This window comes from Rugamonas aquatica (genome assembly GCF_009380215.1).
Taxonomy (GTDB): Bacteria; Pseudomonadota; Gammaproteobacteria; order Burkholderiales; family Burkholderiaceae_D; genus Rugamonas; species Rugamonas aquatica_B.
Map to the genome: position 1 here is coordinate 1 of NZ_WHUG01000021.1, position 82,051 is coordinate 82,051.

Genomic DNA, 82,051 nt, shown 5'->3' on the forward strand with positions numbered 1-82,051 from the left:
TCCGACGCCCACACCGCGCCGTCCGTGCCGCCCGCGCTGACGGCGGTGGCCGGGCTGGCCGCGGCGGAGCTGGCGCTGCGTTCGCTGCGCATCGCCCCCGCGCAGACGGCGCTGGAGCGGGCGCACGCGGCGGCCGAACGGGCCGGCATTCCGGCGCTGCTGGCCGAAGTGGCGGAGGCCCGCTCGGCGCTCGACCGTCCCGCCGCGCTGCGCCTGGCGGCCGGCGGCGAGCAATTGCTGCGTCTCGGCGATGTGGCGGCGCTGCTGGCCTCCGACACGCTGGTGGTCGACGCCTGCCGCCGTGGAATCGGCAGCGGCGGGCTGTGGCAACCCCTGGCCCGCCGCCCGCTGCTGTTCGCGCTGGCGCGCGCGCTGGCCGAGGCCTGGCCAGCAGACGTCAGCCGCGAAGCGCTGATCGCAACCGCCTTCCGCACCCGCGACCCCGACGCCACCCACCGCGCCCGCCTGCGGGTCGAGATCGGCCGCCTGCGCGCGCTGGTCGCCGCTCAGGCGCAGATCGCCGCCACCGCGCGCGGCTTCGTGCTGCAGCCGCTGGCGGGACGCGATGTCGCCGTGCTGGCCCCGCCCATCGCCGGCGAGCAGGCCGCGCTGGTGGCGCTGCTGTCCGACGGCGCGGCCTGGTCGACATCGGCCCTGGCGCTGGCCCTGAACGCCAGCCAGCGCACCGTGCAGCGCGCACTGGCCGAGCTGGAGGAGGAAGGCCGCGTGCGTCCCATCGGCCGCGCGCGCACGCGCCGCTGGCTGGCGCCGCCGCTGGCCGGATACACGACAATCTTGTTACTCCCTGCGGCGCTGCCGTTGGAATAAAGTTCACTTGCGGCGCCGCTAAGCGGCCCACCCAACCGACACAGGAGGCAGCAATGAACACCAGCAAATCCAAAACCAAGACCCGGCCGGCCGAAATCGTGCGCGAATACGGCCCCTTCGACGGCGCTGAACGCATCCACGGCGTCACCCACGACGGCCAGCGCGTCTGGGCCGCCACCGGCGCCAGACTGATCGCCTTCGACCCCGCCAGCGGCGACACCACCCGCGCGCTGGACATCGCCAGCGACGCCGGCACCGCCTTCGACGGCACCTATCTGTACCAGATCGCCGAACGGCGCATCGACAAGATCGACCCCGCCAGCGGCCAGGTGCTGGCCTCGATCCCGGCGCCGGGCGACGGCTACGATTCCGGCCTGGCCTGGGCCGAGGGCAGCCTGTGGGTGGGCCAGTACCGCGACCGCAAGATCCACCAGGTCGATCCGGCCACCGGCGCGGTCATCCGCAGCATCGCTTCGAACCGCTTCGTCACCGGCGTCAGCTGGGTGGACGGCGAGTTGTGGCACGCTACCTGGGAAGGCGACGAGAGCGATATCCGCCGCATCGACCCGCACAGCGGCGCCGTGCTGGAACGGCTGGAGATGCCGGACGGCGTGGGCGTCAGCGGCCTGGAGTCGGATGGCGCGGGGCTGTTCTACGCCGGTGGCGGCGGCAGCGGCAAGGTGCGCGCGGTGCGCCGCCCGCAGTAGGGAAGGTTCAGTATTCGTTGTACTTGCGGGCGTCGCCGCGCACCTGCGCGGCCGGATACTTGACGGCGTTGAGCGCCATCTTTTCCACCGCCGCCGCGTACAGGTCGACGCCGCGCTTGTCGGCCAGCTGCACCAGGTAGAGCAGCACGTCGGCCAGCTCGTGGCGGATGGCGGTGCGCCTGGCGTCATCGAGTTCGTCGTCGGCGCCGGTTTTCAGCCACTGGAAATGCTCGGCCAGTTCCGCCACTTCCACCGACAGCGCCATCGCCAGGTTCTTCGGCGTATGGAACTGCTGCCAATCGCGCTCGCCGGCGAACTGGCGGGTCAGGTCGCGCAGCGCGGTCAGGCTGTCGTTGGCGGTGTGGGCGGAAGGGGCGGCGGGAGCGGTCATGGTGGTCTGCGGCGGAGGAAAGTCGGTGCCGTCATCATACCATCGCCGCCTCGCCCGCCGGCCGCAGCGAAAGGCAGCCATGGCGCCCTTTGGACGTTTTAGCCCCCGTTTTCTGCCGTTCGTCGCACGGCGCGGGCGGTGCGCGGGTGCCGGCGCTACAGTGTCGATACTATAACTTCAGGGACATCCCCATCATGCGTACCGCCATCTCCATCGCCGTCATCACCGCCTTCGCCACTCTCGCCGGCTGCGCCGTCATCGTCGTGCCGGACGACGGCAATGGCAACGTCCATTTCAGCTCGGCTTTCGGCAGCTCGGCGGTGCAGGGCAACGGCCAGCAAGCGGTCGAACGCCGCGACGCCGTCGGCACCGACGGCATCGATATCAACGGCCCGGTCGTGGTCGAAGTGCGCGTCGGCGATGCGCCGTCGCTGCAGGTCGAAGGCGACAGCAACCTGCTGCCTATGCTGCGCACCGACGCCAGCGGCGGCGCGCTGCGGATGTGGGTCGATGGCCGCATCCAGAGTTCCAGCCCGCTGCGCGTGATCTACACCACGCCGCAGCTGCGCCAGATCCAGTCGAACGGCTCCGGGCGCCTGACGGTCAGCGGCTTGAACGGCGGCGCGCTGAGCCTGAGCCAGAACGGTTCGCGCCAGGTGCAGTTGTCGGGCAGCGTCAGCCGCCTCGATGCGCGCGTCAACGGTTCCGGCGGCGTCAACGCCAGCGGCCTGCAAAGCGGTTCCACCGTCGCCAGCATCAACGGCTCCGGGCGACTGGACCTGGGCCGCCTGAACGGCGACACGCTCAGCCTGGACATCCACGGCTCCGGCGGCGCCAACGCCAGCGGCACCGTGCGCAATATGACGGTGCGCCTGTTCGGTTCGGGCAGCGCCGACCTGGCCGGCCTGACCAGCCAGAGCGCGGAACTGTCGTCGAACGGCTCCGGCAGCATCTCGGCCGGCGTCAGCCAGTCGGTGGTGGCCGACGCTTCCGGCTCAGGCCGCGTCACCGTGTACGGCAACCCTGCCCAGCGCACCCTGACCGGCAAACGCGTCAGCGTGGTTCAGTAAGCAGCGCGTCGGCGGCCGGCTGCGCGCCGGCCGCTGGAGCAATGTCCGCCGCCTGCGCCAGCCGGCGGCGGAATGCGAAGTAGTCATGGGCGCTGCGGCGCGGCGCCTCCAGCATCGGCAGGTGGCCGATGCCCGGCATCAGGATCACGCGGTGGTCGCCGAACAGCGCGGCCAGCGCGGCGGCCCCGGACGGATGCAGTATCAGGTCTTCTTCTCCCCACACGATCAGCGCCGGCGTGCGCAGCGCGTTGAACTGCCGCTCCAGCAGCGGCGACGCCGTCACCTGGCGCATGATGGCCGTGTGCAGCGCGAAGTCGGCCACGGCCCGCCGCGCCAGCGCGGTGCGCACCGAATACGGCAGGAAGAAGGCGCGGTGCGAGGAGCTGGCGATCAGCTGTGCGAAGTCGCGCTCCTGCGGCACCAGCAGCGGCATGGCGCCGGTGGCGCGGTAGCCGGCCAGCGCGGCCGAGCTTTGCGCGGCCTCGGTGCCCGCCGCGTCCAGCAGCCACAGGCTGGCCACCCGCTCGGGATGGCCGGCGGCGAATTGCGCGGCGATGTAGCCGCCCATCGAATTCCCTCCCAGATGGACCCGTCCCGGCGCATGGCGGTCGAGGAAGGCGCGCAGCCGTTCGACCTGGTCGGCGATGGCATAGCCGGCCTGCGGATCGCGGCTGGCGTCGCCGAAGCCGGGCAGGTCGGGGATCAACACGCGGTAGCGCGGCGTCAGGAAGCGGGCGATGCGGGTGAAGTTGTCCTTGTCGCCGCCGAAGCCGTGCACCAGCACCAGGACGTCGCCGCTGCCGCCCTCCAGGTAGGGCATGGAGCAGCCGGGCAGGGCGGCCTGGCGCAGCCGCAGGCCGGCGCGGCGCCGCTCCAGCGCCATGCCCAGCCGCGCCGCCGCCACCGGCGCCACGCGTTCGAACAGCAGGACGGCGGCCAACAGCGCCGCCGCCACGGATATAACGGTATAAATCATTATCATCGTTTGTCAGCGCACCTTAAAGAAAGACATCGAACTTTGGAGCTGCTCCGCCTGGCCGCTCATTTCCTCGGCGGTGGCGGCCAGCTGCTCGGAACTGGACGCGTTCATCTGCGTGGTCTGGCTCAACTGGCTCATGGCGGAGTTGATCTGGCTCGCGCCCGTGGTCTGCTCCTCCGACGCCGCCGTGATCTCCTGCACCAGGTCCGAGGTGCGCTTGATGTTGGGCAGCATGGTGTCGAGCAGGGCGCCGGCCTTCTCGGCCAGGTTGACGCTGCCGCTGGCGACCTGCTCGATCTCCTGCGCCGCCACCTGGCTGCGCTCGGCCAGCTTGCGCACCTCGGCCGCCACCACCGCGAAGCCCTTGCCATGCTCGCCCGCGCGCGCCGCCTCGATGGCCGCGTTCAGCGCCAGCAGGTTGGTCTGGTAGGCGATGTCGTCGATGATACCAATCTTTTTGGCGATTTCGCGCATCGCCACCACCGTCGAGCGCACCGCCTCGCCGCCTTCGCCCGCTTCCTGCGCGGCCTTGCCGGCCATGCCGTCGGTGACTTTGGCGTTCTCGGTGTTCTGCGCGATCGAGGCCGACATCTGCTCGATGGCGGCGCTCGATTCCTCGGCGGCCGCCGCCTGTTCGCTGGCGCCCTGCGACAGCGACTGCGCGGTGGCGCTGACTTCCTCGGAGGCGCTGGCCAGCGCCTCGGCGCCGTCATTGACTTCGCTGACCACCCGCGACAGGTTGGTGACCATGGTGTTCATCGCCGCCAGCAGGCTGGTGGTGTCGCCCGGCTTGATGCGCACCTGTTCGGTCAGGTCGCCGGAGGCCACGCGGTTGACGATGTGGGCGGCGTAATCCGGTTCGCCGCCCAGCTGGCGGAGCAGCACGCGCGTGATGAAGGCCGAGATCAGCGCCACCACCACCAGCGTGGCGGCGGCGATGATGATGGAGTTGCGCATCGCCGCCTTCTTCATCGCCTCGGCTTCGTCGGAGCCCTTCTTGCCAAGTTCGATGTTGTAGTCGAAGTGGTTGTCGATGGCGGCCTGCATCACCTGGATCTCGGGTCTGGCCTGTTCCAGCGCGATGCGCGCCTTGTCGTTGCGGTTGGCGCGCGATTCCACCAGCACCGCTTCGATCTGCGGCTGCACCTTGGCCCATGAGGTCTTTTCGCGGTCGAGGATGGCCTTGTCCTTGTCGTCCGACAGCAGGGCCTCGTATTTCTTGATATTGTCGTCGACCGCCTTGCGCATCTCGGCCACCTGGTTGTCGATCTCCGCCAGTTTCTTGTCGTCGGTGTTGAGCACGTGCTGGTTGACGCGGATGCGCATGCGCAGGAAGGCGTCGCGCAGCCGGTCCAGCACCACCAGGCTGGGCACCGTGTTCACGGTCGAATAGCTGGCCGATTCGTAGACCCTGTCCATCTGGTACTGGCTTACGCCGGCCAGCAGCAGGATGCCGGCCAGTGCGGCGCCGGCCAAAACGATCATCTTGTGTGCGACTGTCAGTTTCATTGCGTCGTCCTCCCCAGTTGTCGATGGCTTATGCGGCCGCCACTGCCGTATTGCTTTGTAATCGTTCGATCAATGCCGCCAGCGGCATCGGCCGCGCATACAGATAGCCCTGCATGCAGGCGCAGGCGTTGGCGATCAGGAAATCGGCCTGGGCCTGGGTCTCTACGCCCTCGGCCACCACCCGCAGGCCCAGGTGGCCGGCCATCGCCAGGATGGACTGCACCAGCGCGCGGCTGTTGGCGTCGTCCGGCGTGTCCATGATGAAGCTGCGGTCTATCTTCAACTCGTACAGCGGCATCTTCTTCAGGTAGGCCAGGCTGGAATAGCCGGTGCCGAAATCGTCGATCGAGAAGCGCAGCCCCAGCGCCGCCAGCTGGTGCATGCGGGCGATGGTCTCGTCCATCTTGTCGATCAACAGGCCCTCGGTCACTTCCAGCACCAGCATGGCGGCCGGGGCGCCGGTGTCGGCCAGCGTGCGCTGCACCACCTCGACGAAATCGGCCTGGCGGAACTGGGTCGGGCTGACGTTGACCGACAGCGGCATCGCCAGCCCGGCCTGCGCCAGCCGCAGCACCGCCTCGCAAGCCTGGCGCAGCGCCCACGCGCCCAGTTCGACGATCAGCCCCGATTCCTCGGCCACCGGGATGAACACGTGCGGCGGCACCATGTCGCCGCCGGCCAGCGGCCAGCGCATCAGCAGCTCGCCGCCGACCGCGCGGCCGCTGCGGTCGACCTGGGCCTGCACATGCATCTGCAGTTCGCCGGCGGCCAGCGCGGCGGCCAGGTCGCGCTCCATGGTCAGGCGCCGTTCGACCTCGGCCTGCATCGCCGTCTCGAAGAAGGCGATGCCGTTGCGGCCTTCGGCCTTGGCGCGGTACATCGCGGTGTCGGCTTCGCGCAGCAGGTCTTGCGCGCTCTGGCCCTCGGCGTCGCCGCCGGCCTTGGGCAGCATGGTCACGCCGATGCTGGCGGTGGAGTTGTAGCTCTGGCCCTCGATCTCGAAGTCGCGGCCGATGGCGGCGCGGATTTTTTCGGCCACGGTCAGCGCCGCGTGGGTGGCGGCGTGCAGGTCGTGCGCCAGGTGGCCGAGCAGCACCACGAATTCGTCGCCGCCGATGCGCGCCACGGTGTCGGCCTTGCGCATCAGCTGCGACAGGCGGGCGGCGGCGTTGCACAGCAGGGCGTCGCCGGTGGCGTGGCCGCGCGCGTCGTTGATGGTCTTGAAGCGGTCCAGGTCGATGAACATCACCGCGCTGTAGGTGGCGCCGCGCTCGGAGCTGGCCAGCAGCTTGTCGATGCGGTCCATCAGCAGGCGGCGGTTGGGCAGGCCGGTCAGCACGTCGAAGAAGGCCAGGCGGTGGATATCGTCCTGCGATTTCTTGCGCTCGGTGATGTCGCGCTCGACCGCCACCCAGTGCGTGTTGACGCCGCCCTCGTCGGCGAACGGCACCAGCTCGGTCTCCACCCAGTACGGCTCGCCGGCCTTGGTGTAGTTGAGCAGCTCGGCGCGCACCGCCTCGCTGCGCGCCATGGCCCGCTCGATGTGGTCCAGCACCGCGGTCTCGGTGTCCGGGCCCTGCAGCAGGCGCAGGCTGCGGCCCAGCACTTCGCCGCGCCGGTAGCCGGTGCGGCGCTCGAACGCTTCATTGACGAAGATGATGTGCTGGACCGCCGCGCCATCTTCCTGGTTGACTTCGGCGATCAGCACCATGTCGTTCAGGCGCGACACGGCGGCCGAGGTCAGGCGCAGCTCGGCGTTCAGCGCCGACAGTTCGGCCTGGTGGTTCTGCAGTTCGCTGAAGGAGCGCGCCAGGTGCTGCAGCAGCACGGCGCAGGACAGCGTCAGCACCGCCGTCATGAACATGAAGTTGAGGGTGATGATGGCGGCCTTGAGGAAGCCGTAGTCCGGCATGCCTTCGATGTACAGCCTGGAGTTCTGCTCGAAGCCGACCACCATCACCGCCAGTCCGGCCAGGCCCAGCGTCCACAGCGCCGGCCGCAGTCCCAGCAGCAGCGCCGCCAGCACCGGAATGGCCATCAGATAGATCTGGCTGACCGGCCCGACCTTGAGCAGCAGGCCGATGCCGACCACGAAGGCGATTGCCAGGAAGTTGAGCACGCGCAGCGTGTAGGGCAGGCGCCGCAGGCGCCAGATCGCGGCCAGCCACAGCAGCGCGACGATGTCGATGACGACGATCGACCACATGCCTTCGCTGGCGGCCAGCAGCACGCTGGGCACGGCGGTGGCCGATCCGAGCAGGAACACGACCAGCAGCAGCTTCGCAAAGATTTGCGCGCGCCAGTGCGCGATGTCGTTCGGCACAGCCACCGTTCCTGCCTCCGGAATGCGTTGCGGGTTGTGGTCTTGATTCGGTCCTTTGATAGTACCCGCAATCGCCCGGCGTGTCAGCAGGGCAAGTTAGTCCCTGGCGTTGACGCTGCCGATGCCCGCCACAGACTTGTTGACGGTCTTGGGATGGCCGTAGTAGTCCAGCTCGCCCATGCCCTTGGCGACCGCGTTGAGCAGGTCGGTGGCGTGCACGCTGACATGGCCGACGCCTTCGAAATTGACGTCCACGCGCTCGGCCACTAGCGACTTGGTATCGACCTCGCCGACACCCTTGGCGTTGACGCGCAGGTACTTGACCTTGCCGTTGGCGACCAGGTGGCCGGCGCCCAGATAGCCGATGTCGAGGCGGTCGGTGTTGACCTTGTTGATGATGGTTTCGCCGGCGCCTTCGACCTTGACGCGGCTCAGCGCCGGCACTGTGATGGTGATGCGCGGGTCGCTCTTGGAGGACTTGAAGCTCTTGTCGGCCATGGTGATGCGCAGTTCGTTGTCCACCACCTCGGTCTTGAGCGAGGCGACGAACTGGTCTTCGCCACTGACCACCACCGATTGCGTCTTGCCCACTTCCACCGTCATGGCGAACGCGCCCTTGGCGTTGATGGCGACGAAGGATGGCAGGGAGCGGCTCGATTCGGCGGCCTGGGCGGCGGCGCTCAGGGCGAACAGGGCGGGGATCAGGACGGCGGCAGCGGTACGGCGCATGGTAAGACCTCAATAAGTGATGAAATTGAACGGTGTTAGTTTTAACAATGTTAATCTTACTGAAGCTGGCCGCCGCTGCCGACAAGTTTGCGACAAACTGCAAAAAAATGGTGTTGTGTTGCGCTAAGGCTACGATCAACGGCAGGTGGGTATCCGGCACTGAAGGGAAAATGAAAGCAAAGCGGCGTATCATCGCCAGACGCCCCTCGCTGCGGGGGCGCTCCGAACGACAACAAAGTATCAACCGCGAGACACGCCATGACTTCCTCTACCGCCTCCCAACCCCAGCAGTCGCGCTTCAGCACGGTGTTCCGCGTCGTCAGCGGCAACTTCATGGAGATGTTCGACTTCTTCCTGTTCGGCTTTTACGCCAACGCCATCGCCAAGGCCTTCTTCCCCAGCGGCGATGAAGTCGCCTCGCTGATGATGACCTTCATGACCTTCGGCGCCGGCTTCCTGATGCGCCCGCTGGGCGCCATCATCCTCGGCGCCTATGTCGACCGCGTCGGCCGCCGCCAGGGCTTGATCGTCACGCTGGCGCTGATGGCGTTGGGCACCTTGCTGATCGCCTGCGTGCCGGGCTACGCCAGCATCGGCTACCTGGCGCCGGCGCTGGTGCTGACCGGCCGCCTGTTGCAAGGCTTCTCGGCCGGCGTCGAGCTGGGCGGGGTGTCGGTCTACCTGTCGGAAATGGCGACGCCGGGCCGCAAGGGCTTTTATGTCAGCTGGCAGTCGGCCAGCCAGCAGGTGGCGGTGGTGGCCGCCGCCGCGCTGGGCTTCGCGCTGAACCAGTGGCTGACGCCGGCCGAGGTCGGCGCCTGGGGCTGGCGCATCCCGTTCTTCGTCGGCTGCCTGATCGTGCCGGTGCTGTTCGTGATCCGCCGCTCGCTGCAGGAGACCGAGGAATTCAAGGCCCGCAAGCACCGTCCGGAAGTGAAGGAAATCTTCCGCTCCATGCTCAACAACTGGGCGCTGGTGATCTCCGGCATGATGCTGGTGGCGATGACCACCGTGTCGTTCTACCTGATTACCGTCTACACGCCGACCTTCGGCAAGAACGTGCTGCACCTGTCGACCGCCGACGCGCTGATGGTGACGCTGTGCGTGGGCGTGTCGAACTTCCTGTGGCTGCCGGTGATGGGCTCGTTGTCGGACCGCGTCGGCCGCCGTCCGCTGCTGATCTGCTTTACCGTGCTGGCCATCTTCACCGCCTATCCGGCGCTGCACTGGCTGGTGCAGTCGCCCAGCTTCGGCCGCATGCTGGGCGTGGAGCTGTGGCTGTCCTTCCTGTACGCCAGCTACAACGGCGCGATGGTGGTGGCACTGACCGAGGTGATGCCGGTCGAGGTGAGGACGGTGGGCTTCTCGCTGGCCTACAGCCTGGCGACGGCGGTGTTCGGCGGCTTCACGCCGGCCATCGCCACCGGCCTGATCGAATACACCGGCGACAAGAGCGCGCCGGGCTGGTGGATGACGTTTGCCGCCGTGTGCGGGCTGTGCGCGACGCTGGTGCTGTATCGCCGCCAGGAGCGCCAGCAGCGGCATTCGGCCGGGGCCGGCGCGACGGTTTAGCGGCCGCTGAGCAGTCATTCCCGCGCAGGCGGGAATCCATGCACTGCATGCATTCCCTCCATGCCGGGCTGGCGCCGGCGGCGGTCTATGGATTCCCGCCTGCGCGGGAATGACGAAGCGGCCTTGGCGGCCGCTTCTCAGCTTACTTGGCGCTCAGGCATTCCTTCATGAAGGACTTGCGCTCGTCGCCTTTTTTGCCGGTGGCGTCGGCATTACATTTCTTCATCTTGTCCTGCTGCGTCAGTTTCGGCGCGGGCGCTGCGGCGTCGGCGCTCAGGCACTGTTTCATGAAGGCCTTGCGTTCATCGCCTTTTTTGCCGGTGGCGTCGGCGTTACAGGTTTTCATTTTGCTTTGCTGGGCCGTCGGCTCGGCGGCGTTGGCGGTCAGGGCCATCGCACCGCTCAGGGACAGGATCAGACTGGCAACGAACAGTTTTTTCATTTTCAATTCCTCGAAGGTCGAATGACGGTAGGGCGCGGCGGATGCTCTTGCCGCAAGGGCACTATAACCGAGTTGGCATGCGCCGGCCGTTTTTTACGCGCTGTACGGGATGTAGCTGAAGCCGTTGCCGATGACCTGGATCAGCGCCGCCTGGTTCTCCGGGCTCTCGCTGAAGTTGACCAGCAGGTTGGCGCGCGGCACGCCGATCTGCAGATCGTGCAGCCAGTAGGCATAGCCTTCGGCGTCGGGCGCGCGGTGCAGCACGTTGCTGTACAGCTGGGTCACGAAATCTTCATTGCTCAGGTTGGCGCCGTAGCGCCGGCCGAATTCTTCGCTGGCGAGGAAGTAGCCGGCGGTGTCGTGCAGGCTCAGGCCCTTGTCCATGTTGGCAATCCAGTAGCCCAGGCCGGACTCGTCCGGCGCGCGGTTGAAGGCGGCCTGGTACAAGCGGTAAGCCTTGCCGCCGACGCCGTCGACATCGAGCGCGATGCTCTTGTCGTCGAACAGCAGGCGTTCGACGCCGTCGAGGATGTTGGTGCCGCCAGTGCTTAGCTGGCTGACCTCGGCGTGGCCGCCGCGCTGGACGATGTTGTACCCGATCCACGAGCCGTCAAGGACCACCGTGTCGGTGCCGGCGCCGCCATGGATGGCCGCGCCGTTGTTCTTGCCGAGCAGGATGTCGTTGCCGGCGGTGCCGGCGTCGTTCGGTATCGGGTTCGATGCCTTGATGGTGTAGGGATCATGGCCGGCGTGGCGGTGTTCGAAGACCGAGACGACGATCGAGTAAGTGCCGCTGGTCGTGGCGGTAAAGGTCGTGGGGAGCAGGTCGGCGCGCTCAGGGCGGGGCGTGGCGTCCGCGATCTCCTTGCCCTGCTCATCGAGGATCCGCAAATGGAGAATGTCCTTGTCGCGCTGGTCGCCGCTGAGAGTGATCGTATAAATCTGGCCGGCTTGCACCTGCATGTGGAAGCGGTCCTGATCTACGCCATATTCCAGGCGGCCGGTGGCCTGGCCGCCCGCCACGATCACGCCGGCACTGCTGTCGTTGGCTGAATAGTCGTCAACGCGGTTGTTTGCGTGCATGCTGTAGTCGCCCACGGCGTTGCCGCCGACGGCGATGAAGTAATCGCCTGCGGTAGCCAGCTCCAGGGGGATATAGGAATCGGTCAGCTCCTTGCCCTGGGCATCGTAGATGGAGAAAAAGGTGGGCAGCAGCGATTCGTTGGGGAAGGAGAAGGTATAGTGCTGGCCTGCTTCCGCATGAAATTTATACCAGTCGACATCGCCGGCGACATCGAAGCGGCCGGTCACGATGCCCCCCGCAGTCAGCACGCCGGTGGTGTGGATATCGGCCGACAGTGCATCGGGCTGCTGGATTGCGGCCGAGATCTGGTAGTCGAGTTTTCCGTTCGGAAGACCGCCGGCATCATAGAGCTCGGCTGCAATGAAATAGTCGCCGCTAATGGCGGGCTGATAGGCGATGGCAGGGCCGGCGTCGTTGTCGCCCATGGCGGCAACGACACTGACGTTGTTGTAGTACAGATTTAAATTGGCGTTGCCCAGGATGTAGTCATAGCCAACGCCAAACAGCGATGTCATGGAAAACACGTAGGACGTTCCTGCCTCCAGATGGACTTTGAACCGGTCGCTGTCCCATTTGCTCTCGAAGCTGCCCCGCGCGGTGCCGCCGATGGCGATCGTGTCGATGGTTGGGGAAATGTTGTTGGAGTCGTTGGTGTCGGGCATCAGCAAAGCGCGGCGCGCAGGTGAAATAAGTTTTGCATTTTAGCATCTTTTGCCATTATGAAAACTCACCAATACCCACGCGCCGCCAGCCTCAATCCCCTGCGTGCGCCGCCTCCTCGACGAACACCACCGTGCTGCGCGCGGCGATGGTGAACTTGCCGCCGGCGCTGCTGTAGCTGCCGCTGCGCGCGCCCTTGCCGCCGTCCGCGCCCTGCTGGATGCGGTGCATGACCAGCTTGCGGCCCGCTAGTTCCGGCACGGCGATGGTCTTGCCCACCTTGTCCACATTGAACAGCACCACCACCGCGTTGTAGCGCGCGCCGTCGTAGCGGCGCGGATGCTGGCCGTCGATGCTCATCACGATAATCCCCGGCACCTGCTGCGGCCCGGTGTTGTGGAAGCGCAGCCGCTCCGACACGTCCTGCGCCGTGCGCAGGCGGAACAGGCTGCTGTCCTGGCGGATCGCCAGCAGGTCGTTGACGGCGTTGCGCGCGCTGACGATGGCCATGCTGTCCGGCTTGAGCAGCGGATTGGCCAGCAGCGGCGACATCAGCGGCCAGTTGTCCTGGTTGACGCCGGCCATCGGCAGGCCGACGCCGAAGTTGTTCGACTGGTAGCTGTAGTCGAGCTTGTTGAACCAGTCGCCGGCGTCGTAGCTGTCGCGGTCCATCGATTTCGAGCGCAGGATTTCCTGGCCGGCGTGCAGGAAGGGCACGCCCTGCGACAGGATATTGATCGCCGCGCCCAGGTTCTGCACCTTCACGCGGTCGGCCATGCTGGTGCCGACCGGCAGCTTGTAGACGTTGAGGTCGTACAGCGTCTGGTTGTCATGCGCTTCGACGTAGTTGATGGTCTCGGCCGGGCTGGCGGCAAAGCCCGCCTGCTGGCCGAAGTAATCGATCTGCGCGTTCGTGCGCAGGGCGCCGCTGCGGTCGACAAAGCTGTAGTCGCGCAGCGTGCCGGACAAGGCCACCTTGACCAGGTCGCCCAGGCGCAGCAAGTCGTCCCTGGTCTGCGTCGATTGCGCGTTCGGATCGGTGTAGACGCCGTTGATGAAACCTTGCTGGCTGATGAGGCTGGACCCGCTGTCGCAACAGCCGCCGCCGCGCACGGTATCGCGGATGCGGTCGTTGAACGAGCCGATGCCGCTGCCGTACATATTGGCCTGGCGCGCCTGCACGAAGCGGGCATCGTTGCCGACGGTGCCGAAGTTCCAGGCTTCGCCGTACAGGTAGATGTCGCGTCCGGCCGCGCCGTTGACGGCGCTCTGCAATTGCTTCATCACCGCCAGCGGCGTGAAGCCCATGATGTCGAAGCGGAAGCTGTCGACCTTGTAGTCGCGCGCCCAGGTGCTGACGGAATCGATCATCAGCTTGGCCATCATGGCGTTCTCGGAGGCGGTGTCGGCGCAGCAGCTGTCGTTGGTGATGCCGCCGCCGGCGTTGAGGCGGTAGTAGTAGGTCGGCACGATCTTGTCGAGCACCGACAGCGGGCCCTGCTGCGAAGCGCTGGTGTGGTTGTAGACCACGTCCATCGTCACGCGCAGGCCCTGCTTGTGCAAGCCCTGCACCATGGCGCGGAACTCGCGCACGCGCACCGCGCCGTCGTTGGCGTCGGTGGCATAGCTGCCTTCCGGCGCCGTGTAGTGCACCGGATCGTAGCCCCAGTTGAAGCAGTCGCCGCCGCGCGTCGCTTCCACCGCCGCCTGCTGGGCGCTGGCGTTGGCGGCGGCGTTCGGTATCGCCGGCGTGGTGCAGCCGGCTTCGTTGACGCTGGCGTAGTCGAACGAGGGCAGCAGGTGGATGTGGGTCAGGCCGGATTGCTGCAGCAGGCGCAGGTGGCGCATGCCGTCCGAGTCCTGGTCGGTGAAGGCCAGGTATTTGCCGCGGTGCGCGGCCGGCACGGTGGCGTCGCTGGCGCTGAAGTCGCGGATGTGCAGCTCGTACAGCGCGATGTCGGTCGGACTGTCGAGGCGCGGCAGCGGATGCTGGTCCCAGCCGTCCGGCTTGAGCGCGGCGCTGTCGAGGTTGGCGACGAAGCTGCGCTGGCTGTTGGCGTTCAGGCTGAACGAGTAGGGGTCGGTCACCGTGTTGTCGACCAGCGCGTTGCCGGCCCAGCGCGACAGCACCTGCACCTTGTAGGTGTAGTAGTAGCGGTTGACCCAGCCGGCGTCGGGCGCGGTGTAGCTCCACACGCCGCTGGCGGCGTCGCGCTGCATGGCGCGCGTCAGCGTGAGGGCGCTGCTGGCGTCCGGGTAGAGCTGGAGGCTGACCGACTTGGCGGTCGGCGCCCACACTCGGAAGGTCGGCACGCCGTTGCGGTCGTAGCTCAGGCCCAGCGTGGCATTGGCGGCGGCCGGGGCGAACACGCTGTCGAGCATGCCGCTCATTTGCAGCGAGGTCACTTGCAGCAGCTTGCCGCTGGCGTCGAAGCGGGCCACGGCGAACTGGCCGCTGGCCTTGGCGGCGATGCCGGCCGCGTCGGCGTCGGCCATGGTCAGCGCGGTGGCTCCGGCCAGGTGCGGATATTTTTGCTGCAGCGGCGCCGGCAGCGCGCCGGTGCTCAGCGCGATGCTGCCGTCGGCGCCGGTGACGCCGGCCGCGCTGGAACCGAGGCCGCCATTGGCCGCGTAGTACAGGCGGTAGCTGCCGTCGGCGGACGCGCCCGGCCAGGCCAGCGTGGCGGCCGACAGCCAGTGCGCGCTGGCGTTGTTGAGGTTGCCGTAGCTGATGGCGGGCGGCGCGCTGTAGACGGTGCAGTCGCCCTCCAGCATCCACACTTCCTGGCCGTTGGCGGCGATGTCGGGCGCGAAGTTGGCCGACTGGTCGTTGCCGCAGTTCTTGTTGCCGCTGCCGTCAGTGACCAGGAACCAGATCGCCGATTTGGCGGTGTCGACCGGGATGTCGACGTAGCCGCCGAAGTCGTCGCTCTGGTTCATCATGAAGCGGCCGCTGATCCAGCCCGGGCTCGGGTTGACCGGGCCGTCCCACGAGTACACGCCCCACTGGCTGGCGTCGCCGGCGGCGCGGTGGAAGTGCATGCGGATGTTGGCCGGGGCGGGCGGCGCCGCCACCAGTCCCGATACCATCCTGCCGCCCAATAGCCGGGTGGCCGGGGCGCTGGCGCCGCCGTCGCTGCCGCCGCAGGCGGCCAGCAGGGCGAGCGCGCCCATGGCCGTGATGACTTTCAGATGTGAAACTAAACTACAGCTAATTTCCATGCTGGTCTCCGTATTTTATGACTCCAATCATCGGTGGATTGGATGGCCTGTAATATTACTACTTAAAAAATATGGAAATGATAAATATTTCAATGGAGTGTTGTTGCTGATGAACAGGCAAAAAAACGCCACCCGCAGGTGGCGTTGCGCGTGGCGGGCCGGGCTGGCGCTACACGCTGTACGGAATGTAGCTGAAGCCGTTGCCGATGACCTGGATCAGCGCGGCCTGGTTTTCCGGGCTTTCGCTGAAGTTGGCCAGCACGTTGCCGCGCGCCACGCCGATCTGCAGGTCGTGCAGCCAGTAGGCGTGGCCTGCGGCGTCAGGCGCGCGGTGCAGCACGTTGCTGTACAGCTGGGTGACGAAGTCCGCGTCGCTCAGGTCGGCGCCGTAGCGCCGTCCGAACTCTTCGCTGCCGATGAAGAAGCCGGCGGTCGCTTGCAGGCTCAGGCCCTTGTCCATATTGGAAATCCAGTAGCCCAGGCCGGACTCGTCCGGCGCGCGGTTGAAGGCGGCCTGGTACAAGCGGTAGGCCTTGCCGCCGACGCCGTCGATATCGAGCGCGATGGTCTTGTCGTCGAACAGCAGGCGTTCGACGCCGTCGAGGATGTCGGTGCCGCCGCCGTTGACGGACTTGATCTCGGCATGGCCGTTGCGCTCGACGATGCTGTAGCTGCCGGCGTTGCCGGCGTAGACCACGGTGTCGGTACCGGCGCCGCCATGGATGGCGGCGCCGTTTGCCTTGCCGATCAGGATATCGTTGCCGGCGGTGCCAGCACCTGTCGCGGCCACGGTGGTGAAGCTGCGATGCAGGCCGCTGGCCAGCACATTGCCGGCCAGGTCGCTGATGGCGCCTGGCGCGATATCGATCGTGTAACTGGTGCCCGGCGCCAGGTGCGACAGCGGACGGAGCGCCAGATGGTAGTCGGCGGTGGCGGTCAGACTATGCTCATCCAGCGCGATCACATGGCCGGCGGCATCGCTCAGCTTGATCCCTTGGATATCGGCCACCTTGACCTTCTCGTCAAAGTCGAACGCGACGACTTCGCTCAGGCCGTACGGCGCGGTGTGCGGCAGCGCGTCGATCGGCTTCGGCGCGGCGGCCAGCGTTGCCGCTTTCAGCGTATAGCCGCCGACGGCGTTGGCGTCGGCCGTATCGGCGCGCACCGCCACGTAATAGTTGCCGGCGGTGGCGGCGCGATAACCGACGCTGCTGCCGGCGCTCTGCAGCAGGGCGCCGCTGTCGTCGTAGAGCGCGACCGAGTAAGCATAATGCGGGTCCAGGCCGCCAAGGCCGTTGCTGCGCAGGTCGAACTGATAGGAGCTGCCGGCTTGCAGCGTTACCTTGAGCACGTCGATGTCGCCGGCATAGTTCAGCTTGCCCTGGAGTTCGCTGTCGACGCTCAGGCGTAGCGCGCCGGCCTGGGTGTTGCCGTAGTCGTCCTTGCCCAGGAAGCTGGTGCTCAGCGTGTAGTTGACGGGCGGGTAGGCGAGTTGTTCGCTGATGTTCAGATAGATGTCGCCGCTGGTTTGCGCGGTGTACACCTGGTAGCTGCCGCCGTTCACGCTGGCGACCACGCCGAGCGGCGCCAGCTGCGCGTCGGTGATGGTCAAGTCGGGCGCCTGTGCGGCGGTGGCGCTGCCGGCGAACTTGTGTTCCAGCCGGAACGCATAGGTCATCCCCGCCACCGTGGCGAACTTGTACATGTCCCGCTCGCTGGGCACTTCCAGCATGCCGTAGGTGGTGCTGCCTGTCATCAGCCGTTTGGCCGTGTCGGGCTGGTCGGTGGTGTCGTAGCTGCGGGCGCTCGCTTGCAGCACGTAGTCGCCGGCGCCATTGAACAGCGAACCCACATCCACGTAATAGGTGCCGGTGTGCGACGCAACGTAGTACAGGTCGGCGTGCGCGGCATCGAAGAAAACTTTTGTGTTGGTCAGTTGCTTGCCTTGGGCGTCGAACACGTTCATGACGAGGCTGCTGTTGCCCTCGAACAGGCTGGAGCCGGACGGCGCTTGCAATGACAGGTGGTAGGTCATGCCGGCCGTCATGTCGAGCGCGAACCAGTCGTGGTCGCCTGCGCGTTCGAGCGTGCCCGCCGCGCTGCCGCCCGTCGCCAGCTTGCCGGTGGTGCCGGCGTCGGCGTGGTAATCGTCCGCCAGCACGCTGGCCTTGAGCTGGTAATCCGTGCCGCTTCTGCCGCTGACCTCGAAATAGTAGTTGCCGGTGGTGGCGGGCGTGAAACTGTGGCTGTTGCCATACCCGAGGTAGGGTATATACCCCAGCTCACCGGCATAGTCGCCATTCTGGTCGATGACGCGCAGCTGGCTGACCGCTGCGTCGACGGACGGGCCGCTGATCTCCAGGCCGTAGGTGACGCCCGCCTCCATCGCCAGCTTGAAAACGTCCAGGTCGCTGCTGCTGTTGATGACGCCGTGCACCGGCGTGCCGAGCGGGAGCGTGGTCGCGCTGGCCGGGCTGTCGCCGTGATCTTCCTTCAGCGGGACGGAGGCCTTGAGGGTATAGCTGCCGTTTCCGATCTTGGCGTCGGGATAGAGCGAGGCCACCGTGATGGCATACGTGCCGCTGCTGGCCGCCGTGAAGGTGCTGACATGGGTGCTGACGGTCTCTGGCGCGCCGTCTGAATACGCGACGAAGGAGCCGTGTTCGTCAGCGATCTCGAAGCGGAGTTCGTTCTGGTTGAGCGGATCGCCGTTCAGCACCAGCGCATAGGTCTGGCCGGCTTGCACCGTCAGATGGAAGCAGTCGCGATCGTTCACGTAGTTCAGGCGGCCCTGGACCTGGCCGCCTGCCGCCAGCTGGCCCGCGCTGCTGCCGTTGGCCGAGTAGTCGTCGTTGACCAGCACCGATTGCAGCGTGTAGTCGCCGACCACGTTGCCGCCGACGGCGACAAAATAATCGCCGCTGGTCATGGGTTCGAACGGCTCATACAGTCCGTCCAGCAATTGGCCGTCGGCACTGTAGACCTGCATGGATGTGGACGTCAGCGACGAGGCCGGGAAGGTGAACGCATAGTGCTGGCCCGGTGTCGCGTGAAATTTGAACCAGTCGATATCGCCCGCCACGTCGAATCGGCTGCTGACGCTGCCGCCGGCGGCCAGCACGCCCGGGGTATGGATGTTGGCCGGAAGCGCATCGGGCTGCTTGACGGCGGCCGAGATCTGATAGGAGTAGGTGAGGTTGTTCGGGAACAGCTGAGCGTCATCGTAGTTGACCAGCGCGTAGTAAGTGCCGCTGACGGCCGGCGTGTATTCCAGCGCCGGCCCCGCCGAGTTGGCTCCCACCGCGCTCGCCAGATCATTGCGATCGAGGCCAAGATGAAGCGAGGTCTTGGCCATCGGCACGAAGTCGCCCGGCGCCGACGAGACGGCAATCACGTAGGTCACGCCGGCTTGCAGGTCGACCTTGAACATGTCGCGGTCCCAGTGGGCGTCGAACGTGGCCTTGGTCGTTCCGCCAACGGCGAGGCTGGCGGAGGTCGCGGGAGTATCCCCTATGTTGTCGGGAGCGGGCATCAGCAGGGGACTTTCGGTAGCGGTGGTTGGGGGACGCTAGTTTACACGCTATACGGAATGTAGCTGAAACCGTTACCGATGACCTGTATCAGCGCCGCCTGGTTTTCCGGGCTTTCGCTGAAGTTGGCCAGCACGTTGCCGCGCGCGACGCCGATCTGCAAGTCGTGCAGCCAGTAGGCGTGGCCTGCGGCGTCGGGCGCGCGGTGCAGCACGTTGTTGTACAGCTGGGTCACGAAGTCCGCGTCGCTCAGATTGGCGCCGTAGCGCCGTCCGAATTCTTCGCTGGCGACGAAGTAGCCGGCGGTCGCTTGCAGGCTCAGGCCCTTGTCCATATTGGAAATCCAGTAGCCCAGGCCGGATTCGTCCGGCGCGCGGTTGAAGGCGGCCTGGTACAGCCGGTAGGCCTTGCCGCCGACGCCGTCGACATCGAGCGCGATGGTCTTGTCGTCGAACTGCAGGCGCTCGACGCCGTCGAGGATGTCGGTGCCGCCAGTGCCGTTGACGGGCTTGATCTCGGCGTGGCCGTTGCGCTGGACGATGCTGTAGTTGACGGCGTTGCCCTTGTAGACCGCCATGTCGGTGCCGGCGCCGCCATGGATGGCCACGCCGCCGGCCGGGCCGGGCAGGACGTCGTTGCCGGCGGTGCCGGCCTGGACGGCGGCCACGGTGGTGAAGCTGCGCTGCACGCCGCCGGCCAGGGGATTGCCGGCCAGGTCGGTGATGGCGCCCGCTGCGATGTCGAGCGTGTAGCTGGTGCCGGGCGCCAGATGCGTCAGCGGATCCAGTGCCAGATGTGAGCTGGTAAGGCTCATCAATTTGTTTTCATCGAATGCGACCACATGGCCGGCGGCATCGCTCAGCTTGATGCCGTGGATATCGGCGACCTTGATTTTTTCGTCAAAGTCGAGTGCGACGACGTCGTTCAGGCTGAGCGGCGCGGCGCCCTGCGGTGCATCGAGCAAGCGCGGCGCGTCGGCCAGCGCCGCCGTCTTCAGCGTATAGCCGCCGGTCGCGCCGGCGTCGCTGGTATCGGCGCGCAGCACCAGGTAGTAGTAGTTGTCGACGGCGACGCGATAGCCCAGGCTGCTGTCGGAGGACTGCAGCCGCGTGCCGGCATTGTCGTACAGCGTCAGCGAATAATGGTAGTTCGGGTTCAGGCCGGAGCTGTCGCGGCTCTGCAGGTCGAACTGGTAGGAGTGGCCGGGGTACAGCCTCACCTTGAACTGGTCGATGTCGTTGGCATAGCTCAGCCAGCCGCGAAATTCGGTGCCGATGTCCAGATTGCGAGCTTCCGCCTGGGTGTTGCCGCAGTCGTCTATGTATCCCAAGCCGGCGCTCAGCGTGTAGCTGGCAGCCGGGTACGCGAGTTGCTGGCTGACGTTCAGGTAGATATCGCCGCTGGTTTGCGCGGTGTACACCAGGTGTTTGCCGCCGTACGGGGTAGTATCCAAGGCCAGCGGCTTCATGTTCGCATCGGTGAGCGTCAGATCGGGCGCTTGCGGGTCCGCGGCATTGCTGTTCCGCTTGTGCTCCAGGTAGAAGGCATAGGTCCGGCCCGCAAGCGCGGCGAACTTGTACATGTCCCGTTCGCCGGCGCTTTCCAGCGTGCCGTTGACGGCGCCCTCGGACGCCAACCGGGTGGCGGTGTCGGGCTGGTCGCCGGTGTCATTGCTGGCGCTCGCCTGCACCACATAGCCGCCCGTCTTGGAGTAACCGGAGCCCACGTCCACGTAGTAGGTGCCGGAGCGCGCCGCCGCGTAGAACAATTCGGCCTCGGCCGGGCTTCTGATATTGCCTGTACTGACCAGGCTGTTGCCCTGGGCGTCGACCACGTTCATGGTGAGGGGGCCATAGCCGGCGAACAGCTTGTTGTCGGGGGCGCTTTGCAGCGACACGCGGTAGGTCATGCCAGCTGTCATGTCGAGCGCGAACCAGTCGTGGTCGCCTTCGCGTTCCAGCGTGCCGGTGGCGCTGCCACCCGCCGCCAGCCTGCCGCTGGTGCCGGCGTTGGCGTGGTAGTCGTCCGGCAGCGGGCTGGCCTTCAGCTGGTAGTCCATGCCGCTTCTGCCGCTGACTTCGAAGTAATAGTTGCCGGTGGCGGCAGGCGTGAAATAGTGGCCGTAGTCAGCCGAACCGGTGGGCAAGTAATCGAGCACACCGGCACTGCCGCCATATTGGTTGGTGACACGCAGAGTGCTGCTGCCGGCGTCGGTGGACGGGCTGTGGATCACCAGGCCGTAGGTGACTCCCGCCTCCATCGCCAGCTTGAAAACGTCCAGGTCGCTGCTGCCGTTGATGACGCCATGCACGGGCGTGTCCAGCGTAAACGTCGTGGCGCTGGCCGGGTTGTCGCCGTGATCGTCCTTCAGCGCGTCCGATGCATGGAGGGTATAGTTGCCCTGCTCGATATCGGCATCGTGATAGCGCGCAGCAACCAGGATGGAATAGGTGCCGCTGCTGGCCGCCGTGAAGGTGAGGGTTTCGGTGCTGGTGCCGGTGCTGCCGGGCACGGAGTCCGAAGAATTGACGAGGTAGTCACGTTCGTCGGTAATCTCGAACCGTAGTTCGTTGTGACGCAGCGTATCGCTGGTCAGCGTCAGCGTATAGGTCTGGCCGGCTTGCACGTTCAACTGGAAGCAGTCGCGATCATACTTGTAGTCGATCTGTCCCTGGAGCTGGCCTCCTGGCGTCAGTTTGCCGGCGCTGCTGCCGTTGGCCGAGTAGTCGTCTTCGACCAGTACCGATTGCAGGGTGTAGTCGCGGACCACGTTACCGCCGACGGCGATGAAATAGTCGCCGCTGGTCATGGGTTCGAACGGCGCGTACAGCTTGTCTGCCAGCAGCAGGCCGTCGGCGCCGTAGACCTGCAGGGACGTCGGCGTTGGCGATGACGCCGGGACGGTGAATGTGTAGTGCTTGCCCGCTGTCGCGTGAAATTTGAACCAGTCGGTATCGCCCACCGCGTCGAACCGGCTGCTGACGCTGCCGCCAGCGCTCAACACCCCCGGAGTATGGATATTGGCGGGAAGCGCATCCGGCTGCTTGATCGCGGCCGAGATCTGATAATTGTAAGTGCTGGTGTCCGGGAAAATCAGTTGAAAATTGTTGTAGTCGACCAGCGCGTAGTAAGTGCCGCTGACGGTCGGCGTGTACTCCAGCGCCGGCCCCGCATAATTGGCTCCCGTGGCGTCCGCCAGATCATGCTGCATCTCGTCGCGCAGCTGAAGCGTGGCCTTGTTCACCGGCGCGTAGTCGTTCGGCGCTGGCGCGACGGCAAACACGTAGGTGACACCGGCTTTCAGGTCGACCTTGAACATGTCGCGGTCCCATTGGGCGTCGAACGTGGCCCAGGTCGTGCCGCCAACGGCGAGGGGGGCGGAGGTATCGGGAGTATCCCCTATGTTGTCGGGAGCGGGCATCGGCGAAGAACTTTCAGTGGCGGTGATGGGGGCGGTAGTTTACACGCTGTACGGGATGTAGCCGAAGCCGTTGCCGATGACCTGGATCAGCGCCGCCTGGTTTTCCGGGCTTTCGCTGAAGTTGGCCAGCACGTTGCCGCGCGCCACGCCGATCTGCAAGTCGTGCAGCCAGTAGGCGTGGCCTGCGGCGTCGGGCGCGCGGTGCAGCACGTTGTTGTACAGCTGGGTGACGAAGTCCGCGTCGCTCAGGTTGGCGCCGTAGCGCCGTCCGAATTCTTCGCTGGCGACGAAGTAGCCGGCGGTCGCTTGCAGGCTCAGGCCCTTGTCCATATTGGAAATCCAGTAGCCCAGGCCGGACTCGTCCGGTGCGCGGTTGAAGGCGGCCTGGTACAGGCGGTAAGCCTTGCCGCCGACGCCGTCGATATCGAGCGCGACAGTCTTGTCGTCGAACAGCAGGCGCTCGACGCCGTCGAGGATGTCGGTGCCGCCGCTGCCGTTGACGGGCTTGATCTCGGCGTGGCCGTTGCGCTGGACGATGTCGTAGTTGCCGGCGTTGCCGGCGTAGACCACGGTGTCGGTGCCGGCGCGGCCGTGGATGGCGGCGCCGTTTTCCTTGCCGATCAGGATGTCGTTGCCGGCCGTGCCGGTGGCCACCGCGGCCACGGTGGTGAAGCTGTAGTGCAGGCCGGCGTAGCCGGTGCCGTTCAGGTTGCTGATGGCGTCGGCGGCGATGTCCAGCGTGTAGCGCGTGCCCGGCGCCAGGTGGACCAGCGGATCGATGGTCAGGTGCGAGCCGCTTACGCTGAGGATTTCCGTCAGCGGGATTTCATTGCCGGCGGCGTCCGTCAGCGTGATGCCGCTGCCGTCCGGCGCCAGGATCTTCTGGTCGAAGTCCAGCGACAGCGCGTCGCTGAGGCCGAGCCGCACGACGCCGCCGGCAACCGGTCCCGCCAGTTGCGGCGGCGCGTCCTGCGCGCTGGTGCTGACGATGTAGCTGCCGGTGGCGGCGGCGTCGACCTGGTCGGCCTTGATCGACAGGAAGTAGTCGCCGGTGCCGATGGCCTTGTAGCTGAAGCTGTTGTCGTAGCTCGCGACGTACTTGCCCTTGGCGTCGTACAGCTCGAACGCATAGGTGTACTGCGGATTGAGTCCGCCGATGTCGCCCGCTTGCAGGTCGAACTGATAGGTCGTGCCTTGCTTGAGCGTGACCTTGAGCATGTCGACATCGCCGGCGTAGCTGAGCGCGCCCTTAGCCTGGCTGCCGATGGCCACGCTGCCGGCGGATTTCTGTTCGTTGCCGTAATCGTCCGCGCCCAGCGAGACGGCCGACAGCGTGTAGCCGACCGGCTGATAGTTGCGGTCTTCGCTGACGTTCAGGTAGATGTCGCCGGTGGCGGTGGCCGTGTACAGCTTGTAGCCATCGACCGATCCCGGCGCGAGCAGGCCCAGCGGCCTGGACTGCGCATCGGTGACGGCCAGAGTCGGCCATTGCGACGGCAGGCCATCGTGCTGCAGCTGGAACGCATAGACCTGGCCCGCAATCACGGACACCTTGTACACATCGTTGTCGCTTGCGACTTCCAGCTTGCCGTTGGCGCTGGCGCCGATGGCGAGCTGCGTGGCGTTGTCGGGCTGGTTGCCGACGTCGTCGTCGATGGAGGTGTCGTGAAGGATGGTCATCGGTGTTGGTCGTGTATGTTATTGAAAGGCAATATTATCATTAGAGTAACCCATGTGGGGCAACTAAATCACATAAAAAAAGCCGCCACGAGGGCGGCATGGAGGGGGCGCGGGAAAATCACGCGGCCCTGGCCGATTCCGCGCGCCCGCAGTAGCGTTCCACATAGGCCTGGTGGCTCGGCAGCTGCACGACGATGCGGTCGACCCGCGACTTGATGCCGCCGAGGAAGTGCTTGAGTTCTTCGTCGCCCATCAGGTCGGCGCTCTGGTGGTGCGAGCGCGGCATGATGCCCTGGCCCAGCATCACCTGTATCCACGAGTTCTCCGCGAACAGTTCGTTCGGCACGCGGAACACGCGGCCGGTTTCGCGGAACAGATTGATGCGGTGCTGCAGCGAGGCGGGGATGCTCATCTCGCGCGCGGCTATCCAGAACTGCGAGTCGGTGCGGTTGTTGACATGGTAGTGCAAGATGATGAAGTCACGGATGTGCTCAATCTCGCTGTTGCACTGCTTGTTGTACTCGTCGATGTCGGCCTGGCTGATGCTGTCGGTGGGGAAGGTCTGCATCAGCCGCACCACCGAGCGCTGGATCAGGTGGATGCTGGTCGATTCGATAGGCTCCAGGAAGCCGCTCGATAAACCGATGGCCACCACATTGCCCTTCCACGTGTGCTTGCGCTGGCAAGGCTTGAATTTGATGACGCGCGGCGTAATCAGCGCCTTGCCTTCCACGTTGGACATCAGCTGCTTCATCGCCACGTCCTCGTCCAGGTGGCGGCTCGAATACACGATGCCGTTGCCGACCCGGTGTTGCAGCGGTATGCGCCACTGCCAGCCGGCCTGGTGGGCCATCGAGCGCGTCAGCGGCAGCGCGTCGGCCACGGCCTCGGTCTGCACGGCGATGGCGCGGTCGCAGAACAGCCATTGGCTCCAGTCTTCCATCGGCTCCTGCATGGCGTCGCCGATCAGCAGGCCGCGGAAGCCGGTGCAGTCGATGAACAGGTCGCCTTCGACTTCCTGGCCCGATTCCAGCACCACCGAACGGACGTCGCCATTGTCTTCATGCTTGGTGTAGCGCACGATCTTGCCTTCGATGCGCTGCACGCCGCGCGGCTCGCTCAGGCGGCGCAGGTATTTGGCGTAGCGGCTGGCGTCCAGATGGTAGGCGTAGTTCATGCCGTTGTCAGGCAGATGCGCGAAGCGGTGTTCCAGCGAGGCTTTCAGTTCCAGGCAGTAGTCGCCGTAGTCGCCGGCCAGGCCGCGCTCGACGCCCTTGTGCCAGAAGTGCTGGAAGCCGGCGGTCCAGTGGTCGGTGCCGGTGACGCCGAAGGAGTGGATGTAGTCTTCTTTGACGTTGCGCCAGCCTTCGAAGCTGATGCCCAGCTTGAAGGTGGCCTGGGTCTCGGCCATGAATTCCTGCTCGTTGATTTCCAGCAGATTATGGAAATTCATCAGCGTCGGTATTGTGGCCTCGCCGACGCCGACCGTGCCGATTTCGTCGGATTCGATCAGCTTGATGTCGAGCCGTTTGCCCAGCACCTTGGCGATGCCGGCCGCCGCCATCCAGCCGGCGGTGCCGCCGCCGACGATGACGACGCGGCGTACCGGCCGGCGCTGCTTGGAATCTCGGGTGTCTGGGTTCATCGTGGTCTCCTTAGCGGTTTATTTTTTTCAGCAGGTGGGCGCGCAGCGCGCGTGCGGCGTCGTCGTTGAGCGGTCCCAGCACATGGCGGGCGTGCTCGGGGATGTGCGCCGACGTGGTGTCGTCGGCTTCGAAGATGTAGTGGCGGAAGATTTCCTGCCACGCCTTGCGCTGCGCGGCCGGCAGTTCGCGCATGGTCAGGAAGGCCAGCATCAGCGTGCTGGTCGGCGTATCCATGTAGTCGGGCGATTGCCGCCACCAGTAGTTGACCAGCACGTTGAACGGGTCCAGCGCTTCGATGTGATGCCACCACATGCTGGGAATGAAGATGGCGTCGCCCGGCCCCAGCTCGGCGCTTTGCGCGTGCGCCAGCGCCTCGGCGAATTTCGGATATTTGTCGAAGTCCGGGTTCAGCAAGTCCACCAGGCTGATGGCCTGGCCGGCCGGCGTGAAGTCCAGCGGGCCGATGTACAGGTTCTTCAATTGTTCAGGCGGGAACAGCGTGAAGCGGCGGCGGCCGGCCGCCACCACGGCCAGGTTGTCCGGCACGTCGTAGTGGGCGGCGATGCGGGTGCGGTTGCCGATCCAGATGCTGGCCAGCGCGTCGCGGCCGCCCAGGTTGATGTCGTTGTGTTCGCGAAAGCCGGGCAGGCAGGTTTCCACCGTGGTCGAACCGACGTAGACGGTGGCTGGCTTGCTTTGATGGCGCTTGGCTTCGATTTCGTCCAGCACCGCGCCCAGCTTGGCGTGCACCGGATAGAAATTGAAGCCGTCCATATCGGCGTTGTAGAAGAAGCGGCCACCCGCTTCCGGCGGACCCAGCATGGCGCCGACCGTGGCGTCGCGGTAGTGGCGGCGCAGGTAGGCGTCGCCGCCGCGCTCGTCGGCCAGCGCGGCGCACACCATCGGCCAGCTGCCGGCCAGGCCGCGCAACACCAGCGGCTGCGTGGCGGTCAGTATTTCGTCGCCCAGGTCGTTCACGCCCAGGCCGCTGATCTCGCGTATGGCTTCAGGCATGGGCGGCGTTCTTGCGGTCGATCAGCAGGCGGAAGTTGGACAGCGAGGCCAGCACCATGTAGATGCTTTGCAGGTGGCCGGCCTGGTGCAGCGCGGCCACGGCGTCCGCGCCCAGCGCCGCCAGCCTGTCCTCGTTGATGGTGTGGAAGCCGACCAGGCGGTTTTGCGAGCCGTCGTTCAGTTCGACGTCGAGCACAAAGCTTTCCAGCAGCTCGTGTTGCAGCAGCGCGGCCAGCAGGGCCGGGGTGTCTTGCAGACCGCGATGGATGGCCAGCAGCATGGAACTGCTGCGTTCGAGGAAGTCGCTGTTGCCGCCGTGCGGCAGGAACACGGCCTCGCCGTCGCTGCGGCTGATGCGCGGGCTGTCGAGGTCGATGTGCACCATCAGCTCGCTGCCGCTGCCGCCGATCAGGAAGGGCAGGCGTTCGACCATCATCGGCAGATACGCGGCATTCCAGCGCTCGCCGTCCAGGAACAGGTTTTCCTCTTCATGGAAGCCGAACAGCGCGACCGGTTCGAAGCCCAGTCCGTCGGTGGTCTTGCGGAAGACGATGGGGTAGCACGCTTGCACGTCGCGGAATTCGGCGGGGAAGGTGACGGCCGCCATCTGGCGGTCGCCGTACCGGGCGCCGCGCCGGGTGATGACGCGCAGATCCTTGTGTTCTACATTGTTCAGCAGGGCGATGTTAGGCATGGTGTCTTTTTGTGATGTGGTTGATCAGTTCGCGGTTGCTCGGCAGCGCGCCCAGCATCTTGCGGGTCAGCGCGGCCGCTTCGCGGAAGTAGTGGTCGGCCTGCGCGGCTTGCTGCGCCTGGGGATGCGTGTATTCGCTGCGGAAGCCCATGCCGTACAGCACGTACTGGTAGCTGGCCGACGGGAATACTTCCTTGATGCGGTTGAAGTCGTTGCGCGATGGCGCGCGGTGGCGCCACAGCGTCAGCAAGTCGTTCAGGCGTTCGGGCACGGCGGCCGTGTTGTCGCGCCAGTAGTCGCTGTCGCGGCGGCGGCTCAGCACGTAGTGCAGCTTGAGGAAATCGATCACCCGTTCCCAGCGGTAGGTGAAGGCGTCGTTGAAGCGGCGGGCGACGATGTCCATCGCTTCGCGCGTGGCCGGCAGCTCGTCGCTGACCATCGCGGCCGACATTTCCACCAGCGCCAGGGCCGAAGCTTCCAGCGGTTCGATGAAGCCGGCCGACAGGCCGATGGCCACGCAGTTGCGGTGCCAGAAGCGCGCGCGGTAGCCGGGGTTGAAGCTGAGCTTGCGCGGCGACGGGATATCCTGCGGGCCGCCGGTGGCGACGATGTAGCGGCGCAGTTCGGCCTCGGCCTGGTCGTCGCTGATGTGCGCGCCCGAGTACACATGGCCGACGCCGCGCCGGGTCGGCAGGCCGATGTCCCAGATCCAGCCGGCGCTTTGCGCGGTGGACGAGGTTTGCGAGGCGATCGGGTAATCGTCGGCAGGGTAGGGGACTTGCACCGCCAGCGCCGAATCGTTGTACAGCACGTGCTTTTGCGAGATGAAGGGCACTTCGTAGTGCTTGCCCAGCAGCAGGGACTGCATGCCGGTGCAGTCGATGAACAGCTCGGCTTCGAGCGCGCCGTGGCTCTGCGTTTGCAGCGCGGCGATGTCGCCGTTGTCGTGGCTGACGATGCCGACGACGTTGTCCGGCACATAGTGCACGCCCAGCTTTTCCAGACAGTGCTTGCGCAGGAAGACGCCGAACTTGCCGGCGTCGAGGTGGTAGCCGTAGTTGGCCACCGAGGCGAATTCCGGCGTGCTCACTTGCTTGGGCGCGCGGCCGTTGACGCACAGGTGAGGTTGAAAACTGACCAGGTCGGCGAACGGGGTATCGGGATGCTGCGCCTGCCACTGCTGCGGCAGGTTGACTTCGCCATAGCCTTGCGGCAGCACGAAGGGATGGAAGTAGTAGTCGTGGTCGCCTCCATCGACCCAGCGGTTGAAGCGCGAGCCCTGCTTGAAGGCGGCGTCGCACTCGCGGAAGAAGTCGGCTTCGGAAACGCCGATGCGGCGCAGCGTGTCGCGCATGCTGGGCCAGGTGCCTTCGCCCACGCCGATGGGGGCGATGTCGGGCGACTCGATCAGGGTGATGTGCAGCGGCGTGCCCTGGTGGTCGGCCGCGATCAGGCCGGCCGTGAGCCAGCCGGCGGAACCGCCACCCACAATCACGATGCGTCGGATCATGTTACTCGCCTTGAGGTGATGAGATTGCTGGAAGTCTAACTGAAAAAGGGCCGCTGCCAGGCAGCGGCCCCGGTTGCTTCAACTACCGGTTAGAACTTGTAGCGCGCGCCGACCATGTAGCGCGGACCCTGCTGCGTCACCGACTCCAGCTGCTGCACGGTGCGGCTGTGCGTGCGGGTGATCGAGTTGCCCACGTTGATGCCCTCGAACTGGAAGCTCAGCTTGTCGTTGTAGTTGTAGCCCACGCTGACATCGAACTGGCCATACGCTTCCACGTACTGCGGGTTCGGGCCGGAGCCGTCGAAGGTCGACGACAGGAACTTGCCGCGCCAGTTGTAGGCCACGCGGGCGGTGAACTTCTTGTCCTCGTAGATGCCGACCACGTTCGACGAGTTCGACATGCCGACCAGCGCGAACTGCTCGCCCATCTTGGCGTTGTCGTAGCCCAGGCCCGAGTGCACGTAGGTGTAGTTGGTCGACACGCCGAAGCCGCTGTTGCCGAACATGTGCTGCAAGTTCACCTCCAGACCGTTCAGGCTGGCAGCCTTCTGGTTGGAATAGGAGTTGATCTTGAAGTTGGCGATCGGATCGTCCGGCTGGCCGACGATGGTGCCGGTGGTGTGGCCGTTGGCGTCCGGTCCGCGCGTCACGCCCGGCGCACCGTTGTGGTTGGTGAAGATGTAGTCGCGGATGCAGGTGGTGTCGCTGGTGGCGCAGCCATGGGCCAGCGCTTCGTTCCAGAACTTGCCGCCGGCCGGCGTGTGCAGGTTGAACGGCGTGGCGTCGATCTGCGACTGGCCGGCGTAGTTTTCCAGGTTCTTGCGGAAGTAGCCCAGCGAGAAGAAGTTCTGCTTGCCGTAGTACCACTCGTAGGACAGGTCCAGATTCTTGGACTTGACCGGTTTCAGCGCAGGATTGCCCTGGTTGCCGGTGCCGCCGAAGGTGCGGGTCAGACGGTCGAGCGTGGTGCCGCCCTGGATCTGGTCGTAGCGCGGACGGCCGATGGTTTCGCCCAGGCTGAAGCGGATCTTCTGGTCCGGCGTGATCTCGATGTCGGAGTCAAAGCTCGGCAGCAGGTTGTGGTACTTGCCGGTCAGCGTGGTGAAGGTCGGATCGCCGAAGGTGATCGGCAATTCGTTCTGCGAGACCCAGCTGATGTTGACGGCGGCCGGCACCAGCGCGGTCGAGACGACGTCGGTGGTTTCATAGCGCAGGCCGATGGCGGTGCGGATCGGCAGCTTGGTATCCCAGTCGGTGTTGAACTGGATGAAGCCGGATTTCGATTTCTCTTCGGTGCGGGCGTCGTTGTCGAAGGTGTTCTTCGGCATGTACAGCGCCGGCAGGCCGGACGCGGTGGCCGCCAGCTGGCGCACCTGGTTGAAGTTGAAGGTGTAGAACTGGTTGAACAGGTTGGAGCTGCCGCTGCCGCCGACATGGTCGAAGTACTGGCGCAGCGATTCCTGATGGAACACGCTGGCTGGATAATCCGACGGCTTGGTGGCGCCGCCCCAGGTGTCGCGCTGCTGGTTGGAGAAGGCCGAGCGGTTCTTGACTTCCGACGCGGCGACGCCGAATTTCAGTTCGGACGCTTCCAGTACTTTCCATGCGCCCTTGACCTGGGTCTGGTCGACTTCGCCCTTCATGTAGTTGTTGGTGAACACCGAACCGGTGACCTGCTGCGGGGACTTGGTGAAGTCGGCGCCCGAAATGCTCAGCACCGGGAAGTCATGGCTGAAGTCGACCGTGGTGTTGCCGCGGCTGAAGCTGGCCGTGCCCAGCGTGTTGCTCGAACCGAAGGGGCTGTCCGCTTTCGATTCGGCCGTCGAGTGGTGCGTGTCGAGTTCGAAGCGCAGGTCCTTGGTCGGTTTCCACACCGCGTTGAAGCCCAGCGATTTGTTCTGCGTCTTCGTGGCGAAGTCGGCCGCGCCCATGGCGATGTCGGAAGTGCCGCTCGGGATGAATTCCTGGTAGACCAGCGGGCTGGAGACCGGGCCGCCGGTCCAGGTGCTGGTCGATGGGCCGAGGTTGAACCAGGCCGACAGGTCGTTGCGCTTGGTCTGGATCTTGTTCTCGGAGTAGGTGTAGTCCAGCGTCGTCACCAGCGTGTCGACCGGCTTGTATTGCAAGGTCAGCTGGGCGTTGGTGCGCTGGCGTTTGACGCCGTTGAAGTTGTAGTTCAGGTTTTGCGGAACCGAGAACAAGTCTTTCGGGCCAGGGGCGTTGGCGGTGGCGCCTTTCAGCGCCTCGGCGCCGCCGCCCGGATCGCTGCCCAGGAAGGGACCGCGCCAGCCGTTGGAGACGGCGGCGGTGTTGTAGCCCAGATTGCGTTCCTGATAGCTGCCGGTCAGCGCCACGCCGAACTTGTTGTTGTCGAAGGTGTTCGAGTACAGGCCCGATACTTCCGGCGTGGTCGATTTGCTGGCCTTGACGTCGCCCGGCAGGTTGCCGTTGGTGCTGTCGTACACGCCCTTGGCGCCTATGCTCGCATGCATGCCCGGACGGTCGAACGGACGCGCGGTCATCACATTGACGGTGGCGCCGATGCCGCCGGTGGCCGTTTCGGCGCGGCTGGTTTTATACACCTGCAGCTGGGAGATCGCTTCCGACGCCAGGTTGGCGAAGTCGAAGGCGCGGCCGTTGAGGTCGCCCAGGTTGGAGGTCGGCATCTGGCGGCCGTTCAACAGCACCAGATTGAAGTCGGGACCGACGCCGCGCACGGTGATCTTCGAGCCTTCGCCGATCGAACGGTCGATCGAGACGCCGGAAATGCGCTGCAGCGATTCGGCCAGATTGGTGTCGGGGAACTTGCCGATGTCTTCGGCAACGATGCCGTCGACGATGCCGTCGGAATTGCGTTTCAGGTTCATCGAGGAAAGCAGACTCTGGCGAAGACCGGTAACGACCACGCTCTGGACTGCGGGCGCTTCGGCTGCCTTGACGGGGGCTTCCTGCGCCAGTGCCTGCCCGGCCGCCGCCGCGCAAGCGCTGGCCACCGCCAGGCTGATGAGTTTCTGTCGTGCCTTTGGATAATGCATGTTATCTCCTGTGTTTTTATGAACAGCTCGCTGCCACTTCCACGGATGGACATGGAAACGTTTCCATAGCAATCCGTCGAATAGTATGATTGACGAAATAGTTTGTCAATCGAAGTCAGCCGGCAGGGCCGCCTGCGCCCGTGCCAGCCATTAAAACTGCGCCATCGGTGTTGCAAAAAAATCGCCGGGGCCGGTAGGCGTCCCGTCTGCCGTTTCCGCCTTCCCGGTTTGGAAAGGTTTCCATTTCGTGTGGCAAATATAGCACCGAACGAAATTCAAAGTCAATTTGCAATGCCACATAAGCCACACCCGGTTTTCGTTGACAGAGGAAAGCAAGCCGCGCATCATGGCTGGTAACGTTTCCAAAAAGAGACACTTTGCATGCATGCTCGACCTTTTATTCGATCTTTGACGACGCTGGGCGCGGTCTGGCTGGGCTTGTTCCAGCCGGCGCCGGCGGCCGCCGCCGGCGCCGGGTCTGAACCCGCTGCCGGCTGGCCGCGCGGGGCGAGGGCGGCCGTCAGCCTGGCTTACGACGACGCCCTCGATTCCCAGCTCGACCACGCCATGCCGGTGCTCGACAAGTACGGCTTGAAGGGCAGCTTTTATTTGCAGTTGTCGAGCCCGGTGGTCGAGCGGCGGCTGGCGGCGTGGCGCCGCGCGGCCAGGCACGGCCACGAGCTGGGCAACCACAGCCTGTTCCATCAATGCTCGCGGGCGGCGCCCGGTCACGACTGGGTGCAGCCGCAGCGCAACCTCGACACCACCAGCGCCGAGCAGATGCAGGACCAGGTGCTGGCCGCCAACGCCATGCTGTACGCCATCGACGGCAAGCGCGAGCGCACCTACACCGTGCCCTGCGGCGACCGGCTGGCCGGCGGCGCGGGCGGCGTCGATTATCTGCCGCTGATCGCGCCGGCCTTCGCGGCGATCAAGGCCGGCGGCGGCGACGGCGTGACGGCGCCGATGGCCGCGCTCGATCCGTACGCGGTGGCGGTGCTGGCGCCGCAAGGCCTCAGCGGCCGGGAGTTGATCGCCATCGTCGAACGGGCGGCGCAGCAGGGCGGCATGGTCAACATCACCTTCCACGGCGTCGGCGGCGATTACCTGAGCACGTCGTCGGCCGCGCACGAGGAGCTGGTCCGCTACCTGGCCGCGCACCGCCGGATCTACTGGACCGACACTTTTATCAACATCATGACCTACGTGAAAAAGCACAAGCCGTGGCCACCATCAAAGACGTAGCCCGCCTCGCGGGCGTAGGACTGGGTACCGCTTCGCGCGTCGTCAGCGGCAAGGGTTCGGTATCGCCGGCCACGCTGGCGCGGGTCAAGGCGGCCATCGACGAGCTGGGCTTCCGCCCGTCGCACGCGGCGCGCACGCTGCTGTCGGGATCGAGCCAGATGATAGGCGTGTACATCCCGGTGCTGAGCGGCACCTTCTACACGCCCATCCTGCAAATCATCGACAACGAATTGCGCACCGCCGGCCTGCACATGGTGGTGGCCTTCGGCGCCGGCCTGGGCGGCGCGCGCCAGCAGGCGATCGAGGGCATCGAGTTCCTGATCGAGCGCGGCTGCGACGGCCTGATCCTGATGACCAATGTGCTGCAGGAAGAGGACATCGCCGCGCTGCGGCCGCAGTCCAACCACATGGTGGTGCTGAACCACAGCTTCGACAGCATCGCCGGCCAGTGCTTCACGGTCGACCACACGCTGGGCGGGCGGATGGCGGCGCGCACCTTGCTCGACCACGGCCACCGGCAGATCGCCGTGGTGGCCGGCCCGGCCAGCCTGCCGGACAACGTGGTGCGGGTCAACGCCTTCCTCGGCGAGCTGCACGCCAACGGCGTCGACATCGCCAAGCTATGGGTGACGGAGCGCGACTTTTCGCCAGCCGGTGGCTGGTCTGCGGCCAAGGAGCTGATGGATTCGAAGCAGCCGTGCAGCGCGCTGTTCTGCGCCAACGACGAGATGGCGGTGGGCGCGCTGTCTTACTTCCAGGAGGCCGGCATCCGCGTGCCGCACGAGCTGTCGGTGATCGGCTACGACGATACGCCCAGCGCGGAATTTTCGGCGCCGCGCCTGACCACGGTGCACATGCCGTGGCGCGAGATGACGCAGAACGGCATCAACGCGCTGCTCAACAGCTGCTACGGCCTGCAGCGTCCCGTCACGCGCGGCTATCCGGTGACGATGACCTTGCGCGCCTCGCTGGCCTCCCATCCCGCCGCCAAACCGGCGCGCCGCAGCGGCAAAAGCTGACCCTTGCCCCGCCGTGGTGCGGGGCACTTTCCTGGTGCAATATCCCCTGTTTTGGTGCGGATTGGCGGCTGCACGCCTGCGCGATCGCCGGAAATCGTTTTTCATAGTTGTTAATTTGCCGCATGAACCTGGTTTAACGCGGAAGTTTGCCGGAAACAATGGACGCTCAACAATGATGTCTATACATTCATCTGTAGCAACAATCATTACCGAGCACCCGTAGCACCAGCAACAGACACCTATAACATCACGAAAATAAAAGAGATCGCACATGAAGAAGAACTTTCCATTCGCAGCGTTGTTATTGTCCGCCAGCCCTTACGTCCTGGCTCAAGCCCAGGCCCAGGCAGAAGCTGCCGCCGTCGCGCAAACCGCCGCCGTGCAGTCCGCTGCCGCGGCCGATGCGACACCGGACGATATCCAGAAAGTGGTGATTGTTTCCACCGGTAGCCGCGGCGCCCAGCGCACCATGGTCGATACGCCGGTGCCGGTCGATATCATCGGCTCGCGTGAGCTCAGCAAGACCGGTCAGGCATCGCTCGATAAAGCGCTGCAATTCCGCGTGCCTTCTTTTAACACCGTGCAAACGCCGGTCAACGACGCCACGTCGCTGCTCGACCCGTACGAGATCCGCAACATGGGACCGAGCCGCGTGCTGATCCTGATTAACGGCAAACGCAAGAACGCCAGCTCGCTGGTCTACACCCAGACTTCGCCGGGCCGCGGCGAAAGCGGCTCCGACATTTCCGCCATTCCGCAAGACGCGATCAAGCGCATTGAAGTGCTGCGCGACGGCGCCTCGGCGCAGTACGGTTCCGACGCCATCGCCGGCGTGGTCAACATCATCCTCAAGGACAATGCCGAGGGCGGTTCGGTCACCGCGCGCGCCGGCATCACCCATGAGAGCGACGGCAAGATGGGCGGCCTGAGCCTGAACCATGGCGTGGCGCTGGGCGATCGCGGCTTTATCAATTACACGCTCGACGTTTCCCACGTTGGCTTGTCCAACCGTCCCGGCATCGTGGATGCCCGCGCCGAGCCCGATACGCTGGGCGGCACCTTGGCCGATGCGCAAGCCTTCCTGGCGATCAAGCCTGACGCCGGCAACATCAACGGCTCGCCTGCCACGTCCGCGCAAAAAGCGCTGGTCAACAGCCGCTACGAATTGAGCGACGACGTCTCGGTCTACGGTAACGCAGCCTACGTGCACAAGCAGGTCGACAGCTACGCCAACTACCGCACGCCGTACTGGCGTCCGACCGACTACGGCCTGCTGCACCCGGCCGGCAGCCCTTACCTGGGCTATGTGCCTACGTTTGTCGGCAAGCTCGACGACTACAACGCCACCGGCGGCGTCAAGTTCCAGCTGGGCGGCTGGGGCACGGACCTGAGCCTGACCTACGGCGGCAATGAGCAAAGCTATGAAGTCGGCAATTCGGTCAACCGCAGCCTGGGCGCTGCCTCGCCGACGCACTTCAACGCCGGCGGCGTGAAGTTCGAACACTTCGTGTTCAACGGCGACATCTCCAAGCAAGTGGCGTCGACCGTCAGCGCGTATGCGGGTACCGAAATCCGTCATGAAAAATTCAAGACCATCGCCGGCGAAGAAGCGTCGTATATCGGCACCGGTGCGGATTCCTTCGCCGGTAACGATCCGCGCAATTCCTTCCCGACTTCGCGCTCGAACTACGGCGTGTACGGCGGCGCGACTTGGGATATCAGCGACAGCCTGCTGATCGACGGCACCGGCCGCTACGAAAAGTACAGCGACTTCGGCAGCGCGTTCGTGTGGAAGCTGTCGTCGCGCCTGAAAGTCAGCGAGCAGCTGACCCTGCGCGCATCGGCATCGACCGGCTTCCGCGCGCCATCGCTGGCGCAGATCTACACGCAGAAGGCGCAGTATTCCTTCGTGCCGGGCAAGGGCATTCAGGTCTCCGGCCTGGTCAACAATGTGTCCAAGGAAGCGGCGGCGCTCGGCGTGCCGAAACTGCAGGCCGAGAAGTCGAACAACATCACGCTGGGCCTGGGTCTGAAGCCTGACAACAACACCAGCATCACGGTCGACTACTACAACATCAAGGTCAAGAACCGTATCGTGCTCGGCAAGGAAATCGTCCCGGCCTGTAACAAGCCCGACCCGGTCGAGCAAGACGCTTGCGTGAAGGCCAGCCCGCTCGATCAGGTGCTGAACGCCAACGGCATCGTGTCGGTGAGCTTCTTCGCCAATGCGCTGACCAGCCGTACTTCGGGTCTCGACTATGTGCTGTCGCGCAAAAACCTGCCGCTGGGCGAAGGCAAGGTCACGCTGAACCTGTCGGGCAATCTGTCGCTGAAAAACGAGCGTGAGGGCAACGTCAACAATCCTTCGACGGTGGCGGCGGCGAACCAGTCCGTGCTCGACCCGACCCAGGAAGCGCTGATGTTCACGTCGCGTCCGAAGTTCAAGACCATCTTCGGCGCGGACCTCGACTACCGCGACTACAACTTCTCGCTGAATAACACCGTGTTCGGTCCTACCCACTTCCGCAACGCCGGTTTGGACAACAACCTGGAAGTGGCGTTCAAGACCAAGGTGGTCACCGACTTCGCGTTCAACTACAACGTGGCCAAGAACGTGACCTTGTCGTTCAACGTCAACAACATCCTGAACGTGACGCCGAAGTGGAATATGCGGGCGCTCAACTCGGCCGGCCAGGCCCTGCTGGACAGCAAGGTCAAAGACCCGGCTACCGGCATGACCCCGTCCGAAGTGCAGTCGAACTCGATCACCTTCGACGGCCGCTATTCGATGGTGACCTACGATGGTTCGCAGTTCAGCCAACTGGGCCGCACCTTCGCCGCTTCGCTGAACTATCGCTTCTAAGCGCGGCGCCGCAGCTATAATGGGGTCCGCCGTTCCCGCAAGGGGCGGCGGACCTTTTTTATGGAGTGGTACACATGGTTTCGTTACAAGATCAATTGCTGAAGGCCGGCCTGGTTGCCAAGAACAAGGTCAAGGTGGCCAATCAGGAGAAGAGCAAGCAGAAGAAGGAAGAGCGCCGCTCCGGCACGCAGTCCGTGGACGAGGCCAAGCTGGCCGCGCAGGAGGCGCAGCGCAAGCTGGCCGAGCGCAACCGCGAACTGAACGCGCAGCGCGACGCCGCGGCGCAGCAGAAAGCCATCGTGGCGCAGATCGCGCAGATGGTGCAGCAGAACCGCCAGGACAAGGGCCGCAACGGCGACATCGCCTACAACTACACCCACGGCAGCAAGATCGAGCGCATGTTCGTGACGGCGGCGGTGCGCGAGCATCTGGTGGCCGGCCGCCTGGTGATCGTGGTGCTGAACGGCGTGGCCGAACTGGTGCCGCGCGTGATCGCCGACAAGATCGCCGAGCGCGATGCGGCGATGGTGGTGCGCGTCAACAAGAGCACCACCACCGTGGAAGAGGACGATCCTTACGCCGCCTTCCAGATCCCCGACGATCTGATGTGGTAATCAGCCGGCCAGCCTGCCCTTGAGCAGGTTCAGGCCTTGCGCCAGCAGGCCGTCGGCCGGCACTTCGCCATGCGGCGTCAGCTGGTCGATAATCTGCGGCAGCAGGTGCGCCAGGCCGGACGACACCTGCGACGGATCGATGCCGGCCTAGCCGGCGATCTGTTGCAGCTGATCCGAACCCAGCGCCGCTTCCAGCTGGGTGCCGGAAATGGCCTGGTTGGCGCCCGTGCCTATCCACGACATGACCTGGTCCGCCAGGCCGCTGTTCTTCAGTTGCTCCAGCACGGCGGGCACGCCGCCGGCGTTGTCTATCATCGCCATCACGCCCGACAGCAAGTTCCCTTGCTGCCCCTCGGCCTGCTGTCCGCCTCCCAGCGATCCCAGTACCTGTCCTGCCAGTTGATCCAGTAAGCTCATCATCTTCTCCGGTGGGTACGGCGGTCGAGATGTCATCTTTGCACTAAATCAAGGGCAAGGCAAGCGGCTTACAGCGCCGCTTCCAGGATGCGGCGGCTGCGCGCCAAATCGATGTCGCGGTGCTCGCCCAGGCTGGTCATGCCGTGCGTGGACAGCTGCTCCAGCACCGCCTCCACCGCCGGCTGGCCCAGGTCGTAGGCCGACAAGCGGGTCGGGATGCCCAGGCCCTCGAAGAAGGCGCGGGTGCGGGCGATGGTGGCGTCGATGCGCTGCGCTTCGCTGCCGTCGCGGATGCCCCACACGCGGGCGCCGTACTGCAGCAGCTTGGCGCGCTTGGTTTCGCGCTGCACTTCCAGCAGCGACGGCAGCACCAGCGCCAGCGTGCGCGCATGGTCGATGTCGTACAGCGCGGTCAGCTCGTGGCCGATCATGTGGGTGGCCCAGTCCTGCGGCACGCCGGCGCCGATCAGGCCGTTCAGCGCCAGGGTGGCGCTCCACATCAGCGTGGCGCGGGTGTCGTAGTCGTCCGGCTCGGCCAGCGCCTGCGGGGCGATTTCCACCAGCGTCTGCAGCAAGCCTTCGGCAAAGCGGTCCTGCACCGGCGCCTGCGCCGGGTAGGTCAGGTATTGCTCGACGGTGTGGACGAAGGCGTCGACCAGGCCGTTGGCCACTTGCTTGGCCGGCAGCGTGAAGGTCTTGGCCGGGTCGAGCACGGAGAACTGCGGGAACAGCAGCGGGCTGCGGAACGGCAGCTTGGACTGGGTGGCCTTGTGCGTGACCACCGCGCCGTTGTTCATTTCCGAGCCGGTGGCCGGCAGCGTCAGCACCGCGCCGAAGGGCAGGGCGCGGCGCACCTTGGCGCCGCCGCTCTGGGCGATCTCCCACGGTTCGCCGTCGTACAGCGCGGCGGCGGCGACGAACTTGGTGCCGTCGATGACCGAGCCGCCGCCCACCGCCAGCAGATAGTCGATCTCGTCGCGGCGCACTTGTTCGACTGCGCGCATCAGGGTTTCGTAGCTGGGGTTGGGTTCGATGCCGCCGAACTCCCTGACCACGCGTCCACCCAGGGCGGTGCGGACTTCGTTCAGCGTGCCGGTCTTTTCCGCGCTGGCGCCGCCGTACAGGATCAGTACGCGGGCGCTGTCCGGCACCAGGCGGGACAGTTGGGCGATGGTGTCGGCGCCGAAGACGATCTTGGTCGGGTTGTGAAATTCAAAGTTCTTCATGCTAGCTCCTGTTATTAGACTGGTCGTCTAGTTAATGCCGTAAAAAAAGCGCGGGCGACAGGCCCGCGCCTGGGATGGGTGTCAGTGGCGCGGCTGCGTATCCGGCGGCAGGCCCAGCATGGCGACCGTGGCCCGCCACGCGGCGCGCAGCGCGCTGGGCTCGCGCCGCAGCTTGGTCAGCATGGCGGCGCCCAGCCACATCTGGTACAGCGCCAGCGCCGTGTGGGCGGCGTCGGCGGTGGGCGGCAGCGAGCCTTCGGCCACGGCCTGGACGATGCCGTCGGCCAGGCGGGCGACGATGCGGTTGGTGCCGTCCAGCAGCGCGCTGCGCATGGCTTCCGACATGTCCGCCACTTCGCTGCCGAGCTTGACCACCAGGCAGCTGCAATCGCTGTAGCCGGCGCTGCTGTCTTCCCAGCTGGCCCAGTAGTCCAGCAGCGATTGCGCGGCGTTCTGGCCGTGCTGGTTCAGCAGGCGGTCGATCTGCGCCAGGTATTGCTCGACATGGTCTTCCAGCAGCGCCACGCCGAACAGCTCCTTGGATTTGAAGTAGTGGTAGAAGGAGCCCTTGGGCACGCCGGCCGCCGTCAGGATCTCGTTCAAGCCCACGCCGGCAAAGCCTTTGCTGAGGATGATGGTCTTGCCCGTGTCCAGGATGTGCTGGCGGACGTTGTGGTGTTCTGTGGTCATGGTGGCGCCATGATAGCACAATTAGACCAGTCGTCTAGAGTCCGGCGAAAACTAGAAAAAATATTCTAGATCATTTGTTCTACTTGCTTTACACTGGCCTTCGCTAACCCCACATGAAAGGCTGGTCTCCATGCATCGTTTCATCAAGAGCGTCGTACTGTTTGCCGTGGCTGTACTGGGAGGGGCCGCCGCTGCGGCCGATCTGGCCGGGCTGGACCGTTATCTGCAGGGCGAGATGCAGCAGCGCCGGATACCGGGCTTGCAGCTGGCGGTGGTCCAGGCCGGCAAGGTCGTGCTGCTGAAATCCTATGGCATGGCGGAGCTGCCGAACTCGGTCCCGGTCGGCAATGGCAGCGTGTTCTCCATCAACTCCGCGACCAAGACCTTCACCGGCGTCGCCGCCATGCAGCTGGTGGACGCGGGCAAGCTGGAGGTTGCCGCGCCGGTGTCGCGCTACCTGGCCGACCTGCCGGCGCCGTGGCGCGGCGTGACGATCACGCAGTTGCTCGACCACACCTCGGGCATCCCCAACATCATCAGCGACGAGACCTCGGCGCTGGTCGTTCCCGGCGATGTCGAGGCGGCTTGGCGGCTGGTGCAAACCCTGCCGATGGAATTCAAGCCCGGCGAGCGCTTCAGCTACAACCAGACCAACTATATGCTGCTGGGTAAAGTCATCGACCAGCTGAGCGGGCAGCCGTTCGCGCAGTTCATGCAGCGCCGCCAGTTCGACGCGGTCCGCATGCCCCACACCGGCTTTGGCGATGCGCGCGACGTGATACCGCACAAGGCGCCGTCCTACCGCATGGACAAGGACGGCAAGACGTTGCGGCCCATCATCGATGATTTCCCGGAGCAGATGCGTACCGGCGCCGGCCTCAACTCCAGCGCGGAAGACCTGGCGCACTGGATCATCGCGCTGCAAAGCGGCAAGCTGGTGTCGAAGGCGGGGCTGGCGCGGCTGTGGACGCGCGGGCAATACAACGATGGCGCTCCGGGGCGGTGGGCGCTGGGCTGGCCGGCCATCGGCCAGGGGGAGTATCGGGCGGTCGCGGGCATAGGCGGGGCACGCTCGGCGTTTTATGTCTACCCGGACCAGGACCTGGCCGTCGTCATCCTGACCAATCTGTCCGGGGCTTCTCCGGAGCAGATGATGGACAGCGTGGCCGGCTATTTCCTGCCCGGCTTGAAGCGCGCCCGCGCGGGCGGCTAGCGCTGGCAAAAAGGCCACCCGCAGGTGGCCTTGAGGTTTAGCCGCGTGCCGGTTTGCGGCGCCGCGCGACGACGCCCAGCAAGCCCAGGCCGGCCAGCAGCATGGCGTAGGTGTCGGCTTCAGGCACGCTGCGCACCACCAGCTGGTCGGCAAAACCGTGGGCGCCCGGCTGGCCGAACCATGGGCCGAAAGGCTGGCCGCCGCCATCCTGCCAGTCGCAGTGGCTGAAGGAGTTGCTGAAGTAGGCGGTGGCGCAGGCGGCCGCGCCGGTCAGGTTGGCGTTGGCGGCGGCGAAGTAGGCGCCGGTCGCCGGGTCGGTGCCGCCCAGCGGCACGTTGGCGCCGGCGAACATGAAGTCGGTGGCTTTGGGCGCGTTCTGCAGTTCCGCAGCCGTCGGCAGGCGCCAGCCGAATTGCGATTGGTAGGACAGGTCCAGGCCATCGGAGGCGGGTAGCGGGAAGGCCCACGCCCAGTCCAGATTGTTGTAGCTGATGTAGGCGTTGCTGGCCACCGGCGCTTCGACCAGGGCGGCGTGGGCGCTGCCGGCGGCGGCGCAAAAAGCGAGTGCAAGGCTGAGACGTTTAGCGAAGATCATAGTTTCCCTTGTAGTTGGTTTTTATTCGAAATACCGAGACTGGAACGGCAGGCTACCCCGGCGACTTGCACAAAACAATTGAAATAATTGAATGGAAGTTGTGTTTACGCCAGTTGTGCAGATTTAGCGGGATGGGCGGTGGATTTCGGCTAGCGGATCGGAGCCGGTCCGCACGATTTGCTGGACTAAATAGCAACATTTGCTTATTCTGCGGGGATGCCAAGTATGCTTGCCACCCCCGTCATGCAGCTCCGCCAGATCCGCCCGCCCGGATGGCTGCCGCCGTGGGCGGTGGCGGCGCTGGTGTGGAATCTGCTGGCGCTGCTGGGCGCGCTGGCCAGCTATGGCGATGCGCGCCAGGCCGCCGTCCCGGCAACGTTTGCGGCGACGCTGTTGCGCTTCGTGATCGTGCATCTGCCGCTGAACGCGGTCAGCCTGGTGTTGGCCATCGGCTTTCATCGCGCCGGTTTCCGGCGTCAGCAACTGCTGCTGGCTTACGGGGCGGTGCTGCTGGCCTTCCTTCCTTTGCTGAGCATCTGGCACAGCGCGATCAACAATCTTTTCAGCGGCCGGCCGCTGGCCGCGCTGCCGGCTTTGCTTAGCCAGCAGAGCGCGCTCAGCTGGTGGTTCGATACGCTGGTGCTGACGCTGGCGTTCGGCGCGCATCTGGCATACGGCGCCTGGCGTCACGCGCAGGCGCAGGCGTTGGCCGGGCAACTGGCCCGGCAGGGCAATCTGGCGTTGCGCTTGCGCCTGTTGCAGGGACAGCTGGAGCCGTATTTTCTGTCGAGCGCGCTGGCCGGCATCGGCCAGCTGAACCGCGAGGGCTTGCGCGAACAGGCTACCCGGGCGCTGGCCCGCCTCAGCGGCCTGCTGCGTTATGCGCTGCGCGCCAGCCGCTCGGACTGGCAAAGCGTCGCCGATGAAATCGAGTTCTTGCGCGACTATGTCGACTTGCAGCGCTTGTGCCACGGCGCCGGCCTGGCAGTCCAGTGGCAGCTGGGCGATGACGACTGGGCCGATTACCGCTGCCCGCCGCTGCTGCTGTTTCCGATGCTGGAGCGGGCGCTGTCCACGCGACCGCAACAGCTGACCGTGCGCATCGGCACGCAGCAGGCGGACGGCGGGCAGCAGGTGCTGGCCGAGGTCAGCTATGTGACCGGCGGCCACCGCGCACGCAGCGCCGGCGGCGATGCGCTGGCCGCGCTGGCCGAGCGCCTGGCCATGCTGTACGGCGACGCCGCCAGGCTGGCCTCGCACGCCGACGGCGACACCGTCCATATCCGCTTGTTCTATCCGGTATCGCGGCATGACGATTGACGCCGCCATCGCCATGCCGCCGGCCCTGGCGACACCCGCACAGGCTGGCGCGCCGGCGCGCATGCTGCGCGGCTGGCGGCCATGCCTGGCTATCCTGCTGGGCTGGCAAGTGCTGGCGCTGCTGGAAGCGCTGGCCAGGGCCGTTGACGCCGGCCACGGCGGGCACACGCTGGAACTGGGCCGCCTGATGGCGGGCCTGGCGCTGCAATACCTTCCGCTGGTGCTCAACAGCTGGGTGCTGGCGCTGGTGTTCCACCGCCAGCAGGAAGCCATGCTGCGGCCATCCCGGTTGCTGCTGGCATTTTTTGTATCAATGACGGTTTTCCTGCCACTGCTCACCGGCGCCGACCTGCTGATCGCCATGCGGCGCGACGGCCGCCCGTGGCAGGATTTCCCCATCATGCTGTCGCAGCTCGGACACATGACCTGGTGGTACAACATCTTCGTCGTAAGCCTGGCCTTCCTGGCGCAGGCCGCCTACAGCGCATGGCGGCGCGGCCGCCAGCAGGCATGGTCGGCGCAGCACGCGCACACGGAAAACCTGCAACTGCGCCTGGGCCTGCTGCAGGGGCAGCTCAAGCCGCACTTCCTGTTCAACGCGCTCAACAGCATCAGCGCGCTGGTGCGCACCGCCGATGCCGCGCTGGCCGACCGCGCCCTGCAACGGCTGGGCGAGCTGCTGAACTATGCGCAGGCCGCGGGCCAGGGCAGGCCGGCCAGCGTGGCCGACGAACTCGACTTCCTGCGCACCTATCTCGCGCTGCAAAGCCTGCGCTACGGCGACCGCATGCACGTGGCTTGGAGCGTCGAAGCGCGCGACTGGGGCCGCCATGCCTGTCCGCCGCTGCTGTTCCAGCCGCTGGCGGAAAACGCCGTGCATCACGGCGTCGAACCGCATCAACTGGAATGCCGCATCGATATCGCGCTGGCCTGTGCCGACGGCATGGTGTGCCTGCGCATCACCAACCCGGTACTGGCGGGCGCGCGCGCCGGCCACGGACTGGGCCTGACCATGACGCGCGAACGCCTCGCCATCCTGTACGGGCAGCGCGCCGACCTTCACATAGACGCCGATGAACACCACTACACTATCGAACTGCGTTTCCCCGTCGACGGCCGGCAAGCGGCCTAGGACGGTCCTGATCGTCGACGACGAGCTGCCGGCGGTCGCCAACCTGGAATGGCTGCTGGCCCGGCGCCCGCACTGGCGCCTGCTGCCGTCGTGCCGTTCGAGCGAACAGGCGCGCATCCAGCTGCAGGCCACGCCGGCCGACCTGGTGCTGCTCGACATCCAGATGCCGGGCCAGTCCGGCCTGGAGTTCGCGCGCGAACTGTGCCAGCAGCCGGGGGCGCCGCTGATCGTCTTCACCACCGCCTACGACGAGCATGCGCTGAGCGCCTTCGACATCTTCGCGCTCGACTATGTGCTCAAGCCCTTCGACGACGAGCGCTTCGACCGCATGCTCAGGCGCGCCGCGCAGATGCTGGAGCTGAACCAGCAGGCCGAATTGAACGGCGCCGTGCACGACTACCTGCGCGACCGTGCGGCCGACGAAGCGGCGCAGGCCGCGCCGCTGCTGGAGCAACTGGTGGTGCGCACCGCCAGCGGACTGGAGCGCGTTTCGGTGGACGAGATCGAGTGGATAGGCGCGGCCGGCAACTATGTCGAACTGCACCTGGCCGGGCGCGTGGTCCTGCACCGCACCACCATCACGGCGATCGCCGGCCGGTTGCCGGCGCAGGACTTCGTCCGCGTGCACCGGACCGCCGTGGTGCGCAAGTGCGCCATCGTCGGCCTGCGCAGCGACAGCGACGGCGCCCCCGCCGTGCGCCTGGCGCAGGGCGACACGGTGCGGGTCAGCGCCAGTTACCTCAAGCAGGTGCAGACCCTGTTCGCCTGAACGCGGGCGGCGGCCAGTTCATCCCAAATCCTGCCCAATTGATCACATAGACATAGCCGGCAGTTTTACCTTCATGGCAAGCTTCGCAGACCTTACGGCTTACCACAGGAGGATCACCAGGATGAACAAGATCGGTATCAGCATGCTGGCGCGCATGGCCTGCATGGTTTTCGCTTGCGTCGTGATGAGCGCGTCCGCGCAGACGCTGTCGCAGGAGGGCGAGAAGTCGCTGGAAAACAGCGTCAAGATCGTCCGCGTCCACAATCTCGATTTCCCCGTACTCGACGTCGGCAAAGGGCCTGTCGTCTTGCTGTTGCACGGCTTTCCTGACTCGCACCGCGTATGGCGCAAGCAGGTGGCCCCATTAGTTCGCGCCGGCTACCGCGTGGTCGCGCCGGATCTGCGCGGTTACGGCGATGCGCCGATCTTGCCGAATGTCGCCGACTACAGCATCAACAAGGTGCTGGGCGATGTGGTCGGCCTGCTCGATGCGCTGAACATCCCGCAGGCGCGCGTGGTCGGCCACGACTGGGGCGCGGCCGTGGCCTGGTATCTGGCGGCGTTCTTCCCCGACCGCGTGGAGCGCCTGATGGTGATGTCGGTGGGCGCGCCGTGGACGCCTGAGTTCAGCAGCATCGAGCAGCGCGAGAAATCCTGGTACGGCTTGTTCTTCCAGTTCGAAGGCGTGGCGGAAGCGACGCTGCGCAAGAACGACTGGGCACTGTTGCGCGGCCTGGCCCGCAACGAGGGCGATATCGACGCGGCCATCGCGCACTTCTCGCGGCCGGGCGCGCTGACCGCCGCGCTCAACTGGTACCGCGCCAATTCCAAGCCGCAGATGCCGGCGCCGGACGGCACGCCGCCGCAAGCGCTGCCGAAGGTGCGCGCCAATGTCACCGGTGTCTGGAGCGAGCAGGACCACTATCTGACCGAGGAGCAGATGCAGGCCTCGGGCGGCGAAGTGCTGGGCCGGTGGCGCTACCAGCGGCTGGACCGCGCTGGCCACTGGATGATGCTGGAGCAGCCGCGCCAGGTCAGCGAGTTGATCCTGGACTTCCTGGCCCGCTGAGCGGATCTCGGCCCGCCGGCATCGGCGGGCTCACGGCGCCGCGCCGTAGACCACGCAGCCGCTCTTGCCGTTGCGCTTGACGTGGTACATGGCGTTGTCGGCGCACTGGACCAGCTCGGCGAGGCTGCGCCCGTGCTGCGGATACAGGGCGATGCCGATGCTGGCGCCCAGCGCATAGACCTGGCCGGCGACCTGTATGCCTTCGGTCAGCCGCGCCAGCAGCTTGCCGGCGACGTCGCTGGCCTGGCCGTCGTGCTCCAGCTGGGTGGCGATGACGACGAACTCGTCGCCGCCGACGCGGGCGCAGATGTCGGTGCTGCGGGTGCAGCTCTTGAGGCGGGCGGCGACCGTCTTCAGGACTTCGTCGCCGACCCCATGGCCGGCGGTGTCGTTGATGGGCTTGAAATTGTCGAGGTCGATATAGAACACGGCGACCACGTGGTGCGGGCGGGTGGCCAGCAGCAGCGCCTGGTCGAACAGCGTGTTCATGTAGCGCTTGTTATTGAGGCCGGTAAGCGGATCCTGGAACGCCATTTCCAGCGCCTTGGCCTCGGCGTCGATCAGCCGCATCTGGAACAGCGCCAGCACCGCCGCCAGCAGCGAGAAGTATTGTGTCAGCACCAGCGCGGTGCCGACCACGAAGGCGTAGCGCGACCAGATCGGGAACAGTTCGATCAGCGCCGGCGCCGCCAGCCAGTGGACGGCCAGCGCGAGACTGGCGGCGGCGGCCATTGCCATCGGCCAGCGCGGGAAGCCGGCGCGGTGTTGCAGGATCAGCCAGCCCGTGCAAGCGAGCAGTACGGCGTTGACGCTGCAATACCCGCTGGCGCGCAGGAAGGGCGCGAAGCCGGCGGCCAGTGCCAGCAGCAGCCACAACTCGCCGGCCAGCGCGGCGGCCCAGCACCAGCGGAGCCGGAGGTTCAGGTTCAGGAAGCGGGCCAGGCCGGTCAGCAGCAGGGGCTTCTCCAGCACGATGAACGCGACGTAGACCGGCAGCAGGCGCTGGTCATCCGCGGGCGATGCGAAGAACAGGCTGAGGCGGGCGAGCAGGGCGCAGCCGATGGAGAGCGCCCACCAGCCGGCGCCGGGGTTGGTTCTGGGGATCTGGACCGCCCAGATGAACAGGAGCATGAAAATGAAGTAGGTGGTGCTTCCGAATGTATGAACGGCTTCATACGACATCATTGCGTTTCTCCCCGCGCGACCGGCCCCATGTATGGAGCCATCTTACACCCGGACATGGTGACTATTCGATAGTTTCTTCACGCGGGAAAACGCCCATACTTGAAGCCTTGCCTGCTTGATGGTGCATCGAGGTGAACCCCATGATGTCCAGCGATCTATCGGAGCGCGTCGCCGGCGCGCCAGCCCCGGAACCGCCGCGCGCGCCGTTGAGGTCGCTGGCGATCGTGTTTGTGGTGCTGGTGTGCGCTTCCCTGATCGGCATGCAGGCCTGGCTCACCGCGCATGCGCGCGCCGTCCAACTCGCCGAATCGGAAGCGGCCTCCGCCAACCTGGCGGAGGCCGTGGCCCAGCATGCCTATGACACGATCAAGGAAGCCGACACGGTGCTGGTCGGGCTGGTCGAGCGGCTCGAACACGATGGCAAGTCGGCGCCCGAGCTCGACCGCATCCACGAGCTGCTGGTGCGCCGCGTCGCCGAACTGCCGCAGCTGCACGGCATCTTTGTCTACAACGCCGACGGCAGCTGGCTGGTCAACGCGCAACCGGTGTTGCTGCGCAATCAGAACAACTCGGACCGCGAGTACTTCGCCTACCACCGCGAGCACGCCTACCGCGGCATGCATATCGGCCCGCCGGTGCGCAGCCGATCCACCGGGGACTGGGTCGTGACGGTGTCGCGCCGCTTCGACCGGCCGGACGGCGCCTTTGCCGGCGTGGTGCTGGCCACCATCGACATGGATTACTTCCAGAGGCATTTCCAGCGCTTCAAGATCGGCGACGAGGGCGCCATCTTCCTGGCGCTGGAAAGCGGCATCGTGCTGGTGCGCCGGCCGTTCAGCGAGAAATCGCTGGGCCGTGACATCTCCAGGCTGCCGCTGTTCCGCGACTACCTGCCGAAGGCGCCGGTCGGCACCGTCACGTTCACCTCGGCCCAGGACGGCGTGACGCGGATTAACAGCTACCGCCGGCTGGAGCAGTATCCGCTGGTGGTCTCGGCCGCGCTGTCCAAGGCCGAGGTGCTGGCGCCGTGGCGCGCCGACGCTTATTTATACGGCGGCGGCGCGGTGGTGCTGGTGGTGGCGATAGCGCTGCTGGGGCTGCGGCTGGTGCGCCAGATTCAACTGAGGACGCAGGCCGAAGCCGAACTGGTGCGCGCCCGCAATGCGCTGGAGACGCTGAATCAGGCGCTGGAGCGCCTGGCCATGCAGGATGGCTTGACCGGGCTGGCCAACCGGCGGCAGTTCGATGTCTCGCTGAAGAACGAGTTCAGCCGGGCCATGCGCAATGGCAGTTCGCTGGCGCTGGTCATGCTCGACGTTGACTGCTTCAAGCAGTACAACGATATCTACGGCCATGCCGCCGGCGACGAGTGCCTGAAGGCGATCGGCCAGATCGTCGCCGACAGCAAGCGCAGGCCGGGCGACGTGGCGGCGCGCTATGGCGGCGAGGAGCTGGTCGTGCTGCTGCCGGGGACGGATGTGGCGGGGGCCATCGTGGTGGCCGAGAATATCCGGGCCGCCGTGGAACTACTGGAGCTGACGCATGGCGGCAGTACGACCTGCCGTGTGACGGTCAGCGCCGGCGTCGAAGCGCTCGCGCCGGTGCGCTTCGAGACCGAGCCGGTCGATCTGGTCAAGGCTGCCGACCAGGCGCTGTACCGGGCCAAGTCGCAGGGGCGCAACCGGGTGTGTTCAGCCGGCGACGAGGGGGAGCGCCGGGCGGCGCCGGTGTTTGCTTGTTCGCAAAGTTGACGTGCCGGGCGGTTGACGCGGTTCGATCTCTTTGCTACGTTCAGGGCCTCCTGCGCTTTGCCGCTTTCCTTCCCTGACGCCCTCTATGAACTCCAACGACCCATTTCCACAGGACTGGCCCGAGCACCTCGCGCACGACGCGAAGGTGTCACCGGTCGATGCCGCGCCGCCATTTGGCCGCGCGCTGCTCGACTTCAGCGGCATGGATGCGACCACGTTCGAACAGTTTTGCTGGTGGCTGCTGAAGAAAGACCACGCGCTGGTCGGGTGCAAGCGTCTGGGCGGGCCAGGCACGGAGCAGGAGGGCATCGATCTGCTGGCATTCGACCCCAGCGACGCTGGTCGACTGCGAGTATTTGAGTGCAAGGCGTGGAAGAAATTCACGCCGACCGCGTTGACGCATGCCATCGACGCCTTCCTCGCAGGTGAATGGGCCGGGGCGGCTGACCGTTTCACGCTCATCCTCGCGCAGAGAGATGTCGGATCGGCCCTGTCGAAACGCTGGGTGGAGGAAGTGCAGCGGCTCAAGCGGGCGGGAATTGAAGGTGAGCTGTGGACCGCCCACAATCTGACCCTCCAGGCACAGCGCTATCCGGACATCCTGACGAAGTTTTTCCCGTTCCATAGCGTGGAGACGTTTGCCAACCTGTGGATGGAACGGGTGGCCTTTTATGAACTGGTCGCCAAGTCATTCTTCGATCCTCGCGAACAGGTGGCGCAGTGGGCGCGCCGGCTCATGGGCGATGAGCATGCGCGCGGTGAAAACGATACGTCTGAGGACAGTCAGGTAGTGCCGGCAGCGAAGCCAGAGCGCGCCGTCGGCGCTGGCGATGAAGCCGCCGAGTTGTCCGGGCCATCGCCGTTTATCGACGGAATTTATCGAAGCGTCACGCAGTTTGGCAGCAGCTGGCATTTCAAAGGGCCGTGGTTCCACTTCAGCGCAATCTTGCCCGATGAGCGTTTCACGCATGCATCCGCAGCAATTACGTTCAACCGGCCCGACATGCAGGGCGTGGTGCTGACCGTCGACCACACGTGGCTGTTGACCCGTTTTCTGTTCAAGGTGGGGGCGCCGCTGCGCAGCCGGTGCCGCGACGTCATTCTTGGCGAAGTGCCCAATGAACACGGGCTGTTCGTACTGGATTTGCCGCATTGTAGGCTTTCCCTGCAGGAGGCGGGAGTGCGCCACCTGCTCGAAGTAGCAGACCTCCTGACTGTGGCGATGCGCGATGCCTTGCAGGGGCTCGAACGTCGATGGTCCGCACAACACTTTCCGTTCGTGATGCGCGGAGGGAAGAAAGTTGCGCTTGCCGCCATGCCGCGGTCGCTTTGGCGTGCGATCGGCCAATTCGCCGTCGAGCATGATGAGTCAAAGGGCGATAGCGCCTGGCATATGTTTGATGGCGATACCCAGATGTTAAAACCGTTTCACCGGATCGCGACGGAGCGATTCGACAGCGGATATCACGGCATTTTTTATGTGGCCGAAATCGATGGCCTATCCTATTCCGACGAAGTGGTCTTGCTATGGCAACCGGACGGGCCGCAACCTGAGCAGGCTTGCTCGCCGCGCGGATGGTGGTCTTGCGAGTTCGCTGTCGCCTGGCTCCATGATGCGCTGCTGCCGGAAGTGAAGCGTTGGGCGGTCCAGCGCAGTTTCGGGACGGTCTGGTCACGGCTTTTCAAGTCGCGCCAGGCGCAGGCCTACTCGCGATACCTGGACGAGGTGTTTGTGATGCGCGACCTGAGTGAGCAGCCGTTATTGGTGGAGGGACGACTCACCAGATCGCTCGTCGAGAGCGTGCAGGAGTTGCAATCGTTTTTCTACGGAGCCTCGGCCGAGCAGTGCTTCATTCGTCCCGGCGAAGTGGACGCGCTGTATGAAACCGTCGCCCTGGCGGCAAAAGCGGGGCGCGGTTATGTGGGCTATGCGCAATCGAAACTGGGGATCCGGGAAGATCTGGCCGATCACGCCGATTTGATCGCCCACATTCGCCTATACGTCCGCGATGGGCGTGTCCGTGCGAACTCCGGGGCTGCGGATGGAGCGTTGCGCGCCCTGCTGGAGATGCTGAGCGATTCCGACGCCCATCTGGACGACGCCGACCGGAAGGCTATCGTGGATAGTCTCATGCCTTTCGCCAGGATGCTGGATGAGGCAATGTTCGTCCGCCGCCACACCAAATGGAGCTAGCGGTCCCCGTGGGAGGCGACTCAGTTACGTTTCAAATTTTTGCCGAAAAAATCGACCACCGCAGTGTTGAATGTTTGATGAAACGCCGCTCTGTCAAAGCCGGGGTCGCTTTTGCAAATGGCGGGGGCTATGTTCGCGAGCGCGGCGCTGCAAGGCGGCAGGAAGTCGAAATGGCCGGCTTTGCGCACCACGTGGTAGTCCGGTACTTCCGGGAGAGCCTGACGAACTGCTTCGGCGTAACGAGGATGCGGCAGCAGGACGTCGTCCTCGGCGCGCCAGAGCTGCACCGGTATCTTGACGTCTTTCAGCCCATCCGGCGAGAGCGTGAACCCCAGCGCCGGAGCCGCCACAACCGCCGCCTTGATGCGACGATCTTGCGCGAGGCTGGTATCGGGCAGCGCGATATCAGCCTGTGCGGTCTTGGCTTTCAACTGGCAAGCAAAATCCTCCGGATGTTCGCGGCACATCGGGCCCACCTTGGAGAAATCTGCACGCCCGCCGATGCTTGCCAGTGTAGTAAAGCCGCCGGCAGAAAATCCGAACATCCCGATGCGTGTTGCATCGATGGCGGCGCGGCCGTCCCAGCTTGACAGCATATGGTCTATCACACGGCTCATTTGCTTGGGGCGATCCATGATGTAGATGCTGCGGCTCTGGTCGGCGTAGTTGTCGCCCGTGTGGCTGACGGCCGCGACGACATAGCCCGCGTCAGCCAAGGCGATGGCGGTATCGTAGTGTTCCAGGTATGAGCCTCCGGTGCCGTGCGACATCACCACCAGCGGCAATGCGCGTCCCTCTACGGCGCCGTTGAACGCCACCGACATCGTTGTCGCTCCCATGGCCACGGACTTTGGTGCCGCCTGGCTCGGATACCAGATGCCGATCTCCAGCGGTTTGCCGTTGGGATCGACGGCAAATCCGTGCTGGAATCCGGCAGCATGCACACATGCGCCCGAAAGCGCTATGGCCAGCGTGGCCATAGCGGAGAGCACAGTTAGTTTCAAGCTTTTCATAGATGGTTCCGGAGGAAGGTAGCAGTTAAAAATATGGCCTCATCCCGCTATGCCCAGAATGCCGTGCAGATAGGCGACATGCCGGTCAAATGCGGTTCTGCCGCTGGCGGAAATGGCGATGCGCGTGCGCGGTTTTTTTCCGATGAAGTCTTTCTCGACCACGACGTAGCCGGCCTTTTCCAGGGTGCCGATGTGCGCGCCGAGGTTGCCTTCGGTGGCCTCCACGATCGCGCGCAAGCGCACGAATTCAAGTTGCTCTCCGCGCGGCAGGGCTTTAAGCGTCGCCATGATTTTTAACCGCACGGGTTGGTGGATGATGTCGTTGAATTCGGCCATGTCACACCCGCTTCAGCCATGCGCCGGTCAGTATCAGGGCGCTGCCGCCGACAGTGGCCATCCATAAATTGAAATGGCTGTGCAGCAGGAAGAAACCGAGCAAGGTGAGGGCGCCGATGAGTACGCCCAGGATCACGAGCCGTCTGCCGTGCCAGATGCCAAGAAGGATATAGGCGGTGGCGATGAGCAGCGGAACAAAGGCGGACATCTGCCTGCCCGAATGCGGCGGCAAGATCGCAAAAGTCGCCATCGTGAAAGCCACGAGGGTGAGGAGGATGGCGCCGATGCGCCTATGCTCTTTGCCGGCGGCCCAGCCGTTGGCGCGCGCAATGCCGATCGACAGGGCGGCGCCGACGCTGTTGGCGATCAGCCATATCAGTCCCGCTTCGGCAGGCAGGGCGTCGCTTGAACCGTAGGCCGCCATCCACACGCAACCCCACAGTATCAAGTGGGGCGCTATCTTCGCGTACTTGTACAGCGTCGCGCTGCGATGGCCCGCGTGCTCCAAATCCTGCAATGCGCTTTCCGCCTGCTCTTTCGATATTGTCATCAGATGCACCTTGATTAATTCAGAGTACTCTATCATGCAGAGTGTGTGAATGCAAGCGGTGACGCGCATGCTGTTCTGGTCTTTGCCCGGTCAGAAAACGCCAGATCGCCGTGCGCGCCGCATGGAATGATCGACCGTGTTGTTCCAGGTACAGGGGCGCCGAAAACTGCTTAGAGTAGGCAATGCGAACGAGGTGGGAAGATGAGTATCGAGCAAATGAAAACACGCGTCAAAGAGATGATGGCGGCGAGCTACGGCAATGCGGTGGCCAATGTCGTGGCCGACGATGGGCAGATTGCCGGAGCCTTCTTTGTGCGGGCGAAGGATGCCGCGGCGATCCGTAATGTGTGCCGAAGCGGCGGCTACATGATTTCGTTCCGGGTCGCCGGCCAGCACACCCTGGCGCGTATCGACGGCGGCAACCCGTGCAAGGGGCACAAGATCACCGACAAATCCATCAAGGAATCGGCGACTGACGGGTTTACTTATACCGACCTGAGCCAGAGCGACTTCAGCCGCTTGCGCGGCCTGGTCGGCAAACCGGTCAGCCGCGAAGATAAACACCTGAGCGCGGTCTGGAAAGTCAAGCCTGACAATACTTACGAATCAGTGCCGCTGGCGGACGTCAGGCGCGTCATGGCCGATGATAAGGAGCTGGCGCGGTTCTACACCGGCGACTATGACATGCACGATTTGCTGAAAAAGGTGGGCGGCGGCCCGCTGAACCGCGTTCTGGCCGGCACGCCCGACGAAGCCAGCGCCATCGAGGCATTCAACCTGGCCATCCTGAATGGCGATCCGGCGCGCAAAACCAAGGTGAACGCATGGGTCAACGCCAGCCAGCCCGCCAAGCGCCTTGCCACCTCCGAATATGCGCTGATACGCCATGGCGCGCAGACCTCGTTCATCAGCTACCTGTTGGGGCCGGGCGAGACCGAGCTGCGTGCCGATCGGGCGGCAACCACCATCCCGCTGGAGGACCTGGTCAACAATATTGATCCGAAGATTTGCGTGTTTGCGGCGGATGGCCGGGCGTTCATCCTGGACACCGTCGCTAAAATTTACCGCTACTACGCCGACAACAATCTGCTGGATCAGATCCCGTTCTACTACTTCTTCAGGGACCTCAAGAAGCTGGACCCCAACTACAAGAGGGACCTGGTCACCTACGCGAGGGAGATTAACGCCTATATCGCCAATTGCTACGGTTGAAAAGAGCTTGCCGTTTGATAAATAAAAAACGCCACCCGAAGGTGGCGTTTTTTTGAATTCTTGGTGGCCCGGGGCGGAATCGAACCACCGACACAAGGATTTTCAATCCTCTGCTCTACCAACTGAGCTACCAGGCCAAGGGCCGCAATTATAGCAGACGCCCCCCGGGGTTTGGCAAGGGCCCGGCCTAACTTTTATTGACAGTAACAATGTCGGGGTATAAATTTAGTCGCTTTGGCATGATCTCGATAGGAACACTATGAAGCGGGCGACTTGGTTGTTGGCGGGATGGGCGGTGGCGGGCGCGGTGCATGGCGCGGAATTGACGCCGGTGCAAAAGCAGATGCGCGAGATTTACCAGGAACTGGTGGAAACCAACACCACCAATTCCACCGGCTCGTGCACGGTGGCGGCCGGCAAGATGGCCAAGCGCCTCAAGGCCGCCGGCTACAAGGACGCCGACCTGCACCTGATCGTGCCGCCCGGCGGCCCCACCAAGGGCAACCTGGTGGCGCGCATCAAGGGCGACGGCAGCAAGAAGCCGCTGCTGTTGCTGGCCCACATAGACGTGGTCGAAGCCAACCGCGCCGACTGGATCCGCGATCCGTTCAAGCTGATCGAGGAAGACGGCATGTTCTACGCGCGCGGCTCGTCCGACGACAAGGCCATGGCCGCCTCCTTCGTCGCCAATATGATCCGCTACAAAAAGGAAAAGCTGGCGCCCAAGCGCGATGTGGTCATGGCGCTGACCTGTGACGAGGAAATGGTGCCCAGCAAATTCGACGGCGCCGAATACCTGTTCAACCACCACCGCGCGCTGATCGACGCCGAGATCGCGCTGAACGAAGGCGGCAGCGGCCTGCTGGACAAGGAAGGCAAGCCGGTGCGCCACGGCATTCAGGCCGGCGAGAAAATCTATCAGAGCTTCCAGCTGGAAGTGACCAACCCCGGCGGCCACAGCTCCGCGCCGTATCGCGACAACGCCATCTACCACCTGGCCGAGGGCCTGTCGCGCCTGGGGCAGTTCGCCTTCCCGTTCAAGCTGTCACCGGTCACGCGCGCCTACTACGAGCGCATGGCGGCGGTGGAGAAGGGCCAGGTGGCCGCCGACATGAAGGCCATCCTCAGCGATCCGCCCGACGCCGCCGCGCTGGAGCGCCTGTACGCGGTCAGCCCGGTGCACAACTCCACCGTGCGCACCACCTGCGTGGCCACCAAGGTCGACGCCGGCCATGCCGACAACGCGCTGCCGCAGCGCGCGCGGGCCACGGTCAATTGCCGCATCCTGCCGGACGAGCAGGTCGATGACGTGCAGGCGACGCTGCAGCGCGTGGTGGCCGACGACAAGATCAAGATCACCCGCATCGGCGAAGGCCTGAGCGCGCCGATGCCGCCGTTGACGCCGGCGCTGATGAAGGCGGTGGAAGAGATCAGCAACGATATGTGGCCGGGCGTGCCGGTGATCCCGACCATGTCGACCGGCGGCACCGATGGCCGCTTCCTCAACAGCGGCGGCATCTGGACCTACGGCATCAGCGGCATGTTCGCCGGCCCGGAGGGCAGCGGCGCGCATGGCTTGAATGAGCATATCCGCGTCAAGTCGCTGTACGACGGCCAGGAATACCTGTACCGCCTCGGCAAGCGACTGGCCACGGAATAAGCCTTTACTCCGGCACGATGATGCGCCAGCGCCAGGGCTTGAGCACGGCCTGGCCTTCATCGCCGGCCAGCTTGTACTTCTGCAGCGTGGCGGTCGGGTTGACGATCACGCGCACGCTGTTCTTGCCCTGCTGGCGCTTGAAGGCAAACAGCTGCTCGTTGCCGACGTCGAGCAGCTGCACCGCGCCGCCGCTGGCGCCGTTCCACAGCGCCGGGTTTTCCTTCTTCAGCTGATTCAGGCCGGCGTAGAAGCCTTCCAGCTCGTAGCTCTTCCAGTCGATCGGGTCCTTCTCAAAGAACTCCAGCTTCTTCTCCAGCCGCGCCTCCTGGCCGTTGTAGATCAGCGGGATGCCGGGCAGGGTGTAGCTCAGCACCGCCATCGCGCCGTAGGCCGGGCCGTACAAGTCCTTGTCCGTGCCCTGCCAGGAATTGAGGTCGTGGTTGTTGGTGAACTGCAGCCGGTAGGCGTCGCGCGGATAGGCTTTCGGCGGATTGGCCAGATACGCTTTCAGTTCCGCCGCGCCGGCCTGGCCCTTGGCGATTTTTTTCATGATCTCGCTCAGCGGCCAGTCGTAGCTGGCGTCGAAGGCTTTGTCGTGCAGCGCCGGCTCGTTCCACTCGGCCAGCATGAACACCGGCTTGATCTTGTCGAGCTGCGCGCGCGCCTGGTTCCAGAACTCGGTCGGCACCAGGCCGGCCGCGTCGCAGCGGAAGCCGTCGATGCCGGCCTCGCGCACCCAGTACGCCATCGCCTCGGTCATGCCCTTCCACAGTTCCTTGTTGCCGTAATCGAGGCCGATCACGTCGGTCCATTCCTCCATCTCGCCCGCTTCGTTCTTGAAGGTGACGGAATAGATTTCGCCCTTGTCGTTCTTCTTGTACCAGTCCGGATGCTGGGTGGCCCACGGATGGTCCCAGGCCGTGTGGTTGCCCACCCAGTCCAGGATCACGTGCATGCCCAGCGCGTGCGCCTGCTTCACCAGCTTGCGCAGGTCGTCCATGCTGCCGTAGTCCGGATTGACGGCGCTGTAGTCCTGCACCGCGTAGTAGCTGCCCAGCGTGCCCTTGTGGTTCTTCTTGCCGATCGGGTGCACCGGCATCAGCCACACGATGTCCACGCCCATCTGCTTCAGGCGCGGCAGGGTGGCGGCGAAGGCGTTCAGCGTGCCCTCCTTGCTGTACTGGCGCAGGTTCACTTCGTAGATATTCGAACTGCGGGTCCAGGCCGGGTGCTTGACGGCGCCGGTTTCGGCGTGGGCCGCGAGCGGTGCAAACAATGACGCGGACAACGCGGCCAGCGGCAGCAGGGTGGCAAGCTTTTTCATGGGGCTCCTTTATTGTTTCAGCGTGCGTTCGAACAGCTGATAGATGCGGCGGTATTCATCGTACCAGCTCTCCGGGTGGACGAAGCCGTGGCGCTCCAGCGGATACGGCGCCAGTTCCCAGTTGTCTTTCTTCAGTTCGATGAAGCGCTGGGCCATGCGCACCGAGTCCTGGAAGAAGACGTTATCGTCGATCATGCCGTGGGCGATCAGCAGATTGCCTTGCAGCTTGTCGGCGTATTCGATCGGCGACGAGATCTTGTACGCTTCCGGGTCCAGCTCCGGCGTGTTGAGGATGTTGGCGGTGTACTCGTGGTTGTAGGTGGTCCAGTCGGTGACGGGGCGCAGCGCGGCGCCGGACTTGAACTGCTCCGGTGCGCGCAGCAGCGCCATGAAGGTCATGAAGCCGCCGTAGCTGCCGCCGTAGATGCCGACGTTCCTGGCGTCGCCCTGCTGGTTGGCCACCATCCAGTTCAAGCCGTCGACGTAGTCTTCCAGTTCCGGGTGGCCCATCTGGCGGTAGATGGCGGTGCGCCAGTTGCGGCCGTAGCCGAGCGAGGCGCGGTAGTCCATGTCCAGCACGATGTAGCCTTTTTCGACCAGCAGGTTGTGGAACATCTGCTCGCGGAAGTAGACCGGATAGCGCTTGCTGACGTTTTGCAGGTAGCCCGCGCCGTGCACGAACATCACCACCGGATATTTTTTACCCGCTTCCAGCGTGGCCGGGCGATACAGCTTGGCCCATACCGGATCGGCGCCGTGGGTGGAAGGCACGGCGACGATTTGCGGCGTGATCCACTCGCGCGCCTTGAAGCCTGCGCTGCGGGTGTCGGTCAGCTGGGTGGCGGCGCCGCCGCTGCTGGCGACGGTGGCGATCTGGGTCGGCATGTAGGAAGTCGAGTAGCGCACCAGCAGCTTGCGGCCGTCCGGCGACAGCGCGAAGCTTTCCACGCCGCCCAGCGAGGTCAGCTCGCGCAGGGCGCCGTCCCTGGCCGACGTCGAGCACACCTCGTAGGTGCCCGGCAGCTTGGGATTGCACAGGAAGTAGGCGGTGCTGCCGTCGGCGCTCCATTCGATGTCGCTGGCTTCCCACTTGCCCGAGGTCAGGGCGCGCGCCTTGCCGTCGGCCGTCTGCAGGTAGATGTGGGCGTAGCCGCTTTCCTCCGACTGGTACCACAGCGTGCGGTTGTCCGGCTGCCAGCCGAAGTCGTTGCCGCGGTTGTTGACCCAGGCGGCGTCGCTCAGGCGGTGCAGCGGTTTCAGCGTGGCGGCGGCCAGGTCGACGCCGGCGATCCAGCGGTCCTTGTTGTCGATCGCCTGCACCATCACGGCCACCTGCGCGCCGTTGTCGGTCCAGCGTATCGAGTCTTCGCGGCCTTCGAAGCGCACGCCCCGGTTGCCTTTGAGCGCATCGAGCTTGTGCGCGGCGCGCAGTTCGGCCAGCGGATCGACGCCGATGCCGGGCAGGGCGTCGAACGTCAGCTCGCTCACTTTGCGGGTAGCCAGTTCAACCAGTTTCAGTTGCTGCGCCTGCGGGCCGGTGTCGCTGACGCGTTTGCGTTCGTCGTCGCTTTCTTCGTAGCCCGATTCGGTCACGTACTTCGGCATCTTGCCGACGCGCCGCTTGTCGCCGTCCTTGGCGCTGGTGATGACCAGCAGGTAGCGGCCGTCCGGCGACAGCGAGCTGGCGTCGATCACCAGCTTCTCGCCGAGGTAGATGGGCTGCGGCGCGCGGGTGGCGTCCGCGCTGCGTTCGGCGTTGCGGCGGTCGCGGGTGGCGTCCTTTTCTTCCTTCAGCCGCGCCAGCGTGGACAGCAGGCGCAGTTGCAGGTCGCGGCGGCTGTCGGCGTCCGGTGCGGCGTCGGGATCCTTGGCGGTGCGCAGCAGCGCCACCGGCGACACCAGGCGCTCGGCGCGGCTCCAGCTGAACCAGTCGCTGCCGACGCGGAACTGCACGTGGGCGCCGTCGGCCGAATACTGCGGATCGGCGGCCGGCGTGGTGCCGCGCAGGATTTGCGTCAGCGCGCCGGTCTTCAGGTCGCGCTCGAACAGGTCGCCGTTGCGCAGCAGGATGGCGCGCGTGTGCTCGCGGTTGTACAGCGGCGCGGCGGTGTCGAGATTGGCCAGCTGCCTGTCGTCGACCGGCCTGGCCGCAGCGGGCACGCCCGCGGCGACCTGGAAGGTGTCGCGCAGCGGCGAGCCGGCGCGTTTTTGTTTGTAGTAGATCTGGCGGCTGTCCCAGCCCCACCATGCCGCTTCAACCGGATTGCCGATCCAGTCGGGGTTGGCCATCGCCTGGTCCAGCGTGATCGGGGTTGGCGTGGCGCCGGCATGGGCGGCGAAGGAGCCGGCCATGGCGGCGGCTAAAAAAGGCAAGACAAAACGCATCGGTAGTTTCGCTTTGAGGTTGGGTGAACAGGGGCGCCGGATCGCAGCGCGTTTCGGATTCTAGCCCAAGCTCCAGCGAACTGTAATGCTTATATGTTCAGTTGCGTCTTCAGTTGCGGGCCATCTTGTCGGTGCGGCCGTGGCGCGCATCGGGGCCGCCGTGGCGCGGCGACAGCCGCAAGGCCAGCAGCAGGATGGCGCCGGCCGCCAGGTACATGACGATCAGCACCGCCAGCATGGCGGCGTTGCCGCCCCAGGCCTGGGTGCGCGCGCCCAGCGCGGGGCCGAAGGCGCCGCCCAGCATGCCGCAGCTGACCACCAGCGCGATGCCGGCCGCCGCGCGCCGGCGCGACAGCAGATCGGTGACGATGGCCACCAGCAGCGGCGCCGCCGAGGCGATGCCCAGCGACGCCAGCGCCAGCCCGGCCAGCGACCACGCCAGGCCGTCGTTGGCGGCGATCGCCAGCGCCAGGCCGCCGGCCGCCAGCACCATGCAGGCGATGAAGTGGCCGCGCCGTTCGCGCCGGCGGTCGGAATCGTAGCCGATGGCGATCATGCCGATCACGCCCGCCAGATTGGGCAGGGCGGCCAGCAGGCCAGGCTGCATATGGCTTGCTTCGCTCCAGCGCTGCACCAGCGCCGGCGCCCACGAGGCCAGCGCGTAGCTGGCGCCGGTCAGCAGCAGGTTGGCGGCGGCCAGCAGGCACAGCGTGCGGTCGCGCAGCAGCGTGACGATGACGGCGGCGTCCGACGGCGGCTCGGCGTCGTCCGGCGCCGGCTGGCGCGTCGGCGCGGCCGCCTGCAGCAGCGCCTCGTCGCGCCCCAGGTCCTGCTCCACCATCAGCTGTTCGAACGGCGACAGCCAGTGGGCGTCGTCGGGGCGGTTGTCCAGGTACAGCCAGGCGATCGCGCCCAGCAGCACGGCCGGCAAGCCTTGCGTCAGCAGCAGCCATTGCCAGCCCTGCAGGCCGCTGTCGCCGTGCAGATAGCTCAGCGTGGCGTCGCACAGCGGCGCGGCGGCGACGTTGGCCAGCAGCGCGGCCGACGCGAACACGGCGAACACGCGCGCGCGGCGCGGCGCCGGGTACCACCAGGTCAGGTAGAGGATGGCGCCGGGGAAGAAGCCGGCCTCCAGCGCGCCCAGCACGAAGCGCAGCAGGTAGAACATGGCCGGCGTGCGGACGAAGGCGGCGGCGGCCGAGGCCAGGCCCCAGCCCAGCATCAGCCACAACAGCGTCTTGCGGGCGCCGGCTTTTTCCAGCAGCAGGTTGGCGGGCAGTTCGAACAGGCAGTAGCCGATGAAGAACAGGGCGGCGCCCCAGGCGTAGACGGGATCGCCGAAGGACAGGCTGTCCTGCATCTGCCGTTGCGCGTAGCCGAGGTTGATGCGGTCCAGGCAGGCGACCGCGTAGCACAGCATCAGCAGCGGCAGCAAACGCCAGCTGATCTTGCGGTAAATGGCGTCCATGCCGGCGGCGCCGCGGAGGTGCAGGACGGTGGCGGAATGGGTCTGCATGCAGTCGATATTATCCGCACGATATTGCTTAGGCAAGCTTTAGCGGCGTGCGGCGGAACTCAAAACAACAGTGCGCGGCGCCCCCTGGCGGCGCGCTTGCGCCAGATCAGCGCGCAGGCGTGGCGGGGCATGGCCGGCTCAGGCCGCCGCCGCGCCGGAGTCCATGTCGTAGATGCGGGTGCGGCGCGGACGCAGCTCCGGCTGAGTGGCGGCGCCGTTGTCTTCCTGCGCCAGGAACTGGCTGCCGATCTCGAACCATTCTTCGCTGGAGATGACTTTTTGCGCCAGCGGCAGCAGTTCCTGCTCTTCCTTGTCGAGCCGCTTGAGCAGGTTCTGGCAATACAGGTCCACCGTGCGGCACAGGAACTTGCCTTGCGAAGCGCTGCGGCGCATGGCGCGGCGCAGGCATTTGTGCACGGCGTTCAACATGGCGCCGCCGAGACGGCTCAGCGATTCCAGATCGTTCAGCAGCGCGCCGCAGTTGGCGTCCGCCGCCCGCACGGCCGGCATCAGGCAGGCTTCGACCTTGCGCTGGTGGCGCGTTTCGGCAAAGGTGGTCAGCTCCTTGAGCTGGGATTCGATGAACACAGGATCGATTTCCTGCGGGCGGCGCGCGATCGACTGCACATATTGCAGCAGGCGCGCGATGAAATGGCGTTCTTTTTTTTGTTCGATAGAAAGTGTCAACAAGACATAGGTGGCAGTAAGCATAGCGTTTCCCGTATTTCGTCTGACTTCGGCTGCGCGGCGAACGCTGGAGGGTGGACGCGCCCGAGGTGAAGACTGCTACCTTAGCGCCGTGCCGGCCTCATTCAACGTCGATTTACAATTGTTCACAACTGGTCGTGTGGCAATAACAAACTCGCGAAGATTACCGGCGGGGAAAACGAATGTACACACGTCAAGCCGGTCGTGATCGTGCGTACTCTTCCTGACTGAGAGGGAAATTATGCACCTATTTTGCGCATGAAAATACGCGATTTATTGCGTTGATCGAAAATATTTTGTATCAGCCGCGGCGAGGTTTTGCCGCGGCGTATTTGCTGCACTGCGTTGCTGCACTGCGTTGCTGCACTGCGGCAGCGGTCAGGCCGCGCGCGGCTCGCCCAGGTAGGCGCTGCGCGCGATGGTGAAGCCCTGCTTGACCTGGCGCGCGGTGTCGTCGGCCAGCACTTCATCCTGGCCCGCTTCCAGCGCGCTGACGATGGCGCGGGCGATGTCGGCCGGCGCCGATTTCGGCGCGTCGACGCCGCCGGTCATGTCGGTGTCCATATAGCCCATGTGGGCCGCCAGCACCTGCGTGTTCTGCGCGTGCAGGTCGGCGCGCAGGCCGTTGGTCAGCGCCCAGGCGGCGGCCTTGGAGATGCTGTAGGTGCCGCTGTGGGGGATGGTGATCCAGCTCAGCGCCGACAGGATGTTGACGATGGCGCCGCCGCCGTTGCGCTGGAGCGCAGGGGCGAAGGCCAGGCTGAGCGCCATCGGGCCGTAGAAGTTGGTGTCCAGCTCGGCGCGCACCGAGGCCAGCGCTTCGGGCCCGGCCACGTCGCTGCCGCTGAAGATGCCGGCGTTGTTGATCAGGATGGTCAGGTCGGGGATGGCTTGCACGGCGGCGGCGATGTCGGCCGCGTTGGTCACGTCGATCTGGATCGGCGTGACGCCGGCTAGCGTGACGGCGGCGGGATTGCGGGCGCCCGCATACACCTTGCGGGCGCCGGCGGCGACGGCGGCTTGCGCCAGGGCTTTGCCCAGGCCGCGGTTGGCGCCGGTGATCAGGACGACGGCATCTTTGAAGTTCATGGTGATTCCTTTCAGTGGGTGAAGTAGCGGACAGCGTAAGGTAAAACAATATGACCGGTCATCTTAAAAAATGCCGAAAAAAAAGCATCACAGCAAAATCTGGTTCAGCACCATGTCGGCGTAGCGGTCCAGCGGCGCCCGGCTCTGGCTGGCCTTGGCGTGCAGCACCGCGCCCTGCCAGGCGTCGATGATGAAATGGGCCAGTTCCAGCGCCGGCTGCGGCGCGCGCACGCTGCCGTCGCGCTGGGCTTCGGCGATCACCACCGCCAGGCACGCGGCCCAGGTGTCGAAGCAGCGGCGCAGCACGTCGCGCATGCCGGGGATCTGGCTCGACAGCTCGCTGCTGAAGTTGCCCAGCATGCAGCCGCAGTTGTAGTCGGTGGCGGTGTTGGCGCCGATCAGCAGGTCGAAGTATTGCCGCATCCTGGCCTTGGGCGCCAGGCTGGTGTCGTCCAGCACGTCGCAGTAGGTGGCGGCGGCCTCGGCGTAACGTTCCAATACCTCCAGCCCCAGCGTTTCCTTGCTGGCGAAGTGGTTGTAGAACGAGCCTTTCGGCACGCCGGCCGCATCCGTGATGTCCTGGACGCTGGTGGCGTTGAAGCCCTTGCTGTGCAGCAGGTTCAAGCCGGCGGTGACGAGTTGCTGTTTGACGTTAGGTTTAGCCATGCGATCAATATGACCGGTCGTCTTGATAAAGTCAAGATTTTTTTCGCCTGTCAATATAAGATGCCAATACACCAACCATAATTTCTTGATAAGGTTTTTGCTTATGTCCACGAAAAAAATCGGAGTCGCTCTGTTCGCTGGCATTTTTGCCCTGGCGCTGGCCGGCTGCGCCAGCACCGGCGACAGGGATGCCGCAGTGCCGCAGCAGGCCGCGGCCGCGCAACCCTGCAAGGGGACGGAGCCGACCACCGGCAGTTCGATCCGCCGCCGCGATTGCGGCAACTCGCCGGTGCAAACCGTCAACGCCGACAATCTGCGCGAGTACAAACGCGAAGCCGGCACCAGGTAAGCGCGGCCACGGGGATCCCGGCGCGCGGCTGACGATTGCTGCACAGGCAAGTATCGGCAAGTAACAGCCGGAGACAGTTTTGCTTGCTGCACTGCGATCTTGGTATCATGCCGGCAGCCGGCTACCCGCCGGTATTTTCTTATAACGTCGGAGATCACCGAATGAGACTACCACTGCTGCTGTTGGGAACCGCTGTCGCGGCTTCCAGCGCCATCGCCGCGCCGCGCGGCTTCACCGTTGAAGACATGGTCAGGATGGAGCGCGTCGGCAGCCCAGTGCTGTCGCCGGACGCTAGCCGCGTCGTCTACACGGTGCGTTCCACCAATATCGACAAGAACCGCGGCAACACCCAGCTGTGGATGCTGGACCTGCGCGCGCCCAAGGCCGCGCCGGTGCGCCTGACCCAGGCCGACGCCAGCAGCAGCGATCCCGAATGGTCGCCTGCTGGCGACGCCGTGTACTTCCTGTCGGCCCGCTCCGGCTCGCAACAGGTCTGGCGCCTGCCGCTGGCCGGCGGCGAAGCGGCGCGCGTGACCGACCTCGCGCTGGACGTGGAAAACTTCCGCCTGTCGCCGCAGGGCGACCGCCTGGCGCTGAGCCTGGCCGTGTTCCGCGACTGCGCCGACATCGCCTGCAGCAAGGCCCGCCTCGATGCGCAGGGCAAGAACAAGGCCAGCGGCAAGGTCTACGACAAGCTGTTCGTGCGCCACTGGGATACCTGGGCCGACGGCCGCACCAATGTGCTGTACGCCGCGCCTATCGACGCCAGCGGCAAGGTCAGCGCGCAGCCGGTCAGCCTGTCCGGCATGCTCGACGGCGACGTGCCGTCCAAGCCTTTCGGCGACCACGACGAATACCACTTCAGCCCTGACGGCAAGACCGTGGTGTTCTCGGCCCGCATCGCCGGCCGCACCGAAGCCTGGTCGACCAACTTCGACGTCTACACCGTGCCGGCCGACGGCGGCCAGCCGAAGAACCTGACGGCCGACAACGCCGCCTGGGACACCAAGGCGATCTACTCGCCGGACGGCAAGACCCTGGCCTACCTGGCGATGGACAAGCCGACCTTCGAGGCCGACCGCTTCCACCTGGTGTTGATCGATGTCGCCACCGGCAAGAAGCGCACCGTCGCCGACAGCTGGGACCGCTCGATCGCCGACTACCGCTGGACCCCGGACAGCAAGACCCTGCTGGCCACCGCCGACGACATCGGCCAGCACCGCCTGTTCGCCATCGACGCCGCCAGCGGCAAGGTGGCGCCGTTGACCGGCAACGGCTACGTCAGCGGCTTCGACGTCGCGCGCGACACCGTCGTCATGGCGCAAGCCAACCTGGCGTCCGGCGCGCAGCTGTTCAAGTTCAAGCTCGGTGGCACCGCCGACAAGGCCGCGCAACTGACCACGCTGAACGCGCAGGCGCTGGCCGACGTCAAGTTCGGCGAGTACGAGCAGTTCTCCTTCACCGGCGCCAACGGCGAGACCGTCTACGGCCACGTGATGAAGCCATGGAACGCGCAGCCGGGCGTCAAATACCCGATCGCCTTCCTGGTGCACGGCGGCCCGCAGGGCAGCTTCGGCAACTCGTGGAGCTACCGCTGGAATCCGCAGGTGTACGCCGGCGCCGGCTACGCCACCGTGTTCATCGACTTCCACGGCTCGACCGGCTACGGCCAGAAGTTCACCGATGCGATCAGCGGCGACTGGGGCGGCAAGCCTCTGGAAGACTTGCAAAAAGGCCTGGCCGCAGCGGTGCAGAAATTCCCGTGGCTGGACCGCGAACGCAGCTGCGCGCTGGGCGCGTCCTATGGCGGCTTCATGATGAACTGGATCGAAGGTAACTGGTCCGACGGCTTCAAGTGCATCGTCAACCACGACGGCGTGTTCGACACGCGCGGCATGGCTTACGCCACCGAGGAAATCTGGTTCACCGAATGGGAAAACGGCGGCGCCTACTACGACGTGCCGGAACTGCACGAGAAGTTCAACCCGGCGCTGAAAGTGAAGAACTGGAAGACGCCGATGCTGGTGGTGCAGGGCGACCTGGACTTCCGCATCCCGACCTCGCAGGGCCTGGGCACCTTCACCGCGCTGCAACGGCGCGGCATCCCGAGCAAGCTGCTGATGTTCCCGGACGAAAATCACTGGGTACTGAAGCCGGCCAACTCGGTGCTGTGGCACCACACGGTGATCGACTGGCTCGACACCTACCTGAAAAAATAAGCAAGCGACCAGTTTAACGACGCAACGCCCGCAGCCTCTGCGGGCGTTGCCACATTCCAGGAACACCCATGAAAAAATCCATCATCGTCGCCGCCATCGCGCTGGCCCATGGCGTCGCGCAGGCCGCCGCTCCCGCCACCGCGCCGCGTGCTGAAAACGCCTTCCTGTCGCAAGCCGACGCCGCCGCCCGCTCGGCGCGCGTGGCCAATGTCGACTACACGCTGGACTTCACGCTGACCGGCAAGGAAACCTTCTCCGGCACCACCACGCTGAGCTTCGACCTCAGCGACGCCGGCGCGCCGCTGACCATCGACCTCGACAAGGCCACCATCGCCAGCCTGACTGTCAACGGCAAGGCCGTGACGCCGCAATACAACCAGTGGTTCATCACCATCGCCGCCGCCGACCTGAAGGCCGGCCGCAACAGCGTCACCATCAGCTACCAGCGCCTGCACAGCACCAACGGCGAAGGCTTGCACCGCATGGTCGATCCGGTCGACAACCGCGTCTACACCTACTCGCACTTCGAGCCGGCCGCCGCGCACCAGATGTTCCCGGTGTTCGACCAGCCCGACCTGAAGGGCACGTATGAAATCACCGTCACCGCACCGGCCGACTGGGTGGTGTCGTCGACCAGGCGCGAGACCGGCATCCAGGACATCGGCAACACCAAGCGCTGGACCTTCCCACGCACCAAGAAGCTGAGCTCGTACAACTTCGCCATGCACGCCGGCCCGTACAAGGTGTGGGAAGACCACGGCGGCCCATATCCGATGCGTTTGTTCGCGCGCCAGTCGGTGGCGTCGCAGGTGTCGCCGCAGGACTGGTTCAGCTACACCCGCCGCGGCCTGAAGTTTTTTGACCAGTACTTCGGCGTGCCTTACCAGTTCGAGAAATACGACCAGCTGCTGGTGCCGGACTTCCTGTACGGCGCGATGGAAAACGCGGCCGCCATCACCTTCGCCGAGCGCGGCTTCCTGTACAAGGACGAGATGACCTCGGCGCAGAAGCAAAGCCTGGCCGGCGTCATCATGCATGAGATGGCGCACCAGTGGTTCGGCGATCTGGTGACGATGAAATGGTGGAACGGCTTGTGGCTGAACGAAAGCTTCGCGTCCTTCATGGGCACGCTGGCGACCGCCGAGTCGACCGAGTTCGGCAACGCATGGCAGGGCTTCTACTCGGGCGCCAAGCAGAGCGCCTATGTGCAGGACCAGCGCGTGACCACGCACGCGATCGAGACGCCGGTGCCGTCCACCGCCAACGCCTTCGACAACATCGACGCCATCACCTATTCCAAGGGCGCGTCGACCTTGAAGCAGCTGCGTCACCTGCTGGGCGAGGAAGTGTTCCGCCAGGGTGTGCACAACTACCTGGTCAAGTACTCCTACCAGAACGCCAGGCTGGACGACTTCATCGGCAGCCTGGGCGAGGCCGCGCACCGCGACCTGAGCGGCTGGACCAGGCAGTGGTTGTACGAGCCGGGCGTCAACACCATCGCGGCCGAATACAGCTGCGCCGGCGGCAAGATCAGCGCCTTCACTTTGCGCCAGAGCGCGCCAAGCAAGGCGATGCCGACGCTGCGCGAACAGCGCGTGCAGATCGGCCTGTTCAACCTGGGCGCCGATGGCCTGGCGCTGAGCAAGAACCTGGCCGTCACTTACAAGGGCGCGAATACCGCCGTGCCTGAACTGAAGGGCGCGGCTTGCCCGGACCTGGTCTATCCTAACTATCAGGATTGGGGCTATGCGCAGGTGCAGCTGGATAAGAAATCCTTCGCGACCGCGCAAGCGAGCCTGGGCAAGGTGGAAGATCCGCTGCTGCGCTCGATGCTGTGGCAAAGCCTGTGGGACGGCGTGCGTTCCGCCAAGCTGCCGCTCAACGAGTTCCTGAAGACCGTGCTGGTCAACGCGCCGGGCGAGAAGGATTACACCTTGCTGGGCGATGTCACCGGCAAGGTGCGCTCCGCCAAGGCTTACCTCGATGAGATGGGACCATCGGCCGCCGCTTACAAAGCCAAGGTCGTGCCGCAGCTGGAGCAGATGGCGTTTGCCGCCACCAACGCCGCCAGCGGCGACAAGAATTTCCAGCGCCGCTGGTTCTCGACCTATCTGGACCTGACCAGCAGCCCGGCCGCGCTGGCGCAATTGGCCGACATCCTCGGCGGCAAGCTGGTGGTGCCTGGCCTGAATGTCAGTCAGGATGTGCGCTGGGATATCATCAACCGCCTGAACCGCTTTGCCTATCCGGGCGCGGCGGCCTTGCTGGCGGCCGAGCAGGAACGCGACAAGTCCGACAGCGGCCAGGCCGCCGCGCTGGGCGCCACCGTGATCCAGCCGGATGCCAAGGTCAAGGCCGAGTGGCTGGCCAATATCGCCGATCTGCAAACCAAGCTGCCGTTCTCGAAGATTCGCCGGGCGATGGAGAGCATGTATCCGGCCGAGCAGGGTGCGTTGAATGAGCTGAGCGCAAGCCAGCGTCTGGCCCAGCTGGGGCAGATCGACAAGGCGGCCGGTCCGGTCTTCATGCGTTCGTATGCCAACATGATGATACCCGCCGGTTGCACGCCGGCCAGCGTTCAGCGTTTGCAGAGCGCTGTCGGCAAGCTGAAGGATCTGTCGGCCGGCACGCGGCGCGCGCTGCTGGTGACGCATCAGGAAGACGAGCGTTGCGTGGCCATCAAGAAGGCGATGACCGTCAACTAAAAACCGTCAGCAGGAAGCGAACCCGCGCGCCGCAAGGCCCGCGGGTTTTTTTGTGTTGTGCCGCACCTGCGGCGGCGGGAGGGTGGGTGGGGGCGCGTTTAAAACGCTGGTGCTCTAAAAGCTCTAAATCGTTATAGATCGCTCTAATTCGCTAGATTTCGCTCTATTTTTTCTAATTTCGATTCTAAAAACTCTAAAAATGACAGCGACGGACTCTAATTTCTCTATTTTTTCTGCACCGTGCTTCATTTTTAGAGCGATCTCTAACAATTTAGAGCGATCTCTAATGATTTAGAGCTTTTAGAGCTTTTAGAGTCCCTCCGAAAATACACCACCACCATGCTCTCTGTGCCCCCCGCTCTGCGCTAGCGTTCGCTCAAGCGTGCCTTGCGCGCCAAGCCGTCCGGGCCGAACAGGATGACGAAGTCGGCGTAGCGCGGCGCGCCATCGACGGCGGAACTGTGCGACGGATAGCGGTAGCGCCAGGCCTGGTAGCCGCTGTCGAAACGGATCACGGTGGCTGGCCCCAGTGCGGCCTGCATCTGCTGCATGCTGCGGTGGTCGTCTGCCACGGCGGTGTCGGCCGCGTCGGGCGGATCGTCCTGGTAATGCAGTTCCAGCAGCGTATCGTCGGACCAGCTGCGGTCCCACAGCGGCGCGTAAAAGCTGCGGTCCAGCAGCACCTGGCAATCGCAGAAGGGCAGCGTGGCTGGGGTCTGCGTGCCGCCCGCATACAGCATGTCGAACGGCAGCGCCTCGCTGCGCGCGCCATCGTGCAGCGTGATGGCAAACAAGGGACGCTCGCTGAAGAACAGGTAGTTGCCTTGCGGTGAGCCGCAGACGCGGTCGGCGTCGGTGAACAGTTCGCCCAGCCAGGCGAACAACTGGGCGTTGTTGGACAGCAGCCCGGCCTGCACGCCGACCTTGCACTCAAGCCGCAGATCGCCGAGCCGGCGCATGTTGGTCGGCACGCCGGGACTGCGAACGTGGGCACGCCAGGTGAGCGTGCTGGTCTTGCTGCTGGCGATTAGCGCCGCATCTTCCTTCAGCGCCTGGGCGTTGCGTTCCAGCGTGAAGGTATGGTCGGGCGCCACCAACACCGGCAGCGACAGCGTGTCGCCGGCCACGCGCAGCGTGATGCCGTCAAGCTGCGTGGACGGCAGGCGCGGCAACAGTTCGAAGCGCAGCGCGGCCTGCGGGGCCAGCGCATGTTCGCGCTCGAAGCGATCCATGCCCGCGATCATCTTGCGATAGGATTTGTCGACCGGGTCGCGCGTGGACGCGACGGTCACGCGCGGCGGCGTGGCGTCCTGGGCGCGGACATCGCTTGCTGCGGCCGGCGGCACCGCAAGCACCGCCAGCGTTGCAGCCAGCAGCCGGAGAATGAATGCATGGCGCATCGCCGATCCCTCCACCTAAAACCCGATGGTAGAGTTTTGCGCGGCGCGGCGGCGCACCGCTGCCGGTTATCGGCCGGTTACCGGCGCTGCTTCCATGCGTGCCTCGTTGACGCGCTCTGTCGCGGGAGGCGGGTTGACCGGCTGGTGTTCGATCCAGCGCAGCAGCTCGCGGCCGAACACGCGGGTGCGGGCGGTGTCGAGCTGGCGTTTCTTGTAGGCGTCGTGGCTGGCCGGACCGGTCAGGCTGCGCTGGTAGCTGGCCTCGTCCATCAGCTGGATTTCGTACTCGAAGAAAAAGCCCACGTCGTAATCCTGCTCCGGCCCCGCATCGAGCTGCTGCACGTGAATCATCTTGCGCACCGTGACTTGAATGCTGTTGAAGCCGCTGCCGCTGTGCGGATTGTCGCAGCGGGTTTGCGGCTGCGCCAGCTCGGCCAGTTCGGCGTCCATGGTTTGCAGCAGCTCGGCCGGGTAGTCGTCGCTGTGCTCCAGCCGGGCGCGGTACTTGTTGAAGATCTGCTTGGCCGCCTCCAGGTCCAGCAAGGTGTTGCGGGTGCGTTCGGCGTCGACATTGGTCACCGACAGCAGGTGGGCGCGCTGCAGCGTGCGCAGCGCCAGCAGGCATTCGAAGCGGGTGGCGAACACCAGCCGCACGCCCAGGTGGTCGAAGATGTCGGCCGCCAGGTAGGCGGCTTTTTGCAGCAGCTTGAGCAGGATGCTGTTGCGGCCCTTGTTGTCCTTGCGGTCGTAGTGCAGCATCGGCAGGCAGACTTCGCCGTCGGTCAGGTAGTGGCGGTCGCCGTCGTGGCGTATCACCTCGTCCAGCGTGCCGAACACTTGCGCGCGGATGGCGTGGAAGTGGCGCAGCTTGAGGTTGTTGTCGATGTAAAAAATCCCGTGCATCACCTTCAGCACCGCGCACGACCACATGCGCCGCACGTCGACGTGCTGGCCGCGCAGCGAGGCGTACACCAGCAGCAGCAGGGGATCGTCGGGATGGGTGACGTCGCGCGGGATCAGCGCCGCCTGTGCCGGCGTCAGGAAGCTGTGGACGATGAAATCGACCGCCTCGCGGTGGGCGCGCCGTATCAGCGCCGGCGCGGCCGGCTGGTCGAGGTCGAAACCGTACTCGCGCACGAACTGGCGGGCGTCGTGCAGGTTGCGCAACGCCAGCGCGCCCAAGTCGATTGCCGACACGCCATTGGCAATCGCGTTGAGATAACTCCAGTTGAGCGAGAACTTGCCCCCGCTCTTGAGCGAGGCTTTGAGTTCGGACATGGCATCAGGCCGAGGCTGCGATGATTCAGTATCGCAGCCAGTTGCGGCAGCGTCAATGCTGCACCGCCGCAGCTGCGGCGCTCTGCTTTCAGTCCAGCTACGCGAACTCAAGTTTGTCATTACAATAAGATGATCTTATTTGAATCGAAGGAGTCCGCATGTCCTTTCTGATCGTCCTGGCTGCGCTGGTGTTCCTGATGCTGGCCGCGTATCGCGGCTACAGCGTAATCCTGTTCGCGCCGGTGGCGGCGCTGGGGGCGGTGCTGCTGACCGACCCGGGCGCGGTGGCGCCGGTGTTCAGCGGCATCTTCATGGAGAAGATGGTCGGCTTCGTCAAGCTGTACTTCCCGGTGTTCCTGCTCGGCGCCGTGTTCGGCAAGCTGATCGAGTTGTCCGGCTTTTCCGAAGCCATCGTGGTGGCGGCGATCAAGTACATCGGCCGCTCGCGCGCCAACGCCGTCATCGTCGCCGTGTGCGCCTTGCTGACCTACGGCGGCGTGTCGCTGTTCGTGGTGGTGTTCGCGGTCTACCCGTTCGCCGCTGAACTCTACCGCCAGAGCAATATCCCCAAGCGCCTGATGCCGGGCGCGATCGCGCTGGGGGCGTTCTCGTTCACCATGGATTCGCTGCCCGGCACGCCGCAAATCCAGAACATCATTCCCACCACCTTCTTCAAGACCACCGGCTGGGCCGCGCCGTGGCTGGGCGTGATCGGCTCGCTGTTCATCATCGTGGTCGGCCTCAGCTTCCTCGAATGGCGGCGCCGCTCGGCGATGGCCGCCGGCGAAGGCTACGGCGCCACCAGCGCCAAGGACGCCGCCCACGCCGCCAGCACCGGCCTGCCGCATCCGCTGCTGTCGGTGGCGCCGCTGATGCTGGTGGGCGTGGCCAACTTCGTGCTGACCAAGCAGATCCCCGGCTGGTACGGCGAGACCTACGCGCTGACCACGGAAGCCTTGCCCGGCCTGCACGCGGCGGTGACGGTGCCGGTCAAGACCGTCATCGGCATCTGGGCGGTGGAGGGCGCGCTGTTGCTGGGCATACTGCTGGTGGTGGCGACCGCCTTCGGCCGCATCCGCACCAGCTTCGCCGACGGCACCAAGGCGGCGGTCGGCGGCGCGCTGCTGGCGGCGATGAACACCGCGTCGGAATATGGCTTCGGCGGCGTGATCGCTTCGCTGCCGGGCTTCCTGGTGGTCAGCGACGCCTTGCGCAGCGTGCCCAATCCGTTGGTCAACGCGGCGGTGTCGGTCAGCTCGCTGGCCGGCATCACCGGCTCGGCCTCGGGCGGCATGAGCATCGCGCTGGCGGCGATGGCCGACACCTTCATCAAGGGCGCGCAGGCGGCCAATATTCCGCTGGAGGTGCTGCACCGCGTGGTGGCGATGGCCAGCGGCGGCATGGACACGCTGCCGCACAACGGCGCCGTCATCACGCTGCTGGCCGTCACCGGCCTGACGCACCGCGAGTCGTACAAGGAGATTTTCGCCATCACGCTGATCAAGACGACGGCGGTGTTCTTCGTCATCGCGGTCTACTACCTGACCGGGCTGGTCTGATGGCGCAGCGCTGCTAGCCGCCGGTGCCGTCCAGCATGCCGTGCACGCTGTAGCTCATCATGGCGAGGAAGGCCACCAGTCCTAGGTAGAGCACGCCGTAGTTGATGCGGGTGTCGCGCGCCACCTCGTAGTACTGCTCGGGCTTGTCGGGATCGCCCCAGATCGCCGCCTTGATCTGCGGGTAGGCCAGCACGGCCACCAGGATCAGCATCGGGCTGGGGCTGTAGAAGAACAGCGCCGCCAGCAGCGGCACGCCGGCCAGCCACACCTTGGGCGAGATGATGGCCGTGATGCGGCCGCCGTCCAGCGGCGAGATCGGGATCAGGTTGAACAGGTTGAGCATGCAGCCCGAGTACGCCAGGGCCAGCAGCAGGCGGCTGTCGGTCTCGCGCGCGAGGAAGTAGCAGGCCAGCGCGGCGGCGGTGCCGGCCAGCGGCCCGGCGAAGCCGATGTAGGCCTCGGTCTCGACATCGTGCGGCACTTCCTTCAAGGCGATCCAGGCGCCGACGAAGGGAATGAAGGTGGGCGCGCCGACGTTGAGGCCGCGCTGCCGCGCCGCCACGTAGTGCCCCATCTCGTGGACGAAAATCAGCAGCACGAAGCCGACCGCGTAGCGCCATCCGAACACCCAGCTGTACACCACCATCGAGATCAGCATGGTGCCGCAGGTGGTCAGCAGCTTGCCCATCTTGCCGGCGGCCAGCAGCCACAGGATCAGCTTGCCCATCGCCTCAATCCCGCTTGCTCAGGTCGACGCCCGGCGCTTCGCTGGCGGCCGGCTCTGCGGCGGCTTGCTCGACTGCGGCCGCTTCCGCTTTCTTGCGGCCGAAGGCCTTGTACAGCCAGCTGCCGGCGGCGGCGATGCCGATCAGGATGATCTTCTTGAACGCCAGCAGCAGCGCGAAGATCTTGCCGAAGAAGCCCAGCTTGGCCGCGATGCCGCCGGCCACCAGCGCCGCCAGGCCGTATTCGGCGACCTTGTCGGTCTTGCTGTCGAAGTCGCCGTAGCGGTTGCCCGGCGTGAAGTCGGTGAAGGCGGTGACGTTCTTCATCTCGCTCTTGACCTGGGCGATCTGCTCCATGCCGGCCACGGCGTTGAGCACCAGCACGCCCTCGCGGCCCAATACGCGGATGTTGTAGTTCAGACCGTTCTCCTTGCTGCCCTCGGTGTGCAACTCCTTGGCCCAGTACAGCTTGTGCTGCGCCTTGTTGTAGCTGGGCGGCTCGGCCCAGCCGATCAGCGTCATCGCCGCATAGCCCTGTTCCTTGCGCGCGGTGTTGTGGTCGGCGATGGCTTCCTTCATCTGCGTCAGCAGCTCGGCGTAGTTGATGCTGTCGGCGTCGTCGTCCTTGACGTGGCCATCCTTGTCGTAGGTGACGATCACGCCCCAGCCGGCCGCGCTCAGCGGGTTGACGTCGGCCGGCAAGATCATGCCCAGCGTCTGCGCGCCCGGCGGATTGCCCCAGCCGTCGACCAGCACCTTGCCGGCGTCTTCCGGCGACAGGTAGCGGAAGCTGGGCGGCAGGTCCAGCGTGGCGATGTTGCCGGGCAGGGTGATCTTTCCGGTCTGGAAATGCAGCCCGGCCAGGAATTGCTGCTCCGTCATGGGCGGCGCCGGGGCCGGGGCCGGCTCGGGCGCGGCCAGCAACGGCGCGCTCAGGGTCAGGCTCAACAGGGTGGCGAGGATCAGGCGCATCGTTACTCCTTGTAAGAAAACCATATCTTACAGGAAACTATTGCGTATTTGGTAATTACTTCCAGTGGCGGCCAGTGTGGAAAAAAGGGTACAGAAGGGCAGGCTCTGCGCACGACCGTGCGATTGCTGCCGAGTTGATTTCATGTCAGTATTGCCGCGCAGTCCAATCAAAAAATAATTACGGAGACAGATTTGAAAAACACCATGCTCATTTGTGCTCTGGCCGCCGCCGCTACCGCTCAGGCAGCCACCGGGCCGGAGTTCGATGCCAAGCATTTGTCGCAAGACGTCAAAGTGCTGGCGTCGGATGAATACGAAGGCCGCGGACCGAACACGGCCGGCGAAACCAAGACCGTCAACTACCTGATCGAACAATTCAAGGCCGCCGGCCTGCAGCCCGGCGGCGACCTGCTCAAGGGCCAGAAGACCCAGCGCAGCTGGACCCAGGATGTGCCGCTGGGCCGCTTTGAAATCAAGGGCCCGGTCAAGCTGGTCGTCAGCGACGGCAAGGCCAGCCAGGAACTCAAGCAGGGCGAGGACATGGCCGTGCGCGCCGCCATGAACGGCAGCAAGCAGGTCGACTTCCGCAACGCGCCGCTGGTGTTCGTCGGCTACGGCGTCAACGCGCCGGAGCGCAAGTGGGACGACTTCAAGGGCTTCGACCTGCGCGGCAAGCTGGCCGTGGTGCTGATCAACGATCCCGACTTCGAGAGCGGCGTCGGCGACTTCGGCGGCAAGGCCATGACCTACTACGGCCGCTGGACCTACAAGTACGAAGAGATGGCCCGCCGCGGCGCGCTGGGCACCATCATCGTGCACGAGACCGCGCCGGCTTCCTACGGCTGGGCCACGGTGAAGAATTCCAACACCAACGTCATGTACGACATCGTCCGCAAGCAGCCGGGCATGGCGCACGCGCCTATGGAGGCATGGATACAGCGCGACCTCGCGGCCGACCTGTTCAAGCGCGGCGGCCAGGATTTCGAGGCGCTCAAGAAGCTGGCGCAAACCCGCAACTTCAAGCCGGTGCAGCTGAAGGGCGTGACGCTGACGGCCAGCTACGCGGTCGACGCGCAAACCATCGTGTCGAAGAACGTGGCCGGCCGCGTGATCGGCAGCACCCATCCCGAGCAGACCGTGATGTACAGCGCGCACTGGGACCACCTGGGCGTGGGCCTGCCCGACGCCAGGGGCGACAAGATCTACAACGGCGCGGTCGACAACGCCACCGGCATCGCCGCGCTGCTGGAGCTGGCGCGCGCCTACGGCAAGGCGCCGGCGCCGCAGCGCAGCGTGCTGTTCCTGGCGGTGACGGCGGAAGAGAAGGGCTTGCTCGGCTCCGAATACTACGCCGCCTATCCGCTGTATCCGCTGGCGGAGACGGCCGGCATGATCAACATGGATGCGCTCAGCCCCTACGGCCCGGCGCGCAACTTCACCATTTCCGGCAGCGCCAAGCTGGACTTGCTGGACCAGCTGATCGCCAAGGCCAAGCAGATGGACATGGCCTACGCGCCCGATCCGAAACCGGAAGCGGGCCACTTCTTCCGCTCCGACCACTTCCCGCTGGCCAAGCGCGGCGTGCCGGCGATTTCCTACGGTTCCGGCGACGACTGGATCGACGGCGGCACGGCGGCCGGCCACAAGGCGGAAGAGGACTACACCAGCAACAACTACCACCAGCCGTCGGACGAATGGAGCGCCGCCTGGCCGTTCACCGGCATGGCGCGCGACCTCGGCCTGCTGTACGGCCTGGGCCGCGATCTGGCCGACTCCGCCGCCTGGCCGAACTGGGCGCAGGACGCCGAATTCCGCGCCATCCGCGACGCCAGCTCGGCGAAACGCAAATAGTCGCCAATTTAACTAAAAAGCAATAGAATGCTTGCGCACCCGCTGTTATGCCGGTGCGCTTTTTTTTTGCAGCTGCATTCCTCTCACGGAGATTTCGCATGACCCTGTCACTACGCCGCACCATCCTGGCCGCCTCGATCGCCCTGCTGTCGACCGGCGGCGCGCTGCACGCCGCCGAGCCGGCCAAGGCCGCCAAAGCCGCCAACGCCGAGATCGGCATCCCCGATATCGCCTACACCAAGTTCGTGCTGAAGAACGGCCTCACCGTGCTGGTCCATGAAGACCACAAGTCGCCGGTGGTGGCGGTCAACACCTGGTACCACGTCGGTTCGAAGAACGAGAAGGCCGGCAAGACCGGCTTCGCCCACCTGTTCGAACACCTGATGTTCAGCGGCAGCGACCACTTCAACCAGGGCACTTTCATCAACGCCATGGAGCGCATCGGTGCGACCAACCTGAACGGCACCACCAACACCGACCGCACCAATTATTTCGAGAACGTGCCGACCTCGATGCTGGACTACACGCTGTTCGCCGAGAGCGACCGCATGGGCCATCTGCTCGGCGTGCTGGACCAGAAGAAGCTGGACTTGCAGCGCGGCGTGGTGCAGAACGAAAAGCGCCAGGGCGAGAACCAGCCCTACGGCGTGGCGTATCAGCTGCTGACGGAAAACACCTGGCCGGCCGGCCACCCGTATTCGTGGACCGTGATCGGCTCGATGAAGGACCTGGACGCGGCCTCGATGACGGACGTGCAGGAATGGTTCAAGACCAACTACGGCCCGAACAATGTGACCTTGGTGCTGGCCGGCGACATCACGCCGGAACAGGCACGCGAGAAGGTCGAGAAATACTACGGCGAGATCCCGGCCGGCCCGCCGCTGGCCAAGCATGAGGCGTGGATCGCCAAGCGCAGCGGCACCCACCGCGGCACCGTGCAGGACCGCGTGCCGCAGGCGCGCATCTACCGCGTGTGGAACGTGCCGGGCGCGCACACCGCGACCGAGCCGCTGCTGGACCTGGCCGCGCACGTGCTGGGCGGCGGCAAGACCTCGCGCTTCTACAAGCGCCTGGTGTACAAGGACCAGCTGGCCACCAACGCCAGCGCCAGCAACGACTCGTCGGAAATCGCCGGCCAGTTCGAGCTGACCTTGACCGCCCGTCCCGGCGCCGACACCCGCAAGCTGGAGCAGGCCGCCGACGAAGAGCTGCGCGCGCTGATGAAGTCCGGCCCGACCGCGGCCGAGCTGGAGAGCGCCAAGACCGCGATCCTGGCGCGCTACACCCGCATCGTCGAGCGCGTGGGCGGCTTCGGCGGCAAGAGCGACCTGCTGGCCGCGTGCACCACCTACACCGGCAACCCGGACTGCTACAAGGATTACCTGAAGGCGATCAAGGCCGCCACCCCGGCCGCCATCAAGCAGGCGATGAACGAGTGGCTGGCCGATGGCGACTACGTGCTGGACGTGCAGCCTTTCCCGACCAATCTGTCCGCCGGCGCCAAGCTGGACCGCAGCGCGCCGCCGGCGCTGGGCCAGCCTGAATCGCTGAAGCTGCCGGCCATGCAGAGCGCCACCCTGTCGAACGGCCTGAAGGTGGTGCTGGCCGAACGCCATAGCGCGCCGGTGGTCAATCTGTCGATGATGGTCGATGCCGGCTATGCGTCCGATTCGCAGGACTTGCCTGGCCTGGCCAGCCTGTCGCTGCGCATGCTGGAAGAGGGCAGCACCGGCCGCAGCGCGCTGAAGATCAGCGAAGAGTTCGAAGCGCTGGGCGCCGAGTACTCGGCCAGCAGCAACCTGGACGGCGCCTTTGTCCAGCTCAACGCGCTCAAGCCGACGCTGCCGAAAGCGCTGGATATCTACGCCGACGTGCTGCTGCATCCAGCCTACGCGCAGAACGAACTGGAGCGTCTGAAGAAGGACCGGCTGGCGGCCATCGCCCGCGAGAAAAGCAATCCGCAGCTGATGGCCTTGCGCGTGATGCCGGGCCTGATCTACGGCCAGGGCCATGCCTACAGCCTGCCGCTGACCGGCACCGGCACCGAGGCCGCCGTGGCGCGCATCAGCCGCGACGACCTGGTCAAATACCACGCGACCTGGTTCAAGCCGAACAACGCCACGCTGCTGGTGGTGGGCGACACCACGCTGGCGGAAATCACGCCGCTGCTGGAAAAAACCTTCGGCGGCTGGAAGGCCGGCGCGGTGCCGCAAAAGAATGTGGCCCAGGTCGCGCCGCCGGAAAAACCGGTGGTCTACCTGATGGACAAGCCGGGCGCGCTGCAAAGCGTGATCTATGGCGTGCAACTGGCGCCGCCGCGCAACGCGCCGGACGCGGTGCAGTTGCAAGTGGTCAACAACATCTTCGGCGGCACGTTCAGCTCGCGCATCAATATGAACCTGCGCGAAGACAAGCACTGGTCGTATGGCGTGAACGCCAGCCTGCCGCCGGCCGTGGGCCAGCGCCTGTACCTGAGCACCTCGCCGGTGCAGACCGACAAGACCGGCGCGGCCCTGCAGGAACTGGTGCAGGAATACGCCAACATCGCCGGCGCCAAGCCGATCACCGCGGCCGAGCTGAGCAGCGCGCAGGAAAACGAAACGCTGCGCCTGCCGGGCTCGTTCGAGACGTCGGGCCAACTGGCCGGCGCCTACAGCACCATCCTGCAGTACAAGCTGCCGGCCGACTACTACAACAGCTTCACCGGCAAGGTGCTGGCGATGACGCCGGAGCAAGCCAACGCGCTGGCGGCGCGCACCATCGCGCCGGGCAAGCTGACCTGGCTGGTGGTGGGCGACCTGAGCAAGGTGGAGGCCGGCGTGCGCGCGCTGAACCTGGGCGAAGTGCGCAAGCTCGACGCCGACGGCAAGCCGGTGCAATAAGCCTGCCGGCAGCCTGAAATCCCCGCGGCGGCGGGGATTTTTTTGCCCGCTTACTTCGTCAGAAATATTGCTCAAAAAGAATTTGTGTTGTATTTAGATAATTTATGTGTACATAAGACATGAAATATGTTTTACTGACATCACTTTGCCGGACGTCCGGCGTGTCCCAACCTGTCAGGAGTACATGAAATGAACAAAAAAATCCTCGCCGCAGTTGCAGCAGCCATGGCCGCCTTGAGTCTGGCCGGTACCGCGCAGGCGGCCAACCTGGTGGTCAACGGCAGCTTCGAAGACCCCAGCTTCACCCTGTCTGCCGGCAGCTATTGCTATCTGAACGGCCCGTACGAATGCGGCGCCGTCACCGGCTGGACCGGCGCCTTCCCGCTGATGTCGTCGTCCAGCGGCCCTTGGGGCAATCCGAACACGCCGGCCGGCGATTTCCTGGTCGGCATCCAGGGCACCAGCCACATCGAGCAGTCGCTGACGCTGGCGGCCGGCACCTACACGCTGTCGTGGATCGACGCCGGCCGCGGCAACTACGGCGGCCCGACCGAGACCTACCAGGTATCCGTGGGCGGCAACGTGCTGTCGACCGAAGCGGTCAACTACGGCGCGGCGTGGACCGCCAAGTCGCTGACCTTCACCACCGCCGGCAACACCGTGCTCAGCTTTGCCGGCCAGACCAACTACGACGCCACCGCCTTCATCGACAATGTCTCGGTCACCGCCGCCGTGCCGGAACCGGGCACCTACGCGATGCTGGTCGCCGGCCTCGGCCTGCTGGGCGTGGTGGCCCGCCGCAAGCGCGCCCGCTAAGCCGGACCGCTGCACAGCAAAACCCCGCCGGCGTTGCGCCGGCGGGGTTTTTTTATGGGCGCGCGGCGGAAGGCGGAAAAGTTGTTAGAGTTTCATGATAGTATTTCGGCATTCTTTCGCGCACAGGTGCCTGCTCCATGAAGCTGCTGTACAAATTCAACCTGTTGCTGCTGCTGATCTTTGGACTGGGCTGGTTCGCCACCGCCGCCATGACGCGCGATGTGCTGCGCGATAACGCCCGGCGCGAAGTGGTCACCCACGCCAGCCTGATGATGGACGCCGCCATGGCGGCCCGCGAGTACACCACCAACGAAGTCAAGCCGCTGCTGGCCGAGGGCATGCTGACGGCCTTCCTGCCGCAGTCGGTGCCGTCGTACGCGGCCACGCAAAGCTTCAACAAGCTGCACCAGACGCATCCGGATTTCAGCTACAAGGAAGCGGCGCTCAACCCGACCAATCCGCGCGACCGGGTGGCCGACTGGGAGGCCGACGTGGTGCGGCAATTCCGCGACCACACCGAACTGAAGGAAGTGATCGGCGACCGCCAGACGCCGTCCGGCCCGTCGCTGTACCTGGCGCGGCCGATCCGCATCAGCGACGGCCGCTGCCTGGCCTGCCACAGCACGCCGGCCGCGGCGCCGGCCACGATGAAGGCGCTGTACGGCGTCAACAACGGCTTCGGCTGGAAGCTGGGCGAGACCATCGGCAGCCAGATCGTCTCGGTGCCGCTGGCGGTGCCGCAGCGCGAGGCCGAACGCGCCTACACGCTCATCATGGGCGGCATGGCGCTGACCTTCGGCGCGCTGCTGCTGGCGCTCAACGCCATGTTCTACCTGCTGGTGCTGCGGCCGGTGCGGCGCATCAGCCACATCGCCGACGCCGTCAGCGCCGGGCAGATGGATGCGGCGCCGTTCCCGGCCGGCGGCAGGGACGAGATCGCCGTGCTGGGCCAGGCCTTCAACCGCCTGCGCCGCAGCCTGGAAAAAGCCATGGCCTTGCTGGCTTGAGGTGCGCGATGGGCGTCGACGTTTTCCTCAGCCATTCGCATGTCGACAAGGTGTTTGCCGACGCCATCTGCCATCGGCTGGAGGCGGCCGACATCCGCTGCTGGGTGGCGCCGCGCGACATCCGTCCCGGCGACGACTGGGCCGAGTCCATCATCAACGCGATGGAGCAGGCCAAGATGCTGGTGCTGATCTTTTCGGCCAGCGCCAACAACTCGCCGCAGGTGCGGCGCGAAGTCGAGCGCGCGGTCAACAAGGGCTTGATGGTGCTGCCGTTCCGCATCGAGAACGTGCCGCTGTCGAAGAGCCTGGAGTACTTCATCAGCACCCAGCACTGGCTCGACGCCATCACCGGCGACCTGGAACAACACCTGGACGAACTGTGCCACTGCGTGGCGATGCTGCTGGAGCGCTTGCCGCCGGCCGTGCCGTCGTCGCCGGCGGCGTTGGACGCGGCGACGGCCGCTGCGGCCGCCGCTGCTGC

General features: G+C 65.3%; 59 protein-coding genes, 1 tRNA gene and 1 pseudogene. 26 read left to right on the top strand and 35 right to left on the bottom strand.

Annotated features, from left to right (window positions below; translation table 11 throughout):
- Window positions 1–828: helix-turn-helix domain-containing protein (locus tag GEV02_RS30360; protein ID WP_152841543.1), on the top strand; the 828-nt coding region annotated here is incomplete at its 5' end.
- A gap of 53 nt (window positions 829–881) precedes the next feature.
- Window positions 882–1,535, top strand: a complete 654-nt coding sequence (locus GEV02_RS30365) for a Vgb family protein (RefSeq protein WP_152841544.1) — start codon at window positions 882–884, stop codon at window positions 1,533–1,535.
- 7 nt (window positions 1,536–1,542) lie between these two features.
- Here GEV02_RS30365 and GEV02_RS30370 read toward each other — a convergent pair whose 3' ends face one another.
- Entirely contained in the window at window positions 1,543–1,926 is a 384-nt protein-coding gene (locus GEV02_RS30370) for a nucleotide pyrophosphohydrolase (protein ID WP_152841545.1), read from the bottom strand.
- A gap of 194 nt (window positions 1,927–2,120) precedes the next feature.
- Here GEV02_RS30370 and GEV02_RS30375 point away from each other — a divergent pair, with 194 nt between their 5' ends.
- The gene (locus tag GEV02_RS30375) at window positions 2,121–2,996 is read left to right on the top strand and encodes a head GIN domain-containing protein (protein ID WP_152841546.1); all 876 of its coding nucleotides are present in this window, start codon (window positions 2,121–2,123) and stop codon (window positions 2,994–2,996) included.
- On the opposite strand, the gene GEV02_RS30380 is transcribed toward GEV02_RS30375, so the two are convergent.
- The 4 genes from GEV02_RS30380 to GEV02_RS30395 form a co-directional block, all read right to left on the bottom strand.
- The gene (locus GEV02_RS30380) at window positions 2,980–3,972 is read right to left on the bottom strand and encodes an alpha/beta fold hydrolase (protein WP_174999416.1); all 993 of its coding nucleotides are present in this window, start codon (window positions 3,970–3,972) and stop codon (window positions 2,980–2,982) included. The two genes, GEV02_RS30375 and GEV02_RS30380, sit on opposite strands and share 17 nt — an antisense overlap.
- 12 nt (window positions 3,973–3,984) lie before the next feature.
- Window positions 3,985–5,484: a methyl-accepting chemotaxis protein gene (locus GEV02_RS30385; RefSeq protein ID WP_152841548.1), complete on the bottom strand. Its 1,500-nt coding sequence runs from the start codon at window positions 5,482–5,484 to the stop codon at window positions 3,985–3,987.
- Between the two features lie 28 nt (window positions 5,485–5,512).
- A complete protein-coding gene (locus tag GEV02_RS30390; protein ID WP_328595955.1) occupies window positions 5,513–7,807 on the bottom strand; it encodes a putative bifunctional diguanylate cyclase/phosphodiesterase in 2,295 nt (764 codons plus the stop codon).
- 96 nt (window positions 7,808–7,903) lie between these two features.
- Window positions 7,904–8,536 (bottom strand): GIN domain-containing protein, encoded by a 633-nt coding sequence (locus tag GEV02_RS30395; protein WP_152841549.1) that lies wholly within the window; start codon window positions 8,534–8,536, stop codon window positions 7,904–7,906.
- Window positions 8,537–8,794: 258 nt separating this feature from the next.
- Here GEV02_RS30395 and tcuC point away from each other — a divergent pair, with 258 nt between their 5' ends.
- A complete protein-coding gene (gene tcuC, locus GEV02_RS30400; RefSeq protein ID WP_152841550.1) occupies window positions 8,795–10,108 on the top strand; it encodes an MFS transporter in 1,314 nt (437 codons plus the stop codon).
- A 142-nt stretch (window positions 10,109–10,250) separates the two neighbouring features.
- Here the strand turns inward: tcuC and GEV02_RS30405 are convergent, their stop codons facing one another.
- From GEV02_RS30405 to GEV02_RS30455, 11 genes are all read right to left on the bottom strand, one after another.
- Window positions 10,251–10,550, bottom strand: coding sequence for a PsiF family protein (locus GEV02_RS30405; protein ID WP_152841551.1), 300 nt, complete (start codon window positions 10,548–10,550; stop codon window positions 10,251–10,253).
- Window positions 10,551–10,643: 93 nt separating this feature from the next.
- Window positions 10,644–12,296 carry a DUF4214 domain-containing protein gene (locus GEV02_RS30410; RefSeq protein ID WP_152841552.1) on the bottom strand — a complete coding sequence of 551 codons (1,653 nt, stop codon included), beginning with the start codon at window positions 12,294–12,296 and terminating at the stop codon, window positions 10,644–10,646.
- A gap of 91 nt (window positions 12,297–12,387) precedes the next feature.
- Window positions 12,388–15,516, bottom strand: coding sequence for a pullulanase-type alpha-1,6-glucosidase (gene pulA / locus GEV02_RS30415; protein ID WP_152841553.1), 3,129 nt, complete (start codon window positions 15,514–15,516; stop codon window positions 12,388–12,390).
- A gap of 169 nt (window positions 15,517–15,685) precedes the next feature.
- Window positions 15,686–19,048: a DUF4214 domain-containing protein gene (locus GEV02_RS30420; RefSeq protein ID WP_152841554.1), complete on the bottom strand. Its 3,363-nt coding sequence runs from the start codon at window positions 19,046–19,048 to the stop codon at window positions 15,686–15,688.
- 41 nt (window positions 19,049–19,089) lie between these two features.
- Window positions 19,090–22,467: a DUF4214 domain-containing protein gene (locus tag GEV02_RS30425; RefSeq protein WP_152841555.1), complete on the bottom strand. Its 3,378-nt coding sequence runs from the start codon at window positions 22,465–22,467 to the stop codon at window positions 19,090–19,092.
- A 39-nt stretch (window positions 22,468–22,506) separates the two neighbouring features.
- A complete protein-coding gene (locus GEV02_RS30430; protein WP_152841556.1) occupies window positions 22,507–24,147 on the bottom strand; it encodes a DUF4214 domain-containing protein in 1,641 nt (546 codons plus the stop codon).
- 118 nt (window positions 24,148–24,265) lie between these two features.
- Window positions 24,266–25,792, bottom strand: coding sequence for a tryptophan halogenase family protein (locus tag GEV02_RS30435; protein WP_152841557.1), 1,527 nt, complete (start codon window positions 25,790–25,792; stop codon window positions 24,266–24,268).
- Between the two features lie 10 nt (window positions 25,793–25,802).
- Window positions 25,803–26,807: a cupin-like domain-containing protein gene (locus GEV02_RS30440; RefSeq protein ID WP_152841558.1), complete on the bottom strand. Its 1,005-nt coding sequence runs from the start codon at window positions 26,805–26,807 to the stop codon at window positions 25,803–25,805.
- Entirely contained in the window at window positions 26,800–27,501 is a 702-nt protein-coding gene (locus tag GEV02_RS30445; RefSeq protein WP_152841559.1) for a SapC family protein, read from the bottom strand. The genes GEV02_RS30440 and GEV02_RS30445 overlap by 8 nt, the downstream gene beginning before the upstream one ends.
- Complete coding sequence (locus GEV02_RS30450) at window positions 27,494–29,011, bottom strand: tryptophan halogenase family protein (RefSeq protein WP_152841560.1); 1,518 nt, start codon at window positions 29,009–29,011, stop codon at window positions 27,494–27,496. The genes GEV02_RS30445 and GEV02_RS30450 overlap by 8 nt, the downstream gene beginning before the upstream one ends.
- Window positions 29,012–29,100: 89 nt before the next feature.
- Window positions 29,101–32,046 carry a TonB-dependent receptor gene (locus GEV02_RS30455; RefSeq protein WP_152841561.1) on the bottom strand — a complete coding sequence of 982 codons (2,946 nt, stop codon included), beginning with the start codon at window positions 32,044–32,046 and terminating at the stop codon, window positions 29,101–29,103.
- Window positions 32,047–32,427: 381 nt separating this feature from the next.
- Between GEV02_RS30455 and GEV02_RS30460 the strand changes: the two genes are divergently transcribed.
- The 4 genes from GEV02_RS30460 to GEV02_RS30475 all read left to right on the top strand — a co-directional run bounded on the left by GEV02_RS30460 (window position 32,428) and on the right by GEV02_RS30475 (window position 37,787).
- Window positions 32,428–33,291: a polysaccharide deacetylase family protein gene (locus GEV02_RS30460; RefSeq protein WP_152841562.1), complete on the top strand. Its 864-nt coding sequence runs from the start codon at window positions 32,428–32,430 to the stop codon at window positions 33,289–33,291.
- The gene (locus GEV02_RS30465) at window positions 33,270–34,310 is read left to right on the top strand and encodes a LacI family DNA-binding transcriptional regulator (protein WP_328595956.1); all 1,041 of its coding nucleotides are present in this window, start codon (window positions 33,270–33,272) and stop codon (window positions 34,308–34,310) included. The genes GEV02_RS30460 and GEV02_RS30465 overlap by 22 nt, the downstream gene beginning before the upstream one ends.
- A gap of 271 nt (window positions 34,311–34,581) precedes the next feature.
- Window positions 34,582–37,173, top strand: coding sequence for a TonB-dependent receptor plug domain-containing protein (locus GEV02_RS30470; protein WP_152841563.1), 2,592 nt, complete (start codon window positions 34,582–34,584; stop codon window positions 37,171–37,173).
- A 74-nt stretch (window positions 37,174–37,247) separates the two neighbouring features.
- Window positions 37,248–37,787, top strand: coding sequence for a DUF2058 domain-containing protein (locus tag GEV02_RS30475; RefSeq protein ID WP_152809282.1), 540 nt, complete (start codon window positions 37,248–37,250; stop codon window positions 37,785–37,787).
- Here the strand turns inward: GEV02_RS30475 and GEV02_RS30480 are convergent.
- The 3 genes and pseudogenes from GEV02_RS30480 to GEV02_RS30490 all read right to left on the bottom strand — a co-directional run bounded on the left by GEV02_RS30480 (window position 37,788) and on the right by GEV02_RS30490 (window position 40,120).
- Window positions 37,788–38,240, bottom strand: a pseudogene (locus GEV02_RS30480) (YidB family protein).
- 32 nt (window positions 38,241–38,272) lie between these two features.
- Window positions 38,273–39,430: an iron-containing alcohol dehydrogenase gene (locus tag GEV02_RS30485; RefSeq protein ID WP_152841564.1), complete on the bottom strand. Its 1,158-nt coding sequence runs from the start codon at window positions 39,428–39,430 to the stop codon at window positions 38,273–38,275.
- Window positions 39,431–39,511: 81 nt separating this feature from the next.
- Window positions 39,512–40,120, bottom strand: coding sequence for a TetR/AcrR family transcriptional regulator (locus GEV02_RS30490; RefSeq protein ID WP_152841565.1), 609 nt, complete (start codon window positions 40,118–40,120; stop codon window positions 39,512–39,514).
- A gap of 130 nt (window positions 40,121–40,250) precedes the next feature.
- Here GEV02_RS30490 and GEV02_RS30495 point away from each other — a divergent pair, with 130 nt between their 5' ends.
- Entirely contained in the window at window positions 40,251–41,333 is a 1,083-nt protein-coding gene (locus GEV02_RS30495; RefSeq protein ID WP_152841566.1) for a serine hydrolase domain-containing protein, read from the top strand.
- A gap of 37 nt (window positions 41,334–41,370) precedes the next feature.
- Here the strand turns inward: GEV02_RS30495 and GEV02_RS30500 are convergent, their stop codons facing one another.
- A complete protein-coding gene (locus GEV02_RS30500; RefSeq protein ID WP_152841567.1) occupies window positions 41,371–41,928 on the bottom strand; it encodes a PEP-CTERM sorting domain-containing protein in 558 nt (185 codons plus the stop codon).
- A gap of 225 nt (window positions 41,929–42,153) precedes the next feature.
- Between GEV02_RS30500 and GEV02_RS30505 the strand changes: the two genes are divergently transcribed.
- The 4 genes from GEV02_RS30505 to GEV02_RS30520 all read left to right on the top strand — a co-directional run bounded on the left by GEV02_RS30505 (window position 42,154) and on the right by GEV02_RS30520 (window position 46,218).
- Window positions 42,154–43,248, top strand: a complete 1,095-nt coding sequence (locus GEV02_RS30505; protein WP_152841568.1) for a histidine kinase — start codon at window positions 42,154–42,156, stop codon at window positions 43,246–43,248.
- On the top strand, window positions 43,238–44,380 hold the full coding sequence (locus GEV02_RS30510) for a sensor histidine kinase (protein ID WP_152841569.1): 1,143 nt from the start codon (window positions 43,238–43,240) through the stop codon (window positions 44,378–44,380). Before GEV02_RS30505 ends, GEV02_RS30510 begins: the two co-directional genes overlap by 11 nt.
- The gene (locus GEV02_RS30515; RefSeq protein WP_152841570.1) at window positions 44,322–45,149 is read left to right on the top strand and encodes a LytR/AlgR family response regulator transcription factor; all 828 of its coding nucleotides are present in this window, start codon (window positions 44,322–44,324) and stop codon (window positions 45,147–45,149) included. Before GEV02_RS30510 ends, GEV02_RS30515 begins: the two co-directional genes overlap by 59 nt.
- A 121-nt stretch (window positions 45,150–45,270) precedes the next feature.
- Window positions 45,271–46,218 (top strand): alpha/beta fold hydrolase, encoded by a 948-nt coding sequence (locus GEV02_RS30520; protein ID WP_152841571.1) that lies wholly within the window; start codon window positions 45,271–45,273, stop codon window positions 46,216–46,218.
- A gap of 30 nt (window positions 46,219–46,248) precedes the next feature.
- Here the strand turns inward: GEV02_RS30520 and GEV02_RS30525 are convergent, their stop codons facing one another.
- Entirely contained in the window at window positions 46,249–47,403 is a 1,155-nt protein-coding gene (locus tag GEV02_RS30525; RefSeq protein WP_152841572.1) for a GGDEF domain-containing protein, read from the bottom strand.
- 140 nt (window positions 47,404–47,543) lie between these two features.
- Here GEV02_RS30525 and GEV02_RS30530 point away from each other — a divergent pair, with 140 nt between their 5' ends.
- Entirely contained in the window at window positions 47,544–49,154 is a 1,611-nt protein-coding gene (locus GEV02_RS30530) for a sensor domain-containing diguanylate cyclase (RefSeq protein WP_152841573.1), read from the top strand.
- An 85-nt stretch (window positions 49,155–49,239) separates the two neighbouring features.
- Window positions 49,240–51,348: a hypothetical protein gene (locus tag GEV02_RS30535; protein WP_152841574.1), complete on the top strand. Its 2,109-nt coding sequence runs from the start codon at window positions 49,240–49,242 to the stop codon at window positions 51,346–51,348.
- Between the two features lie 20 nt (window positions 51,349–51,368).
- Here the strand turns inward: GEV02_RS30535 and GEV02_RS30540 are convergent, their stop codons facing one another.
- From GEV02_RS30540 to GEV02_RS30550, 3 genes are read right to left on the bottom strand one after another with little or no spacing between them, the layout of a single operon-like run.
- A complete protein-coding gene (locus GEV02_RS30540) occupies window positions 51,369–52,361 on the bottom strand; it encodes an alpha/beta hydrolase family protein (RefSeq protein ID WP_235923083.1) in 993 nt (330 codons plus the stop codon).
- Window positions 52,362–52,400: 39 nt separating this feature from the next.
- On the bottom strand, window positions 52,401–52,697 hold the full coding sequence (locus GEV02_RS30545; RefSeq protein ID WP_152841575.1) for a winged helix-turn-helix domain-containing protein: 297 nt from the start codon (window positions 52,695–52,697) through the stop codon (window positions 52,401–52,403).
- Window position 52,698: 1 nt separating this feature from the next.
- Window positions 52,699–53,316 carry a hypothetical protein gene (locus GEV02_RS30550; RefSeq protein ID WP_152841576.1) on the bottom strand — a complete coding sequence of 206 codons (618 nt, stop codon included), beginning with the start codon at window positions 53,314–53,316 and terminating at the stop codon, window positions 52,699–52,701.
- A gap of 132 nt (window positions 53,317–53,448) precedes the next feature.
- Here GEV02_RS30550 and GEV02_RS30555 point away from each other — a divergent pair, with 132 nt between their 5' ends.
- Complete coding sequence (locus GEV02_RS30555) at window positions 53,449–54,459, top strand: hypothetical protein (RefSeq protein ID WP_152841577.1); 1,011 nt, start codon at window positions 53,449–53,451, stop codon at window positions 54,457–54,459.
- Window positions 54,460–54,520: 61 nt separating this feature from the next.
- On the opposite strand, the gene GEV02_RS30560 is transcribed toward GEV02_RS30555, so the two are convergent.
- Window positions 54,521–54,596 (bottom strand) — tRNA-Phe (locus GEV02_RS30560).
- Window positions 54,597–54,718: 122 nt separating this feature from the next.
- On the opposite strand from GEV02_RS30560, the gene GEV02_RS30565 reads away from it, so the two are divergent.
- Entirely contained in the window at window positions 54,719–56,119 is a 1,401-nt protein-coding gene (locus GEV02_RS30565) for a M20/M25/M40 family metallo-hydrolase (protein WP_152841578.1), read from the top strand.
- Between the two features lie 4 nt (window positions 56,120–56,123).
- Here GEV02_RS30565 and GEV02_RS30570 read toward each other — a convergent pair whose 3' ends face one another.
- From GEV02_RS30570 to GEV02_RS30595, 6 genes are all read right to left on the bottom strand, one after another.
- Window positions 56,124–57,443 (bottom strand): alpha-amylase family glycosyl hydrolase, encoded by a 1,320-nt coding sequence (locus tag GEV02_RS30570; protein WP_152841579.1) that lies wholly within the window; start codon window positions 57,441–57,443, stop codon window positions 56,124–56,126.
- Window positions 57,444–57,452: 9 nt separating this feature from the next.
- Window positions 57,453–59,795 carry a S9 family peptidase gene (locus GEV02_RS30575; protein ID WP_152841600.1) on the bottom strand — a complete coding sequence of 781 codons (2,343 nt, stop codon included), beginning with the start codon at window positions 59,793–59,795 and terminating at the stop codon, window positions 57,453–57,455.
- Window positions 59,796–59,937: 142 nt separating this feature from the next.
- Window positions 59,938–61,344 (bottom strand): MFS transporter, encoded by a 1,407-nt coding sequence (locus GEV02_RS30580; RefSeq protein WP_152841580.1) that lies wholly within the window; start codon window positions 61,342–61,344, stop codon window positions 59,938–59,940.
- Window positions 61,345–61,482: 138 nt separating this feature from the next.
- The gene (locus tag GEV02_RS30585; RefSeq protein ID WP_152841581.1) at window positions 61,483–62,055 is read right to left on the bottom strand and encodes a hypothetical protein; all 573 of its coding nucleotides are present in this window, start codon (window positions 62,053–62,055) and stop codon (window positions 61,483–61,485) included.
- A 375-nt stretch (window positions 62,056–62,430) separates the two neighbouring features.
- Complete coding sequence (locus GEV02_RS30590; RefSeq protein ID WP_152841582.1) at window positions 62,431–63,141, bottom strand: SDR family oxidoreductase; 711 nt, start codon at window positions 63,139–63,141, stop codon at window positions 62,431–62,433.
- Between the two features lie 87 nt (window positions 63,142–63,228).
- Window positions 63,229–63,807 (bottom strand): TetR/AcrR family transcriptional regulator, encoded by a 579-nt coding sequence (locus tag GEV02_RS30595; protein ID WP_152841583.1) that lies wholly within the window; start codon window positions 63,805–63,807, stop codon window positions 63,229–63,231.
- A gap of 103 nt (window positions 63,808–63,910) precedes the next feature.
- On the opposite strand from GEV02_RS30595, the gene GEV02_RS30600 reads away from it, so the two are divergent.
- The 3 genes from GEV02_RS30600 to pepN all read left to right on the top strand — a co-directional run bounded on the left by GEV02_RS30600 (window position 63,911) and on the right by pepN (window position 69,080).
- Window positions 63,911–64,156, top strand: coding sequence for a hypothetical protein (locus GEV02_RS30600; protein ID WP_152841584.1), 246 nt, complete (start codon window positions 63,911–63,913; stop codon window positions 64,154–64,156).
- 161 nt (window positions 64,157–64,317) lie between these two features.
- Complete coding sequence (locus GEV02_RS30605) at window positions 64,318–66,375, top strand: S9 family peptidase (protein WP_152841585.1); 2,058 nt, start codon at window positions 64,318–64,320, stop codon at window positions 66,373–66,375.
- A 68-nt stretch (window positions 66,376–66,443) separates the two neighbouring features.
- Window positions 66,444–69,080 carry an aminopeptidase N gene (pepN, locus tag GEV02_RS30610; RefSeq protein ID WP_152841586.1) on the top strand — a complete coding sequence of 879 codons (2,637 nt, stop codon included), beginning with the start codon at window positions 66,444–66,446 and terminating at the stop codon, window positions 69,078–69,080.
- A gap of 365 nt (window positions 69,081–69,445) precedes the next feature.
- Here pepN and GEV02_RS30615 read toward each other — a convergent pair whose 3' ends face one another.
- Together GEV02_RS30615 and GEV02_RS30620 are read right to left on the bottom strand one after the other, a co-directional pair.
- Entirely contained in the window at window positions 69,446–70,480 is a 1,035-nt protein-coding gene (locus GEV02_RS30615) for a hypothetical protein (protein ID WP_152841587.1), read from the bottom strand.
- A gap of 66 nt (window positions 70,481–70,546) precedes the next feature.
- Complete coding sequence (locus tag GEV02_RS30620) at window positions 70,547–71,758, bottom strand: TIGR04552 family protein (RefSeq protein WP_152841588.1); 1,212 nt, start codon at window positions 71,756–71,758, stop codon at window positions 70,547–70,549.
- Between the two features lie 158 nt (window positions 71,759–71,916).
- On the opposite strand from GEV02_RS30620, the gene GEV02_RS30625 reads away from it, so the two are divergent.
- A complete protein-coding gene (locus tag GEV02_RS30625; RefSeq protein WP_152841589.1) occupies window positions 71,917–73,317 on the top strand; it encodes a GntP family permease in 1,401 nt (466 codons plus the stop codon).
- 13 nt (window positions 73,318–73,330) lie between these two features.
- On the opposite strand, the gene GEV02_RS30630 is transcribed toward GEV02_RS30625, so the two are convergent.
- Together GEV02_RS30630 and GEV02_RS30635 are read right to left on the bottom strand one after the other, a co-directional pair.
- Window positions 73,331–74,044 (bottom strand): site-2 protease family protein, encoded by a 714-nt coding sequence (locus GEV02_RS30630; RefSeq protein WP_152841590.1) that lies wholly within the window; start codon window positions 74,042–74,044, stop codon window positions 73,331–73,333.
- Window positions 74,045–74,048: 4 nt separating this feature from the next.
- Window positions 74,049–75,014, bottom strand: a complete 966-nt coding sequence (locus GEV02_RS30635) for a DUF2167 domain-containing protein (RefSeq protein WP_152841591.1) — start codon at window positions 75,012–75,014, stop codon at window positions 74,049–74,051.
- A 204-nt stretch (window positions 75,015–75,218) separates the two neighbouring features.
- On the opposite strand from GEV02_RS30635, the gene GEV02_RS30640 reads away from it, so the two are divergent.
- From GEV02_RS30640 to GEV02_RS30660, 5 genes are all read left to right on the top strand, one after another.
- A complete protein-coding gene (locus GEV02_RS30640) occupies window positions 75,219–76,865 on the top strand; it encodes a M28 family metallopeptidase (RefSeq protein ID WP_152841592.1) in 1,647 nt (548 codons plus the stop codon).
- 98 nt (window positions 76,866–76,963) lie between these two features.
- The gene (locus tag GEV02_RS30645) at window positions 76,964–79,747 is read left to right on the top strand and encodes a M16 family metallopeptidase (RefSeq protein ID WP_152841593.1); all 2,784 of its coding nucleotides are present in this window, start codon (window positions 76,964–76,966) and stop codon (window positions 79,745–79,747) included.
- 189 nt (window positions 79,748–79,936) lie between these two features.
- Window positions 79,937–80,563 (top strand): FxDxF family PEP-CTERM protein, encoded by a 627-nt coding sequence (locus GEV02_RS30650; protein ID WP_152841594.1) that lies wholly within the window; start codon window positions 79,937–79,939, stop codon window positions 80,561–80,563.
- 137 nt (window positions 80,564–80,700) lie between these two features.
- Window positions 80,701–81,570: a Tll0287-like domain-containing protein gene (locus GEV02_RS30655; RefSeq protein WP_152841595.1), complete on the top strand. Its 870-nt coding sequence runs from the start codon at window positions 80,701–80,703 to the stop codon at window positions 81,568–81,570.
- An 8-nt stretch (window positions 81,571–81,578) separates the two neighbouring features.
- On the top strand, window positions 81,579–82,051 hold a 473-nt coding region (locus tag GEV02_RS30660; RefSeq protein WP_152841596.1), incomplete at its 3' end, for a toll/interleukin-1 receptor domain-containing protein.

What these genes read in the sequence shown, in the direction of transcription:
- GEV02_RS30365 (WP_152841544.1), top strand. Translation starts at nt 882, where the DNA reads ATGAACACCAGCAAATCCAAAACCAAGACCCGGCCGGCCGAAATCGTG.
- GEV02_RS30370 (WP_152841545.1), bottom strand. Translation starts at nt 1,926, where the DNA reads ATGACCGCTCCCGCCGCCCCTTCCGCCCACACCGCCAACGACAGCCTG.
- GEV02_RS30375 (WP_152841546.1), top strand. Translation starts at nt 2,121, where the DNA reads ATGCGTACCGCCATCTCCATCGCCGTCATCACCGCCTTCGCCACTCTC.
- GEV02_RS30380 (WP_174999416.1), bottom strand. Translation starts at nt 3,972, where the DNA reads ATGATTTATACCGTTATATCCGTGGCGGCGGCGCTGTTGGCCGCCGTC.
- GEV02_RS30385 (WP_152841548.1), bottom strand. Translation starts at nt 5,484, where the DNA reads ATGAAACTGACAGTCGCACACAAGATGATCGTTTTGGCCGGCGCCGCA.
- GEV02_RS30395 (WP_152841549.1), bottom strand. Translation starts at nt 8,536, where the DNA reads ATGCGCCGTACCGCTGCCGCCGTCCTGATCCCCGCCCTGTTCGCCCTG.
- tcuC (WP_152841550.1), top strand. Translation starts at nt 8,795, where the DNA reads ATGACTTCCTCTACCGCCTCCCAACCCCAGCAGTCGCGCTTCAGCACG.
- GEV02_RS30405 (WP_152841551.1), bottom strand. Translation starts at nt 10,550, where the DNA reads ATGAAAAAACTGTTCGTTGCCAGTCTGATCCTGTCCCTGAGCGGTGCG.
- GEV02_RS30410 (WP_152841552.1), bottom strand. Translation starts at nt 12,296, where the DNA reads ATGCCCGACACCAACGACTCCAACAACATTTCCCCAACCATCGACACG.
- pulA (WP_152841553.1), bottom strand. Translation starts at nt 15,516, where the DNA reads ATGGAAATTAGCTGTAGTTTAGTTTCACATCTGAAAGTCATCACGGCC.
- GEV02_RS30420 (WP_152841554.1), bottom strand. Translation starts at nt 19,048, where the DNA reads ATGCCCGCTCCCGACAACATAGGGGATACTCCCGCGACCTCCGCCAGC.
- GEV02_RS30425 (WP_152841555.1), bottom strand. Translation starts at nt 22,467, where the DNA reads ATGCCCGCTCCCGACAACATAGGGGATACTCCCGATACCTCCGCCCCC.
- GEV02_RS30430 (WP_152841556.1), bottom strand. Translation starts at nt 24,147, where the DNA reads ATGACCATCCTTCACGACACCTCCATCGACGACGACGTCGGCAACCAG.
- GEV02_RS30435 (WP_152841557.1), bottom strand. Translation starts at nt 25,792, where the DNA reads ATGAACCCAGACACCCGAGATTCCAAGCAGCGCCGGCCGGTACGCCGC.
- GEV02_RS30440 (WP_152841558.1), bottom strand. Translation starts at nt 26,807, where the DNA reads ATGCCTGAAGCCATACGCGAGATCAGCGGCCTGGGCGTGAACGACCTG.
- GEV02_RS30445 (WP_152841559.1), bottom strand. Translation starts at nt 27,501, where the DNA reads ATGCCTAACATCGCCCTGCTGAACAATGTAGAACACAAGGATCTGCGC.
- GEV02_RS30450 (WP_152841560.1), bottom strand. Translation starts at nt 29,011, where the DNA reads ATGATCCGACGCATCGTGATTGTGGGTGGCGGTTCCGCCGGCTGGCTC.
- GEV02_RS30455 (WP_152841561.1), bottom strand. Translation starts at nt 32,046, where the DNA reads ATGCATTATCCAAAGGCACGACAGAAACTCATCAGCCTGGCGGTGGCC.
- GEV02_RS30460 (WP_152841562.1), top strand. Translation starts at nt 32,428, where the DNA reads ATGCATGCTCGACCTTTTATTCGATCTTTGACGACGCTGGGCGCGGTC.
- GEV02_RS30470 (WP_152841563.1), top strand. Translation starts at nt 34,582, where the DNA reads ATGAAGAAGAACTTTCCATTCGCAGCGTTGTTATTGTCCGCCAGCCCT.
- GEV02_RS30475 (WP_152809282.1), top strand. Translation starts at nt 37,248, where the DNA reads ATGGTTTCGTTACAAGATCAATTGCTGAAGGCCGGCCTGGTTGCCAAG.
- GEV02_RS30485 (WP_152841564.1), bottom strand. Translation starts at nt 39,430, where the DNA reads ATGAAGAACTTTGAATTTCACAACCCGACCAAGATCGTCTTCGGCGCC.
- GEV02_RS30490 (WP_152841565.1), bottom strand. Translation starts at nt 40,120, where the DNA reads ATGACCACAGAACACCACAACGTCCGCCAGCACATCCTGGACACGGGC.
- GEV02_RS30495 (WP_152841566.1), top strand. Translation starts at nt 40,251, where the DNA reads ATGCATCGTTTCATCAAGAGCGTCGTACTGTTTGCCGTGGCTGTACTG.
- GEV02_RS30500 (WP_152841567.1), bottom strand. Translation starts at nt 41,928, where the DNA reads ATGATCTTCGCTAAACGTCTCAGCCTTGCACTCGCTTTTTGCGCCGCC.
- GEV02_RS30505 (WP_152841568.1), top strand. Translation starts at nt 42,154, where the DNA reads ATGCTTGCCACCCCCGTCATGCAGCTCCGCCAGATCCGCCCGCCCGGA.
- GEV02_RS30510 (WP_152841569.1), top strand. Translation starts at nt 43,238, where the DNA reads ATGACGATTGACGCCGCCATCGCCATGCCGCCGGCCCTGGCGACACCC.
- GEV02_RS30515 (WP_152841570.1), top strand. Translation starts at nt 44,322, where the DNA reads ATGAACACCACTACACTATCGAACTGCGTTTCCCCGTCGACGGCCGGC.
- GEV02_RS30520 (WP_152841571.1), top strand. Translation starts at nt 45,271, where the DNA reads ATGAACAAGATCGGTATCAGCATGCTGGCGCGCATGGCCTGCATGGTT.
- GEV02_RS30525 (WP_152841572.1), bottom strand. Translation starts at nt 47,403, where the DNA reads ATGATGTCGTATGAAGCCGTTCATACATTCGGAAGCACCACCTACTTC.
- GEV02_RS30530 (WP_152841573.1), top strand. Translation starts at nt 47,544, where the DNA reads ATGATGTCCAGCGATCTATCGGAGCGCGTCGCCGGCGCGCCAGCCCCG.
- GEV02_RS30535 (WP_152841574.1), top strand. Translation starts at nt 49,240, where the DNA reads ATGAACTCCAACGACCCATTTCCACAGGACTGGCCCGAGCACCTCGCG.
- GEV02_RS30540 (WP_235923083.1), bottom strand. Translation starts at nt 52,361, where the DNA reads ATGAAAAGCTTGAAACTAACTGTGCTCTCCGCTATGGCCACGCTGGCC.
- GEV02_RS30545 (WP_152841575.1), bottom strand. Translation starts at nt 52,697, where the DNA reads ATGGCCGAATTCAACGACATCATCCACCAACCCGTGCGGTTAAAAATC.
- GEV02_RS30550 (WP_152841576.1), bottom strand. Translation starts at nt 53,316, where the DNA reads ATGCGCGTCACCGCTTGCATTCACACACTCTGCATGATAGAGTACTCT.
- GEV02_RS30555 (WP_152841577.1), top strand. Translation starts at nt 53,449, where the DNA reads ATGAGTATCGAGCAAATGAAAACACGCGTCAAAGAGATGATGGCGGCG.
- GEV02_RS30565 (WP_152841578.1), top strand. Translation starts at nt 54,719, where the DNA reads ATGAAGCGGGCGACTTGGTTGTTGGCGGGATGGGCGGTGGCGGGCGCG.
- GEV02_RS30570 (WP_152841579.1), bottom strand. Translation starts at nt 57,443, where the DNA reads ATGAAAAAGCTTGCCACCCTGCTGCCGCTGGCCGCGTTGTCCGCGTCA.
- GEV02_RS30575 (WP_152841600.1), bottom strand. Translation starts at nt 59,795, where the DNA reads ATGGCCGGCTCCTTCGCCGCCCATGCCGGCGCCACGCCAACCCCGATC.
- GEV02_RS30580 (WP_152841580.1), bottom strand. Translation starts at nt 61,344, where the DNA reads ATGCAGACCCATTCCGCCACCGTCCTGCACCTCCGCGGCGCCGCCGGC.
- GEV02_RS30585 (WP_152841581.1), bottom strand. Translation starts at nt 62,055, where the DNA reads ATGCTTACTGCCACCTATGTCTTGTTGACACTTTCTATCGAACAAAAA.
- GEV02_RS30590 (WP_152841582.1), bottom strand. Translation starts at nt 63,141, where the DNA reads ATGAACTTCAAAGATGCCGTCGTCCTGATCACCGGCGCCAACCGCGGC.
- GEV02_RS30595 (WP_152841583.1), bottom strand. Translation starts at nt 63,807, where the DNA reads ATGGCTAAACCTAACGTCAAACAGCAACTCGTCACCGCCGGCTTGAAC.
- GEV02_RS30600 (WP_152841584.1), top strand. Translation starts at nt 63,911, where the DNA reads ATGTCCACGAAAAAAATCGGAGTCGCTCTGTTCGCTGGCATTTTTGCC.
- GEV02_RS30605 (WP_152841585.1), top strand. Translation starts at nt 64,318, where the DNA reads ATGAGACTACCACTGCTGCTGTTGGGAACCGCTGTCGCGGCTTCCAGC.
- pepN (WP_152841586.1), top strand. Translation starts at nt 66,444, where the DNA reads ATGAAAAAATCCATCATCGTCGCCGCCATCGCGCTGGCCCATGGCGTC.
- GEV02_RS30615 (WP_152841587.1), bottom strand. Translation starts at nt 70,480, where the DNA reads ATGCGCCATGCATTCATTCTCCGGCTGCTGGCTGCAACGCTGGCGGTG.
- GEV02_RS30620 (WP_152841588.1), bottom strand. Translation starts at nt 71,758, where the DNA reads ATGTCCGAACTCAAAGCCTCGCTCAAGAGCGGGGGCAAGTTCTCGCTC.
- GEV02_RS30625 (WP_152841589.1), top strand. Translation starts at nt 71,917, where the DNA reads ATGTCCTTTCTGATCGTCCTGGCTGCGCTGGTGTTCCTGATGCTGGCC.
- GEV02_RS30630 (WP_152841590.1), bottom strand. Translation starts at nt 74,044, where the DNA reads ATGGGCAAGCTGATCCTGTGGCTGCTGGCCGCCGGCAAGATGGGCAAG.
- GEV02_RS30635 (WP_152841591.1), bottom strand. Translation starts at nt 75,014, where the DNA reads ATGCGCCTGATCCTCGCCACCCTGTTGAGCCTGACCCTGAGCGCGCCG.
- GEV02_RS30640 (WP_152841592.1), top strand. Translation starts at nt 75,219, where the DNA reads ATGCTCATTTGTGCTCTGGCCGCCGCCGCTACCGCTCAGGCAGCCACC.
- GEV02_RS30645 (WP_152841593.1), top strand. Translation starts at nt 76,964, where the DNA reads ATGACCCTGTCACTACGCCGCACCATCCTGGCCGCCTCGATCGCCCTG.
- GEV02_RS30650 (WP_152841594.1), top strand. Translation starts at nt 79,937, where the DNA reads ATGAACAAAAAAATCCTCGCCGCAGTTGCAGCAGCCATGGCCGCCTTG.
- GEV02_RS30655 (WP_152841595.1), top strand. Translation starts at nt 80,701, where the DNA reads ATGAAGCTGCTGTACAAATTCAACCTGTTGCTGCTGCTGATCTTTGGA.